General features: G+C 36.0%; 100 protein-coding genes and 1 tRNA gene (1 of these 101 running past the window's edge). 55 read left to right on the top strand and 46 right to left on the bottom strand.

Annotated elements, in window-relative coordinates; all coding sequences use genetic code 11:
• Positions 1-15: transfer RNA gene (locus tag ABGT15_RS03225), tRNA-Ser, on the bottom strand (it extends 69 nt beyond the left edge of the window).
• Positions 16-293: 278 nt separating this feature from the next.
• Between ABGT15_RS03225 and ABGT15_RS03220 the strand changes: the two genes are divergently transcribed.
• Both ABGT15_RS03220 and ABGT15_RS03215 read left to right on the top strand, forming a co-directional pair.
• Positions 294-1,472, top strand: a complete 1,179-nt coding sequence (locus ABGT15_RS03220; RefSeq protein ID WP_367229979.1) for an acetyl-CoA C-acyltransferase — start codon at positions 294-296, stop codon at positions 1,470-1,472.
• Between the two features lie 91 nt (positions 1,473-1,563).
• Entirely contained in the window at positions 1,564-2,325 is a 762-nt protein-coding gene (locus ABGT15_RS03215) for an NlpC/P60 family protein (protein ID WP_367229978.1), read from the top strand.
• Between the two features lie 65 nt (positions 2,326-2,390).
• On the opposite strand, the gene ABGT15_RS03210 is transcribed toward ABGT15_RS03215, so the two are convergent.
• Both ABGT15_RS03210 and gyrA read right to left on the bottom strand, forming a co-directional pair.
• Positions 2,391-3,710 (bottom strand): tetratricopeptide repeat protein, encoded by a 1,320-nt coding sequence (locus ABGT15_RS03210; protein WP_367229977.1) that lies wholly within the window; start codon positions 3,708-3,710, stop codon positions 2,391-2,393.
• Between the two features lie 17 nt (positions 3,711-3,727).
• The gene (gyrA, locus tag ABGT15_RS03205; RefSeq protein WP_367229976.1) at positions 3,728-6,271 is read right to left on the bottom strand and encodes a DNA gyrase subunit A; all 2,544 of its coding nucleotides are present in this window, start codon (positions 6,269-6,271) and stop codon (positions 3,728-3,730) included.
• Between the two features lie 263 nt (positions 6,272-6,534).
• On the opposite strand from gyrA, the gene ABGT15_RS03200 reads away from it, so the two are divergent.
• The 9 genes from ABGT15_RS03200 (at position 6,535) to ABGT15_RS03160 (ending at position 15,023) form a co-directional block, all read left to right on the top strand.
• Positions 6,535-9,084 carry an ATP-dependent Clp protease ATP-binding subunit gene (locus ABGT15_RS03200; protein ID WP_367229975.1) on the top strand — a complete coding sequence of 850 codons (2,550 nt, stop codon included), beginning with the start codon at positions 6,535-6,537 and terminating at the stop codon, positions 9,082-9,084.
• A gap of 223 nt (positions 9,085-9,307) precedes the next feature.
• Positions 9,308-10,675: a 30S ribosomal protein S6--L-glutamate ligase gene (gene rimK / locus ABGT15_RS03195; RefSeq protein ID WP_367229974.1), complete on the top strand. Its 1,368-nt coding sequence runs from the start codon at positions 9,308-9,310 to the stop codon at positions 10,673-10,675.
• A 114-nt stretch (positions 10,676-10,789) separates the two neighbouring features.
• Positions 10,790-11,293, top strand: a complete 504-nt coding sequence (locus ABGT15_RS03190; RefSeq protein ID WP_367229973.1) for a DUF421 domain-containing protein — start codon at positions 10,790-10,792, stop codon at positions 11,291-11,293.
• A gap of 4 nt (positions 11,294-11,297) precedes the next feature.
• A complete protein-coding gene (locus tag ABGT15_RS03185) occupies positions 11,298-11,882 on the top strand; it encodes a TMEM175 family protein (protein ID WP_367229972.1) in 585 nt (194 codons plus the stop codon).
• 10 nt (positions 11,883-11,892) lie between these two features.
• Positions 11,893-12,321 carry an SRPBCC family protein gene (locus ABGT15_RS03180; protein WP_367229971.1) on the top strand — a complete coding sequence of 143 codons (429 nt, stop codon included), beginning with the start codon at positions 11,893-11,895 and terminating at the stop codon, positions 12,319-12,321.
• A 6-nt stretch (positions 12,322-12,327) separates the two neighbouring features.
• Positions 12,328-12,519: a GldL-related protein gene (locus ABGT15_RS03175; protein WP_367229970.1), complete on the top strand. Its 192-nt coding sequence runs from the start codon at positions 12,328-12,330 to the stop codon at positions 12,517-12,519.
• 159 nt (positions 12,520-12,678) lie between these two features.
• Positions 12,679-13,725, top strand: coding sequence for a methyltransferase (locus tag ABGT15_RS03170; RefSeq protein ID WP_367229969.1), 1,047 nt, complete (start codon positions 12,679-12,681; stop codon positions 13,723-13,725).
• 27 nt (positions 13,726-13,752) lie between these two features.
• The gene (locus ABGT15_RS03165) at positions 13,753-14,118 is read left to right on the top strand and encodes a DUF1304 domain-containing protein (protein WP_367229968.1); all 366 of its coding nucleotides are present in this window, start codon (positions 13,753-13,755) and stop codon (positions 14,116-14,118) included.
• 5 nt (positions 14,119-14,123) lie between these two features.
• Positions 14,124-15,023 carry a TolB family protein gene (locus ABGT15_RS03160; RefSeq protein WP_367229967.1) on the top strand — a complete coding sequence of 300 codons (900 nt, stop codon included), beginning with the start codon at positions 14,124-14,126 and terminating at the stop codon, positions 15,021-15,023.
• Positions 15,024-15,071: 48 nt separating this feature from the next.
• On the opposite strand, the gene hutH is transcribed toward ABGT15_RS03160, so the two are convergent.
• Positions 15,072-16,580, bottom strand: coding sequence for a histidine ammonia-lyase (hutH, locus tag ABGT15_RS03155; RefSeq protein WP_367229966.1), 1,509 nt, complete (start codon positions 16,578-16,580; stop codon positions 15,072-15,074).
• A gap of 129 nt (positions 16,581-16,709) precedes the next feature.
• Here hutH and ABGT15_RS03150 point away from each other — a divergent pair, with 129 nt between their 5' ends.
• Complete coding sequence (locus ABGT15_RS03150; RefSeq protein WP_367229965.1) at positions 16,710-18,074, top strand: redoxin family protein; 1,365 nt, start codon at positions 16,710-16,712, stop codon at positions 18,072-18,074.
• A 54-nt stretch (positions 18,075-18,128) separates the two neighbouring features.
• On the opposite strand, the gene ABGT15_RS03145 is transcribed toward ABGT15_RS03150, so the two are convergent.
• On the bottom strand, positions 18,129-18,977 hold the full coding sequence (locus ABGT15_RS03145; protein ID WP_367229964.1) for an NAD(P)H-hydrate dehydratase: 849 nt from the start codon (positions 18,975-18,977) through the stop codon (positions 18,129-18,131).
• Between the two features lie 343 nt (positions 18,978-19,320).
• On the opposite strand from ABGT15_RS03145, the gene thrA reads away from it, so the two are divergent.
• The 5 genes from thrA to ABGT15_RS03120 all read left to right on the top strand — a co-directional run bounded on the left by thrA (position 19,321) and on the right by ABGT15_RS03120 (position 25,984).
• Positions 19,321-21,762: a bifunctional aspartate kinase/homoserine dehydrogenase I gene (gene thrA, locus ABGT15_RS03140; RefSeq protein ID WP_367229963.1), complete on the top strand. Its 2,442-nt coding sequence runs from the start codon at positions 19,321-19,323 to the stop codon at positions 21,760-21,762.
• 11 nt (positions 21,763-21,773) lie between these two features.
• On the top strand, positions 21,774-22,706 hold the full coding sequence (locus ABGT15_RS03135; protein ID WP_367229962.1) for a homoserine kinase: 933 nt from the start codon (positions 21,774-21,776) through the stop codon (positions 22,704-22,706).
• A gap of 3 nt (positions 22,707-22,709) precedes the next feature.
• Positions 22,710-23,999, top strand: a complete 1,290-nt coding sequence (thrC, locus tag ABGT15_RS03130) for a threonine synthase (RefSeq protein ID WP_367229961.1) — start codon at positions 22,710-22,712, stop codon at positions 23,997-23,999.
• A 75-nt stretch (positions 24,000-24,074) separates the two neighbouring features.
• Positions 24,075-25,157: a glycine cleavage system aminomethyltransferase GcvT gene (gene gcvT, locus ABGT15_RS03125; RefSeq protein ID WP_367229960.1), complete on the top strand. Its 1,083-nt coding sequence runs from the start codon at positions 24,075-24,077 to the stop codon at positions 25,155-25,157.
• 116 nt (positions 25,158-25,273) lie between these two features.
• Complete coding sequence (locus ABGT15_RS03120; protein WP_367229959.1) at positions 25,274-25,984, top strand: YebC/PmpR family DNA-binding transcriptional regulator; 711 nt, start codon at positions 25,274-25,276, stop codon at positions 25,982-25,984.
• Between the two features lie 116 nt (positions 25,985-26,100).
• Here the strand turns inward: ABGT15_RS03120 and ABGT15_RS03115 are convergent, their stop codons facing one another.
• Positions 26,101-27,141, bottom strand: coding sequence for a PLP-dependent cysteine synthase family protein (locus tag ABGT15_RS03115; protein ID WP_367229958.1), 1,041 nt, complete (start codon positions 27,139-27,141; stop codon positions 26,101-26,103).
• Positions 27,142-27,222: 81 nt separating this feature from the next.
• Positions 27,223-29,283 (bottom strand): S9 family peptidase, encoded by a 2,061-nt coding sequence (locus ABGT15_RS03110; protein WP_367229957.1) that lies wholly within the window; start codon positions 29,281-29,283, stop codon positions 27,223-27,225.
• A gap of 144 nt (positions 29,284-29,427) precedes the next feature.
• On the opposite strand from ABGT15_RS03110, the gene ABGT15_RS03105 reads away from it, so the two are divergent.
• Positions 29,428-29,751, top strand: a complete 324-nt coding sequence (locus ABGT15_RS03105; RefSeq protein WP_367229956.1) for a YbaB/EbfC family nucleoid-associated protein — start codon at positions 29,428-29,430, stop codon at positions 29,749-29,751.
• Positions 29,752-29,805: 54 nt separating this feature from the next.
• On the opposite strand, the gene ABGT15_RS03100 is transcribed toward ABGT15_RS03105, so the two are convergent.
• A complete protein-coding gene (locus ABGT15_RS03100; RefSeq protein ID WP_367229955.1) occupies positions 29,806-30,561 on the bottom strand; it encodes a T9SS type A sorting domain-containing protein in 756 nt (251 codons plus the stop codon).
• A gap of 224 nt (positions 30,562-30,785) precedes the next feature.
• Here ABGT15_RS03100 and ABGT15_RS03095 point away from each other — a divergent pair, with 224 nt between their 5' ends.
• Positions 30,786-32,486, top strand: coding sequence for an RluA family pseudouridine synthase (locus tag ABGT15_RS03095; RefSeq protein WP_367229954.1), 1,701 nt, complete (start codon positions 30,786-30,788; stop codon positions 32,484-32,486).
• Between the two features lie 173 nt (positions 32,487-32,659).
• On the opposite strand, the gene ABGT15_RS03090 is transcribed toward ABGT15_RS03095, so the two are convergent.
• On the bottom strand, positions 32,660-33,685 hold the full coding sequence (locus ABGT15_RS03090) for a threonine aldolase family protein (protein WP_367229953.1): 1,026 nt from the start codon (positions 33,683-33,685) through the stop codon (positions 32,660-32,662).
• A gap of 48 nt (positions 33,686-33,733) precedes the next feature.
• On the opposite strand from ABGT15_RS03090, the gene prfB reads away from it, so the two are divergent.
• Together prfB and ABGT15_RS03080 are read left to right on the top strand one after the other, a co-directional pair.
• Positions 33,734-34,829, top strand: a protein-coding gene (prfB, locus tag ABGT15_RS03085) for a peptide chain release factor 2 (protein WP_367229952.1) whose coding sequence is annotated in 2 segments (ribosomal slippage) — positions 33,734-33,796 and positions 33,798-34,829 — 1,095 coding nt in all. Because the reading frame shifts where the segments join, the coding sequence is not laid out codon by codon here.
• Positions 34,830-34,890: 61 nt separating this feature from the next.
• A complete protein-coding gene (locus ABGT15_RS03080; RefSeq protein ID WP_367229951.1) occupies positions 34,891-36,102 on the top strand; it encodes an outer membrane beta-barrel protein in 1,212 nt (403 codons plus the stop codon).
• Positions 36,103-36,170: 68 nt separating this feature from the next.
• On the opposite strand, the gene ABGT15_RS03075 is transcribed toward ABGT15_RS03080, so the two are convergent.
• Entirely contained in the window at positions 36,171-37,613 is a 1,443-nt protein-coding gene (locus tag ABGT15_RS03075; RefSeq protein WP_367229950.1) for an inorganic phosphate transporter, read from the bottom strand.
• A gap of 11 nt (positions 37,614-37,624) precedes the next feature.
• On the bottom strand, positions 37,625-38,269 hold the full coding sequence (locus ABGT15_RS03070) for a DUF47 domain-containing protein (protein WP_367229949.1): 645 nt from the start codon (positions 38,267-38,269) through the stop codon (positions 37,625-37,627).
• Between the two features lie 183 nt (positions 38,270-38,452).
• Between ABGT15_RS03070 and ABGT15_RS03065 the strand changes: the two genes are divergently transcribed.
• From ABGT15_RS03065 to ABGT15_RS03050, 4 genes are all read left to right on the top strand, one after another.
• Entirely contained in the window at positions 38,453-40,096 is a 1,644-nt protein-coding gene (locus tag ABGT15_RS03065) for an acyl-CoA carboxylase subunit beta (RefSeq protein WP_367229948.1), read from the top strand.
• A 76-nt stretch (positions 40,097-40,172) separates the two neighbouring features.
• A complete protein-coding gene (locus ABGT15_RS03060; protein WP_367229947.1) occupies positions 40,173-40,376 on the top strand; it encodes a hypothetical protein in 204 nt (67 codons plus the stop codon).
• A gap of 379 nt (positions 40,377-40,755) precedes the next feature.
• The gene (locus ABGT15_RS03055; RefSeq protein WP_367229946.1) at positions 40,756-42,372 is read left to right on the top strand and encodes a M1 family metallopeptidase; all 1,617 of its coding nucleotides are present in this window, start codon (positions 40,756-40,758) and stop codon (positions 42,370-42,372) included.
• Positions 42,373-42,471: 99 nt separating this feature from the next.
• Positions 42,472-42,894: a DoxX family protein gene (locus ABGT15_RS03050; protein ID WP_367229945.1), complete on the top strand. Its 423-nt coding sequence runs from the start codon at positions 42,472-42,474 to the stop codon at positions 42,892-42,894.
• A 94-nt stretch (positions 42,895-42,988) separates the two neighbouring features.
• Here the strand turns inward: ABGT15_RS03050 and ABGT15_RS03045 are convergent, their stop codons facing one another.
• Both ABGT15_RS03045 and ABGT15_RS03040 read right to left on the bottom strand, forming a co-directional pair.
• The gene (locus tag ABGT15_RS03045) at positions 42,989-44,023 is read right to left on the bottom strand and encodes an AMP-binding protein (RefSeq protein ID WP_367229944.1); all 1,035 of its coding nucleotides are present in this window, start codon (positions 44,021-44,023) and stop codon (positions 42,989-42,991) included.
• Between the two features lie 2 nt (positions 44,024-44,025).
• On the bottom strand, positions 44,026-44,952 hold the full coding sequence (locus ABGT15_RS03040; RefSeq protein ID WP_367229943.1) for a CPBP family intramembrane glutamic endopeptidase: 927 nt from the start codon (positions 44,950-44,952) through the stop codon (positions 44,026-44,028).
• Positions 44,953-45,035: 83 nt separating this feature from the next.
• On the opposite strand from ABGT15_RS03040, the gene arsC reads away from it, so the two are divergent.
• Both arsC and ABGT15_RS03030 read left to right on the top strand, forming a co-directional pair.
• Positions 45,036-45,377, top strand: coding sequence for an arsenate reductase (glutaredoxin) (arsC, locus tag ABGT15_RS03035; RefSeq protein ID WP_367229942.1), 342 nt, complete (start codon positions 45,036-45,038; stop codon positions 45,375-45,377).
• 95 nt (positions 45,378-45,472) lie between these two features.
• Positions 45,473-47,956 (top strand): TonB-dependent receptor domain-containing protein, encoded by a 2,484-nt coding sequence (locus tag ABGT15_RS03030; protein ID WP_367229941.1) that lies wholly within the window; start codon positions 45,473-45,475, stop codon positions 47,954-47,956.
• Positions 47,957-48,027: 71 nt separating this feature from the next.
• Here the strand turns inward: ABGT15_RS03030 and ABGT15_RS03025 are convergent, their stop codons facing one another.
• A complete protein-coding gene (locus tag ABGT15_RS03025; RefSeq protein WP_367229940.1) occupies positions 48,028-48,189 on the bottom strand; it encodes a hypothetical protein in 162 nt (53 codons plus the stop codon).
• Positions 48,190-48,328: 139 nt separating this feature from the next.
• On the opposite strand from ABGT15_RS03025, the gene fumC reads away from it, so the two are divergent.
• On the top strand, positions 48,329-49,711 hold the full coding sequence (gene fumC / locus ABGT15_RS03020; RefSeq protein ID WP_367229939.1) for a class II fumarate hydratase: 1,383 nt from the start codon (positions 48,329-48,331) through the stop codon (positions 49,709-49,711).
• Here fumC and corA read toward each other — a convergent pair.
• Positions 49,708-50,790 (bottom strand): magnesium/cobalt transporter CorA, encoded by a 1,083-nt coding sequence (gene corA, locus ABGT15_RS03015; protein WP_367230458.1) that lies wholly within the window; start codon positions 50,788-50,790, stop codon positions 49,708-49,710. The two genes, fumC and corA, sit on opposite strands and share 4 nt — an antisense overlap.
• A gap of 70 nt (positions 50,791-50,860) precedes the next feature.
• Between corA and ABGT15_RS03010 the strand changes: the two genes are divergently transcribed.
• Together ABGT15_RS03010 and hutI are read left to right on the top strand one after the other, a co-directional pair.
• Positions 50,861-51,985, top strand: a complete 1,125-nt coding sequence (locus ABGT15_RS03010) for a hypothetical protein (protein ID WP_367229938.1) — start codon at positions 50,861-50,863, stop codon at positions 51,983-51,985.
• Positions 51,985-53,220 carry an imidazolonepropionase gene (gene hutI / locus ABGT15_RS03005; protein WP_367229937.1) on the top strand — a complete coding sequence of 412 codons (1,236 nt, stop codon included), beginning with the start codon at positions 51,985-51,987 and terminating at the stop codon, positions 53,218-53,220. Before ABGT15_RS03010 ends, hutI begins: the two co-directional genes overlap by 1 nt.
• Positions 53,221-53,419: 199 nt before the next feature.
• On the opposite strand, the gene ABGT15_RS03000 is transcribed toward hutI, so the two are convergent.
• The gene (locus ABGT15_RS03000; protein ID WP_367229936.1) at positions 53,420-54,295 is read right to left on the bottom strand and encodes a hypothetical protein; all 876 of its coding nucleotides are present in this window, start codon (positions 54,293-54,295) and stop codon (positions 53,420-53,422) included.
• 107 nt (positions 54,296-54,402) lie between these two features.
• On the opposite strand from ABGT15_RS03000, the gene ABGT15_RS02995 reads away from it, so the two are divergent.
• Together ABGT15_RS02995 and ABGT15_RS02990 are read left to right on the top strand one after the other, a co-directional pair.
• Positions 54,403-55,437: a formimidoylglutamase gene (locus ABGT15_RS02995; RefSeq protein ID WP_367229935.1), complete on the top strand. Its 1,035-nt coding sequence runs from the start codon at positions 54,403-54,405 to the stop codon at positions 55,435-55,437.
• Positions 55,438-55,496: 59 nt separating this feature from the next.
• The gene (locus ABGT15_RS02990) at positions 55,497-56,780 is read left to right on the top strand and encodes a DEAD/DEAH box helicase (RefSeq protein ID WP_367229934.1); all 1,284 of its coding nucleotides are present in this window, start codon (positions 55,497-55,499) and stop codon (positions 56,778-56,780) included.
• A gap of 61 nt (positions 56,781-56,841) precedes the next feature.
• Here ABGT15_RS02990 and ABGT15_RS02985 read toward each other — a convergent pair whose 3' ends face one another.
• Together ABGT15_RS02985 and ettA are read right to left on the bottom strand one after the other, a co-directional pair.
• Positions 56,842-59,079: a tetratricopeptide repeat-containing hybrid sensor histidine kinase/response regulator gene (locus ABGT15_RS02985; RefSeq protein WP_367229933.1), complete on the bottom strand. Its 2,238-nt coding sequence runs from the start codon at positions 59,077-59,079 to the stop codon at positions 56,842-56,844.
• A gap of 118 nt (positions 59,080-59,197) precedes the next feature.
• A complete protein-coding gene (ettA, locus tag ABGT15_RS02980) occupies positions 59,198-60,889 on the bottom strand; it encodes an energy-dependent translational throttle protein EttA (protein WP_367229932.1) in 1,692 nt (563 codons plus the stop codon).
• Positions 60,890-61,057: 168 nt separating this feature from the next.
• Here ettA and ABGT15_RS02975 point away from each other — a divergent pair, with 168 nt between their 5' ends.
• The gene (locus ABGT15_RS02975) at positions 61,058-61,258 is read left to right on the top strand and encodes a hypothetical protein (protein WP_367229931.1); all 201 of its coding nucleotides are present in this window, start codon (positions 61,058-61,060) and stop codon (positions 61,256-61,258) included.
• A 45-nt stretch (positions 61,259-61,303) separates the two neighbouring features.
• On the opposite strand, the gene ABGT15_RS02970 is transcribed toward ABGT15_RS02975, so the two are convergent.
• Complete coding sequence (locus ABGT15_RS02970) at positions 61,304-62,122, bottom strand: oxygenase MpaB family protein (RefSeq protein WP_367229930.1); 819 nt, start codon at positions 62,120-62,122, stop codon at positions 61,304-61,306.
• Positions 62,123-62,217: 95 nt separating this feature from the next.
• Here ABGT15_RS02970 and ABGT15_RS02965 point away from each other — a divergent pair, with 95 nt between their 5' ends.
• The 6 genes from ABGT15_RS02965 to ABGT15_RS02940 all read left to right on the top strand — a co-directional run bounded on the left by ABGT15_RS02965 (position 62,218) and on the right by ABGT15_RS02940 (position 66,058).
• Entirely contained in the window at positions 62,218-62,523 is a 306-nt protein-coding gene (locus tag ABGT15_RS02965; RefSeq protein WP_367229929.1) for a hypothetical protein, read from the top strand.
• Positions 62,524-62,545: 22 nt separating this feature from the next.
• Complete coding sequence (locus tag ABGT15_RS02960) at positions 62,546-62,911, top strand: hypothetical protein (protein WP_367229928.1); 366 nt, start codon at positions 62,546-62,548, stop codon at positions 62,909-62,911.
• Between the two features lie 208 nt (positions 62,912-63,119).
• Complete coding sequence (locus ABGT15_RS02955; protein ID WP_367229927.1) at positions 63,120-63,503, top strand: DUF2809 domain-containing protein; 384 nt, start codon at positions 63,120-63,122, stop codon at positions 63,501-63,503.
• A gap of 114 nt (positions 63,504-63,617) precedes the next feature.
• Entirely contained in the window at positions 63,618-65,144 is a 1,527-nt protein-coding gene (locus tag ABGT15_RS02950) for a carboxypeptidase-like regulatory domain-containing protein (protein WP_367229926.1), read from the top strand.
• Positions 65,145-65,311: 167 nt separating this feature from the next.
• A complete protein-coding gene (locus ABGT15_RS02945; RefSeq protein ID WP_367229925.1) occupies positions 65,312-65,848 on the top strand; it encodes a DUF2975 domain-containing protein in 537 nt (178 codons plus the stop codon).
• Between the two features lie 3 nt (positions 65,849-65,851).
• Positions 65,852-66,058: a helix-turn-helix domain-containing protein gene (locus tag ABGT15_RS02940; RefSeq protein ID WP_367229924.1), complete on the top strand. Its 207-nt coding sequence runs from the start codon at positions 65,852-65,854 to the stop codon at positions 66,056-66,058.
• A gap of 69 nt (positions 66,059-66,127) precedes the next feature.
• On the opposite strand, the gene ABGT15_RS02935 is transcribed toward ABGT15_RS02940, so the two are convergent.
• From ABGT15_RS02935 to holA, 3 genes are all read right to left on the bottom strand, one after another.
• Positions 66,128-66,304, bottom strand: coding sequence for a CAL67264 family membrane protein (locus ABGT15_RS02935; protein ID WP_367230457.1), 177 nt, complete (start codon positions 66,302-66,304; stop codon positions 66,128-66,130).
• A gap of 73 nt (positions 66,305-66,377) precedes the next feature.
• The gene (locus tag ABGT15_RS02930) at positions 66,378-66,806 is read right to left on the bottom strand and encodes a hypothetical protein (RefSeq protein WP_367229923.1); all 429 of its coding nucleotides are present in this window, start codon (positions 66,804-66,806) and stop codon (positions 66,378-66,380) included.
• Between the two features lie 31 nt (positions 66,807-66,837).
• Positions 66,838-67,842, bottom strand: coding sequence for a DNA polymerase III subunit delta (gene holA / locus ABGT15_RS02925; protein ID WP_367229922.1), 1,005 nt, complete (start codon positions 67,840-67,842; stop codon positions 66,838-66,840).
• A gap of 52 nt (positions 67,843-67,894) precedes the next feature.
• Between holA and ABGT15_RS02920 the strand changes: the two genes are divergently transcribed.
• The 3 genes from ABGT15_RS02920 to ABGT15_RS02910 all read left to right on the top strand — a co-directional run bounded on the left by ABGT15_RS02920 (position 67,895) and on the right by ABGT15_RS02910 (position 70,280).
• Positions 67,895-68,380, top strand: coding sequence for a type I restriction enzyme HsdR N-terminal domain-containing protein (locus ABGT15_RS02920; RefSeq protein WP_367229921.1), 486 nt, complete (start codon positions 67,895-67,897; stop codon positions 68,378-68,380).
• Positions 68,377-69,369, top strand: coding sequence for a glycosyltransferase family 2 protein (locus tag ABGT15_RS02915; protein WP_367229920.1), 993 nt, complete (start codon positions 68,377-68,379; stop codon positions 69,367-69,369). Before ABGT15_RS02920 ends, ABGT15_RS02915 begins: the two co-directional genes overlap by 4 nt.
• A 77-nt stretch (positions 69,370-69,446) precedes the next feature.
• Positions 69,447-70,280 (top strand): OmpA/MotB family protein, encoded by an 834-nt coding sequence (locus ABGT15_RS02910; protein ID WP_367229919.1) that lies wholly within the window; start codon positions 69,447-69,449, stop codon positions 70,278-70,280.
• A gap of 68 nt (positions 70,281-70,348) precedes the next feature.
• On the opposite strand, the gene ABGT15_RS02905 is transcribed toward ABGT15_RS02910, so the two are convergent.
• From ABGT15_RS02905 to ABGT15_RS02875, 7 genes are all read right to left on the bottom strand, one after another.
• The gene (locus ABGT15_RS02905; RefSeq protein ID WP_367229918.1) at positions 70,349-71,056 is read right to left on the bottom strand and encodes a LytR/AlgR family response regulator transcription factor; all 708 of its coding nucleotides are present in this window, start codon (positions 71,054-71,056) and stop codon (positions 70,349-70,351) included.
• A gap of 5 nt (positions 71,057-71,061) precedes the next feature.
• Positions 71,062-72,447 (bottom strand): sensor histidine kinase, encoded by a 1,386-nt coding sequence (locus ABGT15_RS02900; RefSeq protein WP_367229917.1) that lies wholly within the window; start codon positions 72,445-72,447, stop codon positions 71,062-71,064.
• 99 nt (positions 72,448-72,546) lie between these two features.
• Positions 72,547-73,167 carry an L-threonylcarbamoyladenylate synthase gene (locus ABGT15_RS02895; protein WP_367229916.1) on the bottom strand — a complete coding sequence of 207 codons (621 nt, stop codon included), beginning with the start codon at positions 73,165-73,167 and terminating at the stop codon, positions 72,547-72,549.
• A 41-nt stretch (positions 73,168-73,208) separates the two neighbouring features.
• On the bottom strand, positions 73,209-73,823 hold the full coding sequence (locus ABGT15_RS02890) for a hypothetical protein (protein WP_367229915.1): 615 nt from the start codon (positions 73,821-73,823) through the stop codon (positions 73,209-73,211).
• 4 nt (positions 73,824-73,827) lie between these two features.
• A complete protein-coding gene (locus ABGT15_RS02885; protein WP_367229914.1) occupies positions 73,828-76,158 on the bottom strand; it encodes an ATP-dependent helicase in 2,331 nt (776 codons plus the stop codon).
• A gap of 115 nt (positions 76,159-76,273) precedes the next feature.
• A complete protein-coding gene (locus ABGT15_RS02880; protein ID WP_367229913.1) occupies positions 76,274-77,473 on the bottom strand; it encodes a carboxypeptidase-like regulatory domain-containing protein in 1,200 nt (399 codons plus the stop codon).
• A gap of 66 nt (positions 77,474-77,539) precedes the next feature.
• The gene (locus tag ABGT15_RS02875; RefSeq protein ID WP_367229912.1) at positions 77,540-78,712 is read right to left on the bottom strand and encodes a carboxypeptidase-like regulatory domain-containing protein; all 1,173 of its coding nucleotides are present in this window, start codon (positions 78,710-78,712) and stop codon (positions 77,540-77,542) included.
• Positions 78,713-78,806: 94 nt separating this feature from the next.
• On the opposite strand from ABGT15_RS02875, the gene ABGT15_RS02870 reads away from it, so the two are divergent.
• Positions 78,807-79,325, top strand: coding sequence for a hypothetical protein (locus ABGT15_RS02870; protein WP_367229911.1), 519 nt, complete (start codon positions 78,807-78,809; stop codon positions 79,323-79,325).
• 90 nt (positions 79,326-79,415) lie between these two features.
• Here the strand turns inward: ABGT15_RS02870 and ABGT15_RS02865 are convergent, their stop codons facing one another.
• The gene (locus ABGT15_RS02865) at positions 79,416-81,458 is read right to left on the bottom strand and encodes a M1 family metallopeptidase (RefSeq protein ID WP_367229910.1); all 2,043 of its coding nucleotides are present in this window, start codon (positions 81,456-81,458) and stop codon (positions 79,416-79,418) included.
• A gap of 76 nt (positions 81,459-81,534) precedes the next feature.
• Here ABGT15_RS02865 and ABGT15_RS02860 point away from each other — a divergent pair, with 76 nt between their 5' ends.
• A complete protein-coding gene (locus ABGT15_RS02860) occupies positions 81,535-82,269 on the top strand; it encodes a diphthine--ammonia ligase (protein ID WP_367229909.1) in 735 nt (244 codons plus the stop codon).
• A gap of 10 nt (positions 82,270-82,279) precedes the next feature.
• Positions 82,280-82,774 (top strand): hypothetical protein, encoded by a 495-nt coding sequence (locus ABGT15_RS02855; RefSeq protein WP_367229908.1) that lies wholly within the window; start codon positions 82,280-82,282, stop codon positions 82,772-82,774.
• Positions 82,775-82,787: 13 nt separating this feature from the next.
• On the opposite strand, the gene ABGT15_RS02850 is transcribed toward ABGT15_RS02855, so the two are convergent.
• On the bottom strand, positions 82,788-83,552 hold the full coding sequence (locus ABGT15_RS02850) for a TlpA family protein disulfide reductase (RefSeq protein WP_367229907.1): 765 nt from the start codon (positions 83,550-83,552) through the stop codon (positions 82,788-82,790).
• Between the two features lie 109 nt (positions 83,553-83,661).
• Here ABGT15_RS02850 and recG point away from each other — a divergent pair, with 109 nt between their 5' ends.
• From recG to ABGT15_RS02835, 3 genes are all read left to right on the top strand, one after another.
• Positions 83,662-85,764 carry an ATP-dependent DNA helicase RecG gene (gene recG, locus ABGT15_RS02845; protein ID WP_367229906.1) on the top strand — a complete coding sequence of 701 codons (2,103 nt, stop codon included), beginning with the start codon at positions 83,662-83,664 and terminating at the stop codon, positions 85,762-85,764.
• 75 nt (positions 85,765-85,839) lie between these two features.
• Positions 85,840-86,703, top strand: coding sequence for a bestrophin family protein (locus tag ABGT15_RS02840; protein WP_367229905.1), 864 nt, complete (start codon positions 85,840-85,842; stop codon positions 86,701-86,703).
• Positions 86,704-86,791: 88 nt separating this feature from the next.
• Entirely contained in the window at positions 86,792-87,718 is a 927-nt protein-coding gene (locus tag ABGT15_RS02835; protein ID WP_367229904.1) for an AraC family transcriptional regulator, read from the top strand.
• Here ABGT15_RS02835 and ABGT15_RS02830 read toward each other — a convergent pair.
• Both ABGT15_RS02830 and ABGT15_RS02825 read right to left on the bottom strand, forming a co-directional pair.
• Entirely contained in the window at positions 87,715-88,092 is a 378-nt protein-coding gene (locus ABGT15_RS02830) for a DUF779 domain-containing protein (RefSeq protein WP_367229903.1), read from the bottom strand. The two genes, ABGT15_RS02835 and ABGT15_RS02830, sit on opposite strands and share 4 nt — an antisense overlap.
• Positions 88,093-88,165: 73 nt before the next feature.
• A complete protein-coding gene (locus ABGT15_RS02825) occupies positions 88,166-89,671 on the bottom strand; it encodes an aldehyde dehydrogenase family protein (protein WP_367229902.1) in 1,506 nt (501 codons plus the stop codon).
• Positions 89,672-89,839: 168 nt separating this feature from the next.
• Between ABGT15_RS02825 and ABGT15_RS02820 the strand changes: the two genes are divergently transcribed.
• The 3 genes from ABGT15_RS02820 to ABGT15_RS02810 all read left to right on the top strand — a co-directional run bounded on the left by ABGT15_RS02820 (position 89,840) and on the right by ABGT15_RS02810 (position 94,282).
• Positions 89,840-90,865 (top strand): proline iminopeptidase-family hydrolase, encoded by a 1,026-nt coding sequence (locus tag ABGT15_RS02820; RefSeq protein ID WP_367229901.1) that lies wholly within the window; start codon positions 89,840-89,842, stop codon positions 90,863-90,865.
• A gap of 138 nt (positions 90,866-91,003) precedes the next feature.
• On the top strand, positions 91,004-93,430 hold the full coding sequence (gene pheT / locus ABGT15_RS02815) for a phenylalanine--tRNA ligase subunit beta (RefSeq protein WP_367229900.1): 2,427 nt from the start codon (positions 91,004-91,006) through the stop codon (positions 93,428-93,430).
• Positions 93,431-93,565: 135 nt separating this feature from the next.
• Positions 93,566-94,282, top strand: a complete 717-nt coding sequence (locus tag ABGT15_RS02810; RefSeq protein ID WP_367229899.1) for a hypothetical protein — start codon at positions 93,566-93,568, stop codon at positions 94,280-94,282.
• 65 nt (positions 94,283-94,347) lie between these two features.
• Here ABGT15_RS02810 and ABGT15_RS02805 read toward each other — a convergent pair whose 3' ends face one another.
• From ABGT15_RS02805 to ABGT15_RS02765, 9 genes are all read right to left on the bottom strand, one after another.
• On the bottom strand, positions 94,348-96,720 hold the full coding sequence (locus ABGT15_RS02805; protein ID WP_367229898.1) for a DUF7619 domain-containing protein: 2,373 nt from the start codon (positions 96,718-96,720) through the stop codon (positions 94,348-94,350).
• Between the two features lie 130 nt (positions 96,721-96,850).
• Positions 96,851-98,620 carry a 30S ribosomal protein S1 gene (gene rpsA, locus ABGT15_RS02800; RefSeq protein ID WP_367229897.1) on the bottom strand — a complete coding sequence of 590 codons (1,770 nt, stop codon included), beginning with the start codon at positions 98,618-98,620 and terminating at the stop codon, positions 96,851-96,853.
• A gap of 337 nt (positions 98,621-98,957) precedes the next feature.
• Positions 98,958-100,211: a nucleoside permease gene (locus ABGT15_RS02795; protein ID WP_367229896.1), complete on the bottom strand. Its 1,254-nt coding sequence runs from the start codon at positions 100,209-100,211 to the stop codon at positions 98,958-98,960.
• Positions 100,212-100,394: 183 nt separating this feature from the next.
• Positions 100,395-101,081, bottom strand: coding sequence for a (d)CMP kinase (gene cmk, locus ABGT15_RS02790; RefSeq protein ID WP_367229895.1), 687 nt, complete (start codon positions 101,079-101,081; stop codon positions 100,395-100,397).
• Positions 101,082-101,086: 5 nt separating this feature from the next.
• Positions 101,087-102,106, bottom strand: a complete 1,020-nt coding sequence (porQ, locus tag ABGT15_RS02785) for a type IX secretion system protein PorQ (protein WP_367229894.1) — start codon at positions 102,104-102,106, stop codon at positions 101,087-101,089.
• A gap of 117 nt (positions 102,107-102,223) precedes the next feature.
• Complete coding sequence (gene lon / locus ABGT15_RS02780) at positions 102,224-104,677, bottom strand: endopeptidase La (RefSeq protein WP_367229893.1); 2,454 nt, start codon at positions 104,675-104,677, stop codon at positions 102,224-102,226.
• Positions 104,678-104,869: 192 nt separating this feature from the next.
• Positions 104,870-105,418: a DUF6252 family protein gene (locus ABGT15_RS02775; RefSeq protein WP_367229892.1), complete on the bottom strand. Its 549-nt coding sequence runs from the start codon at positions 105,416-105,418 to the stop codon at positions 104,870-104,872.
• Positions 105,419-105,477: 59 nt separating this feature from the next.
• The gene (locus tag ABGT15_RS02770) at positions 105,478-106,797 is read right to left on the bottom strand and encodes an MFS transporter (protein ID WP_367229891.1); all 1,320 of its coding nucleotides are present in this window, start codon (positions 106,795-106,797) and stop codon (positions 105,478-105,480) included.
• Between the two features lie 58 nt (positions 106,798-106,855).
• Positions 106,856-107,674, bottom strand: coding sequence for a M48 family metallopeptidase (locus ABGT15_RS02765; RefSeq protein ID WP_367229890.1), 819 nt, complete (start codon positions 107,672-107,674; stop codon positions 106,856-106,858).
• Between the two features lie 174 nt (positions 107,675-107,848).
• Here ABGT15_RS02765 and ABGT15_RS02760 point away from each other — a divergent pair, with 174 nt between their 5' ends.
• The 4 genes from ABGT15_RS02760 to ABGT15_RS02745 are packed head-to-tail and all read left to right on the top strand — an operon-like array spanning position 107,849 to position 110,231.
• Positions 107,849-108,703: an alpha/beta hydrolase gene (locus tag ABGT15_RS02760; protein WP_367229889.1), complete on the top strand. Its 855-nt coding sequence runs from the start codon at positions 107,849-107,851 to the stop codon at positions 108,701-108,703.
• Positions 108,704-108,708: 5 nt separating this feature from the next.
• Entirely contained in the window at positions 108,709-109,191 is a 483-nt protein-coding gene (msrB, locus tag ABGT15_RS02755) for a peptide-methionine (R)-S-oxide reductase MsrB (protein WP_367229888.1), read from the top strand.
• Positions 109,188-109,580: a peptide-methionine (R)-S-oxide reductase MsrB gene (gene msrB, locus ABGT15_RS02750; protein WP_367229887.1), complete on the top strand. Its 393-nt coding sequence runs from the start codon at positions 109,188-109,190 to the stop codon at positions 109,578-109,580. Before msrB (ABGT15_RS02755) ends, msrB (ABGT15_RS02750) begins: the two co-directional genes overlap by 4 nt.
• A 3-nt stretch (positions 109,581-109,583) precedes the next feature.
• Positions 109,584-110,231, top strand: coding sequence for an endonuclease III domain-containing protein (locus tag ABGT15_RS02745; RefSeq protein WP_367229886.1), 648 nt, complete (start codon positions 109,584-109,586; stop codon positions 110,229-110,231).
• A 96-nt stretch (positions 110,232-110,327) separates the two neighbouring features.
• Here the strand turns inward: ABGT15_RS02745 and ABGT15_RS02740 are convergent, their stop codons facing one another.
• The 4 genes from ABGT15_RS02740 to ABGT15_RS02725 all read right to left on the bottom strand — a co-directional run bounded on the left by ABGT15_RS02740 (position 110,328) and on the right by ABGT15_RS02725 (position 115,206).
• On the bottom strand, positions 110,328-110,936 hold the full coding sequence (locus ABGT15_RS02740; protein WP_367229885.1) for a hypothetical protein: 609 nt from the start codon (positions 110,934-110,936) through the stop codon (positions 110,328-110,330).
• A 9-nt stretch (positions 110,937-110,945) separates the two neighbouring features.
• A complete protein-coding gene (locus tag ABGT15_RS02735; RefSeq protein ID WP_367229884.1) occupies positions 110,946-111,356 on the bottom strand; it encodes a YkvA family protein in 411 nt (136 codons plus the stop codon).
• A gap of 129 nt (positions 111,357-111,485) precedes the next feature.
• Positions 111,486-114,470, bottom strand: a complete 2,985-nt coding sequence (locus tag ABGT15_RS02730; protein WP_367229883.1) for a sensor histidine kinase — start codon at positions 114,468-114,470, stop codon at positions 111,486-111,488.
• Positions 114,454-115,206 (bottom strand): LytR/AlgR family response regulator transcription factor, encoded by a 753-nt coding sequence (locus tag ABGT15_RS02725; protein WP_367229882.1) that lies wholly within the window; start codon positions 115,204-115,206, stop codon positions 114,454-114,456. The genes ABGT15_RS02730 and ABGT15_RS02725 overlap by 17 nt, the downstream gene beginning before the upstream one ends.
• Between the last annotated feature and the right edge of the window lie 137 nt (positions 115,207-115,343).

Here is a 115,343-nt window from a genome sequence, read left to right as displayed (position 1 = left end):
CTCCGGCACCTCTCCTATTTGCAAAGAACTTATCCTTTTTTGCGGTTGCAAATGTATGTTAACGATATGTTTTCTGCAACTATTTTTTACATTTTTTTCATTTTTAGATGAATATATTTTAAAACTCTTTCATTGTCAATAGAATAGAATTTTAAACATTTTCACATTTTACAATGATTTATGGTGAAGTGAAGCTAAATCGGATTTCCACTCTTAATAATATCTTTAAATATTAAAATATCTTGACAATTTTGGTTAAATTCGCAACTTCAATGAACTAACAACATAATATCATGAGTAAGAAAGTAGTTATTGTATCGGCTGTTAGAACCCCAATTGGAAGTTTCATGGGAAGTTTATCAACCGTTACAGCTCCACAATTGGGTGCTACAGCAATCAAAGGCGCTTTAAATAAAATAAACTTAGATCCAAATTTAGTAGATGAAGTTTTAATGGGTAATGTGGTTCAGGCTGGTGTTGGTCAGGCTCCTGCTCGTCAAGCTGCTATTTTTGCAGGTCTTCCAAATACTGTTGCCTGTACAACCATAAACAAAGTTTGTGCTTCCGGTATGAAAGCTATTATGCAGGGTGCTCAAGCAATTATGGCCGGTGATGCTGAAGTAGTTGTTGCTGGTGGTATGGAAAACATGAGTTTGATTCCGCACTATGTACATATGAGAAATGGCGCTAAATTTGGCCCAGCTTCTTTATTGGACGGTATGCAAAAAGACGGTTTAACCGATGCTTATGACAACAACGCTATGGGTGTTGCCGCTGATTTATGTGCATCTGAATACAAAATCACTCGTGAAGAACAAGATGCTTTCGCTATTCAATCGTATGAGCGTTCAGCTAAAGCATGGGAAGCAGGAAAATTTGACAATGAAGTAGTTCCTGTCTCTATTCCTCAAAGAAAAGGTGACCCAATTGTTTTTGCAAAAGACGAAGAATACACAAACGTTAAGTTAGATAAAATCCCTGCATTAAACGCAGTATTTACAAAAGAAGGAACTGTAACTGCTGCCAACGCTTCAACTATCAATGACGGAGCTGCTGCTGTAGTTTTAATGAGCGAAGAAAAAGCAAAAGCATTAGGATTAAAACCCTTAGCTTATATCAAGTCGTATGCAGATGCCGCACAAGAACCGAAATGGTTTACTACCGCTCCAGCAAAAGCGTTACCAAAAGCTTTGGACAGGGCAGGAATGTCAATTTCTGATGTAGATTTCTTTGAATTTAATGAAGCTTTCTCGGTTGTAGGATTGGCAAATGCAAAAATCTTGGGCTTAGATAACAATAAAGTAAATATTAACGGTGGTGCTGTTTCTTTAGGTCACCCTCTTGGATGCTCCGGAGCAAGAATCGTTGTTACATTAATTAACGTATTAGAGCAAAACAATGCTAAAATTGGTGCCGCAGCTATTTGTAATGGTGGTGGTGGTGCTTCAGCTATTGTTATCGAAAGAGCATAATCAGTTATAAATTAAGAATTATGAGTTATAAGTTAATCGCTTTTAGAAGTGCAACTTATAACTCATAATTTATAACTCATAATTCCCCTAAATGTTTGCAATCTGTAATCTGGCAATCGTCCCCTTACGTTTTGAACCAAGCGACCGAAGTGAATTAGTTTCACAGGTTTTATTTGGTGAGCATTTCAAAATTTTGGAACAAACTGAAAAATGGTCCAGAATTCAGCTGGCGTTTGATGACTATGAAGGTTGGATTGACAACAAACAATTTCAATTAATTTCGGAATCCAATTACCACCTGCTTTCATCATCACCATTGATTATGAATGCAGACTTGGTCGAATACATCACCACATCCAACAATTATCTGATGCCTATTCCGATTGGAAGCTCCCTTTCTTTTCTGGATAATCCCGAAATAAATACCGCTCAATATACTTTTGAAGGCATGAAGGTTTGCGGGATTAAACCTAAATCGGAATTATTAAAGACAGCATTTATGTATCTGAATGCTCCTTATTTATGGGGAGGAAAAACACCTTTCGGAATTGACTGTTCCGGTTTTACGCAAATGGTTTATAAATTAAACGGTCATTCCATTTTAAGAGATGCTTCACAACAAGCAACTATGGGAGAAGCTTTAAGTTTTATTGAAGAAAGTGAACCTGGTGATTTAGCTTTTTTCGATAACGATGAGGGCAGAATCATTCATGTTGGTATGATCATGGAAAATAACTACATTATTCATGCGCACGGAAAAGTTAGAATCGACCGCTTAGATCATTTAGGCATTTATAATGTTGACACCGGAAGACATACTCACAAACTAAGGGTAATCAAAAAGATTATTTAACAAAATATCACAATAAAAAAACCACGCTAAAAGCGTGGTTTTTTTTATTCATCGATATATCAATGTTATTTTTTAGCCTTTAATGCTTTATGCTTGGCATCCATTTCTAGGAACTGATAAATATTAAGCAACATAGATTTAACTCCTTCATCCTGAGGTTTAAGCTCTAATGCTTTTTCATAATAAGGCATAGCTGCTTTAAACATGTTTTGGCGTTTCGCTTTTAATTCATCATATCTTTTTGCTTCTTTAGCTGACATACCTAATGAATTCATTTCTTTAACGATTTTATCATCTCCGGCGATAGCTAAAGCACCTAAATTATTATAGGCGTTAAAATATTTAGGATCGATTGAAATTACTTTTTCATAGTACTTTTTAGCACCATCAACATCTCCTGTGTTAGTAGAAACAATACCAAGATTAAAATGCAAATCTGCATCATTTGGCTTTTTAGCAAGCGCTTCTAAAATCAATTTCTTATAGGTTACTAAATCTTTAGATTCATAATATAAATTAGCTTCTGCTAAAATCAAATCAGTATCATCCGGATTAAGCGATCTTGCTTCAGAAATTGCTTTTTTAGCTTCATCAGCTCTTCCTTTTTCTAATAAAATTGATGCGTAATTTTTATAAATCTCACCTCTTTTTGAAGGAATTTTTTCATCTCTTGGTTTTTCATGCGTTCCAATTTTGATCGCATTTGCTCTGTCTTTATCAGATCCGAAAGCATCTTCCTGCCCATTAGCTTTGTTCACAGCTAAATAACTTGTTCCTTCTCCAGAGTAATTGATTTTTTTCAGCTCTTCATAATACTTCAGTGCATTATCATAATCTTTTCCCTGAACTGCCAAAATCGAAGCATTATACAAATTCGAAGCATCTGATTTATCTAGATTATAAACAGCTTCAAATATTTTAGCCGATTCTTTAAATTTTGACGCCTGATTCAAACCATAAGCGAACTGAAGCATTGTTGGTTTAAAACTTGTAATTGTTTCATTAATATCTTCAGTATAAACTGCTTTTCCTGATTTTTTCTCAAATGCCAAAACATCATTTAAACCAGTTGCCATCATGTTAATATTAGCTGGCGACAAATTTTTGGCTAAAGCCTGCAAATCGTTTGGATTCTTCATCATAGCTTCATTTAACTCCAAAATTGGCAACATCGCTTTATAAAAATTCGAATAAACCAAGTCTGTTTCAGCTAAACCGGTCATTCCAGACAATTTATTAACATTAGCTTTATAAGAAACCATCTCATCACTCGTCATCTGATCCTTAGCATAAAGCTTTTTCAACGTTTTTAATTCATCTTTCTGAGCGAAAGAAGCTACTGAAAGCATCAAAGTTGATGCCGCTAAAACATATTTAATTCTCATTCTATTTCTGTTTTTGGTTATTCTTGAACATCGTTAGTTTCTACTGAAGCATCCGGGTTTTCATTTTCTAAATCTTCTCCGTTTTCCTCACTTTCTTCTTCACGCATTACTTTACAAACGGCAGCAATACCATCATTGCCTTTAATATTAATTAAACGAACACCTTGCGTAGCGCGTCCCATCACGCGTAAATCGGAAACTTTCATACGAATGGTTAAACCGGATTTGTTGATAATCATCAAATCGTCTTCATCGGTCACACTGTTAATAGCAATAAGTGAGCCAGTTTTTTCTGTAATGTTCAAAGTCTTAACTCCTTTACCGCCGCGGTTAGTGATACGGTATACATCTTCTCCGTCTTCATCAACCAATCGGGTACGTTTTCCATAACCGTTTTCGGTAACCACTAAAATTTGAGAATCGTTTACATGATCCCTGTCAACAGAAACCATTCCGATTACTTCATCATTATCATCGGCTAAAGTAACACCGCGAACTCCCGAAGCCGTTCTTCCCATCGGACGGGTTTTCTCTTCCTCGAAACGAACCAATTTACCAGATTTCACAGCAATCAATACCTGGCTGTTTCCGGTAGTTAATTTTGCTTCTAATAATTCGTCGTCTTCTTTAATGGTAATTGCGGCAACTCCATTAACACGCGGTCTTGAATACGATTCCAAAGCGGTTTTCTTCACCTGACCTTGTTTTGTTACCATGATTACATAATGGTTATTAATGTATTCCTGGTCTTTTAAGTCTTGTGTACAGATGAACGCTTTTACTTTATCATCATTTTCGATGTTGATCAGGTTTTGGATCGCACGACCTTTGCTTGTTTTACTTCCTTCCGGAATTTCATAAACACGCATCCAGAAACATTTTCCTTTTTGCGTGAAGAACAACATATATTGATGGTTGGTCGCCACATACATATGCTCTAAGAAATCCGCATCACGGGTTCCTGCCGATTTTTGCCCAACTCCCCCTCTGTTCTGCGTTTTGTATTCAGAAAGCGGTGTACGCTTGATATAACCTGCGTGTGAAATGGTAATAACCACTTGTTCGTCAGCAATTAAATCCTCGATACTTACATCACCACCAGCATATTCAATCTGTGAACGACGGGCATCTCCATATTTATCTTTGATTTCAGCAAGCTCATCTTTAATTACCTGCATTCTCATTTCTTTGCTTGCCAATAATTCTTTCAAATAAGCAATCAATTTCATGATTTCTTCGTACTCAGCACGTAATTTATCCTGCTCAAGACCTGTTAGTTGACGCAAACGCATTTCAACAATAGCTCTAGCCTGGATTTCAGACAAATTGAATCGTTCAATCAACTTAGCTCTTGCTTCATCACCATCTTTGGAAGAACGAATTAAAGCAATTACTTCATCAATATTATCCGAAGCAATGATTAAACCTTCTAAAATATGTGCTCTTTCTTCCGCTTTACGTAAATCGAATTCCGCTCGACGGGTAACCACCTCATGACGGTGTTCTACGAAATAGTGAATCAAATCTTTCAGATTCAACATTTGCGGACGTCCGTTCACCAATGCGATATTGTTCACACTGAATGACGACTGCAATTGTGTGTACTTATATAAGGTATTCAAGACTACATTCGGAACTGCTTCACGCTTTAACACGTAAACGATACGCATACCGTTTCTGTCCGATTCGTCACGAATAGTAGAAATTCCTTCGATTTTCTTTTCATTAACCAAATCAGCCGTATGTTTGATCATACTTGCTTTATTCACCTGATATGGAATTTCGGTAACGATGATGGATTCACGGCCGTCAACTTCTTCAAAACCTACTTTGGCACGCATAACTACACGTCCGCGGCCGGTTTTAAATGCTTCACGAACACCGTCCATACCATAAATAATACCTCCAGTTGGGAAATCCGGAGCTTTAATGTGTGTGATTAGTTCATCGATTTCAATATCGTTGTTGTCGATATAGGCTAAAGTACCATCGATTACCTCCGTTAAGTTGTGTGGTGCCATATTCGTGGCCATACCTACCGCAATACCAGAAGCTCCGTTAACCAACAAGTTTGGAACTTTGGTTGGCATTACTTTTGGTTCCTCTAACGTATCGTCGAAGTTTAACTGAAAGTCTACCGTTTCTTTATCAATATCAGCCAGCATTTCTTCCGAGAACTTCTTCATTCTTGCCTCGGTATAACGCATTGCTGCCGGACTGTCCCCGTCTACAGAACCGAAGTTCCCCTGACCGTCAACCATCAAATAACGTAAACTCCATTCCTGTGCCATACGAACCATGGCATCATATACTGAACTGTCACCGTGCGGGTGGTACTTACCAAGAACCTCCCCTACAATTCTCGCTGACTTTTTATGTGCTCTGTTTGATAATACTCCTAATTCATACATCCCGAATAATACTCTTCGGTGTACGGGTTTCAAGCCATCTCTAACATCAGGAAGCGCTCTGGATACAATTACCGACATCGAATAATCGATATAGGCTGATTTCATTTCATCCTCAATGTTAATAGGAATTAACTTTTCTCCTTCAGACATAAGTATTTACAATTAAAATTATATTATTTTCTTAACGTGCCAATATACATATTTTTGAAGTAATGCAATAGTAATTTATCCACAATTTTAAGAGATTTATTAACATTAAAAAAGTTTCAAAAAGTTGATAAAACCTGCTATTTTGTCTTTTTTTTCTCGATTTTTTTTCGTCAATTAGCAAATAAGGAAGACTGATTCTGTCAGGTATGATTTTTGCACAGCCATTATAGAATTAGTAAATTTACAGTATAAAGATTTTTGAGATGGACGATAATTTTTCACCAAGAGTTAAAGACGTGATCACCTACAGTAAAGAAGAAGCTTTACGACTGGGGCACGACTTCATTGGTACAGAACATTTAATGCTCGGGATTTTAAGAGATGGTAACGGCACCGCAATCAATATATTGAATAATTTATCGGTGGATTTAGAACATTTACGCCGAAAAATCGAAATCGTTAGCCCTCCAAACCCTAATGCTGACCGAAGTACCGAAAAGAAAAACCTACACTTAACACGTCAGGCAGAACGCGCTTTACGAACTACTTTTCTGGAAGCCAAGGTTTTTCAAAGCACTTCCATTAGTACTGCACACTTATTGTTGTGTATTCTCCGAAACGAGAACGACCCAACCACAAAGTTGCTAAATAAATTAAAAATTGATTACGAACTCGTTAAAGAACAATTTATAGCTATGACATCAAACGAAGAAGACTACATCGATAACTTACCTAAAAACGAGTCATTTAACGACGATTCCGGACAAGATGACAGTTTACGTGACGGCGGATTCAATAATCCGAACGCTCCAGGTAAAGCAAATAAAAAATCAAAAACTCCGGTTTTGGATAATTTCGGACGTGATTTAACCGAATTAGCCGAAGAAGGAAAACTCGATCCGGTTGTAGGCCGTGAAAAAGAAATTGAACGCGTTTCCCAGATTTTAAGCCGAAGAAAGAAAAATAACCCACTTTTAATTGGTGAACCGGGAGTTGGTAAATCTGCCATTGCGGAAGGTTTGGCGCTGCGTATTATCCAGAAGAAAGTATCTCGTATTTTATTCAACAAACGAGTGGTAACATTGGATTTGGCCAGTTTAGTAGCCGGAACCAAATACCGCGGACAGTTTGAAGAGCGTATGAAAGCCGTAATGAACGAGTTGGAGAAAAACGACGACATCATCCTTTTCATTGACGAGATTCATACTATTGTGGGTGCTGGTGGTGCAACCGGTTCTTTGGATGCTTCCAATATGTTTAAACCGGCGTTAGCGCGTGGCGAAATCCAATGTATCGGTGCAACAACTTTAGATGAATACCGTCAGTATATTGAAAAAGACGGTGCTTTGGAACGTCGTTTCCAAAAAGTAATCGTTGAACCTACTTCCGTAGAAGAAACCATTACCATCCTGAACAACATCAAAAATAAATACGAAGATCACCATAACGTAATTTATACTCAAGAAGCTATCGAAGCTTGTGTGAAGTTAACCAATCGTTATATGACCGAGCGTTTCTTGCCGGACAAAGCGATTGATGCTTTAGACGAAGCTGGTTCGCGCGTTCATATTACCAATATCGATGTTCCGAAACAGATTCTGGAATTAGAGAAACAATTGGAAGAAGTTCGTGAGCTTAAAAATTCAGTTGTTAAAAAACAGAAATACGAAGAAGCGGCCAAATTAAGAGATGATGAAAAACGCATCGAAAAAGATTTAGCAATCGCTCAGGAGCAATGGGAAGAAGATTCGAAAAACAACCGAATCACCGTTACCGAAGACAACGTTGCCGATGTGGTTTCCATGATGACCGGAATCCCAGTAAACCGTATTGCACAAACTGAAAGTAATAAATTAGCTCACCTACCGGAACTAATTAAAGGTAAAGTGATTGGACAGGATGAAGCGGTATTAAAAATTGCCAAATCCATCCAAAGAAACCGTGCCGGATTAAAAGATCCTAACAAGCCAATTGGTTCGTTTATTTTCTTAGGTCAGACTGGTGTTGGTAAAACGCAATTGGCTAAAGTTATCGCTAAAGAATTGTTCGATTCGGAAGATGCCTTAGTGCGTATCGACATGAGTGAATACATGGAAAAATTTGCGATTTCCAGATTAGTTGGAGCACCTCCGGGATACGTTGGTTACGAAGAAGGTGGTCAGTTAACTGAAAAAGTTCGTAGAAAACCGTATTGTGTTGTCTTATTGGATGAGATCGAAAAAGCGCATCCGGACGTATTCAACATGATGTTACAAGTTCTAGACGATGGACATTTAACTGATAGTTTAGGGCGCAAAATTGATTTCAGAAACACGATTATCATCATGACTTCCAATGTTGGAGCACGTCAGTTGAAAGATTTCGGAACCGGAGTTGGTTTTGGAACCGCTTCCAAACAAGCGCAGGCTGATGATGTTGCGAAAGGTGTAATCGAAAATGCTTTGAAAAAAGCCTTTGCTCCTGAATTCCTTAACCGTATTGATGACGTAATTGTTTTCAATGCATTAGAGAAAGAACACATCGACTTGATTATCGATATTGAAATGGATAAACTGTACGAGCGTGTTGCTGATTTAGGTTATAAACTAAAATTATCCGAAGAAGCAAAAGATTACATTGCCGAGAAAGGTTTCGACAAACAATTCGGGGCAAGACCTTTAAAAAGAGCGATTCAGAAATATGTTGAAGATGAATTGGCAGAAGAAATCATCACTTCGAAAATAAACATGGGGGATGAAATTTTCATGGATCTGGATAAAGAAAAACAAGAACTGAAAGTTACCATCAAAAAAGCAGAAGAGCCTACTAATTAGTAGGCTTTTTATTTTAAAAAATTTTTATCACTAATCAATTTCATCATAGATTCGCAGATATTTTTTCAATCTGTGGATCTTCGGTTATTTCTAACTTATAAAATTTCAATACTGAAGTTTATATACCTACATTTTGTACAATTACAACTACTACATTTCATTTTTCACTAATTTGCTTGGTATATCAAAAAAAGTAGTACATTAGTTTATTAAAACTTACAAAATGCTGGACAAAGTAATCGTAGGGAGCGAAGAATGGTGCTCCTTCCCTTCCCTTGGAATTCCTGTAATCAAAGCCCGTGTAGATTCGGGTGCCAAAACATCAGCCCTTCATGCCACCAACATCACTCCTTTTGAGAAAAACGGAGAAAATTGGGTAAAATTCGACATCAATCCGATTCAAAATAATTTAAAAGCAGTTATCCATTGCGAAACTCCTTTAGTCGATAAACGTGTGGTTAAAAGTTCCAGTGGATATCGTGAACAGCGTTATGTTATCCGAACATCATTGGAAATTGGGGGAAGCACTTGGGAAGTAGAACTTACTTTAACCAATCGTGATTCCATGGGATTCCGTATGTTGTTAGGCCGTGAAGCAATGTCCGGAAGAATTTTGGTCGATCCGGAACAAAAATATTTATTAGGCCAGCCTACTTCTGAAAAAATAAAAGAATATTATTACGCTGAAGATACAAGCAAAAAAGGCTTACGTATAGGTCTTTTAGCGAGTAATCCCGAATTATACAGCAACAAGAGAATCATGGAAGCCGGTGAAATGCGTGGTCACGAAATGCATTTCCTCAACCTAAAATACTGTTATATGAAACTCGATGCCGATACTCCGGAAATCCATTACCGCGGCGGTCGTGTTTTGAACGATTTTGATGCAGTAATTCCACGTATACGCCCAAGTATGACCTATTACGGCTGTGCTTTGACCCGTCAGTTTGAAGCGTTAAAAGTATTTGCATTGAACAATTCTGCTGCCATTAGTCAATCAAGAGATAAACTATTTTCTTTGCAATTGCTTCTGAATAACGGTGTGGACATTCCAACAACGGGGTTTGCAAATTCTCCTTTAGATACCAACGACCTGATTAAAATGGTTGGCGGTTCACCTTTAATCGTAAAATTACTGGAAGGAACACAAGGAAAAGGAGTCGTTTTAGCCGAAACCAAAAAAGCTGCCGAATCGGTAATCAATGCTTTCAAGAGTCTGAATGCCAATATTTTGGTTCAAGAATTCATCAAAGAAGCCAATGGTAAAGATTTACGCTTATTCGTTGTGGATGGAAAAGTAGTGGCAGCCATGCAGCGCGAAGCACTTCCGGGAGAATTCCGTGCTAACATTCACTTAGGCGGAACAGCATCGGTAGTGAAAGTAACTGCGGAAGAAAAACGAATCGCTATTAAAGCCGCAAAAGCCATGAATTTAAAAGTGGCTGGTGTAGATATAATTCGCTCATCAAAAGGACCTTTGTTATTGGAAGTGAACTCATCTCCTGGTTTGGAAGGAATTGAAGGAGCTACGCAAAAAGATATTGCAGGTGAAATGATTAAAGCGATTGAGAAGAATTTCAAGTGGAAATAAAACAGTTAGCAATTAGCAGTTAGCAATTAGCAGTTAGCAGTTAGCAGTTAGCAGTTAGCAGTTAGCAAAATTAAAATTTATCAGTAATACGAAAACTTTGAAACTTTGAAATAAATGAATCCCTATCTTGACATCATTCTGCGAAGTGTAGCCGTATATTTCTTTATGGTCATCGCTTTACGGATTTTCGGCAAGAAAGAGCTTTCTCAACTCAACACCTCGGATGTTATTCTTATTTTATTGATTAGCAACTCGGTACAAAATGCAATGGTTGGAAGTGACACAAGCCTTTGGGGCGGATTGACAGCAGCCTTTGTTTTATTTTTGATAAACTTTCTACTTAAACGATTGATGTTTAAGTACAAAACCGTGAGCGAATTAATTCACGACAAACCGCAAATCTTAATACACAACGGAAAAGCAGAATTCAAAACGCTCGCCCAGCTCGGAATCACTGCCGATGAATTGCAGGAAGCCATGCGCGAACACGGTGTAGAACATTACAAAGACGTAAAATTAGCCATGCTGGAAATTGACGGAAACATCAGTATAATCTCAGGAGAAAACGAATTGCGTCAAACCCATCATAAAAAAAGAACCCATAAATCTTTAAGTTGATTTCATGAACAAAAACAGACTTGAAGCCTTCAGTGACGGCGTTTTAGCCATTATCATTACCATCATGGTTTTAGAAATGCAAGTGCCTGAAGAAGCAACTTTTGAAGCTTTACTAAAACTGTTCCCTATTTTCATCAGCTATATCCTTAGCTTTATTTATGTTGGAATTTATTGGAACAATCACCATCATATGATGCATACTGTAAAACATGTAACCGGAGGTATTCTTTGGGCAAATTTGCATTTATTGTTTTGGCTTTCCTTAATTCCTTTCGTAACCGCTTGGATCGGAGAACATCATTTTGCACCTTTCCCAATGCTCATGTATGGTTTCATTCTATTAATGTGTGCAATTGCATATTACCTGCTGCAAAATTTAATTATACGGGAGCACGGAACCAATTCAATCTTAGCAAAAGTAGTCGGAAAAGATTACAAAGGAAAAATATCGGTTATTCTATATTTAACAGCAACAATATCAACATATTATCACGAAATAATTTCCGGAATTATTTATGTTTTAGTAGCTTTAATGTGGTTAATTCCAGACAAAAGAATTGAGAAAGCTTTCCAAAAAGAAGAAGAGTAATTGGTTGACTATGTACACTATTTATCACGATTTCACTATAAATGTTTCAAAAGAAACGATTTTTGAAGCGATCAGTACTCCAGAAGGCTTAAACAACTGGTGGACGTTACGCTGTTCCGGAGCACCGGCGCTAAACGAAAAATACAACTTATATTTCGCTGAGGAATACAATTGGTTTGCGGTGATTTCCAAATTTGTTGCCAATGAAGCAATCGAATTTAAAATGACACACGCCATGGCAGAATGGATGCCTACAAGTTTCGGATTCAAGCTAGAAGAGCTAAAACCTAATCAGACTTATGTTCAGTTTTACCATGAAAATTGGAATGAAGTCAGTCAGGAGTTTAGAATTGCCAGTTATTGTTGGGCCAATCTATTGAGACAAATGAAACACTATTTAGAAGACGGAATCATAACTCCTTTTGAACAACGTAATTAATTCACTATGAAAAGTATCCGCTCCCTCTTTATTATTGGAATTTTAATAGCCTCATCCGGGGTTTTCTTCAAAATAATGCACTGGCCATACGCCTCTTTATTACTGATTTTGGGGATGCTTTGTTTGGCAATTGCCGGCATTAAACTGATCATCAAAATTTATAACGATCAAAATCCAAACGGTCTTTTTAAAAAATAAATGCTACAAATTATTACACAATCTAAAAATTCAACAATAAAATTCAAAATCACTTTACTTAAGAGCTTGATTCTGTAAAAAATATTTTATAAATTTATACTTATTTCTGCCTCAGTTGTTTAGCCTAGTTTTTCACATTTAACAAATCAAAACATGAGCATGGAAACATCGACAGCACTTCAAACCCAAATTACCCCAGCACGAATTTTTGAAACCGGAATGGCTTTTTTTTCTTCAAAAGCTTTACTTACTGCCGTTAAATTAGGCGTTTTCACTACACTTGGAGGAAATAAGAAATTAAGCGGAAAAGAAATCCAAAAAACTTTAGGGTTACATGATCGTGGCATTTATGATTTTCTTGACGGATTGGTTTCCATGGGCTTTTTAAACAGGACTGGACTTCTCGAAACCGGATCATATAGCAACACCGAAGAAACCGAATTATTTCTCGATAAAAACAAGCCTACATACGTTGGAGGCATTTTAGAAATGGCTAACGACCGTTTGTTCCGGTTTTGGGCTGATTTAGACGATGCTTTAACCACCGGGCAACCTCAAAATGAATTAAAACGAACAGGTAAATCAATGTTTGATGAATTGTATTCTGATCCGGCACGTCTTAAACAATTTATCCAGGCCATGTCGGGCATTTCAACAGGTAATTTCATTGCATTGGCCAACAAATTTGATTTTTCACCCTATCAAACGCTTTGTGATATCGGAGGTGCCGCGGGAATACTTTCCATTGAAGTTGCCAAACATAACCCTCATATGAATTGCCTTTCATTAGATTTACCACAGGTTGTTCCCATTACAGATGAAACCATTACTAATCACGATGTTAGTGATAAAGTAAAATCCGGAACAATTGACTTTTTTAAAGACGAATTTCCAAAAGCCGACATCATTACCATGGGAATGATACTGCACGATTGGGATCTTGAAAACAAAAAAATGCTGATTAAAAAGGCTTATAACGCTTTACCGGAAGGAGGCGCTTTTATTGCCATCGAATCGCTGATTGATGATGACAGAAGAACAAACACTTTCGGATTAATGATGTCTTTAAATATGCTTATTGAATTCGGGGTAGCTTTTGATTTTTCCGGAGCCGATTTTGAACTATGGGCGAAAGAAGCCGGTTTCAACCGAGTGGAAATCATCCCATTAACAGGACCTGCAAGCGCCGCTATTGCTTATAAATAAACAACTTAACTACTAAAAATCGACACAATGACACTTCTTTCCAAAATTTTGATTGGTTTTGTAGCATTCATCCACTTGTACATTGTTTGGCTCGAAATGTTTGCCTGGACCACACGCGCCAAAAAGGTATTCAGAAGTGTTCCTCCGGATATGTTTGAAAAAACCAAACAAATGGCCGGAAACCAAGGTTTATATAACGGATTTTTAGCTGCAGGATTGATTTGGTCATTACTAATTTACGATCCGTACTGGAGCTTTTATGTAGCCCTGTTTTTTTTAAGCTGTGTTTTCATTGCTGGTGTTTACGGAGCAATTACAGTGCAGCGAACCATTTTTTACGTGCAATCTGTTCCAGCCATTCTGGCTATAATTAGTATTCATTTTATGAAATAACTGTTATGAGAAAAATATTTTTAACCACTATCATATTATTGTGTTGCAACATAGGTGTAGCGCAAAATCTTCCATCTGGTAAAATCGGTTTCACTTCAAAAAGAGACGGAAACTACGAAATTTACACAATGACTTCAGACGGAAACAATACAATCAATCTTTCCAACAATCCAAAAACAGATTACGGTTTCGCCTGGTCGTATGATGGCCGCAAGATTTTGTTTTACACCAATCGTGATGGAAACGACGAAATTTATATGATGAAAAGCAACGGTAAATCACAGATCAACCTTACCAATAATAGTGCTAACGACAGAATACCTTCTTTTTCAAACGATAATTCCAAAATTGTTTTTATTTCCGACAGAAGTAATAACAGTGGTGATATTTTCATAATGGATGCCGATGGAAAAAATACAACACAAATAACTAGTAACGAATATTTTGAAGAATCTCCATCTTTTTCAAACAACAGCAAGAAGCTAATATTCACCCGAGAACTAAAAGATGCAAACAATCCGAGAACTTCAGGAAATGGCGAGATCTTCTCCATCGATTTAAAAACAAAACAAGAAACTCGGCTTACCAACAAAGAAGGCTACGATTCCGGAGCGACTTTTTCACCAAACGGAAAGAAAATAGCTTTTTACGGTTATGATAAAAACACAAAATTTTACGATATCTACTTAATGAATCCGGACGGCAGCCAACTTGAAAAACTAACCGATGATGCTCAGGAAGACTACTCTCCCACTTGGTCTCCAGACGGAAACTGGTTAGCTTTTACCCGAGGTGATTCCAAAAACTATGACATTTGGATTATAAACATCACAACCAAAGAGCTCAAACGCCTTACCGATCATCCTACAAGAGATGAAACACCATTTTGGTGTCCGCAAGAATAAAAAAAGCCCGTTGATAAGTCAACGGGCTTTTTTATGATTTATAAACAGTTACTCCAACACTTCGTTATCCAACTGCAAACTGTTTAAGAACGCAATTGAGTTTTCAATATCGTAATGTAAAATTCTGTCTTCTTCCACCAACGGCACTTCTGCTCTGTATGATTTTAAAAAAGTTTCGATGAATTCACTTGATTTTAAAGGTCTTCTGAATTCGATAGCTTGTGAAGCGTTCATCAACTCAATAGCTAAAATACGCTCAAGGTTTTCCATGATTTTCAAGCATTTTGTTGCTCCGTTAGCCCCCATACTTACATGATCTTCCTGTCCGTTAGACGAAACAATACTGTCTATACTTGCCGGAGTTGCCAATTGTTTGTTCTGGCTCACGATACTTGCAGCCGTATACTGAGGAATCATAAACCCGGAATTTAAACCAGGATTACTTACCAAAAACGCTGGCAATTCTCTTAATCCAGAAATTAACTGATAGGTTCTTCTTTCGGAAATGTTTCCTAATTCAGCTAAAGCGATTCCTAAAAAGTCTAATGCTAAAGCTAAAGGCTGTCCGTGGAAATTACCTCCTGATACGATCAAATCTTCTCCAACAAAAATGTTCGGATTATCGGTTACAGAATTAATCTCCGTCTTAAATACTTTCTTCACATAATCAATCGTATCTTTCGAAGCACCATGTACTTGCGGAATACAACGGAAAGAATACGGATCCTGAACGTGTGCTTTCGGACGCGCAATAATTTCACTGTCTTCCAACAATTCATGAAAACGTCTCGCTGTATTAATTTGTCCTTTGTGCGGACGAACAATATGAATCAATTCATTGAACGGATCGATTCTTCCGTCGAAACCTTCTAAGGAAATTGCTCCAATTACATCTGCTAAATACGAATATTTGCAAGCTTTCAATAAAATATAACAACCATATGAACTCATGAATTGGGTTCCGTTCAACAAGGCTAACCCTTCTTTTGACTGTAATGTGATTGGTTTCCAGTTATTTTTCTCCAACACTTTCATGGCTGGCTGGCGGAATCCGTCTGCATATACTTCACCCTCACCAATCAATGGCAAACATAAATGCGCCAATGGTGCCAAATCTCCTGAAGCTCCTAATGAGCCTTGCGTGTAAACCACCGGAAGAATATCGTTATTGTAAAAATCGATTAAACGTTCCACAGTAGCTAATTGCACACCGGAATTTCCATAGCTCAATGATTTGATTTTCAGCAACAACATAATTTTCACAATTTCATGCGGTACCTCGTCACCGGTTCCGCAAGCGTGTGATTTCATTAAGTTTTCCTGAAGTTGAGACAGATTCTCGTTGGAAATCTTAACATTACAAAGTGAACCAAAGCCTGTATTGATTCCGTAAATAGGATCACCGTGAGTTTCCATTTTTTTATCAAGATACAAACGGCATTTTTCAATGTTAATGCGGGCTTCCTCCGATAATTCAAGTGTATGATTTTGTGAAATAATTTCATGAAGAAGTTCTAACGAAAAAACATCAGAGCTAATATAGTGTACTGTTTCCATTCTAATTGTTAGTTTGCGGCTCAAAATTCCGTAAAAAGCCGCTAAAATGCAAGCATATTTATTAGTATTTCGTTATGAAATTTTGTCGTCTATTTTTTTTACATTTGGGCAACTAAATAGCTATTAAACATGAAAAACACACTTTACTTATTATTGGTTATACTGTTAGCCTCCTTTTCCGCACCAAAGGAAACAGTTACGGTTTCAGGAAAAATAACCAACACTGACGACGGTAAACTGCGTATCAAAGGTGAATCTTTTGAAAAAGAAATCACTTTAAAAGCAGATGGTTCTTTCTCAGAAACCTTTCAAATTGATTATGCAGGAAGTTATAATCTGATGACTAAAAACAACCGTTCGTCTTTATTCTTAGGCAAAAACACTAAGTTGACAATTAATGCTGACGACAAGAATTTTACAACTACTTTGAAGTTTTCAGGAAACGGAAGTACCGAAAATCAATATTTTACAGATAAAGTTGCTGCTGTTAACAAGTTAATGGTGAATCAGCAAGAGTTTTTTGCTTTGGAAGAAGCTGCTTTTCTTGCTAAGCTGAAAGAAGTTAGAACAACAATGACCGATTTATTGAATAAAGCTAAAATTTCCGATGTTGCTTTCAAGAAAAACGAATTAAAAAGTATTGGTTATTTTGAACAGCTTCAGCTTTTAAATTACCCGGCATATCACAAACATTATGCTAAAAAAGAAAGTTTTACACCTTCTGATGCTTTTCCGAAATTCGATGAAAAAACAGATTTGGACAACGAAGCAGATTTCTTATTTTCATCTTCTTACAAACAATTGGTTGCTACAAAATTCAACAACGAGTTATACAAGCAATTAGGAGAAAACGACGAGTACACCTATAAATTGGCTTTACCGGAAATCAAAAAACTGAAAAGTACCGCTATCAAAAATGCTCATTTACAAAATGTTGCCTATGAAGTTGGCGCCGGAAACCCGGAAGCTTCCATGCTTTATAACGAAATCATGACGCTTTCAACAGACGCTAAATTCAAAGAAAATCTTACTGCAAAATTCAACAAAATCAGCTCGTTAACACTTGGAAAACCTTCTCCAAAATTTGATTATGAAAATTTCAAAGGTGGAAAAACGTCTTTAGAAAGTTTAAAAGGGAAATACGTATACATTGATGTTTGGGCTACTTGGTGTGGGCCTTGCCGTCGTGAAATTCCAAGTCTACAAAAAGTAGAAGAACAATATCACGGAAAAAATATTGAATTCGTCAGTATGTCTATTGACACGAAAAAAGATTACGAAAAATGGAGAAAATTCGTAGAGGAAAAAAAGTTAGGTGGAATTCAATTATTTGCTGATAACGACTGGAATTCTAAATTCGTTCAGGATTACGGTATTGAAGGTATTCCGAGATTTATTTTGGTTGATCCGAACGGAAACATCGTTTCTGCAGATGCTCCTCGCCCATCAGATCCTAAATTAGTAGCTAAATTTGAGGAATTGGGAATCAAATAAATTAAAATCTAAGATTTGAAAATTAAGACTGTTTCATCATGAGACAGTCTTTTTTTATGCATTCAATGTCAGGAAAGCTTTTCCTAAATAATTTAGTATATCCGATGCAATAAAAGAATGATAACCTGTTTCGGGAACAGCTAAATCTGAAGTCAGGCCATGAAGATAGACCCCTAAAACAGCAGCATCAGCCGGTGTATAATCCTGAGCGAGCAAGCCCGTAATTATACCCGTAAGAACATCACCACTTCCCGCGGTCGCTAAAGCCTGATTTCCGGTTGTATTCTGATAAACCGTATCTCCGTAAACAATTAATGTAGGAGCTCCTTTCACTACGGTAACCACGTCATATTTAACTGAAAACGACTGCACTTTCTCAAGCATTTCACCATCGAAATTCCAATCACCAATTAAACGTCGCAATTCCTTTAAATGCGGTGTTAAAATGGTCTGTTTCGGAAGTATTTCAAGCCATTCCTTGTTCTCGGAAAGAATATTTAAACCATCAGCATCAATAACCAACGGAACTTTGTTCATCTTCAGAAAGTGAAACATTGCCTGATGGGTATCTGCATGAGTTCCTAATCCCATTCCAAATCCAATAGCCTGCAAATTAAGCTTATGATTGACCGTGATAATATGTTCGTTATAGTCATCCGTTAACACCATAACTTCCGGAACTACCGATTGCACAATTTCGTAACCACATTTAGGGACATAAGCCGTAACCAAACCGGCACCAGATTTCAAACACGCTTTTACGGAAAGACATACTGATCCTATCTTTCCATAACTTCCACCCACAATAAGGGCATGTCCCTGAACACCTTTATGACTGTTTTCTGAGATTGGACGGAAGCGTTTTAAAGCTTCATTTCTGTCAATTAATAAATTTGTTTCCATACCATAAATTTACGAAAAATGCTACTTTTTAAAATTATTTTCTGCAAAAAAGATTTTCTATTGTAAAAAGAAGTACATTTGTATCATGTTGAGTAACAATCATTCATACAGCATTCCTGCGACAATCGGTTCTTCGATTGCGAATTCTGCTGCACTTACATCAACGACCACTACAACAACTACCACTACCCCAATCGGGGTATAATCATTTCATATAATCCGTTTGCGTACGTGTATTTTTTACACGGCAACAGTTGTTTTATCAACTCACAGTTTTATTTATCAAATTTCAATCTGTAAGCAAGTCATTTTTTGAAAGCAGATTGATTAAAACGTAATTATCATGAAAGTTTTAAAGTTTGGTGGTACTTCAGTTGCCAACCCTCAAAACATAGCACAATGCATCTCTGTTATAAACGGAATTGCAGGAAAAAAAATAGTTGTTGTATCCGCTTTAGGCGGTGTTACTGATATTCTTATTGATGCCATCAGTAAAGCCCAAAACAAAAATAATGACTTTAAAAACATAGTAAAAAATCTCAAAAACAGACATTTAGAAACCGTAGAAAGGCTTCTTGAAAACAAAAACCATAAAGTGATTTTCGCTTATATCGACGACTGTTTTTCACACATTAACACTTTGTTAGAGGGTTGCTTTCTGCTTGGTGAAATATCTGAAAAATCAAAGGATGTTTTGCTTTCATATGGCGAATTGCTTTCTTCAAGAATTATTTATGAAAAGCTGAAACAAGATGCGTATAACGTGGCTTATATCGACAGCCGACAGCTCATCAGTACTGATTCTAATTTCGGAAATGCTACAGTGAATTTCGAAATCACTGATTATTCCATTCAATATTATTTCGATAAAAATCAGTCGGAAATAGTAATTATGCCCGGGTTTATTGCCGAAGATTCCAATGAAAACACTACAACTTTAGGCAGAGGCGGATCAGATTATACTGCTGCTATTTTAGCCGCTGCTTTAGATGCCGAACAACTCGAAATCTGGACTGACGTAAGCGGTATGTTTACAGCTAATCCTAAAATTGTAAAACAAGCCAAGCCTATTGCTCATATTTCCTATAAAGAAGCCATGGAATTGTCTCATTTTGGAGCAAAAGTGCTGTATGCACCAACAATTCAGCCCGCATTAAACCGCAATATCCCGATTCTCATTAAAAACACATTTGAACCTGAAGCGCAAGGAACCTTCATTTCCAATGAAAATCATCAGAATCACAATCCGGTAAAAGGAATCAGTCACATCGAAAACATTGCATTGATTACTTTGGAAGGCACCGGCTTAATTGGTATTTATGGTGCTTCCAAACGACTATTTGGAGCCATTGCCAAGGAAAAGATTAATGTTATTTTTATCACTCAGGCTTCATCCGAACATTCGATTTGTATTGGTATTGCTGAAAATGACGCGAATAAAGCAAAACAAGCCATCAATGAAGAATTCGTTTATGAAATAAAACAGCTTAAAATCAAGCCTGCACTTGTTGAAACGAACCTAAGCATCATTGCTGTTGTCGGTGAAAACATGAAAAATCATCAGGGATTGAGTGGTAAGATGTTCAGCGCATTGGGAAAAAACAATGTGAATATCAGAGCAATAGCCCAAGGTGCTTCGGAACGTAACATTTCGGCAGTAATTGATAAAAAAGACGCAAAAAAAGCACTCAACACCTTACATGAAAAATTCTTTGAAGACAATGTAAAACAACTCAATCTTTTCATTAGCGGCGTGGGCAATGTGGGCAGCAAGTTCATTGAACAAATTCAGCAGCAACGCAAATACCTGAAAGAGAATTTGAAGATTAATGTTCGTGTCATTGCGCTTTCAAATTCCAAAAAAATGTTTTTCAGCGAAGACGGAATCCCGCTTGAAAACTGGAAAGATCTTCTCGAAAACGGAGAAATTGCCTGCATTAACGAATTCATTTCCAAAGCAGAGCAACTGAATTTACGCAACAGTATTTTCATCGATAATACTGCAAATGAAAATATTGCATCTGTTTACAATCGTTTTTTAAAACAAAACATTTCGGTTGTGACTTGCAACAAAATTGCGTGCTCTTCCGATTATGAAAATTATAAAAACCTTAAAACACTTTCAAAAAAATATAATGCTTCATTTTTATTCGAAACTAATGTTGGTGCAGGTTTACCGATTATAGACACACTCAAAAACCTGATTGCATCCGGAGATAAAGTGCATAAAATACAAGCGGTTTTGTCCGGAAGTTTGAATTTCATCTTTAATAATTTTAATGCCGATTACAGTTTTCATGATGTTGTAAAACAAGCCGGAATTGAAGGCTACACTGAGCCAGATCCAAAAATCGATTTAAGCGGTATAGATGTGATGCGCAAAATTTTAATCCTGATTCGCGAAAGCGGTTATGAAATGGAAATTGACCAAATCCAAAACGATTCCTTTTTACCTAAAGAAGTGTTGGAAGCTGAATCCATTGCAGAATTTTATAAGAATCTGGAAAAACAGGAAATGTATTTTAAAAACCTCTATCAAAAGGCGCTTTCTGAAAACTGTCGTTTAAAATATGTAGCTGAATTTGAAAACGGTCAGGCAAAAGTAGGCCTGCAACTCATTGAAAAAGAACATCCTTTTTACAATTTAGAAGGCAAAGACAATATCGTTTTGTTTTACACAGACCGTTATTCAGAACAGCCCTTACTAATAAAAGGAGCCGGAGCCGGAGCTGCTGTAACTGCTTCAGGAATTTTTGCCGATGTAATTAGAATCGGGAACATTTAATTTAGAAAAACATGAACAGTATAAAATTATTTTGCCCTGCCACTGTAGCCAATATTTGTTGCGGATTTGACGTATTAGGTCTTTGTTTGAGTACCATAGGCGATGAAATGATTATTCATAAAACCCAAGAAAAAGGAGTTCGGATCACTAAAATTACCGGAGATGATTTGCCTTTTGAAACCGAAAGAAATGTAGCGGGAGTTGCAGCTTTGGCACTTTTAAAAGAAATAAAAACGGATTTTGGTTTCGATATCGAAATCCATAAAAAAATAAAAGCCGGAAGTGGCATAGGAAGTTCTGCTGCCAGTGCTTCCGGAGCTGTTTTCGGAATCAATGAATTATTAGGAAAACCTTTTTCAAGAAAAGAACTCGTCCAATTTGCCATGAAAGGTGAAGCTTTAGCCAGTGGTAGTGAACATGCCGATAATGTCGCTCCGGCACTTTTGGGTGGATTTACTTTAGTTCGGGGCTACAATCCTTTGGATGTGATTCGGATTGAAAGCCCATCAGAATTATATGCAACTGTGATTCACCCTCAAATTGAACTGAAAACCTCGGAAATGCGCGTTGTTTTAAAACCTGAAATTTCGTTAAAAAGTGCCATTTCACAATGGGGAAATCTTGGCGGATTGATTGCCGGGTTGTACACTGAAGATTATGATTTGATTCAGCGTTCTTTACACGACGAAATTATTGAGCCGCTGCGAAGCCCATTTATCCCTAACTTTGATTTAATCAAAAAAGCTGCTTTGGAAAACGGTGCTTTAGGATGTGGAATCTCAGGTTCAGGACCTTCAATTTTCACTTTAAATAAGGGTATTGAAACAGCTAAAAATGTTGCTTTTGTTATGAATGAACTATTTTACAAAACCGATATTCCATTTGAAATACATGTGTCAAAAATAGATCCGCAAGGCATTCAAATAATCAACCAAGAAAACTAGCGCATGAAATATTACAGTCTAAATAACAAACAGCACAAAGTTACTTTTCAGCAAGCTTTACTCAACAGTTTGGCTCCCGATAACGGCTTGTATTTTCCGGAAACCATCACAGCACTTCCCTCCTCTTTTTTTGCCACAATTGAACAACTCAATCCGGAAAAAATCGCATTTGAAGTTATCCGTCAATTCATCGGAAATGAAATCCCTAAAGCTAATTTAAAACAAATCATAAAAGAAACTTTGTGCTTTGAATTTCCGATTATTCAGATAGCCGAAAACAGCTATTCACTCGAATTATATCACGGTCCGACGATGGCTTTTAAAGATGTTGGCGCGCGATTTATGTCACGTTGTCTCGCCTATTTCAATCAGCAAAGTGATAAAAAGACAACAATTTTAGTGGCCACTTCAGGAGATACCGGCGGCGCGGTTGCCAATGGTTTTTTAGGCGCTGAAAACACCAATGTCATGATTCTTTACCCAAGCGGAAAAGTGAGTGATTTTCAGGAACTACAACTTACGACACTCGGTAAAAACATTACAGCACTGGAAGTTAACGGTACTTTTGACGACTGTCAGGCGATGGTAAAAAAAGCATTTTCAGATCCTAATTTAAAGACTAAAAACCTAACATCTGCCAATTCCATCAATATTGCGCGCTGGCTTCCGCAACTCTTTTATTTCTTTTTCGCTTATCGTGAACTTAAAAAACACGGAAAATCTATTATACTTTCCTGTCCAAGTGGTAATTTCGGGAATCTTTGCGCCGGAATTCTGGCAAAAAAGCTCGGTTTACCCATTGCACATTTTGTTGCGGCAACCAATGCTAATGATACTGTTCCGCGATTTCTTGCCTATGGAGATTATCAGCCAAATGAGACCATTGCAACTTTGTCAAACGCGATGGATGTGAGCAATCCAAGTAATTTTATCAGAATTCAGGAACTTTACAACCATGATTTAAACACATTCCAAAAAGATTTTTCAGCATATTCCTTTACGGATGAAGAAACAAAATCGGCAATGCAATTTCTGCATGAGAATCATCAGTATATCGCTGAACCACACGGTGCAATTGGCTACTTAGGGCTTCAGGAAGAATTGAAAAAGCAACCGGATGCCATTGGTGTTTTTCTGGAAACAGCGCATCCGATTAAATTTGCCGAAATTGTAGAAACAACTTTACAGGTCAATCTGTCTATTCCAGAACAGTTCAAAAGCTTATCGGATAAAGAAAAAACGAGCATCAAAATAGCAACCTATCAACAACTGAAAGATTATTTACTATCATAATTTCGTGTTTTAACTGCTTTGTAACTCCGTAAAAAATCGGTACATTAGCGCTCGAAAATAATTTTACAACACAATATGAAAAATACAGCATTAACGCACGTTCACGAAAGTTTAGGAGCTAAAATGGTTCCGTTTGCAGGTTACAATATGCCTGTTCAATATGAAGGAGTTAACTTAGAGCACGAAACGGTTCGTAACGGCGTGGGTGTTTTTGATGTTTCCCACATGGGAGAATTCTTTTTGAAAGGCGAAAATGCTTTGGCTTTAATCCAGAAAGTAACCTCAAATGACGCATCAAAATTGGTAGACGGAAAAGCGCAATATTCTTGTTTACCAAACAATGAAGGTGGAATTGTTGACGATTTAATCGTATATAAAATTGCTGACAATCACTATATGTTAGTGGTAAATGCTTCAAACATTGAAAAAGACTGGAACTGGATTTCTTCCCACAACGATTTGGGTGTTGAAATGATTAATAACTCTGATGATTATTCATTATTGGCAATTCAAGGACCTAAAGCTGCGGAAGCTATGCAATCTTTAACTTCCATCGATTTAGTTAATATGCCTTATTATTCTTTTCAGATTGGAGAATTTGCAGGTGTGCAAGATGTAATTGTTTCAGCTACAGGTTATACCGGTTCAGGTGGTTTCGAAATTTATTTCAAGAACGGTGAAGCAGAGACAATCTGGAATAAAGTATTTGAAGCCGGTGCAGCATTTGGAATCAAACCTATTGGATTAGCGGCTCGTGATACTTTACGTTTGGAAATGGGATTCTGTTTATACGGAAACGATATTAACGATACTACTTCTCCGTTAGAAGCTGGCTTAGGATGGATTACAAAATTTGACAAAGAATTCACAAATTCCTCGAATCTTAAATCACAAAAAGAAGCTGGTGTTGGCCGTAAATTAGTTGGATTTGAATTGTTGGAAAGAGGTATTCCGCGTCATGATTATGAGATTGTTGATGCTGATGGAACTGTAATTGGAATTGTAACGTCCGGAACGCAATCGCCTTCTTTAGGAAAAGCGATCGGTTTAGGATATGTACCAACAGCTTTATCAACTCCTGATTCCGAAATTTACATTAGAATCCGTAATAAAGATTTGAAAGCAAAAGTGGTTAAATTACCATTTTATAAAAAATAATTTAAGAAAAGGAGGCTCGAAAGAACCTCCTTTTTTGGCAAAATGCATTAATAATTTTATTTTTGCATTCTACATTAACAGAAACATACAAAACAAAACAAAATACATTCTTAGAAATGGGAAGAGCGTTTGAATTTAGAAAAGCCCGTAAAATGAAACGTTGGGGCGCTATGGCAAAAACATTTACCAAAATCGGTAAAGATATTGTAATGGCAGTAAAAGAAGGTGGTCCAAATCCTGAAACCAACTCGCGTTTACGTGCAGTAATACAAAATGCCAAGGCAGCAAACATGCCTAAAGATAATGTTGAAAGAGCGATTAAAAAAGCTTCAGACAAAGACACTGCTAACTTTAAAGAAGTATTGTTTGAAGGTTATGCTCCTCACGGAATAGCGATTCTTATCGAAACCGCAACAGACAACAATAACCGAACGGTAGCCAACATCAGAAGTTATTTCAATAAATGTAACGGAACAATGGGAACTCAAGGTTCTGTAGAGTTCATGTTCGACCATACTTGTAATTTCCGTATTCCTGCTGAAGGACAAGATGTAGAAGAAATGGAATTGGAAATGATTGATTTTGGTGTGGAAGAAATTTTCGCAGATGAAGACGGTATTTTAATGTATGCTCCTTTTGAAAGCTTTGGTGCCATCCAAAAAGAACTGGAAAACAGAAACATCGAAATCTTATCGTCCGGATTCGAACGTATTCCGCAAATTACCAAAGAATTAACTCCGGAGCAAGTAGCTGACGTAGAAAAATTATTGGAGAAAATCGAGGAAGATGATGATGTAATGAACGTGTACCATACGATGCAGGAATAAGTTTTCAAATAACATATTTAAAAAACTCCAAAGTAGTAGTACTTTGGAGTTTTTATTTTCACCCAATAAAAAACTCCAGCTTTAACTGGAGTTTTTCTATCTTAAATATCTTTGTCTTACTTAATGAATTCTATTTTCTGAGCTTCTTCAGCATTTACACTATCAAAAAACCCTTGCTCATTCATCCATTCATCACTGAATACTTTGCTCATATAACGCGAACCGTGGTCTGGAAAAATAACTACTACATTACTGTTTTCATTAAACTCTCCGTCCTCTGCAAATTGCTTGATTGCCTGCATGGCTGCTCCGGAAGTATATCCTACGAACAAACCTTCTTTTTTAGCTATTTCTCTTGCTGTATGGGCACTTTCTTCGTCAGTAACTTTTGTAAATTTATCAATTGAATCAAAATCCGTTGCAGTTGGAATTAAGTTTTTACCCAAACCTTCTATTCTGTACGGATAGATTTCTTCATTATCAAATTCTCTTGTTTCATGGTATTTCTTTAATACCGAACCGAAAGCATCAACCCCTAAAACTTTAATCCCAGGATTTTTCTCTTTCAAATAACGGGCAGTTCCCGAAATTGTACCTCCTGTTCCGCTACATGCGATAAAGTGAGTAATTTTTCCATTGGTTTGCTCCCAAATTTCAGGGCCTGTTGTTTTATAATGCGCATCAACATTCAAATCATTAAAATATTGATTGATATAAACAGAACCTTTCATTTCTTCATGCAAACGTTTTGCAACGTTATAATAAGAACGAGGATCATCCGCAGAAACGTGTGCAGGGCAAACATATACTTTTGCTCCCATCGCTCTTAACATATCAATCTTATCTTTAGATGATTTTGAACTTACAGCCAAAACGCAATCATAACCTTTAATAATACTAACCATCGCCAAGCTGAAGCCTGTATTACCTGAAGTTGTTTCAATAATCGTATCACCAGGTTTTAAAATTCCTCTCTTCTCAGCTTCTTCAATGATATAAAGAGCAATTCTGTCTTTTGTGGAATGTCCCGGATTAAAGGCTTCTACTTTTGCATAGAAATTTCCTTTCAGTCCTTCGGTTATCGTATTCAGTTTTATTAGGGGCGTATTTCCTATTAATTCCAATACGTTATTATAGGCTTTTATTTCTTCTTTCATAAAAAATAAATTACTCAAGATGTGAATATAAACATTTTTTGACATATTCACAACCTTGCAAATGTATAAAAAATTCTTTATCTACTTTTTAATTCCTTCTAAATCTAATAAAAAAGTATATTCTTTTGTTACCTCTTTGATAGCTTCAAATCGTCCGGAAGCCCCGCCATGACCTGTATCCATGTTGATATCAAGGAACAATTGGCTGTCTCCGATTTTCATGGTTCTTAATTTTGCCACCCATTTAGCCGGTTCCCAATATTGCACTTGAGAATCATGTAAACCTGTAGTAACTAACAAATTAGGATATTTTTGTTTTGCAACGTTGTCATAAGGCGAATAGGACAACATATAATCAAAATACTTTTTTTCGTTCGGATTTCCCCACTCATCGTATTCTCCGGTTGTAAGCGGAATGGAATCATCCAACATAGTTGTAACCACATCCACAAACGGAACCTGTGCGATCACACCATTATACAAATTTGGTGCCATATTGATAATTGCTCCCATCAATAAACCTCCTGCGGAACCACCTTCTGCATACAAATGTTTTTCAGAAGTGTATTTCTGTTCGATTACATACTTGGAACAATCGATAAAATCGGTAAAAGTGTTTTTCTTTTTAAGCAGTTTTCCGTTTTCATACCATTCACGACCTAAATCTTCGCCTCCACGGATGTGAGCAATTCCATAAATAAATCCTCGATCTAATAAACTCAGGCGAATCGAAGAAAAATAAGGATCCATAGACGAACCGTAAGAACCATAAGCATACAATAAAAATGGATTAGTTCCATCTTTCTTGATTCCTTTTCTGTAAACAATAGACATTGGTACTTTGGTTCCATCTTCTGCTGTTGCCCAAATTCTTTCTTCCGTGTAATTGTTCTTATCAAATTTACCGCCTAAAACCTCCTGCTCTTTCATGATGGTCTTTTGCTTGGTTTTCATGTTGAAATCAATAACCGAAGACGGAGTGGCCATCGACTGATAACCGTAGCGTAAAACTTCAGTATCAAAATCTACATTTGTGGTAGTATAAGCAGTGTACGTTTCAATTTCAAAAGGCAAATAGTATTCACCCTTTCCGCTCCAAGGCATAATTCGGATCTTACTTAAACCATTGGTGCGTTCCTCAACCACTAAATAGTCTTTGAAAATTTCAATTCCTTCTACTAAAGTTTCTTTTCTGTGCGGGATTAAATCAACCCAATTCTCCTTAGCTGTGGCAGTTTCAGGAGTTTTCATCACTTTAAAGTTGATTGCCTTGTCTTTATTGGTTACGATATAAAAACTATCCGCAAAATGAGAAATGTTATATTCCAAACCGCGAGTTCTTTTTTGAAAAACCCTGAATTGACCATCCGGATTGTTTGCTTCCAAAATCTGGTATTCCGTAGTCATGGTGCTATTGGAACCAATTACCAAATACTTTTTGGATTTTTCTTTGTAAATATAAACGGAAAATGTATCGTCTTTCTCATGAAAAACCACTTGATCATCTTTAGCTTCAGAGCCTAATTTATGTTTATAGATTTTCTCAGAACGCAACGTTACCAGATCTTTTCTAGTGTAAAACAACGTTTTATTATCGGATGCCCACGTAGAACCACCGGTGGTTTTTTCAAGCTTTACAGGTAAAATTTCACCAGTTTCAAGGTTTTTTATCTGAATAGTGTATTCTCTTCGGGAAACCATATCCACACCAAAAGCACACCACTTGTTATCTTCACTCACATTTAAACCGCCCAACTGAAAATAAGCATGCCCTTTTGCCATTTCGTTACAATCGAACATGATTTCTTCTTTAGCCTCTAAACTTCCTTTTTTACGGGCGTAAATTGGGTAATCTTTTCCTTTTTCGTATCGGGTAATATAATAGTAACCGTTATATAAATACGGAACTGAACTGTCATCTTCTTTGATTCTGGATTTCATTTCCTCAAACAAATCTGCCTGAAATTGTTTGGTATGAGCCGTCATCGCATTGTAATACTCATTTTCCTTGTTCAGATAATCGATTACTTCCGTATTTTCCCTTTCATTTAACCAATAATAATTATCTGTACGGACATTTCCATGTTTTTCAAGCTTTTTAGTTTTTACAGCCGCAATTGGCGGAGCGATTATTTTTGTCATTTCGGAAACTTTATTTTGTGCATTTGCGCTCGCAAAAATAAGGCAAACACAACTTAAAAGAAATTGTTTTTTCATTAATTTAGGAGAGTTTATCTCTTGGCAATTTAGTAATTTTGCAGCGTACTAACCATTAATTTTATTAACATGTTTGGAGATATTATGGGCATGATGGGTAAATTAAAAGAAACCCAACAAAAAATTGAAGACACAAAAAAAAGACTGGACACTGTTCTTATTGACGAACAAAGTAATGACGGGCTTTTAAAAGTTACTTTAACGGCTAACAGAAAAGTAAAATCTATTGTTATTGATGACAGCTTGCTGAAAGATAAAGAACAACTGGAAGACTATCTGGTTCTAGTTATGAACAAAGCCATAGAAAAAGCAACCAATGTAAACGATGCAGAGTTAGGTGCAGTAGCCAAAGATGGCATGCCAAACATTCCCGGACTTGATATGTTTAAATAGAAAAAGGCTGTCACCCAACAGCCTTTTCATTCCAATTTTAAAAAAATAAACAAATTAGTTTAGAATAAGTTTTCTCAAATTACTTAATTCACCACTAAAAACTTTCACAAAATAAATTCCTGAAGCAATGTTTTCGGTTCTGATTTCGAAATCGGATACTTGATTAGGATTTACAACTTCCTTAACGATTTCCCCAACCGTATTAACAATTACAACCCGGTCTATATTTTTTATTCCATTTTGTTTTACATTAAAATTCCCTTTACTTGGATTCGGGTAAATTGAAAAATCTGTTTCATTTAAAGCGGATTCTTCAACATTCAGCACATTCCCAAATAATTGTACTTCCGAAACCTGCAAACTGTTTTCTGACGAACACTGATTCGTAAATAAAACTCGATAATGAGTATAACTCACTGAATTTGAAAAACTGAATGTTCTGGTGAAATAACGAGTAAAATCACAAGCGATACTACCGGTGGCAATACTTGTAAAACCTGATCCGTCGTTTGATCCTAATATTTCATAATTCATCGGGTCTCTTCCTTCTGCATCGTTAGCCGTTGTAACTTCAATGCTCGTTGCAATAGCCGGAGTTCCTATGCTAACTGTAAATTCCATACCGTCATAATAGTCAAAATCTAAAAATTTGGTATTAACACTCCCGTCTATAATATTCTGAACATCTTCGCCTACAGGAGAATCAGAAGCACCTCCTGCAACAATTGTCATTCCGGAACTAAAAATAGGAGCTTGTGCAGCAGACATAAAAGGCATTAGCCCCAAAAGAATTAGTAATTTTTTATTCATAATTTCATTTTAAATACTGCGCAAAATAACATCACATTATTCAAAAACAATAAGAAAATGCCTCTCATTTTTATAATCTGGGATACAAGTATCTTTTTGTGGGATTATCGAAAAACACGTCTATATCTTTACATCTTTTTTAGTCTTTCATCAGAATATCCAAAACTGGTTTTATTACGCATTGCAACCTCATAAAAGCTTTGTATTTTTGCAGCTTAGAAAATATGGAAAACTTCAAAAACATAGTATCGAATTGCTTTATTCCTTTTAAGGAAGAAACGTCATCGTATGATTTACCGCTAAAATTCACCTTCCCTTTTTATTACGAACCGCACCCATTGGCTTTATTGGCTGCAAAAGAACTTCAACAGCATATTGACAATCAGAATGAATGGGAACATAATTTCGGCCTGAAAGAAAATCAGGATGGATTAATCATCGGTAAGATGTTTGGGGTTTTGGTAGTTCGCAATCAACAGAATAAACTTGGGTATTTAGCCGCTTTTTCAGGTAAATTAGCCGGACAAAATCACCATTCCTTATTTGTTCCGCCTGTTTTTGACATGTTAACCGAAGAAGGTTTTTTCAAGAAAGAAGAAACAGTTCTAAATCAAATAAATGTCGAAATTGAAACGCTCGAAATCAATCCCGAATTCAATGCGTTGGAAAAACTTTTAGCCCAAGAAACAAACCAATTCAACGACGAATTAAACGAATACAAAAAACAAATCAAGGCTTCCAAAAAAGAACGAAAAGCTACTCGTGAAAAAGCGGTCGCAGATAATTTAGATACCGAATCTTTTGAAATTTTACTCGAAGAATTAAAAAAAGAAAGCTTAAAACAAGCCTATTTTCTTAAAGATTTTACAAGACAATGGGAAATACGATTGGCTCAGATTCAGGAAGAAGTTGATGCTTTCCGAAATCAGATTTTCTATCTGAAGGAAGAACGAAAAAACAAATCCAACGCCTTACAACAACAACTTTTTGAACAATATAGTTTTTTGAATGCCAACGGAAAGACCAAGAACCTTTTCGATATTTTCAAGAATACTGTTCAAGGGAAACCACCTGCCGCAGCCGGAGAATGTGCTGCTCCAAAATTATTGCAATACGCCTATCAACATAAATTTGAGCCTGTTTGTATCGCTGAATTTTGGTGGGGACAATCGCCAAAATCAGAAATCCGGAAACATGGACACTTCTACCCTGCCTGCCGCGGTAAATGTGAGCCGATTTTGGGACATATGCTCGAAGGTCTGGAAGTGGATGAAAACCCTATGCTTATAAATCCCGCCTGTGGCGTTGGCCTTGAAACGATTTACGAAGACGATTATTTAGTCCTTGTGAATAAACCAGCAGAGTTTTTATCAGTTCCTGGAATCAATATACAAGATTCGGTTTACGAACGCATGAGGCTAAAATATCCGAATGCAACAGGCCCGTTAATCGTACATCGTTTAGACATGTCAACTTCGGGATTAATGCTGATTGCTAAAGATAAAGATGTACATAAATCTCTTCAAAGTCAATTCATAAAAAGAACTGTAAAAAAGCGTTATGTAGCTTTACTCAACGGATTAGTTTCTTCAGATGAAGGCGAAATCGATTTACCGTTACGTGTAGATTTAGAAGACCGTCCCCGTCAATTAGTATGTTACGAACATGGCAAACCGGCAAAAACGCAATGGAGAGTTGTTGCTCAAAAAGACAATCAAACCAAAATTCATTTTTGGCCGATTACGGGACGAACCCATCAGTTACGCGTTCACGCTTCGCATTCTTTAGGATTGAATTGTCCGATAGTAGGCGATGATTTATATGGAACGAAAGCTGACAGACTTCATCTTCATGCGGAATGGATCGAATTCAAACATCCGATAACCAGAGAAATTGTAACTTTTGAAGTAGCACCGGAATTTTAATACTTAATCTTCTTTTACTTATATAAAAAGATTAACCGCAGATTCGCAGATTTTAATTTAAAAAAATTAATCTGGTGAGTATACGGCAATATTATTATTCTAAAAAACTATTACTTTTTTAAGTAACTAAAAACTTTACAAGAAAAAATCTGCGAATCTGAGGTTACAAAAAATTATAGTTCTAGTTTCTGTAACGCTTCCATCACATAATCATGCATCACTTGTTTGTAATCCAAATGTGTTACAATTCGTAATTTCCCTCTTCCCATGGAACTGATATAAATATTTTTCTGCTTCAATTTTTCCATCAAAAGGCTTTCATCAAATTGTGGTTTCACGGAGAAAATCAGGATGTTAGTTTCAATCGGTTCTACTTTATCCACCCAATATAATCGTTGTAACAAAGCGCCTAGTTCTTTGGCTCTGCGATGATCTTCTTCCAGTCTTCCCACATTATGTTGCAAAGCATATAATCCGGCAGCGGCCAAATAACCAATCTGACGCATTCCGCCACCAAAAACTTTACGGATACGTAATGCCCGGTGTATTGTTTCTTTATCTCCCAATAATAATGATCCGACTGGAGCCCCCATACCTTTAGACAAACAAACCGAAATCGTATCGAACAATTCGCCGTATTGCTTCGGATGCTGGCGTTTCGCTACCAAAGCGTTCCATAAACGCGCTCCGTCCAAATGGTATTTCAGGTTATTATCAATACAAACCTGTTTGATTCTTTTTAATTCTTCGATATCATAACAAGCTCCTCCTCCTTTATTGGTAGTATTTTCTATGCAAACCAAAGAAGTTTTTGGATTGTGATAGAATTCCGGATCGGTTAAATGCTCTTCAACTTGCAAAGAGGTAATCATTCCTCGGTTTCCATCCACTAACGAACAGGAAACACCACTGTTGAAAGATGCTCCACCTGCTTCATATAAATAAACGTGTGCCCATTTGTCGCAAATTAACTGATCACCCGGCTGGGTATGCAATTTAATTGCTGTCTGATTTGCCATTGTTCCCGACGGAAAAAATAAAGCCGCTTCTTTTCCGAACAAATCCGCAACAGTTTCCTCAAGTTCCACAGCTGTAGGATCTTGTCTGTAAACATCATCACCAACTTTGGCACGAAACATATACTGCAACATTTCCTGGGTTGGTTTGGTAACTGTATCGCTGACTAAATTTATTTCCATATTCTAAAAAGGAATGTCTATTTTTGTGGGTATAAAATTATAATTTTTATGGTAAATACCGAACAGATTAAGGATATTATTGAGCGCCTTGGTGCGTTAAGGAGGTATCTTTGACGTCGATAAGAAACTTATCGAAATAGCTAACGAGGAAGAAAAAACCTTTGCTCCCGACTTTTGGAACAACGCCAAAGAAGCCGAAATTATTGTCAGAAACCTACGTTCTAAGAAAAAATGGGTGGAAGATTATGAGAAAGGTAATACTATGGCTGAAGAACTTCAGATTATTCATGACTTTTTCAAAGAAGGTGATGCCACAGAAGAGGAACTCGACAATCAGTACCACGATACCCTTTTACATATCGAGAATCTGGAATTCAAAAACATGCTTTCCGATGAAGGAGATAACATGAGCGCTGTTTTACAGATTACCGCCGGAGCCGGAGGAACAGAAAGTTGCGATTGGGCTTCTATGCTAATGCGAATGTATTTGATGTGGGGTGAAAAGCAAGGCTACAAAATCAAGGAATTGAACTTTCAGGAAGGCGAGGTTGCCGGAATAAAAACCGTAACTCTTGAATTTGAAGGCGATTATGCTTTTGGTTATTTAAAAGGTGAAAACGGCGTACACCGATTGGTGCGTATTTCTCCGTTTGACAGTAATGCAAAACGTCATACATCGTTTGCGTCGGTTTACGTTTATCCTTTAGTGGATGATACTATCGAGATCGAAATTAATCCCGCGGATATTGAAATTACAACTTCTCGTTCCAGCGGTGCCGGCGGTCAGAACGTTAATAAGGTGGAAACCAAAGTTCAGTTGTTTCACAAACCAACCGGAATTCAAATTCAATGTTCAGAAACACGCTCACAGCAAGACAACAGAACGCGAGCCATGCAAATGCTTCGCTCACAGTTGTACGAAATCGAGCTGAAAAAACAAATGGAGCAACGAGCTGATATCGAAGCCGGTAAAATGAAGATCGAATGGGGTTCACAAATCCGTAACTATGTGATGCATCCTTATAAATTGATTAAAGATGTGCGTACAAGTTATGAAACCAGCGATGTGGATGGTGTAATGAACGGAAATCTGGATGAATTTTTAAAAGCGTATCTGATGATGATGGGACAGAAAGAAGAATAATGTAAGTTTTTTTATATAAGTTTTTATTATTTTTGAAAGCTTAATTATTTTAAAAAAAAAAATGAAATTAATTTTAACGACACTTACACTTGCAGTTACCCTCATCAGTAATGCACAAAGTAAATTTGAAAAAGGGTATTTTATTGACAATCAAGGGAACAAAACCGAATGTCTCATTAAAAACATCGATTGGAAATACAATCCTACTGATTTTAAATATAAATTATCTGAAAGTGATGCTCAGGAACAGCATAACTCAATCGCAAATGTAAAAGAATTTGCAATTATTGATAAATCAAAATTCATAAAAGAAACCGTTTTTATTGATCAATCATCTCAAAACAGTTACAACCTGACTACGATTGCAGAGCCTGTATTTAAAGAAGAAACCGTTTTCTTAAAGGTGTTAGTAGAAGGTAATTCCAACTTATACTATTATGAGTCTGAAAATACAAATAAGTTTTTTTACACATACAATAATAAAACAGAGCAGTTGGTTTTTAAACGTTATGCAACCAAAGATAATGATGTTGCTTTAAATGAAGGATTTAAAAGACAATTATTCATGAACTTTAAATGTACAAATGAAGATAGAACTAAAATCGAAAAGTTGAAATATAATGATGACGATTTAGTTGACTATTTTACCGAAACAAATAACTGTAAATCAGGAACTACTAAAGAAACTGTTGTTGCAAATCGTGAGAAATTTGAAACTCACTTAAAAATTAATGTTTTAGGAAACAGCATTGGTGGTAACTATAACTTAGCTTCCGGAAACATTAGAGGTAATTACGATCTTGAAAATAAAAATACTATTACTTTTGGATTTGAAGCCGAAGTTGTTTTTCCGTTTCACAATAAAACATGGTCTGTTATTTTTGACCCCAGCTATATTTCAAAAAAAGATGTAATTAATATTTACAAACCAGTATTTATTAATCCTAATTATACTATTAGTTCAGAAGTATTTTTAATACGATTACCGCTTGGTATAAGAAAGTACTTCCCTATTAATGAAAACAATAAAGTTTTTGCCAATGCATCTGTAAACATCAATGTAAGCAAAACAAAAATTGACTTTGATCGAGACAGACCTGCAATAGATGAAACACATTCGACAACAAATTTTTCACTTGGTATTGGCTATCAGTTCAAAAGATATTCAGCTGAATTAAGATATTTCAGCAAAACTGATATAACACAGCCTGGTAACGAGGAAGATTTTTATATTAGTCAAACCTCAATAAAATTAGGTTATCGCTTATTTTAATCAGATAAGACCATAAAAAAATCCCGATGTGTTTCGCATCGGGATTTTTTTATTCATGAATAAATATTTTAAACAAATAGCTTCATTATATAATAAATAAGACTAGCGATAAGAGCAGATACTGGAATCGTTAAAATCCAAGCCCATAACAAGCTGATGGTTACTCCCCATCGAACTGCACTCAATCGCTTCGTTGCTCCTACTCCAATAATTGAACCTGTAATGGTGTGAGTAGTCGAAACCGGAATACCCATATTAGAAACCGTGAATAAGGTTAATGCACCGGCTGTTTCAGCACAAACTCCTTCAAGTGGTGTAACTTTGGTAATCTTGGTTCCCATTGTCTTTACAATTTTCCATCCTCCCATCAAAGTTCCCAAACCAATCATCAGATAACAGGAAAAGGCAATCCACCATGGCATCGAATCCGAGTGTACTTTTGTTTTAATTTTATGCCCCTCTTTAAGTTTTCCGTTTTCAACATAATCCGAAAACTGAGCAGCGTCTGTATACGAAGGATTAATTTTTTTATCATCAAAAATTAACTCTTTTGAATCAGCATCATAAATTCCATCACCTTTTGCATAAACGTATAATTTATCTCCATTGGCATGCTCCGGTTTGAATTTTTCTTTTTTCCCTTCCGGTGACGTAAATTCGATTTGCATAACTTCGGAAACCGTTAAGAATTCAGGAATACTTTTTTCTTTACCTTCCTCTCTGCTTATATTAGCGAAAACCATACAAGCAGCACAGATAATACCCATTACTTTTTGTGAATCGGCACCACCATGACCTAAAGAGAAAGCCGCAGATGAAAGCAATTGCAATTTTTTATACATATTGGATTCTTTCATAGCCGTTTGAGTCTTACCGTGAACAGCGAAATACCATATGTAAGTTAAAATCATTATTCCCATCATCACTGCAACAATCCACATCATGATCGGCTTAACATCCATGTATTCAACCATATATTGCATTAAATACAGAACTGCTAAAGTAATCAAGACCATCACTCCAACCTTTTTGAAGCCATTCCTTATAATGGTTATCAATGTAAAAATATAGGCTATAACACCACCAATTATAGGCGCTAAAAAGATAAAACCGATTACTTTATAAATTTCCGAACTGTTTACTACATCAAAACCAGCGTGAGCAATCGCTGCTCCAGCAAATCCTCCAATCAAAGTATGAGAAGATGAAGAAGGAATTCCTAACCACCAAGTAAGTAAATTCCAGATCGTTGCAGCTAAAAGTCCTGCCAGAATAACCCAAAGGTCAATTGCACCGTTATCTACCGTTTTAGCTACAGTGTTACCCACACTCATGTCGAATACCCAAAAGGCTACAACATTAAAAAATGCAGCCCAAATAACGGCTTGACCCGGAGTAAGAACTTTAGTCGATACTACTGTGGCAATTGAGTTAGCAGCATCGTGGAAGCCATTTACCAAATCAAACAATAAGGCAATGACTATAATTATTATTAATACCGTAAAATCCATTTATTATTAATTTAAGAGTGTTTAACGGCAACAGCCTCTAGTGTTTTTGCCACAACTTTACATTTGTCTGTTGCTGTTTCCAATGATGACAACACCTCTTTATATTTAATAATATTTTTTGCGTCGGTTTCGTTTTCGAAAATATCGGCTACCGCTTTATCAAAAACTGAATCTGATTTGCTTTCAAGCTTATTGATACGTTTAACGGCATCCATGATATTTTTCATGTTTTTCATATCTTTAAGTTCGTCCACACCGTTTTTAATATGCTGACAAGCCTCTAAGTTTATTTCCGTTAATTTTCTGATGGACTTTGTAATTTTTTCCACCTGATACAAACGCATTCTGCTTGATGCACCGTGAATATTGTTTGCTACATCGTCAATAGCAGTAATTAAAGCATGGATATCTTCACGGTCAAAAGGCGTGATGAAGTTTCTGCTCAATTCAAGATTTGTTTTATGTGTAATTTCTTCGATGTTGGCTTCAAGCTCTTCGATTCTTCTGTAGTAGCTTTCTCTCTCTCCTTTTGGAGCATTTACAGCTTCATGCAGTGTTTCTGCTAATGCAATCAAATCTGCAGATGCCTGTTCGAACAATGGAAAGAACTTTTTATCTTTCGGTACAAAAAATTGGAAAATACTGTTTAATGACATAGTATGGTTATTTATTCGGTGCAAAAGTATCTTTGCAATGTTAAGTTAATGTTAAGTTAACAACAATTCAATTTTAATAAATACATTTCAAAAAACCTTCAATTTCATTTTTTTGAAGTATCAAAAGGTTTTGTATTTTAGCGAACCGAAATTAAAACCTTTCAGCTAAATAACAATACTGCCATGGACTTAAACTTCAACAAAAACGAAGATCATAACAAACTTTTACTTTCCGATTTAAAACAACGTTTAGCCAAAGTAAAGCTGGGCGGCGGTGAAAAACGAATCGCCAAACTTCACGGAGAAGGCAAAATGACAGCTCGTGAACGTATCGAATATTTATTAGATAAAGGTGCCAAAAACATCGAAATCGGTGCTTTTGTCGGAGACGGAATGTACAAAGAACACGGAGGCTGTCCATCGGGTGGTGTGGTTGTTAAAGTTGGTTATATTAATGGAAAACAATGTGTTGTCGTTGCTAATGACGCAACTGTAAAAGCCGGAGCCTGGTTCCCTATTACCGCAAAGAAAAACCTTCGCGCTCAGGAAATCGCGATGGAAAACAAATTGCCAATTATCTATTTAGTGGATTCAGCCGGCGTTTATTTGCCTTTACAAGATGAAATTTTCCCGGATAAAGAACATTTCGGACGTATTTTCAGAAACAACGCCATTATGAGCAGTATGGGAATCACCCAAATTGCAGCCGTTATGGGAAGTTGTGTTGCCGGAGGTGCTTACTTACCGATTATGAGTGACGAAGCGCTTATCGTAGACAAAACCGGAAGTATTTTCCTTGCCGGAAGTTATTTGGTGAAAGCTGCTATCGGCGAAACTATTGACAATGAAACACTTGGAGGCGCAACAACACACTGTGAAATTTCAGGTGTTACCGATTATAAGGCCAAAGACGATAAAGATGCGTTGGATACCATCCGAAACATCGTTGGAAAAATTGGTGATTATGACAAAGCCGGTTTTAACAGAATCAAAGCTGAAAAACCTGCGCTTGACGAAAATGAAATCTTCGGAATCTTGCCAAAATCAAGAGCGGAACAATACGATATGATGGAAATCATCAAACGTTTAGTAGACAATTCTGAAGTGGATGAATACAAAGCCGGTTACGGACAATCCATTATTACCGCTTATGCCCGAATTGATGGTTGGGCTGTGGGAATTGTGGCGAATCAACGTAAAATTGTAAAAACCACCGGCGCAAAAACCAAACCGAGCGAAATGCAGTTTGGTGGGGTAATTTATTCGGATTCCGCGGATAAAGCGACTCGTTTTATTGCCAATTGTAACCAGAAAAAAATTCCTTTAGTATTCGTTCACGATGTTACCGGTTTCATGGTAGGTTCAAAATCAGAACACGGTGGCATTATTAAAGACGGAGCAAAAATGGTGAATGCGGTTTCCAATTCTGTAGTTCCGAAATTCACGGTTGTTGTTGGAAATTCTTATGGTGCCGGAAATTATGCGATGTGCGGAAAAGCATATGATCCTCGATTAATTTTCGCTTGGCCAAGTGCCGAATTAGCCGTAATGGGTGGCGCACAGGCTGCAAAAGTATTATTACAGATTGAAGAATCTTCCATGAGAGCCCGCGGAGAAGAAATCACTCCTGAAATAGAAGCAGAATTGTTCAACAAAATCAAATCGCGTTACGACGAACAAGTTTCTCCCTATTACGCAGCATCAAGATTATGGACGGATGCTATTATCGATCCGCTAGATACCAGAAAATGGATTTCTATGGGGATTGAGGCGGCGAACCACGCTCCTATTGAGAAACCTTTTAATTTGGGAGTTATTCAAGTTTAAGTTCCATATGAAATACTTACTTATACTTATATCAATCTTCATGCATACTTCAGTGTTCGGACAATCTGAAGTTAACGTGAAAAATTATGTTGACACAAAAGATGCAACCTTAAAAGATGCCTATCCCAAAACTTATGACAAAGTAATGCCAGGGTGTTTAACTGCAGAACAACTGATAAAACTGAAAATATTTTTAAAAGAAAAATGGCTAGTCGATTTAGAAGATTTAAAAACCTTAAATTTTTATTATGCCAAAAATGAAAAGAATATAAATATGTAAGAGAAACAGTGCATACCTCCATCGGAAACAAAATGTACCTAAAAATAAGTCATAGTGACAAAGTAACTAAAATTAATAAATCAACATTGTTTATAAGAAACGTATCTACACCAGAAGACTCTTTTTGGAAAAAAGATATTTCAGATTTTTTCTTTAGTCTATTTTTAAAAAATTATGAAAAACCATTCAATGGAGCATCAATCACAATAAATAATAAAGGAATCTATCTCATTGATTTTAAATATATAAACCCAATAATTTTCAATGCTTTTTCAAATGAAATCGATAAATTCAGTTGTGAATAATAACATATTAAAGTAACAAAACATTCAAATCTGCTACATATCTTATATAGCAGATTTTTCATTTATAAACAATCATGAAGAACATCTTATTCACAACTCTGATTTTTTTAGGCGTACAGTCGGTTTCAGCGCAGCAATTTACACGTAAAGATTCCCTACAAGGAGGCTTGCCACACGAACGAACCAGTTTTGATGTACAACGTTACGATCTGAATATCAAAATTAATCCCGAGGAAAGAACAATAGTCGGTTATAACGATATCACTTTCAAAATAGCAGAGCCTACTAAAAAAATTCAGATAGACCTGTTCGACAACATGAAAGTTGACAGTATTGTTTTCAATAAAAAACAATTGCAATACAAAAGAGAACATCATGCTGTTTTCATTGATTTACCTTCGATGATGCAGCCCGGAAATGAAGGTAAATTGCGTTTTTATTATTCCGGCAAACCAATTGTGGCCAGACGCGCACCATGGGATGGTGGATTCGTTTTCACAACTGACACGCAAAACAAACCGTGGATTGGTGTGGCTGTACAGGGAACCGGAGCAAGTTTATGGTATCCGGTAAAAGACGGGCAAAGTGATGAACCCGATTTTGGCGCTTCAGTTAAAGTGGCGGTTCCAAATGGTTTAATGAATGTATCCAACGGTCGTTTTCTGGGAAGTGAAGATTTGAAAAACGGTTACACTCGCTGGGACTGGGAAGTAAAAAGCCCAATAAACACTTACGACATTACCGTAAATATTGCGGACTACGTACATATCCACGACAATCATAAAGGCTTAGATCTGGATTATTACGTTTTAAGAGCCAACGAAACCAAAGCCCGCAAACATTTCGAAGAAGTAAAACCGATGATGGATTGTTTCCAGTCTAAATTCGGCATCTACCCTTTTAAAGAAGACGGTTATAAATTGGTGGAAACCTCGTACTTAGGCATGGAGCACCAGAGCGCTGTTGCGTACGGAAATAAATACCTGAAAGGATATCTGGGTATGGACCGAAGTTATACAGGAATCGGAATGACTTTCGATTATATCACCATTCACGAAACTGGTCATGAGTGGTTCGGTAACAGTGTAACTGCCAAAGACATAGCCGACATGTGGATACATGAAAGCTTCACTACTTATTCAGAAGCCGTTTTCGTGGAATGTACTTTAGGTTACGATAAAGCCATCCAATACATCAACGGACAGAAGATGAATGTGTCTAATGATAAACCTATCATTGGTCATTATGGTGTTAATCATGAAGGTTCCGGCGATATGTATGATAAAGGTTCCTTAATGCTGAACACCATGAGACATATTATAAACGATGATGCTAAATGGTGGAAGTTAATGCTGAAATACTCGGAAACGTACCGTCATAAAATTATCGAAACCCAAACCGTTGTAGATTTTTTCAATAAAGAAAGTGGTTTGAATCTTACTCCAGTTTTTGATCAGTACCTTCGTTATAAAGATGTACCTGTTTTAGAGTATCGTCAACATAAGAAAAACATTGAGGTACGCTGGAAAACCGATGTAAAAAACTTTGCTATGCCTGTTGAATATACTGTTGATGGTAAAATTTTACGCATCAATGCTACTAACGAATGGCAAAAGCTTCCAGGTAAAACTTCGATTGACAAAATAGACTTTAACACGAAAAAAATGTACTTTAAAACATCTAAGGTATAACAAAATTCACTTTGTCGAGATTAGGAATCGATTCAACGAAAAAATTACCATAAATTATTAGTTATAAGTAATTTAGAGTCAAATCAAATCGACAAGGCTATGGATACTGTAAAAAACTTAAACAAATGGGCTAACGCACATACCAGTTACCCACTGGATTTGTTGCGAATTGCACTTGGGGTTTTCCTAATCGTTAAAGGAATTTCATTTATCACTAACAGGCAGTACCTACATGAAATTATGAGTCAGGCAGGTAATTTTGGCGGTGAAATGCTACTGATACACTATATCGCAGCAGCACACATGATGGGTGGACTAATGATTGCTTTTGGGTTGCTTACGCGATGGTCTATTGTAGCACAGTTGCCTATACTTATGGGTGCTGTTTTGGTAAATTTCATAGGTGTTTTCAATACGCAGAATTTTATTTTGGCATCGTTAACACTTATCATTTGTATCTTCTTCCTGTTTTACGGAAGCGGCAAACACTCTGCAGATTATTATTTTAAAATGCAGCAATAAAGAGAACAACTTTTTTACATAATACTCTACCACAAAGCAGGCTAACCTTCGTCATTGGGGCGATGTGAACAATAAAAGCGGCTTTGTGGTTCTTTTATTTTAAAGAAGCCTTTCTTTTAATTTTGCCGGTTTCGGTTTCCGTAAATTTAGCAATGAAAACAATCTCTTTTGGTTTTTCAAATTTTCCTAAAGAATCAAAAACCGAATTTTCAATTTCAAAAGACTCTCCTTCCACAACAAGAATCAGTTTTTCTCCAAGCAATTCATCCGGTTGACCAATTACAAAAAAACGACTGTTAATTTTTCCAATCAGCTTCTCCTCTATTTGTTCCGGAAACAATTTTACACCTCCGCTGTTAATTACATTATCAAAACGGCCTTTCCAGATGAATTCATGTTCACTGATCAAACCAACAATATCATTCGTAATAAGTTTTTCATCGGATACTGACGGCGCGTTTATAACCAAACAACTTCTTTCATCTACAGAAAAAACAACATTTGGCAATGCTTTGAATACATTCTCCTGAATTTTCTTCGCGGCGATGTGGGTTATCGTTTCCGTCATACCGTATGTTTCGTAAAATTCTGAAGGGATGCCTTTAAGTTTTTCAGCTATAATCGGATTTAGTTTTGCACCGCCAATAATTAGTTTTTTAGTGCGATACAATTCATCCATTGATTTTTCAACTTGCAGAGGAACCATCGCAGCAAAATCATAATTTTTAGAATTTCCGTCAAGCGGATTGGAAACCGGTTTAACCACATCTAATTGCCATCCGCAGATTAAGGCCCGAACCAGCATCATCTTTCCGGCAATGTATTGTGTTGACATACAGTGCAATGCCGTGCAGCCAACTTTCAAATCGAAGAATGTCGCGGTAGCTAATGCTGAATTTACCATAGCTTCTTTTTTCAATTGAATTAGCTTTGGTTTTCCGGTAGTTCCTGAAGTGGTCAATTCGATAAAATCTTTTTCATCAAACCATTGCAAAACAAACTGACCAAAATTCCTTTCATGCTCTTCTTCAGAATTTAAAAAAGAGGTTGCCAACGCACATAAAGCATTTTTATCGTAATAAATTCCGTTTAATGTGAAAGCGGGATGGATTATTTCATACGATTTCATGATTACAACCCAATTTCGTTAACTTCATTTGTGTCAATTAATTTACCAAACAACTTTTGTTTCCAACCGGTCCACTGGTATTTTTTTGCAAAAATGAATGTCAAAATCGGGAAAATAATAAAAATGGGGAGAATCACATCGAAGCCAGTACTTGGATCGGAGATGTCTTTAAAAATTGAATTCGTCTGAAAAGCAGTCCAATCCGCTGTTACCAGTAAAGCACCTACCAAATTATTAGCCGCATGAAAACCCAAAGCTAATTCCAATCCGTCGTCCATCAGGGTAATGAGGCCTAGAAAGAAACCGGTTCCTATATAATAAATCATGATGGTCATTCCCATTTTCCCTACTTCAGGATTGGCAATGTGCATCAAACCAAACAATACTGATGTTACCACAAACGGAAGAAATCTGCTGTTGGAAAAAATTCCGATTCCTTGCATCAGATAACCTCGAAACAAAAATTCTTCAAAACTCGTCTGCAACGGAATTAATATAATGGCTAACACTAAAAACGGGAAGAAAGTACTTGGTTCAAAATTCACTACAAAATCTTCCGGAGAAGCGTAATAAGCCACTACCGTAAGTAAAGCTGTAACCGAACCCCAAAGTGTGAAGGCGAACAGAATTCGGCTCCGGTCTACTTTTTTCCTTGCTGTTATAAGGCTTCTAATACTTTGACCATGAAGAAATTTCACCCAAAATAAAAGTCCGAGACACATAAATGATAAAGGAGCCACCATTGCCACAAAAGTTAAATTCGAACCATATTGCTCAATCATCTGATGGATTAAATCTTCGGTATTCATGTCTTGTGTAGAAAGAAAATTCAGTAACATTAAAAGTCCAAAACACACTACTACAAGAAGATACAACACCAAATGAAGTGTATAGTTATAATTTTTAGTTTTGATTTGCTCTATGAACATGATTGTGAATACAGTTTGTTAATGTTGCCTCGAAATTACTTCATTTTTTAATGGATAAAGTTACTTTTGCAAAAAAATTACAAATGATTACTATTTACCATAACCCAAAATGCAGCAAATCAAGAGAAGGAGTTTGCTTACTGGAAGAAAAAGGAATTGAATTTGAAACTTTTAAATACCTGGATGAAAAAATCACCAAACGCGAACTTACTTCCATCATCAAGAAACTAAAAATAAAACCTATAGAATTGGTAAGAACCAAGGAACAACTTTGGAAAGATAATTTTTCCAGCAAAGAACTATCTGATGATGAGATAATTGACATCATGTTGAAAAATCATGTCCTGATTGAACGCCCGATCATCATCAACGGAAGAAAAGCGGTAATTGGACGTCCGATTGAGAAAATACTCGAGATTATTTAGAATTAGTAAAACTTAGTTTTAACAAAGATTTGTGATTTAACGCTTAAACCCCGAAGTAATTTTGTGGTCTTAAGCAGAAATCAAATTAATCATTCATGAAAAAGCTTCAACAAATAGCAGTGGTACTTTTACTGTTATCTACATTTTTTTCATTTGCACAACAAAAACCGCAAGGCCCAAAGGTTAAGGTAAGCGGTAAAGTAATTGAAAAAGCGACCAATCAACCACTTGAGTATGCCAGTATCTACGCTCAAAATACCAAAAACCCATCGTTAGTTTCTGGTGGAATTACCGATGCCAAAGGGGAATTTTCTTTTGAAGTCCCTTCAGGAGTTTATTACATCAAAATTGAATTTTTAGGCTTCAAGACCGTAGAAATTAAAGATAAAGCCATTGATACCGATACTAATTTAGGTTCGATTTCAGTAAGCGAAGAGTCTAAACAATTGGATGAAGTAGTGGTAATTGCAGAACGCTCTACAGTAGAAATCAAACTGGACAAAAAAGTATACAATGTTGGGCAGGACATGATGGTGAAAGGTGGAACTGCGAGCGATGTATTAGACAATGTACCTTCCGTTAGTGTGGATCAGGACGGAAATGTTAGCTTGAGAGGTAACGAAAATGTACGAGTTTTAATTGACGGAAAACCATCTGGAATGGCCGGAAATATTGCCGATGCTTTAAGAATGCTACCCGCAGACGCTGTTGAGAAAGTTGAAGTAATCACCAACCCATCTGCACGTTATGAAGCTGAAGGTGGTGGTGGTATTGTCAACATCATTTTAAGAAAAGGAAAAGCCCAAGGTATCAACGGAAGTATTACCGGAACCGTTGGAGATCCTCAAAACTATGGGTTGAACGGAAACATCAATTTAAGAGGCGAAGAATTTAATCTTTTCACCACAACCGGATACACCAATAGTAAGAGTCCTGGCAATTCCATGACTGATACTCAATATCTTGACAGAAATACCGGAGAAACAACCGGATATATTAACGAAAGACGAAACAACGAGCGTTCCCGTGAAGGATTCAATACAAATTTTGGAATGGAATGGTATTTAGACAAGACAACTACCTGGACTAATGCGCTTTCCATCAGAAAAAATGACGGTTCAAATCCGGACAATGTTTTCTTCTACAACTTCGATGAAAACTACGTTCCAACATTTACCCGAAACCGTTTCAACGATCAGACTAGTGACAACATTGATTTTGAATATTCCACCAATTTAACCAAGAATTTCAAAAAAGACGGTCATAAATTAACTGTTGATGCTTCTTTCTCTTCAAACAAAGATAACGAGAATTCCATTATTACAGATTTTGTGATTGGCGATGAAGCAAATGCTACTACAGAACGCACCACAAGCCGTAACAAGCAACAGCGTAATTTAATCCAAACCGATTACGTTTTGCCTTTAGGGAAAAACAGTCAGTTTGAAGCCGGTTACAAAGGAACCTTTACCAACCTGGAAACTCCGTTTGCTATTGATTATTTAGATGATAATAATGAATGGGTTAACAACACGCGTTATACTAATACGTTAGAATATATTGAAAAAGTTAATGCTTTCTATACACAATTTGGTTCCAAAATCAATAAGTTTTCTTATCTGATGGGGTTGCGTTATGAAGATACCAAAATCAATGTGAATCAGTTAACCACAAACGATTTCAACACTAAAACCTACAACAACTTCTTCCCTAGTTTGTTCTTAACCTATGAGTTTTCAGAAAGTTCCAGTGCTAGTTTAAATTACAGTAAACGTATCAACCGTCCGAGAGGTCGTTTCCTGAATCCGTTTTCGAATTATTCAAGTAACATCAACCTGTTCCAAGGTAATCCTGATATAGACCCGGCTACAACCGATGCTTTCGACCTTGGTTACATGAAAAGATGGTCGAAGTTAACGTTTAACACATCAGCCTATTTCAACAGAACAACTGATTCTTATCAGTTTATCCGTAAAGAATCCGGAGACTTTGTAAACGGAGTTCCTGTTATTGTCAGTACACCAATCAACTTAGCTACAGAATATCGTTTCGGATTTGAATTTACACTGAACTACACACCATTCAAATGGTGGCGTTTGAACGGAAATTTCAATTTCTTCCGTAACGAAACACAAGGTGATTACACCTATACCAATTTTGAAGGCGATGAAGTAACCCAAAACTTCGACAATATTGCTGTTTCCTGGTTTTCAAGAATTAATTCAAAAGTTTCTTTACCTTACGGTATTGACTGGCAAGCTAACGGAACATATAATGCACCACAAAAAAATGCACAGGGAACCAGTAAAGGTGTTTTAGCTGCCAATACTTCTTTAAGTAAAGATTTCTTCAAAGAGAAAGCTACATTGGCCTTAAACGTAAGCGATATTTTCAATTCCCGTAAGAGAATTTCAGAAACGAATTTAGCCAATGTATTAAACTCCTACAGTGAAATGCAATGGAGAGAAAGACAAATCAACCTTTCCTTCACCTATCGTTTCAACAAAAAGAAAAACGAAAGAGAAAAACAGCCTAAAAACGGTGATAACGGAAATGGCGATGAATTCTTTGGAGGTTAACAGTTAATTCAGATTCATAAAAAAAGTCCCGAAATCGGGACTTTTTTATTTTATAAATAATTAGCTTCTAATTATTCATTGTTTTTACCATTTCTTTTCTCTTTGTACATCTCCCAAAGAGCGCCGCCTACCCAGTAAAACACAAAGTTTACAAGGAAAAGCATCAACCAGAATCCTGTTAAGAAGATTCCTAAGAATAGTAAAAAGCCTAAATACTGTTGAAAATCAAACATGTTTTTCCGGAATTTTATGATTTCAGGCCAAATATACGCGTAATTATCTGCTTCGACAATACTTCTCTTAAATTTATTTTAACATCCTTTCATAACCATTTGATATTGATTAATTTTAACAATCCTAATCATCAGCAAAATGGATTTCCGTATCGAAAAAGACACCATGGGCGAGGTTAAAGTTCCTGCCGACAAATACTGGGGCGCACAAACCGAACGTTCCCGGAACAACTTTAAAATAGGTGAATCGGCTTCCATGCCTAAAGAAATAATAGAAGCTTTCGCTTATCTGAAAAAGGCCGCAGCATACGCCAACTGTAATTTAAATGTCCTTCCATCTGAAAAACGAGATGCTATTGCTGCAGTATGCGATGAAATCCTTGAAGGAAAACTCAAAGACGAATTTCCTTTAGTTATCTGGCAAACGGGTTCCGGCACGCAAAGTAACATGAACATAAATGAAGTGATTGCCAACCGTGCGCAGGTTTTAGCCGGTAAACAAATTGGTGAGGAATCGTTCATTAAAGCCAATGACGATGTGAACAAATCCCAATCTTCAAACGACACCTTCCCTACTGCGATGCACATTGCGGCTTATAAAATGGTTATCGAAACAACCATTCCCGGGATTGAACAATTAAGAGATACGTTACAAATCAAATCGGAAGCATTTACCAATGTGGTTAAAATCGGAAGAACCCATTTAATGGACGCCACACCACTTACACTCGGTCAGGAAATTTCAGGTTATGTAGCGCAACTTAATCATGGGCTTAAAGCACTAAAAAACACTTTACCACATTTATCCGAACTTGCCTTGGGCGGAACAGCCGTAGGAACCGGTTTAAACACACCAAAAGGCTATGACATAAAAGTAGCGGAATACATTGCCCGATTTACAAATCTCCCTTTTAAAACAGCTCAAAATAAGTTTGAAGCCCTTGCCGCTCACGATGCTATGGTAGAAACACATGGTGCTTTAAAACAAATTGCTGTTTCGTTGAATAAAATTGCCAACGATATTCGTATGATGGCATCCGGACCTCGAAGCGGCATCGGTGAAATTTTTATTCCGGAGAACGAACCGGGTTCTTCGATTATGCCAGGAAAAGTAAATCCAACGCAATGTGAAGCGTTATCCATGGTTTGTGCGCAAGTAATGGGTAATGATGTGGCGATAACCATCGGCGCCACACAAGGACATTACGAATTAAATGTTTTTAAGCCGATGATTGCGGCCAACTTTTTGCAGTCCGCAAGATTATTGGGCGATGCCTGTGTTTCTTTTGACGAACATTGCGCTCAGGGAATCGAACCCAATTACAAAAGAATTAAAGAATTAGTCGACAATTCCTTAATGCTGGTAACGGCTCTGAATACAAAAATCGGGTATTATAAAGCAGCCGAAATTGCACAAACTGCTCACAAAAACGGAACGACTTTAAAAGAAGAAGCTATCCGTTTAGGTTATGTTTCTGCAGAAGATTTCGATGCTTGGGTAAAACCGGAAGATATGGTTTAAAACCATTTTTTCTTTTTGAAATACACAAGCATTCCTATAACCAATAAAAACATGAATCCCAATATTCCAAAATACCCATTTGGCCAACGCAGTTCAGGCATATAATCAAAGTTCATCCCATAAACCCCAACTATAAAAGTTAACGGAATAAACACGACAGAAACAACCGTTAGTGTTTTCATGATTTCATTCATTCTTTGGCTTTGTGCCGAAAAATGAAAATGAGAAGCACTGTCAAGCGAATTTAAATCGTAGTCAATCTGCTCTAAAAGCTCCAAACATTTCTGGTGCAATCTTGCGAAAAAAGTATAATTGGCCGACTCAATGCCATCGTATTCATTGTCGTCCTGAAAACTTTTTAAACTGAATAATGCATCGCGCAACGGAATAATGGCCCGTTTTAAATAATTCAGATTTTCCCGGTTGTTTTCAATTCGGATTAAAACGTCTTGACGGTGGTTGGTTTTAGCTTCCACCATTAAAGCTTCAATCCTGTCTTCATAACTTTCAATGGTTATGTAGAAGTTTTCCATAATGGCATCCAGCATCAGATACAACAAATAGTCATTTTTCTTTTTACAAACGATACCTCCATTAGTTCTGATACGTTCCCGAATATGACTGAAAAAATCGCTCCTTTTCTCCTGAAACGATACCAGAAGATTATCTTTAAGAATAAAACTGATTTGTTCCACACGAATATTACTCAAATCTTCACCCGGTAAAATCGACTTGATACTGAAGAACAACATATCGTGCAATTCTTCCATTTTTGTGCGACGGGAAGTATTTAAAATATCGCCGATTATATAGGGTTCAACCTCAAGCAAATCACCAATATTCTTAACGAGCTCAACATCATGTAAACCATGAACATTCAACCATTTAATATCATTTACCTGATTTCTATCATTAAGTTCCGATGCTACTTTATTTAGCTGAACATTTTTATATTCTTCAAAACGGTTTTCATTGTAAACGAACAGTTGCAGTGCTATCGGTTCGGTTTTATGAATCCCGGTATACTCGTAAAAATTTGGATTGACTTTGCGTCCTTTTTTGTATTTAATCTTTCTCAAAACCGAATAATTTGTCATAAAGATAGGAGTTTTTGAAATTCAGGATTATTTTTACAAAAAATATTTGATCATGAAATTTATTTTCCTCTCTGCAGTTTTATTTTTATCGACAACTATTTTTTCACAAAAAAGTGACATCAAAGGAAACGTAAAATCAATACGAGAAAAAGTAATTTCTATCGAGAAAGAAGTTTATCCTAAAAGCACAAAAGAAGTGACATACATACCTTTGTCTGGAGAATATGGAGAGTTTGGAATTATTAACCCTAGAAATACTGAAAAAAAATTTAGAATAACTTGGATTGATGATATTCACAATTCTTATATTAATTACAAAAAGGAATTCAATCAAAAAGGCTTACTGACAAATGAAACATGGTATTATTCAAATAAAAAAATCGCTTATCGTTGGGAATATTCATACAATAAAAATGATAGTTTAATTCAGAATAAAAAATTTTTCGGTGACAATACTGATTTCACAGCATATAACATAACCTATGATTACCAAAACAGAAGGAAATCTGAATTTCATATAGCTTCCGATAATCCAAACTATGGAAGCATGATTATTTATGAATACGACTTAAACAGCAATATCAAAAAAATCTCCATGTACTCTTCAGAAAGAGGTTATGAAAATAGCGCTATAAATTTTTATAATACCAACAATAAGGGAACTGATGTTAAAATACATGTTCCATATACTTACCAAAAAAATGAAGATGGCAGTTATTCAGCTAGAAATGATTCTGTAGGAACACTCTATCAAAGAAAGAAATATATTTATGATGACAAAGGAATGTTAACAGAAATATTAAGATATAGAAATTATGAGTACAACGCTAAGAATGAGTTATCAAACAGAATAATTTACAAATACGACAAATTAAATAATCTTATTGAAGAATCTTATGCAAATCCTGACACAGTTAGTAACTCAAAATTTTATAGTTATAATGAAAAAAAGCAAAAGATCAGGTATGTATACAAATCAAAATATGATAATATAGAAATTGATTATATCTATGACAATAACCTTTTAATTGGCATTAATTATAAAAATAAAGAGCAATACTACACCATAATCTACAAATACAAATTTGACAAAAAAGGAAATTGGGTAAAACAAATTAAATTTGTAAATGGAAAACCTAAACACATTCTAAAAAGAAAAATAAAATATTTCAACTAATGAAAATCCTAATCAAAAACATAAAAGAACTTTTACAGGTTCGCGAAGAAAATATCGACAAAGTATCCGGAGCCGAAATGGCTGTTTTACCAAAAATTGACAATGCTTTTTTAGTAATTGAAGATGAATTGATTACCGATTTCGGAACGATGGACAATTGTCCAACCGATACTTTTGACACCATAATTGACGCTGAAGGAAAAGCAGTTTTACCAACCTGGGTAGACAGTCATACGCATATTGTATACGCGGGAAATCGTGTTCAGGAATTTGTGGATCGCATTAACGGTTTGAGTTATGAGGAAATAGCCAATCGCGGCGGCGGAATTTTGAATTCTGCTAAAAAATTAAACGAAACTTCCGAAGAAGAAATCTACAACCAATCCAAAGCACGACTTGAAGAAGTGATGCAACAAGGAACCGGAGCAGTCGAAATCAAATCTGGTTATGGTTTAACTGTAGAAGGCGAATTAAAAATGCTTCGCGTGATCAAGAAACTTGCTGAAAACTACCCGATAAAAATTAAAGCCACTTTTTTGGGAGCGCATGCTTTTCCGACCGAATACAAAGAAAATCATTCAGCTTACATCGACTTGATTATCAACGAAATGCTACCCAAAATTGCTGCAGAAAACTTAGCCGATTACATTGATGCATTTCTTGAAACCGGTTATTTCTCCATTGAAGAAACCGAACGCATTATGGAAGCCGGAAAGCAATACGGCCTAGCACCAAAAATTCACGTAAACCAGTTTACAGCCATTAACGGAATTGAGGCTTGTGTGAAACATAGCGCGATTTCCGTAGATCATTTGGAAATTGTAACCGATGAAGATATTGAGGTTTTAAAAGGAAGCATCACCATGCCCGTTGCTTTACCAAGCTGCTCTTATTTCATCAGTATTCCTTACACTCCGGCAAGAAAAATGATGGCTGCGGGCTTACCATTGGCTTTAGCTACTGATTTCAACCCAGGAACAACGCCGTCCGGAAATATGAATTTTGTAGTAGCCACTGCTTGCATCAAAATGAAAATGACACCGGAAGAAGCTATCAATGCCGCTACAATCAATGGTGCTTATGCGATGGGAATTTCGGAAACACACGGAAGTATTACTAAAGGCAAATCGGCCAGTATTATAATTACGAAACCGCTTACCTCCTATTATCAATTACCTTATGCTTTTGGAAGTAACTTGATTGATCAGGTTATTGTTAACGGGAAAATGATTTAATCCTAAAACATTACAATTAAAAAAAAGCAGATTCACAGATTATAAAATAAAAATCAAGCGGTACTGTAAACAATTATAACTAAAATAGCCAAACCTATCATTATAAACAAAAAACGATACATTGAAATAATCCGCGATTCTGCGGTAAAACAAAAAAGGCTGCCAGAAATGACAGCCTTTAATTTTATCAGGTAGTGAATTATCTTAAAGTAAAAGAAGTTTTAGAAACCAATTCTCCTTTATCAAAGATATTCACGAAGTAAGAACCTCCTTCGATATCTTTAACCGGTAAATCCTGCTCTACTTTTACAGTTTTGTTCTCATACTTAACTGTTTTGGTAAAACTGTAGGTTAAGGTTTTATCTCCGAAAATTTCAGTTTTCTTATCTCCTAACACATTGTTTTTTGCATCGATAACTTGTACATAATACGTTTTATCACCAGATTTTGCAATTTGGTTTTCAGCAATCATAAAACTGATTTTCAACACATCGGCTCTGCTGGCTTTGTCTGTATCAATTTGTTTTCCTGAACTTCTTTGTTTAACCGCGGTTGTCTGTAAATTCAAAACAGATAATTTTGAACCTCTTTCAACAGTTTTGGATAAATTATCATTGCTGGCAATTAATGTATCTCTTACTTTTCGAGTGTCTTCTAAAACGACTTGCGTACTGTCACGCTGCGTTGTTAAAACAACATTTTGCTTTTTCAAAACATCGTTTTCTTTTATCAGGTTGTCCATCTCGCGTTTTAAACGTAAATAGTCGTTTTTGAATTTAGCCATTGCGGCTACATCCCCTTTTGATTTATCCAGTTCTGCTTTTAACTGCACAAGTTTTTCTCTTTCGGCAGCCAATTCATCGGAAAGCGAAGTGTTTTCAGAAATTGCTTCATCATATTTTGCAATTGAGGCTTGTAACTCTTCACTTAATTTCTCTTTATCGGACATTAATTTATTTTCAGATGTCTGATTATCAGTACTCATTTTGTACATATAACCCAAACTTCCTAATAACAATAATGCCAAAACAATAATAATAGCTTTTAGAGACGAATTACTTTTTTGATTTTCCATGGTATTTAGTTTTTTTTCAAATTTAATTTTTTTTTCATTTAAACCTAATTACTAAACGAAAGTTTTAGGGAAAATAGTATTTTTGAGTACTAGAATTTCTTTTTTTTATGGATAAACTTATTCGTTTTAGCTTAAGCGATCTGACCAAAATAACAAACCATCGCAGTACTGAAATTAAATTTGGTGAACGCATACAAACCGTTCCCAAAGAGATGGACATCCTTGAATTTTTAGAAGCCAGTGATGCCGAATTCGTACTGTTCGGTATTCCGGAAGATATAGGCATACGCGCCAATTTAGGCCGCCCCGGAGCTGCTTCTGCCTGGGAAAGCACACTTAATAGCATTGTAAATATTCAGAACAACCGTTTCTGCAAAGGAAGCCGTTTGATGATTTTAGGCACTCTGAATGTAACCGAAGAAATGGAAACAATTCAGGATTTGAACATTAACGACAAAGACGATAAAAAGAAATTCTTTAAACTAGTCGATAAAATTGATAAAGAAGTTTCTCATATTGTCTGCAAGATTATCAAAGCAGGAAAAATACCTATCATTATTGGAGGCGGACATAATAATGCTTACGGAAATATAAAAGGGCTGGCATTGGCTAAAGGCAAAGCTGTTAATGCCATCAATTTTGATGCGCATACCGATTTTAGGGCTTTGGAAGGAAGACACAGCGGCAACGGTTTCTCCTATGCTTTTGAGGAAGGTTTCCTTAAAAAATATTTCATCTTCGGACTTCATGAAAGTTACACTTCAAAAAGCATATTGGAAAGCATCAAAAAAACGGAAGGAAAGGTTTTATACAATACTTACGAAGAGATTGCCGTACGACAAGAGAAAGATTTTAAATCTGAAATGGAAATGGCTCAAAAACATGTTACCAGTGATGCATTCGGCATTGAAATCGATTTAGATGCGATACCAAACATACCAAGCAGCGCCATGACTCTGAGCGGTTTTTCAGTGGAACAGTTACGCCAGTTCATTCATACGTTCGGGCAAAATCAGAATGCTTCTTATCTGCATATTTGTGAAGGAGCACCCGATTTAGCCTTTGAAAAAAACAGCCATTTAATCGGTAAACTGATTGCTTATCTTATTACCGATTTCATGAAAGCAAAACCCAATAAATAAGAATCTCGATATTTTAAAGTACTTTTGCAGACGATAGCCTAATGCTATCGTTTTTTTTTATGCAATTTCACGAACTTAATTTACTTAAAAATATACAGGAAGCCGTTTCGGAAGAAGGCTATACAAACCCCACACCAATTCAGGAACAAGCTATTCCAATCATTTTGGAAGGAACAGATTTGGTAGGTTGTGCACAAACCGGTACAGGTAAAACTGCTGCCTTTGCCATCCCTATTCTTAATTTATTACACAGAATTGTCGGTTCTGCTAAAAAAGTCAAGCATATTCGCACCTTAGTGGTAACACCTACCAGAGAATTAGCGATACAAGTTGGTGAAAGTTTTGATACTTACGGAAAATACACCAATGTAAAAACACTTGTTATTTTTGGAGGAGTAAATCAAGTGCCTCAGGTTAACGAGTTAAAACACGGTGTTGATGTTTTGGTTGCAACGCCCGGCCGATTACTGGATCTTCATAAGCAAGGTTTTATCGATTTAAACCACCTACATCATTTAGTATTAGATGAAGCCGATTTAATGCTGGATATGGGTTTCATTAACGATGTTCGAAAAATCATCAAATTAACTCCGGATAACCGTCAGACACTTTTATTTTCAGCCACGATGCCTTTTGCTATTCGTGAATTAGCCGATACTTTTTTAACCAAACCGGAATATGTTTCAGTAACTCCTGTTTCAAGTACTTCTGAAAAAGTAAACCAGAAAGTCTATTTTGTTGATAAAGAAGATAAAAGAAAACTTTTGTACCACATCATTGAAGAAGACAAACTCGAGAATGTACTGGTTTTTGTAAGAACAAAACATGGTGCGGATAATGTGGTTAAAGCACTGAAAAAGCAAAACATTCATGCGGAAGCCATACACGGTGATAAATCGCAATCAGCCAGACAGCGTGTGTTGGAAAGTTTTAAAAACAAAGAAACTTCTGTTTTGGTAGCTACTGATATTGCAGCCCGCGGTATCGATATTGAATTGCTTCCTTATGTTATCAACTTTGATTTACCTAATATACCGGAAACCTACGTACACCGAATTGGTCGTACCGGTCGCGCCGGAAATACAGGACTGGCTATTTCTTTCTGTGGAAAAGATGAAAAAACGTATTGGCAGGATATCGAAAAACTAACCCGACAGAATGTAAAAGTGGTTACCAATCATCCATTTCCTTGGAAAGATGAAGTAAAAAACCCGGATGCCAAACCGGATTTCAGAAACAAAAAGAAACTGGGACAATCAAAATCCAACACAAAATCCACTACAAATTCAGACAAATCCAGAAAATCTGACGGTTCTAAAAAGAATAAAAAACGCTGGTATTAATACCTAAATAAAATGATAACGGATTAATTACAAAAAGTAATTGATCCGTTTTTTTATGATCTTAATTCAGACGTTTTTCTGCAATTTTCTGAATCATTTCATTTTTATTGCTCAGGTTTACGATTAATTTATAAAGCTGATTTGGCTGAAAAGGCTTAATAATAATATCATTAATTTCCGATTCCTTAATCTGATTTTCAATTTCCTGAACATTAAAAGCTGTTAAAGCAATTATAGGCGTCGTAATTCCTTTTTCGCGGATAAGTTTAGAGGTTTCAAATCCGTTAATTATAGGCATGTTGATGTCCATTAAAATCACATCAAAAGTTTCTGTTTCCAATAATTCCAGTGCCTTATAGCCATCATCAACAATTGTGCTTTCAAAATGACGCACATCCAGGAATTTTTTAGTCACTATCTGATTAATCTTGTTATCCTCAACTACCAGAATTTTATAGGTATGCTCTTCTGAAAAATCTACTTCAACGTTTTTAAGCACATCTATGCGTTTAATTTCGTCTGTATCAAAACCTATAATAAAAGACATTTTAGTTCCTTTATTAACCTCACTGCATATTTCAATATCACTGCCAAAAAGGTGCAACAGCTTTTTAACAATAGATAACCCTAAACCGGTTCCCTGATAGTCGTCTTCCCGGCGTTCTATCTGCACAAATTTTTCAAAAATACGCTCCTGATCTTCTTTCTTGATTCCAATTCCGTTATCGACTACCTCAAACCGGATAAAACTCAAAGTGCCTTCATTTCGGATAAGTTTTGCCTTTATTTTAACTTCACCTGCTGTCGTGAATTTTAAAGAATTGCTGGCTAAATTCATAAAAACCTGAGACAAACGCACTTTATCCCCAATAAGGTATTCCGGTATATTCTCATCGATGTCTAACACAAGTTCATTATTGTTTTTAACCGCCATGAACTGCAAACTGTCTATAATAGAATTTAACTCATCAGATAAATTAAAAACAGAATCTTCCAATGTAATTTTATTCTCTTCGATTTTGTACACCTGAAGAATATCGTTAACTAATGACAGCAAATATTTGGCTGAAAACTTAAGCGATTTTATGTAGTTACTTTTGGCCAGTTCTTTATGTTCATCAATAAGAATATTGGTAATTCCCACTACACCATACAAAGGAGTTCGTAATTCGTGACTTATTGTAGAAATAAATTGTGACTTCAATCTGGACGCTTCTTCGGCAGCCTCTTTTGCTAATAACAACTCCTCGTTTGCTTTTTTTAATTCGCGGTTATATTGTACGCGTCGTTTGTTATTTTTGTAAAGTGCATAGGCATACAATCCAATAACAATAAAAATTATTATGAACAGAACAACTATTGCCTTAGACTGTTTAAGTGATTTTTCGTATTTATCCCGCTCCAACTCTATCTTATTGATTTGAAGCTGATAATCTTTCAACTCAACATCACTTCCGGCTAATTTTGTACTGTTAGAGCGATTATCATTGTAAAGTTTGTCTTTTAAGACATTGTATTTCTCCAGATATAAATAAGCATTTTTATAATCCCCTATTTTGGAATAAAAACGGGAGACATCGTCATAAACCTCAACTGCATTGGTTTCAAGTAACTCAGGCTTGTCTTCATTGCAAAGCTGTAGTGCCACTTTAAAATGTGCTTTAGCTTTTTCAAATTCACCAGCGGACGTATAATAAGAGCCAAACAAGGAATTCAAAGATATTCTGGCTTCCAACTCGTCACTTTTATTCACATAAATTTCAGCAGCCTTCAGAAAAGGCAAACCGTTTTTATAGTCCTCTATTGCGAAATAGGCACAGGCAATGTTTAAATTGGTGTACATGATTTCATAAGCATAGTTTATTTTCTGGGAATAAAACAGTGCTTTTTTATAACTCTCTATTCCCTTTCGGAAGTTGACTCTTCGGTATGCATACACATTTCCAAGGTTGTTATAGAGGTAATCTTTTATGGTATCATTAGACGTTTTATTAGCGTATTCAAGCCCTTTACTGTAAAACTCAATAGCTTTCTGATAATCAGAGAACTCTTCGAAGTTAAGTCCTATCAGATTATAGGATTTGGCAATAAGTAAATTATTCTTGATTTTGTGGGCTTCGGTAAGTGCCTCTTGCGCAACTTTTAGTGATTGAGAGCATTCAAGGTTCATTAAATGACTACCTGCTTTCCCTATTAATCTGGAAATTTCTTTTTCCTGCAATGGCTTATCATGGGCGGCTGCCAATTGAAAACCAAACAGAAAAAACAGTGTTAGTATTTTAACAATATCCTTTATCATTTACTCTTTTTATAACAGCACAATTTATAAAAGACATTTTACAATACAATGAAAAAAAATAAAATAAATGAAGTATTTTGTTAAAAAAAAGCGTCCCTGGATTGGGACGCTTTAAATACTAATTTCTTATTAACTTCTTGTATTTCAAACGTGTAGGCGCTACATCTCCCAAACGTTTCTTTCTATTCTCTTCGTAATCGGAGAAACCTCCTTCGAAAAAGTACACTTGTGAATCGCCTTCAAACGCAAGAATATGCGTACATATTCTATCTAAAAACCAACGGTCGTGAGAAATTACAACGGCACAACCCGCGAAATTTTCAAGACCTTCTTCCAAAGCTCGCAATGTATTGATATCCAAATCATTTGTTGGCTCATCTAACAACAATACGTTTCCTTCTTCTTTTAAAGTCATTGCTAAGTGCAAACGGTTACGCTCCCCTCCAGACAATGTGTTTACTTTCTTATTCTGATCACTTCCTCCAAAATTGAAACGGGACAAATACGCTCTTGAGTTTACCTGACGACCTCCCATCATAATCAATTCCTGACCATCACAGAAGTTTTCCCAGATAGATTTATTAGGATCGATATTAGAGTGTGTTTGATCTACATAAGCGATTTTTACCGTTTCTCCGGTTGCAAATTCTCCGTTGTCCGGCTGTAACTCATCCATAATCATTTTAAAGATGGTAGTTTTACCCGCACCGTTTGGACCAATAATACCAACAATACCTGCTTGTGGCAACGTAAAGTTTAAGTTATCGTACAAAATTTTATCGCCATAAGCTTTGGCAACATTTTTAGCATCAATTACATTGGTTCCCAAACGTGGACCATTCGGGATATACAATTCTAATTTTTCGTCAAGCTCTTTCTGATCTTCGTTTAACAAACGGTCGTAATTTTGAAGACGTGCTTTTTGTTTCGTCTGACGGCCCTTCGCTCCTTGTCTTACCCAATCTAACTCACGTTCTAATGTTTTACGACGCTTGGAAGCTACTTTCTCTTCCTGCTCCATACGTTTCGATTTCTGGTCTAACCAAGACGAATAATTTCCTTTCCACGGAATACCTTCACCACGGTCTAACTCTAAAATCCAACCCGCTACGTTATCTAAGAAATAACGGTCGTGCGTTACTGCGATAATGGTTCCCTGATATTGTTGCAAATGCTGCTCTAACCAATGTACCGATTCTGCGTCCAAGTGGTTAGTAGGCTCGTCTAATAACAAGACATCCGGCTGTTGTAATAACAAACGGCATAAAGCAACGCGACGACGCTCTCCTCCTGATAATACTTTAATTGGTGTATCAGCATCCGGACAACGCAAAGCATCCATTGCAATTTCTAATTTAGTATCTATTTCCCAGGCTCCGGCTGCGTCAATTTTGTCTTGCAAATCCGCTTGACGGTCCATCAATTTTTGCATCTTATCGGCATCCTCGTATACTTCAGGAAGTCCGAACATGTCGTTGATTTTGTTGAACTCGTCTAAAATTGCCATAGTTTCTGCAACTCCTTCACGAACAATTTCAATAACGGTTTTGTTTTCGTCCAATTGTGGCTCTTGTTCTAAATAACCAACTGTGTAGCCTGGAGCAAAAACTACATCACCCTGATAATTCTTATCTACACCGGCAATGATTTTTAATAAAGACGATTTACCAGAACCATTCAAACCTAAGATACCGATTTTGGCACCATAGAAGAAACTCAGATAAATATCTTTTAAAACCTGTTTGTTTGTGGATGAGTAGGTTTTACTCACGCGTGACATGGAAAATATCACTTTCTTATCATCAGACATATTATAACTATTTGTCGTTTATAACTCTTTTTTACTAAAGCGTACAAATATACGCATAATTAGGTTCCAAAATAATCACCCAAAATACAGGTGCCTAATCTTTGTTTTATAAAATTATATACATTAATATTTTTTATATAAATAAAAACTATTTTATCAGAAAAACACATGAAAAACAATACAATTACCTCAATGACCACTGATACTTCCGGAAATTATTATCTAACCGGAAATTTTGGAACTTCACCTCTTACCACCGGATTATTTGGTTCTATGTATTATGGAAAATTTGACGGCTATGGCAATCCTATTTGGTTAAAGCAAAAAGGCAATACAGAATCGGCATATTTTAAAAGAATTAAACGATAGCCTTTTTCTATTGTAATTTGTTACTAATTTAATTCCAATCCGTGTTCAAGAAACATCCAATTCTTTTATCTGAGCTTTATATGCCGAAGGTAATAAAATGCTTTTAATCAGGCTATCCAATTTCACAGCCCTACTTAACTTATACATTGGTATTATAAGCCCAATAAACGAAATACTGCCAAAATTCATCAATTCGCTAACTTTCTGAGGTACAACTAATTTTTGGCCTTCTATCAAAACTTTATATCTGATTATCCCCAAATGTTTTTTATACTGCCTGAAAAGATCTGTTGTGTAGTGGCTCTTTTGCAGATTATCAATTAAATGTTGATTTCTTACCGGAATCCATTCAATATGTGTTTTAGGCAATTCTTTTAACCCCATCCTTATTCCAACACGATAAAAAACATTGTAAACTTCTTCCTTTTCATCGGCTGTTAGTTTTCTTTCGAGCAATTCAAAAGCTGCTATGGAATAATGTATCAGCATAAACAACACATCACGGTATGCCCAATCCGGAATAGAAGTGCCGCGGTTTTGTTCTACAGTATTGTGAATATGGCGCATCATATCAATAGCCTTATTAGCCTCATCTGTCGATGCAAAAACAATTTTTCTCGCATAACCTACTGTCGAAAACAATCGCCCCAAAGGGTCTGAAGGTAACTTTCCCGTAAAGTAAAGCCAATCTACCGCTTTATTGAGAGCAAATTCCGCTGAGGCTCCAGCAAAAATAAACAGTACCGTATCACTCTTACCCCATATCTTCCTAACAATCGAGTTTTGTGCAACAAATAATCCCATATGTTTAAAATGATTTTTGACCAAATTACAAATAATTTTCAAATAAAAAGTACTTTGCATTTCAAAGTTTTATATATTTGCCTAACAAACAATCATTCTTAATTAGAATAATATTTTGTAAACCAATAATAATCATTAACTTAAATCATCAAAAAATGAACAATTCATTTAACATTGTGGAAAACAAAAGACTGGTGGGAATCCTTTCTGTAGTGGCAATTTTACTATTGATTCCTTTAATTGCAATGCAGTTTAGCAGCGAAGTAAACTGGAGTGCCTCAGATTTCCTTATAGCAGGGATCCTTCTGTTAGGCACAGGACTCACTTGTGAATTAGTTTTACAAAAAGTAAAAGACTTCAACTATCGCATACTTCTATTGGGAATTATTCTGCTAGCATTGATTATAATCTGGATTGAAATGGCAGTTGGTATTTTTGGCTCTCCTATAAGCGGATCATAAACACAATTCAATTTAACAATTTATGAAAATCAGACTTTTAATACCGCTTCTTATTATAACCTGTTTTGGATGCGGAAAAGAAACCAAAGCGGATTCGAATAAGAATACCAATCAAATTGTTTTTGAAAGACAAAAGTGGCTAGAAAAAGGAGAAGATTATAATTACAGGGAAAAAATGATTCCTAACCTTATAGCTAGTGATACTTTAAAAAAACTAAACAAAACAGGAATCATTCAATTATTAGGAAAGCCAGACCGAATTGACAATAATCATCTTTTTTACAGAATAAGCCAGAAACATATTGGCTTGTTACCTTTTCAAATCAAAACCTTGGTAATTAAAATGTCTAACGATAGCGTTGTGGAGTGGGTAAAGATTCATGGTTAACATAATTATCACTTTCCAAATTTAACCATGAACTTCATTTTAACTAAAAATCAATAATTAGGAGAATATTTATAAATACCGAACGAAATAGTAAATCTGAATCGGTATTATTTTGAAGAAAACAGAAAATAAAATCGGAACCATCAGTTTCTCGTACCAAAAAATTACACTAATAATTTAAGAAGTTTTATACAATTTAAATAAAAATATGGTAACCATTAACAAAAATTATTTAGCACTTACTTTCCTGCTTTTCGTCATTGAAATACTTATCGCTTTATACATTCATGATGATTTTATCAGACCTTATCTAGGTGATGTGTTGGTTGTCATACTGATTTATTGTTTTGTAAAATCGTTTTTTAAAATTCCTGTGTTTAATGCCGCAGTTGCTGTTTTGGTGTTCTCCTATTTTATTGAAATGCTGCAATATTTTAATTTTGTTACAAAACTTGGACTGGAAAAGAATAAAATAGCAAAAATCGTCTTAGGCAGTTCTTTCGAATGGTTGGATATTATAGCTTATACCGTTGGTTTTTTTATCTTATTACTATTGGAAAAAAGAAAATTTATTTTTAAAGAAATTTCTTAAATAAAATATAATAAACTTTATTTGCAGATAAGTTATTTCGTATGTTTGCGCTACTAAGTCAGCATAATAATGTATTTTATCATTCTGCCTTATAATTACTTACCAACATAACATATGAAAACTAAATTGTCCTTTATTTTACTGCTGATTACGGCTTCTCTTTCGTCTTTCGCGCAAAACGTTACCGCAAGAATAACCGATTCACAAAGCAATGAACCTCTTCCCTATGCTAACATTAAAATTAATGGTACCACAGATTTAATTTCCAACGATGAGGGTTACTTCAATTTCAGTGAAAAAGGAATGGAAGAATCCAGCATCTTAAAGATTTCATTCATCGGTTACATAAGCCAACAACTCACTTTTTCCGAACTGAAAAAACAAAACCTAACTATTAAACTTGCTCCGGCCAGTTTTGAATTGGACAACTTAACTATCAGTAATAAAAAACCAGATCCATATCAGATTATTGCAGAGGTAAACAATAGGCTGAAAGACAATTACAAAAAGAGCGGAAATACTAGCAAAAGTAAACTGTTTTTTAGGGAATCTGAAACCTTAAAACCATCCAAGTTAGAACTCGATATTACAAAATCAACAGGTTACAGTAAAAATCAGTTAAAGGAAGTAAATGCAGATTTAAAAAAGTTTTCAGACAAACTCATCAGTCGTCCGGCACAGGAATTTAAAGACATGCTATGCAACTATTACTATGGCAAAATGCTGACTAAAGACAATAAAGCGCATTTTTATCCCAAATTGGAAGTAGTTAAAGCGACCAACATTAAAGGAGACGGAAGTGCTGCTACCCTAGATGATATGGAGGAAGTGGGAACAAAAATGCTGTTAAAACACCTCGACACCACAAAATTTTATCGTATTAAAAGTGGCCTTTTCGGTTCTCGGGACACCGTTACTTTAAACAAAAAGTACAATCAGAAAAAAAATAAAACCGTTGTAAATAAAACTACAAACAGTAAAAATAAAATTCAATTCTTTCTGGCTGAACAACAATTTAACAGCAAGAAACTCGATTTTATTACAGATTCGAAATTATATTCGTATAGCTTAGAAAGAACCGTTTATGATGACACCGACAACGAAAACATTTACGTTATAAAATTCAAACCCAGAAAAAGCAAAGGTATTTATAACGGGACACTTTATATAAACGAGTCGGATTATGCCGTAGTAAAATGCCACTACGAATTGGCTGAAGGTAAAAAAGTCAGTGGCTTTAATTTAAAATTATTATTAGGTGTCAAAGCGTCTGAAAATTTAAGTAAAGGAACTATAATTTTTAAAAAGAACACTCAAAACAAAAATTATGACTTGCATTACGCTTATGAAGAAAACGGACAATATTTCTACGTAAACAGACCCTTAAAATTCATTGAACTGACAAACGAAGAAAAAGATGTAGTGGCTTTGGATATTAAAGTGGAAGGAAATTCCATTACCAAAACGGAAGTATTGAACATCTCCAAATCTGAGATTTCCGACGACAGTTTTACCTCCTTCAAAGAAACGGATTTCGATTACATTCAACTCAAACGCTATGATCCTTCCGTTTGGGAAAATCATGTTTCACTTGAGCCTTTGGAAGCGATGAAACAATATCGTGTCCCTAATGATTATTAATTTTAAGCCGAATCAAAGATTCGGCTTTTTTATACTTAATGGTTAATTTCATCATTCAACTGATATAAAATCCAATGGTAACACAAATTTATTAAATATTATTATTTATTTATTGTTTTTCAATAAATATTTATTATTTTTACATCGTAATTTCAAATTAAACAATTATGTCAAAGACAAACGATTTCCTGTTTAAAGTTTTAATAGTAATTGCATGGATTATTTTTATAGGCTTGTGTATTGAAGCTGGGGGACTAATAGTCAACTTTATATTTAGCATATATAATCCCGAATTTGTCCAAAACCTTTATCAAAAACTAGACTTGAGTGAAATGTACAAACAACATAAATGGGCATTTTTTAGTATGTACAGCTTCATATTAGTCATTTCCATTTTAAAAGCTGTTCTATTTTATGTAGTAATTAAACTTGTAAGCAACATTGATTTATCTAAGCCTTTTAGTGATTTTGCCTCTAAACAAATTTTACATATCAGCTACTACACGCTTTCAATTGGTCTTTTCAGTCACGTAGCCAGACAATCTGCAAAAACCGTAGCACATCATGGCATGGCAACTGAAAATTTAAATCAATTTTGGGAAGACAGTCAGGCTTTTATTTTGATGGCCGCGATTATTTACATCATTGCGATTATCTTCAAAAAAGGAATTGAATTGCAAAACGAAAATGATTTAACTGTATAAGTTATGCCGATAGTAGTAAACTTAGATGTAATGATGGCCAAAAGAAAGATGTCCTTAAACGAACTTTCTGAAAAAGTAGATTTGACATTATCGAATCTCTCCATTCTAAAAACCGGCAAAGCAAAAGCTATACGCTTCAGTACATTGGAAGCAATATGCAAAGTTCTGGATTGTCAGCCTGGAGATATTCTGGAATTTGTAGAAAAATAAAATTACAAATTGATTGAAACAAAAAAAGCCGAATCTTAGCGATTCGGCTTTTTGTTATACTAAGCTTACTTACACTCTTCCTTTCAAGGCATTAAAAACCCAGGCAATGGCAAAAAAACCAATACCTACGGCTCCAAATCCCCAGCCGGCAACATCATCATAACGATAAACTGCCAAGCCAACGATTAAAATACCCATGATAATCATAATTAATGTTGCCCACCCTAATACTGTGTTTTTATTCATCATTTTGGATTCATTTTTTATTTGAGGTGTGCAAATGTCGGGATTTTAATTGTTTTTCGAAAATTTCTTAACATTAAGATTCCGAATTCTTTACGGCGCCTATAGCCAACTTCCCGCCTAAATAGCCCATTGGAAGGTATGCAGCAATTACATCAACAGCCATAAACCACATTGGAGCCGGAAGTATAAAACAATTGGCTATTCCCGCTAAAAGAAAAAGAAAACCTACTCCAACTGCAATACGCATTTTATGAGTTGCGGCAAGTTTAGCTGCGGCAAATGCCCCCACTAATGTTCCCAGTGCATGCGCCAGAAAAGGAAATAAAAAATGCTTGGGTTCAAAAAGATGAATGGAAGCTTTCAATCCTTCCATAGTTGTAACATCGGCACCTTCAGGTGGTGGAATGACTTTCCCGCTAATATTAATAAGAAAACCGTTTACCAGACTTCCTATTATTACACCGGCAATCACTGCCAATACATTTCGTAACATTGGATTCATAATTCTTTATTTTTTGGTTAGCTTGTCTAATTTAATTAAAAATTTTCACTAACATCTCTTTTAATAAATCCGATTGGTCAATATTATTGGCACCTACCCCTTTACTTTTCACGTCTATATCTCGTAGAGTTCCTACAATAGCACTTACTTTTTTCATAGGATAATTTTTAAGCGCTACATCGTAATCCTTTAAAAAGAATGGATTTACTTTCAGGACTTTAGCCGCGTTTCCAGGACTTTTATCTTTCAGACCATGATATTGCAATAGTTGTGAAAAAAAACTGAATACTAAACCTATAGTCAATACAATTGGATTGTCTTTAGGGTTTTTAGCGAAATGATCTGCTATCTGATAGGCTTTCAACTGATTTCTTTCTCCGATGGCTTTACGCAATTCAAACGGGTTAAAATCTTTACTGAAGCCAATATTCTCCTCAATAATGGCAGGTGTTATGGTGTCGCCGGGTTTAAGAATAATGGCCAATTTGTCGATTTCGTTCGCTATTCGGCTTAAATCGGTTCCTAAAAAGTCAACAAACATTGCCGATGCTTTCGGTTCGATAGTTAATTTCTTTCCTTGCAAAACTCTTGTCAACCAAGTTCCTACCTGGTTTTCATACAACTTTTTACTTTCATAAACCAAGCCGTTTTTTTCTAAAACTTTTGTGACTTTTTTACGTTTATCCAGTGTTTTATATTTATAACAGAAAACCAAAACCGTTGTAGGCTGAGGGTTTTCGGCATACGATTCCAGTTTATCAATGGTTCGGGATAATTCCTGTGCTTCTTTTACTATCACCACCTGACGATCGGCCATCATCGGAAAACGCTTTGCATTACCGATTACTTCTTCAATCGAAACATCGCGCCCATACAAAACCGTCTGATTGAAATCGCGCTCGTGTTCCTGTAAAATATTGTCTTCGATATATTCCGCCAACTTATCAATATAATAAGGCTCTTCCCCCATTAAAAAATAAATTGGCTTGATGTTTCCGGCTTGTATGTCTTTTATGATTCTTAGTATCTCGTCCATTTCAATATTCGGTTGCAGTTGGCAGTTTCAATGAAATACTTATTTTTGTTTCATGCAAAAACTGAATTTCCCTACTTATTCGTTTCGGTTCAAAAATAGCGAAAATAAAGTCTTTATTTTTGACGAAATCCGTAAAAAGTTTGTGGTGCTTACTCCGGAAGAATGGGTAAGACAGCACGTCGTTCAGTTTCTTCTTATCGAAAAAAAATACTCGAAATCGTATATCAACGTAGAAAAATCCATTAAAGTTAACGGTTTAACCAAGCGATACGACGTTGTTGTTTTTCAGCCAAACGGGAAATTATTCCTTTTGATTGAATGCAAAGCACCTGAAGTTGCTATCTCACAAAACACTTTCGATCAGATTGCGCGGTACAACATGGTACTGGAATCGGAATATTTAATGGTAACCAACGGCCTAAATCATTATTTTTGCCAAATGGATTTCGAAAAAGAACAGTATTATTTTCTGAGAGAACTTCCAAATTACAAATCAAATACAAATGAGATTGCTTCGCAAACTCGCAATGACGAATGAAAATAGCGGTAGTCATATTAAATTGGAATGGTGTTAAACTGTTAGAGCAGTTCTTACCTTCCGTTATTCAATATTCTAAGGAAGCAACTGTTTATGTTGCCGATAATGCTTCGACTGATAGTTCTATAGCTTATACAAAAGAACATTTTCCATCCGTAAAGATTATCGAAAACAAAGGAAATTTTGGTTACGCTAAAGGGTACAATGAAGCGTTGCAGTTTGTGGAAGAAGAAATTTATGCCTTAGTTAATTCTGATATTGAAGTAACTGAAAACTGGCTGCTACCGATACTTTCGTTATTTGAAAACGAAGCTGAAACGTCTATTATTCAACCAAAAATTCTTGATTACAAAAACAAGGAATACTTTGAATATGCCGGTGCCGGCGGTGGTTTTATCGACAAATACGCTTTCCCTTTCTGTCGCGGGAGAATTTTTGATACTCTAGAAAAAGACAACGGTCAATACAATGATGTCACTCCAATTTTCTGGGCTTCCGGTGCGTGCTTTTTTATTCGAAAAGATGTTTATCGTGAATTGAACGGTTTCGACTCGGATTTCTTCGCCCATCAGGAAGAAATTGATTTGTGCTGGCGTGCTTTTAACAAAGGCTACATTGCTAAATATTGCGGAACCTCAACAGTATATCACGTTGGCGGTGCTACTTTAGAAGCCGGAAACCCTAAAAAAACCTATCTGAATTTCCGGAATTCACTTTGGATGATGCTGAAAAACCTTCCGAAAGGACAACTTTTTCCTGTGCTGTTTATCCGCTTAGTTCTGGATGGAATTGCCGGATTTCGTTTTTTAACACAGGGTAAACCAAAACATTTGTGGGCTATTTTAACTTCCCATTTTGACTTTTACTATCACATTTTCAAGTTTTTAGATAAAAGAGATATCAATCAGAAGCAAAACTACTTTAAAATAAATTCCATTGTTTATCGTTACTTCGTAAAAAGCGGTAAGATTTTTGATGTTAATTTTTAACATTAGTTTATCGTTTTAAACTTTTAAGCCCTTAGAGAACTTAATACCTTTGTAATTCATTGTTAAAATCATTAATCATGAGAAGATTATTTATTGTCCTATCTGCCGCAGCAATCACATTAACATCATGCGGAACCAAAAAGAAAATTGCCGATTTAGAAGCCAAAAACAAAGAAATTCAGGATTTACTGAATACTTGCACTGTTAAACTGAATACTTGTTTGACGGAAAAAGAAGCGCTAAACAATCAAAACGAATATCTTAAAAAAAACAATTCTGATTTGATTAACAGCTCTAAGGAAATGACTGTTTTAACCACAAAAGGTGCGGAAAACCTGGAAAAATCTTTAGAGAGTTTAAGAGAAAAAGATTTGAAAATTTCCCGCTTACAAGATGCTTTAACCAAAAAAGACAGTGTTACCTTGGCTTTGGTTACCAGTTTAAAACGCGAAGTGGGTATCGACGATCCGGACATTAATATCAATGTGGAAAAAGGTGTGGTCATGATTTCCATTGCGGATAACTTATTGTTCAAATCCGGAAGTTATGAAGTGAGCGACCGCGCTAAAGGAGTTTTAAGCAAAGTAGCTAAAGTAATTAACAGCAAGCCTGATTTTGAATGCATGGTGGAAGGTCATACCGACAACGTGCCTATTAAAAATGCAGTATTATTAGACAACTGGGATTTATCGGTTAAAAGAGCTACTTCTATCGTTAGAGTACTTTATAAAGATTTGGGCGTAAATCCGAAACAATTAATTCCGGCGGGAAGAAGTTCATATATTCCGTTAGTGGATAACGATTCGCCTGCAAACAGAGCAAAAAACAGAAGAACCCGTATCATCATTATGCCTAAAATCGATCAGTTCTATGATATGATTGAGAAGGAAATGAAAGGTTTGAGTAAGTAATCTTGATTATTAGATTGTTAGATTATTAGATATAAGAAACGCCTTGAAAAATTTTCAAGGCGTTTTTTTTATTTGTACCATTCTTTAAATCCGTTTTGGCGGTTTCTGCTGATTTTTAAATCCAAATCCAAATTCTTTTCTTTCATGATTACAAGATGGTTTTTAACTTCTTCAACATAATTCCGGTTAACCATTACACTTCTGTTAATTCTGTAAAACAGTTCCGTATTCAATTCACCTTCTAATTTTTCTAATGATTTTGGAATACTATAACTTCTTTTCTCTTTCGACAGTATAAAAGTTGCATTGTCGGCACTGTAAAAACTCATGATATCATCAATGTCGATTTTCTTTAATGTACTGCCAAAACTTACCATCAAATAGCTTTTATTATCGGTAATCTTAGAGTCATTTATGTTGAAAACGGACTTATGATACTCCAATGTCGCTAATAAAACATCCAGTTTTTTCTCGTCAATGGGCTTTAAAAGATAAGCAATTCCCTTATTTTCGAAGGCTTTCAGAGCAAATTCATCGTAAGCGGTTGTGAAGACAATTTTAGACTTAATTTTCACCTTATCGAAAATTGAAAAGGCATCACCGTCAGACAATTTAATGTCCATAAAAACCACTTCCGGATGCGAATTGGTTTCAAACCAACTAACTGCTTTTCGAACCGATTGGATTTGTTCAACAACAACAAAATCTTTCGATTCTAAAATTCTTCGCATACGAATCGATGCCGGGATTTCATCTTCTATGATTAAAGCTGTCATTTTTACTATTCCATTTTAAATAAAGGCAATTCTACTGAAAAAATTTGAGAATCCTCTTTTATTCTTACTTCCTTGTTGGTTAAATATAAATATCTTTTTTTGATATTTTCCAAACCTAAACCGTTTGTAATCACATTACTATTTTTAATAACTGAATTAATGATAAACAAACTTTCTCTTTCAACTTTAATGGAAATTTCCAACACATTCTCATTATCAGAAACATTATGTTTAAAAATATTGTCGATCAATTCCTGTAAGCAATTAGAAACCACATAATATTGATCCGAGTTATTTTTAACTATGTTATACTTAATTCCGTTGTCGAATTTAGCCTTATAGATAGCCAAATATTCCGCTAAAAAATCTAATTCTTCATTTAACAATACGAAATCTGCTTCCTGCTTTTTAAGATAATGGCGATAAACATTAGATAAATGATGACCAAAGGCTACGGCTTTCTCAGGATCAGATTCTATAAACGAAATTAATGTATTCAGGTTATTGAAAAGGAAATGAGGATTAATTTGATTTTTAAGTACTCGATAATCCGCTTCTTTTTGAGAATTTGAAAAAGTGAGTGCTTCAATCTGCTGTTCTTTTTCAAAAATATTTTTTCTGTAAAGGATTAGTCCCACAACCAAACCATTTAAAAATAAGGATAAGAAAAAACTATGAAAAGTTGCAAAATGAAATGTTTTGAACACAAAGTGCAATACTGCAGCATTAATGAGCACCTGAAAGAATGTGGACAACATCGTAATCAGTAATACGTTTTTATTTACAGCTTGAATTTTACTTAAACAGTATAACGTCATGAAACAGATTACAACATTTACCAAAACATAACTCCCTATCTGCCTGAATAGCTCAATGATTTGTGCAAAAATAAAATTACCATTAAAAGAATCACTTAACAAAATGATTAGAAAAACTGTCAAAAACAAAACTAACCCTCCAATGAGTTTAACATAAACTACCGGCTTTTCCTTAAACTCAATAGTAACTCCTTCGATGTTCTTTTTGTAAACTTTTAAAATTGCAATTTCAAACAAAAAAATACCAACGAACAGGATTGCCTGAAAAACGGAAACCTTAACATTCGTTTCACTATGAAACAAACTCATTATCAGTTGACTAAAACTGAAAACAAGTACCAAAATCAGGAAAATGGAAATAGAAATACTCTTGTAGATATTGTATTTCTTCCTCAAATGATTCTCATATACATATATGAAAACAAAATTAACAATAGCGAAAAGACCCGTTACTGTAATATTTACATAACCACTTTTCAAATCATCCAAAGATTGGGTAATTAACAATGAAGTAATTACAAACAAAATTAATGGCGTAACCGTGAGAAAGATAAAATTTTTAAATAATTTCATAACACTTTAGTTTAATAATTCATTTCAAAATTCATAGGATTCGAATGAATTAAAAAAACAAGCATAGTGAATGGTATTATTTTAAAAGTGAATGGCAAATTACAGTATATCCAAACTCCCTTTCCCTTCACGAATCACTACAGGTTCACCCTCGGATAAATCGATAATGGTTGACGCATGATTATCTCCATAGCCACCATCAATTACCAAATCAACCAGATTCTGCCATTTTTCGAAAATTAGTTCCGGATCGGTAGTATATTCCAACACCTCATCGTCATCATGAATGGAAGTTGATACAATTGGGTTTCCCAACTGACGAACGATTTCTAAAGCGATTTCGTTATCAGGCACACGAATACCAACCGTAGTTTTCTTTTTAAATTCCTTCGGCAGATTGTTGTTTCCCGGCAAGATGAAAGTATACGGTCCAGGTAAGGCTCTTTTAAGAATCTTAAATGTGGAAGTTTCAATTTGTTTCACATAATCTGAAATATGACTTAAATCACAACAAACAAAGGAAAAGTTTGCTTTCTCTAACTTCACGCCTTTTATTTTGGCAATGCGTTCCAAGGCTTTAGTATTGGTGATATCGCACCCCAAACCATAAACCGTATCGGTCGGATAAATGATTAAACCTCCATCACGAAGTACTTTCACTACTTTAGCGATTTCTTTTTCGTTAGGATTTTCCGGGTATATTTTGATGAATTGTGCCATAAATTATGAGTATGTTCTATAAAGATACTTGAAAATTATAATTAATCCTTTTCTAAATCCCAACTTTCAAATAGATAATGATTCCATATCCCCTTTCTTACTCCTAAAACAATAGTATAATCATCAGGATTTGCGTTAAGATATGGTTTTATTACTTCCTCATCAACAGGAATGGACTCCAGATTATTTTTAAACTTAAAATAGATTTTATCACTACTTCTGCTACTGGCTTTTCTAAATTCTTCGACAGGCAAATGAAATATTTCTATTTTATTCTTTTCAGATTCTATTTCGTTAATTGTGTTCCAAAGAACTCTACTTGCAAAACCAAAAATCATATATGAAAAAACCATATGCATCAGTAAAAAGAAAATCGGATAAAAAAGTATCCAAAAAATGTTCTTTTCTTTTTTAAGGTCTGAAAACAACTCCCTCCAGCTAAATTCAAAAACATTTAATATGGAACAAGAAATAATTCCTAATAACATTGGAATCCAAAACACATAAATATCGTATCGGATATCTTTTCCAAATATCAAAGGTTCAAAGAAAATCCAGTAAATCACATTAGCTATTGCAAAGCCTATAAAAATCCTATAATTACGTTCTTCAATTTTTTTCTTTCGTGTTAGATTCACTTTAGGCTTTCTTTTCATGAAATTAACCTATCACATCCAACTTAGCAAACCGCAACAACAACTTCTTAATACCGCCTACCTCGAATTTAATTTCGGCTTTTTTATCGGCCCCTGCTCCTTCTAAGTTTAAAATCTGACCTTTACCGAAGCGTTCGTGCATTACAACATTGCCAACGGCTAAACTACTGTCAAACAAATTCGTTTTATTGCTTGGAGATGATCCCGAAACCGGTTTTAATCTTCTGATATCTAAACTTGGCTTAGGCTCATTATCAGTTATATATTTCGGCGGGGTTCCGGCAACAGGTTTTGACAATCGCAATTTCGATTTGTCCACATCGCCGAAAATATCCGCATTAATCATCGGTTTGTAACGGTAATTCGTTTCTACCGGGGTTAAATATTCTAAATACTGTGGATCAATTTCTTCAATAAAACGAGACGGCTCACTGTCTACCAGTTTTCCCCAGCGGTAACGGGATTGCGCATACGTTAAATACGCCTGATGTTCCGCGCGGGTTAAGGCTACGTAAAACAAACGTCGTTCTTCTTCCAATTCGCTTCGGGTATTCATACTCATCGCACTTGGGAACAAATCTTCCTCCATTCCAACAATAAAAACGGTTGGAAATTCCAAACCTTTTGCCAGGTGAATGGTCATCAAAGCTACACGGTCGTCGTCTCCGGTATCGTTATCCAAATCGGTTGCCAGAGCTACGTCTTCCAAAAATTCTGATAAAGCACCACGGGCTCCGTCTACTTCTTTCTGGCCTTCGATGAAATCTTTGATACCGCCCATTAAAACCTCGATATTTTCGATTCGGGCAATACCTTCCGGAGTTCCGTCTTTTTTGAGTTCCTGAATTAAACCGGTTTTCTTGGTAACATGATCCGTTAAATATAAAGCATCCTGATTCTCATTAATAATCTGAAAACTTTTAACCATCGTAACGAAATCCTGCAACTTGCTTTTAGTTCCGGAATTCAGTTTTAAGTCGATTTTATCGATATGTTCCATCACTTCAAAAATGGAACGTTTGTAATGATTCGCTGCTACAGTAAGCTTTTCAATGGTTGAATTACCAATTCCTCTTGCCGGATAATTGATAACCCGGATTAATGCTTCTTCATCTTTCGGATTGATTACCAAACGCAGGTAACACAAAACGTCTTTAATCTCCTTACGCTGATAAAACGACAATCCCCCATAAATACGATACGGAATATCACGCTTGCGCAACGCATCTTCCATCGCTCGGGACTGTGCATTCGTTCGGTATAAAATCGCAAATTGTCCGTTCATCATTTGGTGCTGCATCTTCTCTTCGAAAATAGTAGCGGCAACGAAACGACCTTCTTCTCCATCGGTTAAACTGCGGTGGATTTTAATTTTCGGACCGAAATCATTGGCTGTCCAAACCACTTTGTCTAACTTGGTTTTATTCTTGTCGATGATGGTATTGGCCGCTTCAACAATATTTTTGGTCGAACGGTAATTCTGCTCCAAACGATAGGTTTGAACCCCTTCGTAATCTTTCTGGAAATTCAGAATGTTGTTGATGTTCGCACCCCGGAAGGCATAAATACTCTGCGCATCATCTCCAACGACACAAATATTTTGAAATCTATCTGATAAAGCCCTAACAATCAGATACTGAGAATGGTTCGTATCCTGATACTCATCCACCAATATATAACGGAAACGGTCTTGGTATTTCGCCAAAACATCAGGAAAACGGTTTAACAATTCGTTGGTTTTCAACAGCAAATCATCAAAATCCATCGCACCGGATTTAAAACAACGCTCCACATACTGCTGATAAATCTCGCCCATACGCGGCTTTTTACTCATCGCATCGGCTTCCTGTAATTCCGGATTGTTGAAATAGGCTTTTACTGTAATTAAACTGTTTTTATACGAGGAAATTCTGCCAAACACTTGTTTTGGTTTGTAAATATCTTTATCCAGCTGCATTTCCTTAATAATCTGACCAATCAAACGCACGGAATCCTGCGAATCATAAATCGTGAAGTTACTCGGATAGCCTAGTTTATCGGCCTCTATTCGTAAAATTTTAGCAAATACCGAGTGAAAAGTTCCCATCCAAAGGTTTTTGGCTTCTGCGCCTACGATATCGGTGATACGCTTTTTCATTTCCCTAGCTGCCTTGTTGGTAAAGGTTAACGAAAGGATATTGAAAGCATCGACACCTAAGTGAATTAAATTGGCAATACGAACGGTTAACACTCGGGTTTTTCCGGAACCGGCTCCCGCTATTACAATCATTGGACCGTCTTTCTGTAAAACCGGAGCTCGCTGTGCCTCATTAAGTTGGTTGATTATCTGCTGCATTTGATCTTTTGTCGCCACTCGTAAAAATATCTGATTAACTTCTGTTTCTGAATTTGAATGGACAAAAATAACCATAAAAAAAAGACATTCAAATGTTGAATGTCTTAATTCGTCTTTAGTTTACTTTCGATTCTTTCTCGAGCTCACTGATAATCTTTGTTTCTTCGGCAGTTAAGACCACTGCGCCGGTATTTTGCCAAAATTTAGTCTCGTAATTATTCCCTCTTTTATAGAGTGATCTATCATCATATACTGATTTTGGATTATAACTGAAATCCTCTTTTTTATGATCCGTTACTACTAAATCACTTTTGTATTCTACAACTTCATCGAATTTTCTTTTGTTCCAGACTTTTATTTTCCCTTTTTTTGAGGAAAAGGCCATAACATAATTGCCATTACTGATTTTAAATGATGTTTTCACTCTCATATCGAGTAACATCGCTTTTACGATAAGTATATTAATAACCTTGGAATACTTCAAATTGTCCAAATCTGAATAAATTTCAAAGTCTGAAATAAGATTGGTCGCCGGGTCATAAGCGATTACTCCTTTGTATAAAAACTTTTCCAATGTCGCTTTGGGCTGAAAACTGATAACATACATTTCAACGCCCGATTTTTCCATTCTTGATTTTATCTCAAATTCATAATCCTCGTAATTTTTATCATCAAACAGGATTTTCTCAATAGTATAAAAATCATATTGACGACGTACTCCTAATCGAACATCCAAACCGGAAGCGATATCCTTGGTGTCATCGTCATCGGTGATCAGTTTTGCGGCTCTGCTTTGGTTTACAATCAAATCGGATTTTGTTTTTTTGGTTGTGCCGCTTATATGATATTCTAATAAACCATCAGTAAATCGTGTGTATTTGTCATTTACTTTAACAAACTCCCGATAATACGAATTTAAAACAATAGGCTTGTTAAATTTTTCTTTGGAGATTGCTATTACCTTAGCCAAAACTTCATGAATTGGCGATTTGGTGACAATTACCTCTTCCAGCATTTGCTCGTTTGGATCCAACAAAACAACACTCCCTTTATCACTACAATCTTCCGAAGAAATTGCTTTAGTCCTATAGCCCAAATGGGTAATACTAATCTCCGAAGGTTTTAAAACGGTTAGCTGAAAATCGCCATCGTCATTTGAAATTGTACCTAGTGATGAACCGTTAACAACAATTGAAGCGCTTTGAACCGGCTCTTTGGTTACCGCATTTTGCAGTCTAACCCGAATTGTTTTCTCTTGTGCTGTAATTGTAGTCACACAAATGAAGACGAATAAAAACAGGAAGTATTTTTTCATTTATATTTATTTTCTTACGAAGAAAGCAAATAAAATGAATAAAATCCGTTTTCAAACTATTTTTTATTACAATTTATCGGCAAGACTTTCAATGATTTTCTTTTCTTCATCGGTTGGCGTCAATCCGGAATCGAATTCCCAGTAATTGGTTAAAATAGTATTTCGTCTATTGAATAAGGATTTGTCTTTATAAACATCTTCTTTATCGTAAGGAACCGGTTTGTTACTGTAATTGGTTACCACAAATGTATTTTTAACTTCGATTCTTTCCTCTTCTTTTTGCTTATTTGTGGCTATAAAACCAATTTCTTCTTTCGAACCTGACAAATAATAATTTTTCCCGTCAAATTTGTAACTGGCACTGAAAACCGAAGTAAAAACGCGACCTTTTATCACCAGAAAATCGGTTACACCCTTAAATTCATAACGTTCCGTTAGTACGGAGGAATTAATCTCCATAATCATGTTTTTCTTGTAATCGTAAACAATAAAGTAATCCGGTAAATATTCTTCAATTCCGGGCACCGGACGTATGTTCATCACGTAATAATCTTCATTCCCGGGAAAAGTTTTAATCTCGTATTCGTATTTCTTTTTGGAATACGCTTCTACTACCTTTTCGAGGTATTTAAATTCGTAATAATTATTGATCAGATCATTGAGATTATAACCTAGAACTTTCTCATAAACAACATCGTCGGTAAGCCCGTAAAAACGATTCTGTTCCACTAATATGTCTGATTTTATACTTTTAGGTGAACCTTGAATGTAAAAATTGAGCAACCCATCGTTAAATGACGTGTACTTATCATTATTCTTAAAAAATTCTCGAATATAAATTTTTAAATTAATCGGGACAGAGAGTTTCTCAGTTGAGTTTCGAACCAGTTTTTTTAGGATTTCCTGTGGATGATTCTTGGTAATAATGATTTCCTCCAGCGTCTTATTACTGCTTTCAAGAAAAATAATATTCTCTTTCAGTTTTAAGGAAGCCGAATTTACAGTAAGCGTTTTATATGAAGTATGCGAAATTTCAATTTTTGAAGGTTTTTCCAGTACAAGTTTAAAAACACCTTCCTCGTTACTCACGAGCCCTTGGTTAGTACTCAATACGGTAATTGAAGCTCCTTCAATAGGAGTTCCGGTTTCGTAATCTTTTAAAAATACTGTTATTTCAACATTCTGTGAAAAAACACTTCCGAACGAAAACAGTATCAAAATGAATAATAATTTCTTCATAAGCCTTTCGTATTTATCAAAAAGAACAAAGCCTATTGAACTTATTGTTAAAAATACTAATAATATTTTACATTTGCATAAACTTGACACTATTATGGACTATACAAAACTTATTGATATTGCAGCGTACACACTTCCATCTGTAGTAACGGGAGCTGTTGCCTATTACTTTTTTACGGAATTCGTTAAAAACGAAAAAAGCAGACGCCGTTTTCTTCTGCATAAAGACGCTCAAAAAAATGCCTTACCGCTTCGTTTACACGCCTACGAGCGCATGGCTTTGTTTTTGGAACGTATCAATCCCGGAAAACTATTGGTTCGTATTTCACCCGTTTCTTCGGAAGCAAAAGACTATGAAAGTTTGCTGATTCATCATATCGAACAGGAATTTGAACACAACTTAACCCAACAGGTTTATGTAACCGATGAGTGCTGGGGGGTAATCCTGACCGCAAAAAACACCATCATTCAAACCATCCGTAAAAACGCATTAACCGCTGAAAACGCTGATAAATTACGCGAACAGATTCTAACTGAAATGGTTGAAAAACAATCGCCAACGGTATTAGCACTAAGTTTTATAAAGAACGAAATAGCCGAAATTATCGGATAATTGAAAGCCCTGATTTATCAGGGCTTTTTTATTCCTTGCAATTCTACTAAAAAGATGTAAGAAAAGTATTTTGGTTGCGTTAAGAATTCTTTAAAAAAGCCGCTCCAGCTGAACTTTCTCGTTATCAGGCAATTTAGGAAGCAATTCCTGAAAATATTTTTTAAAAACTTCTTGTTTCATTAGTTCACGGATCTTTTCCCTGCTAAATTTAGTAAACTGCCATTTGTGATGCACCAATCCATTAACGAGATTTGGCAAAACATTCTGATCCATTTTATTCAGGAACAATAGGTTTACAATGGCATATTGGCGGGTATTGGCTTCAAATTTCGATGTGGAATACTTTAATAATTCATCGTAATACGTTACTTTTTCTTCGTTTTTGTAATCTTTTGTAGCTAAAGCCAATGACAACCATGTGATCCTTAAATTTTTGTCATTAAAACCAATCCATTGCTTTGTTTTATCCAAAAGATCAAAGCGTTCATCAGGAAATTGCGACCATAAACTCTTTAAAACAATCTCTTTGGTTATATACGATGCATCATTTAAAAGCAATTTATATTCTTCTTTAAATTCAAGCGGAATTTGCTTTAATGTAGTAGCAATGGCCTGTCGCACTTTCAGATTTTCAGTTTGCAACGCCAATTGCAGCAACGCTTTCTTTTCTTCAAAAGGCACTTCTTGTAATTGATAAATAACTTCTTCTTTCAGCGGGTAAAAAACATCTGATTTTAAAATGGCTTCAAATTGACTTTTCTTTTCAGACAAAGGCTTTTCATAGTGTTCTGACAAAGTAAGATAATCCGATATCGATTTGTTTTTTTTCAGAATAATCAAAGCCTCCTGAATTTCAAATCCGGATTTTTCCAACCAGATTTTTTTAAATTTCGCTGTATCAAATTTGGAGACCTTTTTTACTTCAGCCAGAAAATTGTCGGTGTTTACATTTTGAAAACCATATTTTCCCAAATACGATTTAACCGCTTTTCTGAAATTTTCGGCTCCGATATTTTCCCTTAGATAATGCAATGCCCATGCCCCTTTCTGATAAAACGTCAATGAACTCGCCTTTTCATTTAGTAACGGAATGGTGTCACTTTTAGAAACTCGTTGTAACGTTTCTGCCGTTTGATACAATTCATAATTAAAATGGTCTTCGCCGAATAACTCCTTCTCCGCCAACAACGCATAATACGTCGCAAAACCTTCCTGTAACCAATGGTGTTTTGAAGATTGCGCCGTAACCATATCACCAAACCACTGGTGTGCCAATTCGTGTGCATTTACATTCACATATGTCCTGTCATTAAACCCTATTTCATCGACAACGAAATCCTGAGCAAAAATGGTTGAAGTGGTGTTTTCCATCCCAGCGTATAAAAAATCCATTACAGGAACTTGTCGGTACACTTCCCAAGGATACTTCACTCCTATTTCGTGTTCAAAAAAATCGAAAATGGCTGTGGAATGTTTATAGGTTGTAGCGAATTTGTCTTTGTCTTCTTCTTTCAGATAAAACTCTAATGGTGTTCCTGATTTTGTAACTTCAGTTTGCTTTGTAAATTTCCCGATAGCGAGCATAACCAAATAGGAACTCATCGGTTTTTGCATTTCATAATACCATGACTTACAAGTTTCAAGAAGCATATCCTTTACTAATATGCCGTTTGAAAGCACTGTATAATCTTCGTGATAACAAACTGAAAGATTAAAAATCACTTTCTCATTCACATCGTCAAAACTCGGCAACCAATGACTCGTGTATTTCCCTTGCCCTTGCGTCCAGATTTGATTGTCAACAAAATACATCGTTTGTTTTGGTTTTGCCGAATAGGTAAATTCCAATTTATTCTTGCCTTTTTTATAACCTTTGAACAAGTTTAACGACTTTCCGGAATTCCTGAAATCTACGCTATTTCCATTGATCTTTACCTCTGAAAATTCCATCTTAACGGCATCGATTTTTATGGTATCGATTTTAGATTTTACTACAAAATCGTAAACCACCTTTCCTCCAACAGATTTTTCGGTTGCATTTGGGTTCAGATAGGCATGCATCGAGATAAAATCGACTTTTTTAGTTTGCTGAGCAAAAGTTATGGTAGTTATTAGGAGGAATAAATATTTCATATTTTCAAAAATCAGAATTTCAAAAATACAACGGAATTTCGGACTTTTTAGTAAGTTTACACTCAAATTAACTACCGTGAAAACAAAAGCAATTTTCAACTGGAGCAGTGGCAAAGATTCGGCTCTGGCCTTATATAAAACCTTACAAAAATCTGATATTGAAATCGTTTCACTTTTAACCAGTGTAAACAAGCAATACAACCGGATTTCCATGCACGGCGTTCGTGCAGAACTTTTGGAACAACAAGCCAAGAGTATTGGTTTGCCGCTTCATAAAATGGAAATTCCAGAAATGCCAACTATGGAAGTTTACGAAGACGTAATGCGGGAGACACTCAAAAAATACACCGATAACGGAGTGACGCATTCCATCTTCGGCGATATTTTTCTAGATGATTTACGAAAATACCGTGAAGACAAATTAGCCGAAATGCACCTAAATGGCATCTTCCCACTATGGAAAATTGACACTAAAGAGTTAATTCAGGAATTTTTGGCTTTAGGATTCAAAACAATCGTTACTTGTGTAAACGAGCGCAATCTGGACAAAAGCTTTGTGGGCAGAATCATAGACGAAAAATTTATAAACGATTTACCGGAAGATGTTGATGTTTGCGGCGAAAACGGAGAATTTCACACCTTCACTTTTGACGGGCCGATTTTTGCTAAACCGATTGCTTTTGAAATTGGCGAAATTGTCTATCGCAAATACGAAAAACCAAAAACGGATTCTTCCAATACCGCATGCGACACAAATGATTCCGACGCTTTTGATTATGGCTTCTGGTATTGTGACCTGATTCCTAAATAATCGTGTCAGCATGAAATCGGAACTGCAAAAAATAGTAACCTTTTTAGATGAAATCAATCTCAAAACCATCGAAAAGGAATTAGATAATGATACGTTTTTACCCGGTCTTGAATTAGGTCCGGATTGTCTTTTTATTGACTATTCCAAACTGAAATACCCTGGTGATATTCTTCATGAAGCCGGTCATTTAGCCGTAACTTCCGCCGCAGAACGAAAGCATATCGGTACAGAGACAATGGCTCCCGACTGGCCAACTCAAGGTGACGAAATTGGTGCGATGTTATGGTCTTATGCCGCTGCCAATCATTTGGAATTGCCGCTTGAAGTTATTTTTCATCCAAACGGTTACAAAGGAAATTCCCAATGGCTGATTGAAAATTATTCTCAGAAAAACTTCATTGGTTTGCCTTTTTTAGAATGGGCCGGACTAACTTTAACAAGCGAACGTGCCGAAAGAGAAAACCTTCAGGCTTTTCCGGTGATGCAAAAATGGCTGCGGGATTAAGACCTTTATTTTATTAGATTTCTTTTTCTAAAACCTCGCGAACAATTTCCATCTCGTTGGCAACTTTGGTAATTACCCCTTTTTTGTTGATGATAAAATGTGTCGGGAAAATACTAATTCCTAAGGTGTTTTTTAAATAATCTTCCTGATTGGCCACAACTGCATAATCAAAATCACGTTTGGAAAGGAATTTTTTCAAATCGGTTTCAGAATCAAAAGCCAAACTTATAAAAACAACATCATTTCTGTTTTCGAATTGCTTTACCATCTTGTTGAGTTCAGGCATTTCCTCAATACATTTTTTACAACGAATGAACCAACATTTCAAGACAACTGTTTTTCCCAAAGTATTTTCAGAAGTGTATTGTTTACCGTTTAGATCTTTAAAATTAAATGGCTGCATCTTTTTCCCTTCCCGCTGAAAATTAGTCAATTCAACTTCAGCCATGTTTTTTATGGTACTAACGATATTCTCATCTGCATCCTTACCCAATTGATGAAGTTTGTAAGCCGTTTCAGAAGTATCTGAAGAAAGTTTCAGAGGAATGAATTTTCCCGTTGCAAGTGATTTTAAAAAAATCCCTTTGTTTATTCTCTTCGATTCCGCATCAAAAGCCTTAAAATCAGAAGAAAGCCGGATGAAGTCATTAAAATAAAGCCACCAGTCTTTATAGGAGTTTTCGAGATTTTGCACTAATACTTCCTGATTGTCTTCTTGGAATTTCTGACAACTTACCGCTATTAAAAGGCAAACAAGTACCAATACAAAATGCTTCATTTTTCTTTTATAAGATTTTACATCAAAAGTAGTTTATAAATAAATTCATTCCCTGTTTTCAAATAAAAAAAATAATTTTATCTTCGTTTACCAGACTTTATAAGCCAAAATGAACAACTTACTCGACACTCCTATAGAATACCTCAAAGGCGTTGGCCCTCAACGCGGGGATTTGTTGCGTAAGGAATTGAACATTCACCGCTATGGCGATTTAATCAACTTATATCCAAACCGTTATATTGACCGAACCCGTTATTATAAAATCAACGAATTGCAGAACAGTAATTCCGAGGTTCAGATAGTTGGCAAAATCATCAATATCAAAACCGTCGAACAGAAAAAAGGAAAGCGCTTGGTTGCTACTTTTGTTGACGATACCGGCCAGATGGAACTCGTTTGGTTTCAAGGCCATAAATGGATTCGGGAAAGTTTAAAAATCAATGTTGTCTATGTGATTTTCGGAAAAACCACTTCGTTCAACGGCGTTTTCAACATGGCACATCCGGAAATGGAACTGTTGGAAGAACACAAAGCCAGCCTACGAAGCGCCATGCAACCGGTATATCCGAGTACTGAAAAATTAGCGAACAAAGGGATTTCCAACAAAGTCATCAATAAAATGATGCAACAGCTTTTTATTGAAACCCAATCATTATTTACGGAAACACTTCCAGCTTATTTAGTAGAAGAAATAAAACTGATTCCGAAGAATGCGGCGCTTTTCAATATTCATTTTCCTAAAAACCAGGAACTTTTGGCTAAGGCACAATTTCGATTGAAATTTGAAGAATTGTTTTTTATCCAATTGCAGCTTATCACTAAAAACCTCATCCGAAAACATAAAATAAAAGGGCATCCGTTTGATAAAGTCGGGGATTATTTTACCACGTTTTACAACAATCATTTGCCGTTTGACCTAACCAATGCGCAGAAAAAAGTATTGAAAGAAATCCGAAACGATTTAGGAAGCAACGCACAAATGAACCGCCTTTTGCAAGGTGATGTTGGCTCCGGGAAAACCATCGTAGGATTAATGAGTATGCTTTTGGCTTTGGATAACGGTTTTCAGGCTTGTCTAATGGCACCGACGGAAATTCTTGCCACACAACATTTCAACGGAATTACGGAATTAGCCGAAGGTTTAAACCTCAACATAAAACTCCTTACCGGTTCGACTAAAACGGCCGATCGAAAGATTATTCACGAAGAACTCGAAAACGGTAGTTTGCACATCATAATAGGAACGCATGCTTTGCTGGAAGACAAGGTACAATTCAAAAATTTAGGCTTGGCCATTATTGACGAGCAACATCGTTTTGGCGTAGAACAACGCAGTAAATTGTGGAAGAAAAACGAAGTTCCGCCGCATGTTTTGGTTATGACTGCTACGCCAATTCCTAGAACCTTAGCCATGAGTTTGTATGGCGATTTAGACATTTCTGTGATTGATGAATTGCCGCCGGGACGAAAACCGATTCAAACCGTACATCGTTATGATAACAACCGTTTGAAAGTGTGGAAATTTATTCGCGATGAAATTGAAAAAGGCAGACAGATTTATATCGTTTATCCGTTGATTCAGGAATCTGAAAAAATGGATTATAAAGATTTGATGGATGGTTATCATGGCATTACGCGTGATTTTCCGTTGCCCAAATATTCTGTTTCCATCGTTCACGGGCAAATGAAACCTGCGGAAAAAGATGCGGAAATGAAACGCTTTGCCGAAGGAAAAACCAATATCATGGTGGCCACAACCGTTATTGAAGTGGGTGTAAATGTTCCAAACGCAAGTGTGATGATCATTGAAAGCGCAGAGCGTTTTGGTTTATCGCAATTGCATCAGTTGCGAGGGCGCGTTGGTCGTGGTGCCGAACAGAGTTATTGTATTCTAATGACCGGGCACAAACTCAGCAATGATACCAAAACCCGTTTGGAAACCATGTGTGCTACCAATGACGGTTTCGAAATTGCCGAAGTCGATTTAAAATTACGCGGCCCCGGTGATATTATGGGAACCCAACAAAGCGGTGTTTTAAATTTACAGATTGCCGATTTGGTGAAAGACCGTGAGATATTGCAATTTGCCCGACATCATGCCATTAAGCTTTTAAAAGACGATGCTCCCATGGAAAAGCCGGAACATGCAACTTTAAGAAGGGTTTTTATTGAGCTTGGGAAAAAACAGAATATCTGGAATTATATCAGTTAGCAAAATAGTATTTTAACAGTGTAAAAAAACTAAAACTTTTAAACTGACAACTTAATAACTTAGCAACTCTAAAAAATGGTACAATACAACCCAAAAGACTGGATTACTTTCATTTTTCGTTTTCATAAAGCGGATACGTTCCGACAGTTAATGCCAATTATGTTTTTCATTGCATTATATTCTGGTGCGGTTGGTTACGCCGAAGTGGAGATTCTGGATCTTCCCGAAGATAGCTATGTGAGAAACCTTGGTACCATGCACGGCATGTTGGGTTTCGTAATTTCCCTTTTGTTGGTTTTCCGTACGAATACTGCTTATGATCGTTGGTGGGAAGGCCGCAAAATGTGGGGAAGTCTGGTTAACAATAGTCGAAACTTTGCTTTGAAATTGTCGGCAATTTTGAAAGACGAACATGACAAGGCTTATTTTAAAAAAACAATTCCCAGTTATGCTTCCATCTTAAACAAACACTTAAAAAATGAGGAAACCGGACTTATGCTTTTTGAAGGTTTGGATTTGAAAATCGATCACGAAAAACACCGTCCGAACCAAGTGGCAAAAATGATGTTTGAAAAAATCAACGATCTATATGTTTCAGGAAAAATAACGGGTGATCAGTTGATCATTTTAAACTCTGAAATTCAATCTTTTACTGATATTTGTGGTGCTTGTGAGCGAATTAAAAACACACCTATTCCTTATTCTTACAGCGCTTTCCTTAAAAAATTCATTTTCTTTTATGTGATGACTTTGCCTTTTGGTTATGCTTTTTCTCTAGGATATTATGTGGTTCCGGTTGTGGTTTTCATCTTTTATGTATTAGCGAGTTTGGAGTTAATCGCGGAAGAAATCGAAGATCCGTTCGGCAATGATGAAAATGACTTACCAACGAAAAAAATAGCCGAAAACATTAAACGTCATGTAGAGGAAATTTTGTGATTTTCCTGAAAAATTCAGGTGAGCGAAAAGTATTTTAAGTATATTTATTTATCTGAAAATAAATGAACTGCTTATTTCTTATGCCCTGATGAATCAAAACAGAACTTTACTCAATGCTCCGGTTTTAACCCATGAAAAATCGCTAAAGACATTAGTGGAAAACCGCACGGTTTATTCGCTCAATAATTGCGAACTGAATCTGTTTGAAACCTATAAAGAATCACAACTGGTTCCTTTAAAGTTTAACGATTTGGTGGTTACGAGCATGCTTCGCGGCAAAAAAGTAATGCATCTTTTCGATGATCCGGAATTTGAGTACCTGCCTGGTGAAACGGTAATTATTCCGTCTAACGTGGAAATGAAAATTGACTTTCCAGAAGCTTCAAAACACAATCCTACACAATGTTTGGCATTGGCTATAGATCATTTTAAAATTAATGAGACTTTACAGTTTTTAAATGAACGCTATCCGAAAGAAGGGCAAAACAATTTCTGGAAGCTAGATCATGAGAACTATTTCTTCTATAACAATATCGAATTGGCCTCAACCATCAACAAACTGATTAAAGAATGCATGAGCAGTTCGATTACCAAAGATGCCTTAGCAGATTTGACGCTTCAGGAGTTATTGGTACGCATCATTCAAACGCAATCCGCAAAAGCTGTCGATACGAAACAACTGACCGATAAAAACAATCCGATGGTTCCGGTTTTGGAATACATCCGGGCGAACATCCGCGAAAACATCAACTTGAAAGATCTCAGCAATAAAGCTTGTATGAGTCCGACTTCGTTTTACCGCTATTTCAAAAGGGAACTTGGCATGAGTCCGATAGAATTTATTCTGAACGAAAAAATAAAACAAGCCAAACAACTACTGAAAGACCCAAACATTCAGATTAACGAAGTAAGCTATGCTTCCGGATTTGAAGATTCGAACTATTTTATTCGAATCTTTAAAAAATACGAAGGCGTTACCCCGAAGCAATATCAGCTGATGAACCTTGTTAATTAATACGAATTGTATCGAACCGATTCAAGATTCTTCAACTCCTCTTCTGTGAATAATCGATAGCGAATGACAAACGTTTTGCCGTAAGGCGCTTCCAGAGAAAATCCGCCAACTCCAAAACCGTCAATGATGTCGAGGGTAAAGTGAGCGTGTTTCCAATATTCGAATAAATCTTTATCAAGCCAGAAATCAACACCTTCCACCTGACCGATACAAACGTCTGCAGTTCTTAAAAAAATAGCACCTTTTTCCAGACATTGCGGCTGCGTTCCCTCGCAACATCCTCCCGCCTGATAAAACAATAATTCTCCAAATTTATCTTTCAGCAAAATCACCATTTCCTTGGCGCTATCTGTAATTTCAATTCTTTTAAGCATAATTTGACACATTAATTAGTAAAAAAAGTGCTCCCGAAAGAGCACTTCAACAAACAACCAAAAACTTCAACTGTTAAAAAAAGCCTAGTTTATTTTTATTGTACGAAATCAGCATGTTTTTTGTCTGACGGTAATGATCCAACATTTGTTTGTGGTTTTCACGACCAATTCCCGACTGTTTATATCCACCAAACGGCGCACCCGCAGGATACGCGTGATATTGATTCACCCAAACACGACCTGCCTGAATCGCTCTTGGAACCAAGTATAGTTCGTGTGCATCTCTGGTCCAGACTCCAGCTCCCAAACCGTAGATGGAATCGTTTGCAATTTCAATGGCTTCTTCTGTGGTTTTGAATGTGGTTACAGCCAAAACCGGTCCGAAAATTTCTTCCTGAAAAATGCGCATTTTATTGTGTCCTTTGAAAATGGTAGGCTGAATGTAATAGCCTTCGTCTAAATCATTACCAAAAGTATTTACATCACCACCTAACAACAATTCCGCACCTTCTTCTTTTCCTAAATTGATGTATGTCATGATTTTATCTTTCTGAATTTTAGAAGCTTGTGCGCCCATCATCACATTCGGATCTAACGGATTTCCGGTTTGCACACTTTTCACTCGTGCAATTAATCGTTCCATAAACCTATCGTAAATGGATTCATGGATCAGTAATCGTGAGGGACAAGTACAAATTTCACCTTGGTTCAAACAATATAAAGCGGCACCTTCTAAGGCTTTGTCCAAAAACTCATCGTCGTGATCCATTACAGACGGAAAGAAAATATTCGGGGATTTCCCTCCTAATTCCAAAGTCACTGGAACGATATTTTCAGTAGCGTATTGCATTACCATTCTTCCAGTTGCCGTAGAACCTGTAAATGCGGCTTTAGAAACTTTTGGATTGGTCACTAGATGTCTTCCCAATTCTGCACCAAAACCATTTACAATATTCACAACGCCTGCGGGTAGTAAATCGCCAATGATTTCCATTAAAACCATTATGGATACCGGTGTATTTTCCGCAGGTTTTAAAACAACGCAATTTCCTGCAGCTAATGCCGGAGCTAACTTCCAAACAGCCATCAAAATCGGGAAATTCCACGGAATGATTTGTGCTACTACACCAATCGGCTCGTGAACGATTAACGAAACTGTGTGCTCGTCCAGTTCGTTTACGGAACCTTCTTCAGCACGGATTACACTGGCGAAATAACGAAAATGATCAATCGCTAAAGGAATATCGGCTGCCATGGTTTCGCGAATGGCTTTTCCGTTGTCAACCGTTTCAGCAGCGGCAATCAATTCTAAATTATCTTCTATTACTTGTGCTATTTTAAACAATAAATTACTTCTGTCTGTTGGAGATACTTTACTCCAGGCAGTAAAAGCTTCGGCAGCTTTATCTACTGCTAAATCAATATCTTCTTTGGTAGATCGGGCGGCTTTCGTATAAACTTTCCCATCAATTGGGGAAACAACATCAAAATACTGACTATGCACTGGAGCTGTAAATTTCCCCCCAATATAATTGTCGTACTTTGATTTAAATTCTGGTCTTTGAATTAAATTACTCATAATTTCAATTTGTTATTTGTTTGTCTAATTTCAAATTTAGACCCTAAGCCCTGCTAAAAATAGCACGATCCCGTCAATTGATAGCACATTTTTTGCAATCTGAAATACTTAAAACTTACGTTTCAAATACAGCATATAAAAGAAATTCTTACCTTTAAAAGAAAAATCATGATTCGTAAATTTTCAATCTTCACTTTTGTTTTACTGATTTCCATACTCTTCATCAATTGCACTGAAAACAAAACAAGCGAAACAACAGCGGTTAACGACTATTTCAAACAGCAAGCTGATTCCGTTCAAACCGGTGGCATAAAAATCATTGCGATTGAAACACCAAAAGGAAAATTCAACGTTTGGACCAAAAGAATAGGAAATAATCCCAAAATAAAACTTTTATTACTGAATGGTGGCCCCGGAGCTACGCACGAATATTTTGAATGTTTCGAAAGTTTCCTACCAGCTGAAGGCATAGAATTTATTTATTACGACCAATTGGGTTGTGGCAATTCCGAAAACCCAAACGATGTGGCTATGTGGGATTTACCCCGTTATGTTGAAGAAGTCGAGCAAGTTCGCAAAGCATTAAATCTTAACAAAGACAATTTCTATTTGTTAGGTCATTCCTGGGGTGGCATTCTGGCAATGGAATATGCACTGAAATACCAAAACAATATGAAAGGCCTGATAATCTCCAACATGATGGCAGATGCTCCCGCCTATGGAAAATATGCCGATGAAGTATTGGCCAAACAAATGAACCCAGAGGTTTTGAAGCAAATTCGTGATATTGAAGCTAAAAAAGACTTCTCCAATCCGAAGTACATGGAATTACTTATGCCCCATTTTTACAACAAACACATTTGCAGAATCCCTCTAAAAAACTGGCCGGAACCTATGAACCGTTCTTTTGCAAAAATGAATCAATCTTTATATGTTACTATGCAAGGGCCTAGCGAATTTGGCATTTCAGGAAAACTTGAACAATGGACTTGTTTTGATAAACTAAAAACGATTTCCATCCCAACATTGGTAATTGGTGCTAAATACGACACTATGGATCCGAAACATATGGAAGAAATGTCAAAACGATTACCAAAAGGAGACTATCTGTTCTGCCCTAACGGAAGTCATATGGCATTTTATGACGATCAGAAAACCTATTTTAAAGGGTTAATTTCTTTTCTTAAGAAGTAAAAATCGTAGACAAAATACAAGAACAGTCCGCTTTAAAACGGGCTGTTTTTTTATTCAAATTAACGTATAAAACAGAGAAAATCTAACAAAGAATCCATCACAATTATTATCTTTGCAGACTTATAAAAAGATATTGAAATGCGCATATCCTACAATTGGTTAAAACAATTCATCAAATTAGATTGGAACTCCGAAGACACCTCGGCTTTACTGACAGATTTAGGTCTTGAAGTGGAAGGTGTTGATAAATATGAAAGTTTAAAAGGCGGACTTGAAGGTGTGGTAGTTGGTCACGTACTGACTTGCGTACAACATTCCAACGCTGATAAATTAAGAGTAACCACAGTTGATATCGGTGCGGAAGCTCCGGTTCAGATTGTTTGTGGTGCGCCGAACGTAGCCGTAGGTCAAAAAGTACCGGTTGCTACAATCGGAACCAAATTGTATGACAAGGAAGGAAATGCTTTCGAAATCAAAAAAGGAAAGATCCGCGGTGAAGAAAGTCACGGAATGATTTGTGCTGAAGACGAATTAGGCTTGGGCGAAGGGCATGACGGAATCATGGTTTTGGATGAAAAACTTGTTCCGGGAACACCTGCTTCAAAAGTATTCAATATTGAAACGGATGAGGTTTTTGAAATCGGATTAACGCCAAACCGTGCGGATGCTATGAGTCATTGGGGTGTTGCCAGAGATTTACGTGCAGGATTAATTCAGAAAGGGATTAACCATTCGGAATTGATGACACCATCAGTAAGTAAATTCAAAGTTGAAAAACGTACGCTAAAAATCGATGTAAAAGTTGAAGATTCGAAATTAGCACCAAGATATTGTGGCGTAACCATTTCTGGAATTACGGTAAAACCATCACCAAATTGGTTACAAAATCGTCTGAAAGCCATCGGATTAACTCCAAAAAACAACATCGTAGACGTTACCAATTACGTTTTACATGAATTAGGACAACCACTACATGCTTTTGATGCAGCGAAAATCAAAGGAAATAAAGTAATTGTTAAAACAGTACCAGCCGGAACAAAATTCTTTACGCTTGACGAAGTGGAAAGAACGTTACATGAAGAAGATTTAATGATTTGTGACGAAAACGGCCCGATGTGTATTGCCGGTGTTTTTGGAGGTAAAAATTCTGGAGTTACAGAAAATACTACTGCGATTTTCTTGGAAAGTGCTTATTTCAACCCGGTTTCTATTCGAAAAACGGCTAAACGCCATACGTTGAGCACCGATGCATCTTTCCGTTTTGAGAGAGGAATTGATCCGACAATAACAGAATATGCTTTAAAGCGTGCAGCGTTATTGATTCAGGAAGTAGCTGGTGGTGAAATTACTTCTGATCCTGTTGATCTGTACCCTAAAAAAATTGAGGATTTCTCAGTACTGTTGAATTTCAACAACGTAAATAAAATCATAGGACAGGAAATTCCAAAAGAAACAATTAAGAAAATTTTGGTTTCTTTAGATATAAAAGTAAACAGTGTTTCGGATGCCGGTTTAGGATTAACGATTCCTGCTTACCGAGTTGATGTACAGAGAGAAATTGATGTAATCGAAGAAATTTTACGTATCTACGGTTACAACAACATCAATTTCACTACGAAACTAAATGCATCGATTTCAAATTCCTCAAGAACCGAAGATTATAAAATTCAGAATATCATTGCCAATCAATTAGTTTCTCAAGGATTCAATGAAATGATGGCCAATTCTTTAACTTCACCGGAATATGTAAAATTATCCGACAAGTTAAAAGAAGAATTCAATGTATTGATGCTAAATCCTTTGAGCAGTGATTTATCAGCTATGCGTCAATCCTTATTATTTAGTGGATTAGAAGCTGTTTCCTATAATGTTAACAGAAAGAATTCCGATTTAAAATTGTTCGAGTTCGGAAAAAGTTATCATAAAATGCCATCAGGCTGTGATGAAATCAAGCATTTGACCTTATTTGTAACCGGAAACCGTTTGATGGAAAGCTGGACTACTGCAGAAAAACCATCGGATTTCTTCTTATTCAAAGGATATATTAATGCTATTCTTTCAAGATTAGGATTGGAAAAAACTGTTTCTCAGCCGTTGGAAAATGATGTTTTTGCTGAAGGCATCGGATATTCCATCGGAAAAGAAACCATTGTGGAATTCGGTACGGTTAAAAAATCAATCCTGAAGCATTTTGATATCAAACAGGAAGTTTTATTTGCCGATTTCAATTGGGGAGAAATTTTAAAATTACTTTCTACCAAAATCAAATTCACTGATATTCCTAAATATCCGGAAGTTCGTCGTGATTTGGCTTTATTGGTGGATGCTACAGTTCAGTTTGAACAAATCTATACAATCGCCAAACAATCAGAGAAATCGTTATTGAAAAACGTAAATCTGTTCGACGTGTATGAGGGCAACAATTTACCAGAAGGTAAAAAATCCTATGCTGTGAGTTTTACGCTTCAGGACAACTCCAAAACGTTAACAGATGCTCAAATTGATAAAATCATGAGTAAACTGCAGCAGAATTTCGAAAAAGAAATCGGGGCAACTTTACGATAATCTATAGTAACAACTATTTATAAATCCTGTAAAACGATTGTTTTACAGGATTTTTTATTACCAAATTTAATCATAACTTTTTGATTTTCAGAACATAAATAACTAACTTAGAGTCTGTTATTAAATCTTCGTGTAATGTTAGTCAAAGCAACCAATATTCATGAAAAACTGGTTTTAAAAAGAAAACAATCAGGTGCTATTTCGGAGCAATTAGCTGCTGTAAAGAATCTTTTGGCAAATAACGAACTGCAACGCCAAACTATTCACAAGAACTTAAAATCTAAGCTACCCACTTCTGAAAATCGTTTTACTTTTGACCTACTTGAAACAGCAAACATTTTTCACATTAGTCAGATAAAAGACATTTGCATCAATTATCGCTTGAGATTTTTAGACAGCCACTTATATAAAATTCCATTCCCGGAAGAAGTGATAACCAAAATAACCCATCTTGAAAAATTACACAATACCCAATTAAGCGGCTTCAAACTTATGGCTCCATCAAAGGTTTTCATGCTTAAAAAGTATAACGATCCGATTTTATTTGCACCTATTGGCAATGATTATTACTATTTGATCCACAAGTGGGGCAATGACTTAGAGCCTTTACGCAAATGGTTAGTATTACCTTTTAAAACACTTTCACACCTGCTGTTGTTTTTCGTTATGATAAGTTTGCTGATTAGTTTTATGTTGCCATCAAAATTTTATGGTATCGAAATGAACGATACTATGAAATTAGTTTCATTCCTTTTCCTATTCAAATATTGTTGCGCCATAGGTATTTACTATGGGGTTGCGAAAGGAAAAAACTTCAATGCAAACATTTGGAACAGTAATTTCGGTGGATAAAAAAATCCCAACCGTTTCCGATTGGGATTTTATAATCATTTGGAATCCTATTTTGACTCGGCTTATTATCTCTTAATAAACTTCGTATTTGAAGCGCCTTTATCCGAATTAATTTTGATAAAGTAATTACCTGAAGACAAGTTCGAAACATCCACTTTTGAAATTTGCTCCGCATTTGGAACCACCATCACCAATTGTCCCAAGGTATTGTAAATATTTATAGAACTTACCTGAATTGTTTGCTTGGTTTCGATATTCAGCACATTACTTACCGGATTCGGATACAGACTGAAATACTGCCCAAATTCGAAATCCTGAGTACTTAAAGCCGCAATGGTAGTTGTAGCCGTGTTAGTAACAATCGGAAAATTATAATCGAAATAAATGCTCGCTGAATTGCTGAACGTATCACCATTTACCAATGTTGGCTTAGTTTTGATTTTGAACGCTACATAACCATCGTTGTTGGCATCATCGAAAGGAAGATTGATGTTTTCGAAGATGAATTCTACTTTGTTATCATTGATTCTAGTGGTAAACTCATGACTACCATCAATCGGAACTAAAGAGCTAATATCGAATTTGTTCGTATCAATGATATCTTTCACCACGATGTTTTCGGCTGGATATGTTCCTGTGTTTTCAAAACGGATTAGATAATGCACGTACTTCCCTACTTCGCTTGGGGCGATGGTTGTACCCTCTAAACAGGTTTTGTCGTTGGGATCAAAAGAGTTTACTACGGTTTGGCTTAAAGTAAAGGTGTTATCCGCTGGAGTTTCATCGGTGGCTGCTGAAATTATTGAAGTACTATAGCCTAGAACATCTCCAGCATTAACTGCTGGAGTTTGCATTGGAGAATTCACATGTAGTACTAAGAAAATTTCTCTTGTTTCTAACGGCTGTAAATTCGAAAAATCCCAAGACAGATTGTTTAAGGTTTGACTGGTAATGGCTGCATTAGCATAAACAAAATCCAAGACAGAATCATCGAATGAAAAATTAACCGTTCCTGATTGAGTTACATTGCCCTTATTTTTATATATAATTCTAAAAGATGTGGTAAAACCAGGTCTAGGTGGCACTATAGGCAAAATGTTAATCTCTAAGTCTGGAGTTAAAATCGGAACCATACAAAAATTTTGAGTTAAAGGACTCGATTGCCCGGGAAATGTAACATTAATTGATGATGGTGAAATAGTGAAATAGGTTGGGTTTTCAAGTATTGGTGTTACAGTATAAGTCCCTGCCGGAACCGAAATGGAGTAATTTCCTAAAGAATTGGAAATCATTGTTCCATTTGTTGTTCCGTTTGTAATATTAAATTTCAAATTTGGATAATTTACATCCGCAACATCACAACCGTTGTTATCAAAATCTAACTTAGTATTCCCGTTAATTGTATAAAATTCACCACCTGGTGTAAAAGAACAATACGAATTTACATGACAATTCGTGTAACTATATTCTGTTATTTTTTGTTGTACAAAATCTATATTTAAATCATCAACACATATATACCTAAGGTTAGGATTGTTTACAAATTCCATTAAAAATATAGGCTGATCGCAACCCGCTTTTAAAAAAACTGAAGTTAGATTATTATTATTATTTGCTTTAAAATAATTAAAATATGGAGCATTATTAACTTCAATCGTTTCTATCAGGTTATTATCAATAACCAAATCCATTAATCCCCTTAAAAAAGAAACATCCAGATTGGTTAATAGATTATTCGAGCAATTAATACTTGCCAAAGACGTTCCATGAAAATCTAAATTAGTTAGTTGATTATTACTACAGTCCAAAATACCTAACCCTACTCCAGAAAAAGTCAAGCTTGTTAACTGATTATTATTGCAATACAACTCGCTTATATTAGGCAAATTTGTTAATGTCAAGCTTGTTAATTGATTATTATTTGTACTGCTTATCATGCCGCGTACTTGGACACCAGATATTTGCAAATTACTTAATACCGAACTATTCGAACAATCAATTGAAACATAATCACTCAATGTTCCAAGACTCTGACCAACGATACTCAAACTAGTTGATTGATGATTCAACAAACCAATGCCATTAATTTTATCTAAGTTTGAGAGTTCAATATTACTAACTTGTGTATTATTACAGGTCAATATTTCCAAATTAGCAAATGAATTTATACCTACTAAACTTGTAATATTTACACCGGAAATATGTAATATCTCAACATTAGCTGCCTCTGAAACTTCAATCTCACCGTTATTGTTTGTGTCAATTCTAATATTAATATATTCACCTGGTTGACTCCGATTAAAGATTTGAGCAATATCATTAGTCGTATCAGATTGCAGTAATAAAGCTTTAAAATTTGCATCCGGAAAATTAATAACCTGCGCCTTAACCGCAGTAATAGAAAGTAAAACAATTAATAGAAAGTAATATTTTTTCATTTGGATAATTTAAAGCCGCAAAGATATTTAAATAAACCCAAAAAATATTTTCCTACAATAAAAAACAGTTGAAAATAAAAAATCCCAACCGTTTCCGGTTGGGATTTTAAAATATTCAGGTTAAAAAAGATTACTCTCCTTTATCCATTCTAGCTTTTAATTCAGCTAATGCATCGATATCACCTAAAGTTGATTTCTCAGCATTGTTAGAAGATGAAGCAACATTGTTAGACTCAGCAGCTTTCACGTTTTTCTCTTCTTCTTCACGGAAGATAGCAGTGTGAGAAGCAACTACTCTTTTGAATTCTTTGTTGAACTCAATTACTTTGAAGTCTGCAGTATCACCTTTTTTCAATTTCTTACCGTCTTCTTTTTCTAAGTGACGTGTAGGAATGAAAGCAACAATATCATCACCAAACTCAACAGTAGCACCTTTGTCTACGATTTCAGCGATAGTTCCGTTGTGAACAGTTCCAACAGCGAAAGCATCTTCGTATTTATCCCAAGGATTAGCAGTAGTTTGTTTGTGACCTAAAGATAATTTACGTCCATCAACATCTAATTCTAATACAACAACATCTAATTTGTCACCAACGTTAACGAATTCAGATGGGTGTTTGATTTTCTTAGTCCAAGAAAGATCAGAGATGTATACTAAACCGTCGATTCCTTCTTCTAATTCTACGAAAATACCGAAGTTAGTGAAGTTTCTAACGATACCTGTATGTTTAGAACCTACTGGGTATTTAGAAGTGATGTCAGTCCAAGGATCTTGAGATAATTGTTTGATACCTAAAGACATTTTTCTTTCGTCTCTGTCTAAAGTTAAGATAACTGCCTCAACAACATCTCCAACTTTTACGAAATCCTGAGCCGAACGCAAGTGCGTAGACCAAGACATTTCAGAAACGTGGATTAAACCTTCAACACCTTCAGCTACTTCAATGAAAGCACCGTAGTCAGCAAGAACTACAACTTTACCTTTCACTTTATCACCAACTGCTAAGTTAGCATCTAAAGCATCCCATGGGTGAGCGTTTAATTGTTTTAAACCTAATTGGATTCTTGTTTTCTCATCATCGAAATCAAGGATTACCACGTTAAGTTTCTGGTCTAATTCAAGAACTTCAGATGGGTGGTTGATTCTTGACCAAGATAAGTCAGTGATGTGGATTAATCCGTCTACACCTCCTAAGTCAATGAACACACCGTAAGAAGTAATGTTTTTAACAACACCTTCTAATACTTGTCCTTTTTCTAATTGACCGATGATTTCTTTTTTCTGTACCTCAATATCCGCTTCGATAAGCGCTTTGTGAGAAACAACTACGTTTTTGAACTCATGGTTGATTTTCACAACTTTGAACTCCATAGTTTTGTTTACATATTGATCGTAATCACGGATAGGTTTCACGTCGATTTGAGAACCTGGCAAGAAAGCCTCGATTCCGAATACGTCAACGATCATACCACCTTTAGTTCTGCATTTTACGAAACCGTTAACGATTTCTCCAGTTTCGTTAGCAGCGATAACTCTATCCCAAGCTTTGATTGTACGTGCTTTTCTGTGTGATAATACTAACTGACCTGATTTGTCCTCACGAACGTCGATTAATACTTCAACTTTGTCACCAACTTTTAAGTTCGGGTTGTAACGGAACTCATTTAAAGAGATAACACCTTCAGATTTAGCGTTGATATCAACGATAGCATCTCTTTCAGTGATTCTAACTACAACTCCTTCAACTACTTCTTCAGCATCTGTAGAGATGAACGTTTTAGCTACTAATTCTTCAAATTCCAATAGGTTTTTTTGATCTACTGCGTCAATACCTTCTTCGAAGTTGTGCCAGTTAAAATTCGCTAAAAACTCTTCTTGTGTTTTATTAATTTCAGACATGTCTGATAAAAAATTTGTATTCTGTTTCTCTCGTGTTTCGTAATGCGTTAGAAAAAACAGAAGCGTTTTACATATAAATTGTTGATACCTAAAGGAAACACTTCCCGCCAAAAGGTGCGCAAAAGTACAAATAAATCTTTAATTACCAAAGTTTTCAGCAATAAGCTTTTAGCAATCAGCGGTTAGCCATTTTTGGAAGCGAAAGGTTTAGGTATTTTTGGAAACCATATTCCCGCTGTCCGCGCTACACGGTAGCTTGCTCCCATCGGGGCTAGAGAAGAATTGTACTGAATATCAGCCAACAAAAAACCCGATGAAATTCACCGGGCTTTGTATTTTAATGTGCTATATTCTCCACATCTTTTGGATTGTGCTTATGCTTAAACAGCACCGCAAATGCGATTGCAATAATTAAAGCATAAGCTGAAAACGCCAACCAGATGTTATGCCAGTCTCTTTGTCCGTTAACCGTGAAATACGTATCAATCACATAACCGCTAATCAATCCGCCGAAGAAGGCCCCAAAACCATTGGACATCATCATAAATAATCCTTGCGCCGAAGAACGGATTTTGGAGTCTGTAGTAGTTTCCACAAAAAGCGAACCCGAGATATTGAAGAAATCAAACGCCATTCCGTAAACGATACATGATACGATAATCATCCACAAACCGCCGGCCGGATCCCCGTAAGCAAATAAGCCGAAACGAAGCACCCAAGCCAACATTGAAATCAACATTACCTGCTTAATTCCAAAACGCTTCAAAAAGAACGGAATTGCCAAAATAAACAACGTCTCAGAAATTTGAGAAATCGACATAATTATCGTTGAGTAACGTACTACGAAAGAATCCGCGTATTCTGGAATTTTTTCAAATTCAGACAAATAGGTGTCACCATACATATTGGTCAATTGTAAAGCACCTCCCAAGAACATAGAGAAAATGAAAAACAATGCCATTTTATAATCCGCAAAAAGTTTAAATGCATTTAACCCTAACGATTGCGCTAAAGAAGCATCTTTAGACGTTTTATTTTGTGGTTCACAGGCTGGCAATGTAAAGGAATACAATCCCAATAAAACGGCAGCAATAGCTGAAATATAAAACATATTTGCAGAAGCTTTATTTCCGGTAAGATTCGTAATCCACATCGCCACAATAAAACCTACGGTTCCCCATACGCGAATGGGTGGAAAAACCTTTACAACATCAAAATTATTATTCTTTAAAATGGTATATCCGATCGAATTAGAAAGAGAAATTGTTGGCATGTAACACAGCATCGAAGCGAAAATAACCCAGAAAAAAGTTGTCGGATTATCAACCTGCGGAATATAAGCCAATGCCACACCTCCTAAAATATGTAATACGCCATATAAACGTTCCGCATTCACCCAACGGTCTGCAATAATTCCGGTAAGAGCTGGCATAATAATGGATGAAATTCCCAAAGTGGAAAAAATAGCACCAAACTCCGCACCACTCCACTGTTTGGTTCCAAACCAATAGTTTCCAACCGTTATCAGCCACGCTCCCCAAACAAAGAATTGCAGGAAGCTCATTAAAGTCAATCTAAATTTAATACTCATAGTTTTTGGTAAATAAAAAGCCGGTAAATCTAACACTAAAAACAAAAAAACCAAAATAAATTCCGGTTTTGTGACCGAACTTACCTTGGTTTTAAGATTTTAACTAAATATTTTAATTTTTAAAGAAAATTTGATTTTAAAAGCCTTTTTCCACGTCGCTTTTTTATCATATTTTCAGTTGTATTAGCTGAGTTTATGGTGTGCAAGACTAAGTACCACTTCAAACTGTTCTTCCCTACTCATCGCGGAATTATCTACAACTACAGCATCCTCTGCCTGAACTAATGGGGAATCTTCTCTGTTGGTATCGATAAAATCACGTTCTTTAACATTCTGAAGTACATCCGCAAAAGAAACAGATTGTCCGTTTTCCAGCAGTTCATCGTAACGGCGCTGCGCCCTTGTTTCCGGACTTGCGGTCATAAATATTTTTAATTCGGCATCCGGAAAAACTACAGTTCCAATATCACGGCCATCCATTACAATCGCTTTATTTTTACCCATCTGTTGCTGTTGCTCCACCAATTTTGATCTGACTTCGGATATTTCAGCTATTTTACTTACCAGACGGGAAACATTTAGCGTTCTGATTTCGGTTTCCACATTTGTACCGTTAAGAAACATTTCCGCAAAACCTAACACAGCATTAAATTGAAATTTCAACTGTACATCCGGTAGTTTTTTTACCAATGCTTCTTTATCCAAATAATTTTCCGATACAAAATTATGTTGCATCGCGTACAAGGTTACAGCACGGTACATAGCGCCTGTATCCACATAAACATAACCCAAAGCCTTAGCTAATTGTTTTGCTAATGTACTTTTTCCGGTTGACGAAAAACCGTCTATGGCGATGGTAATTTTTTTCAAAACTGCTATTGTAAATTAATGGTTAATCCAAAAAGACTCATATTCGCGGCAATCGTGTATCGTGAATACGAGTAGTCGAATTTTATTTTATTGAAACGCAATCCGAAACCGGCTGAAATTCCTGAAAAATTTCGTTGTTCCACAATTCTTAATTCTTCCCCTCTTCTGAAATTATAGCTCAAACGGATATTAAAACTTTTCTTAGGAAACAATTCAGCCCCTAAGATTACATGCCGCAAAGCATTATTAAAAAAAGTAACTTTTTCTTCTTTCCCGGGTCCATCAATTGTAGCTTCGGTTCGGTTTGGATTACTAAAAGCAATATTCCATTGCTGAAGGTTTTCCAAGGTTAAATGCCAACGCAATGGTACATTTTCCAGTTCCTGTGAAATCCCGGCCATTACTTCCATAGGCAGTTTTTCACGTTCTCCGGCATAAGTTGTAATTTGTGTACCAACATTTCTTACTGCCACAGCGATATTGATATCATTTTTTTCATCTACATACAACGCGCCAATATCTGCCGCTGCTCCAAAAGAATTATACGATTCCAATGTTGATGAAATTAGCTTTACATTGGCTCCCACATAAACCGGAGTCCAAGGAATATTATACGCATATCCGAAAGAAAGGGCAATTTCGCTTCCTGAAAAGTCTGACGCTTGTTGGCCGTTTTCATCGTATCCTTCAAAACTTCCATAATTCACATAATTTACACCTACATGAAGTGTTTGTACATGACGGTCCCATGTATAGGCATAAGCACCTGTGCCATAGGAAACTTCTCCGAAATAACTTCCGTAATTCAAGGAAAGATGGTTGTCCATTTCGGGATTAATGGTTGCCGGGTTATAGATTCCCTGATTCACATCCTGATCGTAAATAGTCAGTGTTTTTCCTCCTAAAGCAGCTTGTCTTGGAGATGTAACTAAATTCAGAAACTGATAGGTATACTTTCCTCCTATTTGGCTATAGCCGAGTACACAAACAAGCAAAAAAAAAGGAATCAGTAGTTGTTTCGACATTTGATGTTTTGGTTTCTGAATATATAACGCACTTGCGAAGATAAAATTATAAATGGTATTTCACAAAAAAAGAGATTCCAACTTATTGCTAAATTGGAATCTCTGAAAATTATCTTCTTAAACTAATTTCTTAGCATTTTTCACTTTTTGATCGGTAATGGCTATATCCAGCACTTCACTCATTTTATCTACATAATGGAACGTAAGTCCTTCAAGATATTCTGCTTTGATTTCGTCGATATCTCTTTTGTTTTCATGACAAAGGATAATCTCTTTGATATTAGCCCTTTTGGCCGCCAAAATTTTCTCCTTTATCCCGCCAACCGGCAATACTTTACCGCGAAGTGTAATTTCACCCGTCATGGCTAAACTCTTTTTAACACGTTTTTGGGTAAAACTTGATACCAATGACGTTAACATCGCAACACCGGCACTTGGTCCGTCTTTAGGAGTAGCTCCTTCCGGAACGTGAATATGAACATTGTAATTCGCAATAACTTCAGGATTCAATCCTAATGTTTCCGCGTTAGCTCTTATATATTCTAAAGCAATCGTTACCGATTCTTTCATTACGGTTCCCAAATTTCCAGTCATTGTCATCGTGCCTTTTCCTTTGGAAATAATGGATTCGATAAACAAAATATCACCACCCACACTGGTCCAGGCTAAACCGGTTACAACGCCTGCAATCTCATTATTTTCATATTTGTCGCGCTCCAAACGTGGTGCTCCCAATACTTTTATAATATCTTCAACAGTAACTTTTTTATTGTACTCTTCTTCTAGAGCGATAGACTTGGCTGCATTTCGAACCATGGAAGCAATTTTCTTTTCCAGACTTCTAACACCAGATTCACGCGTGTAGCCAACCACTATTTTCTCCAATTCTTTTTTACCCATTTGTAAATCTTTGGAGGACAAACCGTGTTCTCTCAGCTGTTTTGGAAGCAAATGCTGCTTGGCAATCTCTATCTTCTCTTCAATAGTATAACCATTTACATTTATGATTTCCATACGGTCTCGCAAAGCCGGCTGAATACTGGAAAGACTATTTGTCGTAGCAATAAACATCACTTTCGATAAATCGTATCCCATTTCAAGGAAATTATCATAGAAGTCGGAATTCTGCTCCGGATCCAATACTTCCAACAAAGCAGATGAAGGATCGCCACTATGACTGGATGATAATTTATCAATTTCATCCAAAACAAAAACCGGATTGGAAGTTCCTGCTTTTTTTATATTCTGAAGAATTCTTCCCGGAAGCGCACCAATGTATGTTTTACGGTGACCTCTAATTTCAGCTTCATCTCTTAAACCACCTAACGACATACGAACATATTGTCTCCCCAAAGCTTCTGCAATAGATTTACCTATGGAAGTTTTTCCGACTCCCGGAGGTCCGTACAAACAGATGATTGGAGATTTCATGTCGTTTCGCAATTTCAAAACAGCCAAATGCTCTATGATTCGCTTCTTAACATCTTCTAAACCAAAATGATCACGGTCTAATATTTTCTGAGCGTTTTTCAAGTCGAATTTATCTTTGGAATACTCATTCCAAGGCAATTCCAAAAACAACTCCAGGTAATTGCGCTGAATTGAAAAATCAGGCGATTGAGGATTCATGCGCTGCAATTTGCTGATTTCTTTATCGAAATGCTTTGCCGCCTTATCATCCCATTTTTTGGATTTCGCCTTAACGCGCATGTCTTCAATTTCCTGATCGTGCGAAACACCACCCAATTCTTCCTGAATTGTTTTCATTTGCTGATGCAGGAAATATTCGCGTTGCTGCTGATCTAAATCAAAACGCACTTTCGACTGAATATCGTTTTTAAGCTCCAACTTTTGCTGTTCGATATTCATATAGCGAAGCGTTTCTAATGCTCTTTCTTTCAGATTATTAATAGAAATCAACTCTTGTTTCTCATGAACACTCAAATTCATATTGGACGAAACAAAATTGATCAGGAAAGGATCGCTTTCGATATTCTTAATCGCAAAAGTAGCTTCCGTAGGAATGTTTGGACTCTCACGGATAATCTGAATAGCCAGTTCTTTAATAGAATCTATTATTGCAGCAAATTCTTTGTCTTTGTTGGCCGGACGCTTTTCAGGAACTTCTTTGATCGTTGCTCTTAAATAAGGCTCATCCGTTGTGATCTCATCAATTTCAAAACGTTTTTTCCCCTGAAGAATAACGGTTGTATTACCATCAGGCAACTTAAGAACTCTCAAAATTCTGGCAACGGTCCCGATACGGTTAATATCGTTTATGGTTGGATCTTCGATTTCTTCATCTTTTTGAGCTACCACGCCAATAACTTTTCCTGAAGCATTAGCGTCATTAATAAGTTTGATGGATTTATCACGGCCTGCTGTAATAGGAATTACAACTCCGGGAAACAATACCGTGTTACGAAGCGGAAGAATTGCCAGATCAGTGGGCAGTACTTCATTGTTCATCTCCTCCTCGTCTTCGGGAGTTAAAAGTGGAATCAATTCAGCATCAGTATCAATTTCCTGAAGTGACAAGTTGTCAAGGGTAAGTATTTTTTGATTCGACATAGTATTTTTAGGACTTTTTGTCATTAAACAATAAAAAACAAGCGTCAAAACAAAACATTGTGCTTCAACTATCTTATTGAATATCAATACAAATTTACATTATATTAAAATTCTTTCTTAGTATTAGTCAATCTTTATGCCATAAAAAAAACCCGAAATGACTTTCGGGTTTTAATAAGAGAAAATATCTTTTTATTGATATTGAACGAAAAATTCACCTTCGGTAACATTTTTTGACACAGTCATTGCATTATTCTTTCCGATGAATGTAAATTTACCTTTTATTGTACGATTGGTGCTATTGAGATCAACAACTTGAATATTGCCAGGGCTTGTTGTAAAATCATCATAACTCGAAGAGAATGATTCTGTTCCTAAAGTATACACTCCTGTAACGCCACCAAATTCCAACTGATATGTATTTGGCGCAATAGCATCATCACTAATTATACCCAACGACATAGTTTCTGACCCATTAGAGGCTAATAAAATAAACATATCATCAGCAAATTGTGCTTGAATTTGTGTACTTCCAGTCCACTGTTTCTGAACTCCGTCTACTTTTGCTTTTACATAATAAGTTCCGCTTCCTCCACCAGTATTTCCGCCTCCTGTATTACCGCCACCAGTTGTATCTCCTGATAATGCCGGATCTAAGGGCTCAATATCGCCACTACAAGAAACAAATGAAACCGCAGCTATCATAACTGCAAACAAAGCGATTAGGTTAATTTTTTTCATATAAAAAAGGTTAATTTTTTAATTTTTTTTCCAAATATACTATTATTTTTTATTCATCTTCATTTTTTTGGGACTCTCAGTAATAATATCACACCAGATATAAAAAACAGAGCTAAAAAAACAATAGAATTACGCATACTTCCGGTAATCTGATCGATAACCCCATACAATACCATTCCTATGACAATACCTATCTTTTCTGCTACATCGTAAAAACTGAAATAAGAAGCCGTGTCTTGTGTTTCAGGTAAAAATTTAGAATAAGTAGAGCGTGAAAGTGCCTGAATTCCACCCATTACCAATCCTACAAAACCTGCCGTTATATAAAAATGAATCGGAAGCGTTACAAAAAATGCCGTGATGCATATGATTATCCAAATGAAATTAATAACAATCAACACCTTGATGTTTCCAAACTTTTCCGATGCTCTTGAAGTAATTACAGCTCCCAAAACTGCCACAAATTGTATTAATAAAATACTAACGATCAATCCTTGAGTTTTTTGATCGTCATCTGCCCAACTGATTTCCTGCTCACCGAAATAAGTAGCTACCAACATTACGGTCTGAACTGCTATACTGTACACAAAGAAACTAACCAGATAACGCTTTAAACGTATATTATCTTCCAACTGATGCCAAACTTTTTTAAGCTCTTTAAATCCGTTAAAAAGAATTCCGGAGTGCACCTTGTTTGTATTTTCGTTCCCGGTCGGCAAATAATAAAACGCGTATTGACTGAAAAGTATCCACCAAACACCAACTGAAATAAAGGAATAACGCATGGCTTTCATTTTAGCGTCTGGACCTTCAAGTCCAAACCAAGTCGGAAACCATTCCGGTTTCATTACTAAAACAAGGTTCAGCAACAACAAGACCACACTTCCGATGTACCCCATGGAGTAGCCTCTGGCACTTACCCTATCCTGCTGCTCCGGAAAGGCAATATCCGGTAAATAGGAATTATAGAACACCAAACTCCCCCAAAATCCAATCAATCCGAAGAAATAACAGGCAATACTGAAGTATATATTATCTAAATCAAACCAATAAAGTCCAATACAGGAAAAGGCTCCCAGATAACAGAAGAATCGCATAAAATTTTTCTTATTGCCCACATAATCGGCAATTCCGGAAAGCAATGGCGAAAAAAAAGCAACTACCAGAAAAGCGAAAGCTGTCACAAAACTTATCAGTGCTGTATTTTTCAGAACAATTCCAAAAACTTCAATCTCCTGAACTCCTTTATTTTTAAACAGTTGTCCGTAATAGATTGGAAATATGGCTGATGCGATTACCAAACTATACACCGAATTTGCCCAATCATAGGAGACCCAGGCATTTAATAATTTCGAACTTCCCTTTTCAAGTTGTTTCATATATACTAAAATAAAAAGCCGCACTTTATAGTGCGGCTCGAATATACATATTTTTTTCTTACTTAAATGTGACTCCAAATTTTGCGGCTTCTGCTTTAGCCTGAGGGATCAATTCTTTAATTTTTGAAATACGTGTTTGATCCGATGGGTGCGTACTCATAAATTCAGGTGGTTTTTGCCCTCCTGAATTTGTCGACATTCTTTCCCAAAATGCTACAGCAGTATCCGGGTTATATCCGGCAATAGCCATTAATGTTAAACCGATCATATCCGCTTCGCTCTCGTGTGCACGGCTAAAAGGCAGCATACCTCCTAATTGTGTTGTAGCTCCATAAGCTGTCATTGCAATTTGTTGCGTTTCTTCGCTTTTTCCTCCTGTAGCCACACCAACACCAACGGCTCCTAATTGTTGCAGCATTCCTGCACTCATACGCTGTTGACCGTGATTCGCTAAAGCGTGTGCCACTTCGTGTCCCATTACAGTTGCCATTCCGGCATCGTCTTTGGTAATCGGAAGAATTCCTGTATAGAAAACGATCTTACCTCCCGGCATACACCAAGCGTTAACCTCTTTATTATCAACTAAATTATATTCCCATTTATAATCTTTCAAGTAGCCCTGATAACCGTTAGCATTAAGCCATTTCTCAGCAGCAACTTTAATTTTAACTCCCACAGATTCAACTCTCTGATCGTCTTTAGTCCCTTTTATTACTTTATTTTCCCCAAGAAACTGGTTGTACTGTTGAAAAGAGGATGGAAAAATTTCATTATTAGAAACCAAAGCCATCGTACTTTTACCTGTAAACGGATTTTTAGCACAAGAAACAACAAGTGCCAATGAACCCGCCACTATTAAACCGGATTTTAAATTCATAACGTAAGATTTTTAGCAAACAAAATTAAACAATTGTCCTATTATCATTGTTAATAAAGGTACAAAATATTATCATTATTTCCTGTTGCAAAAAAAATGCCAAACGATATTTAAGAATTATTTATCATTAGAAGACTTAAGAATAAAGTAACTTGCAGTATATTTTTACAGAAGATGAAAAAGCCCAAACATCAACAAACCATCAAAATTCCAAAAGGGATTCTTTATACTGCTAAAGCTCTGGAAACCATCTCTCCAAATCTAGCGACAAAATTTGCCATAAAATTATTTACCACTCCAATTCGTCATAAACTTCCGAAAAGGGAATTGGAAATGAACGCAAATTCCAAACAACAATTACTTACTATTCAGAGCATTGATAAAAAAGTAATGGTTTACAGTTATGGAACATCATCTAAAAAAGTATTATTGGTTCACGGTTGGTCCGGAAGAGGTACACAATTGGTGAAAATTGCTGATGAATTACTGAAATTAGGTTACTCAACCATCAGCTACGATGCGCCGGGACATGGAAAAGCACCGGGAAAAACCAGCAACATGACTGAATTTATTGCGGCCGCACTACAAATCGAAAAAGAATTTGGTCCATTCGAATTTGCCATAGGACATTCTTTAGGAGGCATGACCGTTTTGAATGCTATCAAACGTGGATTAAAAGTAAAAAAAGCAGTAATTATCGGAAGCGGAGATGTGGTGGAAGATATTCTAAACGATTTTGTTCTCAAATTAAAATTGAAACCGAACATTGCGCAACGCATGAAATTGGATTTCGAAACAAAACTTGGTGAAACCATGAACAGTTATTCTGCGTATATAGCTGCAAAGGACATTTCAATTCCCGTTTTGGTGGTACACGACATAGATGATCATGATGTACCTGTTTTTGCCGGAGAGCACATACATCAACATCTGAAAAACGGAGAAATACTGATTACCAAAGAGTTAGGTCATCGAAAAATTTTAGGAGACAACAAAGTCATTAAAAAAATAGTTGAATTTATTCAATAGAACTCATGAAAAAAATTGTTTTGCTTATAATTATGAGCCTCTTTATCTCCTGTAATGCTCAGGAAAAAAAAGAAGTAACACAAACTTCATCTGCTACTTTGCCTAAAACGGAAGCGGAATGGAAAGCTAAATTAACTCCGGAACAGTACGAAGTTTTGAGGGAAAAAGGTACCGAACGCCCTTTTACAGGAGAGTATTGGAAACATTTTGAAAAAGGAATGTATGCTTGTGCCGCTTGTAACAACCCTCTTTTTAATTCGGATGCGAAATTTGATTCCGACTGCGGTTGGCCTTCTTTTGATCAAGCAATAAAAGGTTCGGTAAAATATCATGATGATTCCAGCTTTGGCATGGAACGCATTGAAGTTACCTGTGCAAAATGTGGTGGTCATTTAGGCCATGTTTTTGACGATGGTCCGATGGAAACAACCGGAAAACGTTTTTGTACCAATTCTGTATCGATTAAATTTATACCTGCAAAACCATGAGCTATCCCATAGAAAAATCAGAAGAACAATGGAAATCCGAATTGGGTGAAGAGAAATACAAAATCCTACGCCAAAAGGGAACCGAATATCCGCATACCGGTGAATACAACCTGCATTTTGAAAACGGAACCTACTGTTGCGGTGCCTGTGGAGAACCTTTGTTTGAAAGCAATTCAAAGTTTGATGGGCATTGTGGCTGGCCCTCTTTTGACGAATCCATTCCCGGAAAAATTGAATATATAAAAGACACTTCACACGGGATGCTTCGGGTGGAAATTCTTTGTGTAAGATGTGGCGGACATCTTGGACATGTTTTCAATGACGGACCTACTCAAACGGGTATCAGATATTGTGTAAATTCTTTATCTTTAGATTTCCATAAAAAATAAACCATGAATTTATTTGAAGAGCAAAAGGATTGGGCAAAAAGTTTTGTGCCTCTTTTAGAAAAATACACCGGAAAAAAACATCCGCTCGACTATCAGAATTTGTATCAGTTGATGGTTATGGTAATTTTATCGGCTCAGGACTCGGATGCCAACATCAATAAGATTGCTCCTGCCCTCTTTGAAGTCTATCCGAATTTGGAAAGTATTGCAGTTTCTAATGTTGATGCGTTGATTCCCCATATTTCAAAAGTTCGAAATTTCGGAACAAAAGCTAGTTGGCTGCTTGAAATTGCTCAGGAACTTAAAGAGGACAAAAATATTCCGTTAACCATGGAAAAATTGGTTGCTTTAAAAGGAATCGGAAGAAAATCAGCCAATGTAATTATGCGCGAAATGCAAGCTTCTGCGGAAGGAATTATTGCAGATTTACATGTAATTAGAGTTGCGCCAAGAATTGGTTTAATTGCCGAATCCAAAGACGGCAACAAAGTGGAAAAACAATTAATGCAGGTTTTACCTAAAGAAATTTGGGGTGAAATCGGGATGTCTATTTCCTTTTTAGGACGTGAAATCTGTCGCCCTACCAACCCGAAATGCGAACTTTGCCCAGTGAATACGGTTTGTCATTTTTATAACAATGCTGCTTCTTAATAAAAAAACAAGTTTACAATATTGATAAGAACAACACTAAGCACAGCCAATAAAAGAACTATGAATAGTGTTGTTTTTGTTTTTTTAATTTTTCTTTTAAAACAGCTCATTTTCGGCATTATCAAAATTGAAAATAAGAGCTTCTTTCAAATCTTTAAATTCCGTATCACTGACTCTCCAACCATCATCATATTTTGAAAACTTCACTTTCTTTTTAATGGTTTTCTCCTTCAAATCATATAGAATCTTGCCAAACGGAGTCACTTCCTTTCTGATTATAGTATATTCAACATAGTAAGAGATCATTTCACCTAATTTAATTTCCTGAATCCCTGTTACCTCACCGAATTCAACTCTGGCAACTTTAACATCAACTTCGTTAAAATAGCCTTCATCTCTTTCTTCAGAAACAACATACTTATTTCCTTTATCATTTAAAATTGCCTTAGCGTGATACTGTGATGGCCAATCTCCCTCAAAGGAATAATCAAGTAAACCTATTTCTTTAAGTTGTTTGTACTGATTAGCAGTTCTGTCTGCGGAATAAGTATTATCATCGACTTTAAAAGGTTTTATTTCATCAAAAGGCACACTTAAACCGGAAATAATCTGCTCTTTAGCTTCATCTCTGGTTAGTTTATCATCACAACTTGTAAAAAATAAAACAATTGAAAATGACAATATAATTCTTAAAAAAGTCTTCATATAAAGTAATTATTTAGTGTTTTTAGCTTTCCAAACCATATAATCATTAAGATCTGACTTTATTTGATTTACAACTAATCCAATTACGAAGATGTCATCAATAAATCCAATGCCAGGGATAAAATCTGGAATGAAATCAATTGGTGAAAGAAAATACAATAGCGATGCAAAAATGGCAATTATCGAGCCTTTAGGAATTTCCTTGTACCTTCCATTAATGTAATCACTAACTATCGAGAAAAACGATTGCAAATAATCCCACACTTCTCCAAGCTTACCTTTATTTGAAGCAGCTTTATCAATGGCCAAACTTACTTTTTCTTGTGTTAATTTACGGTCATTAAGGATGTTTTCAGCCTCTTTCTCGGACATTTTATACCCCTTTTCAATTTGATTTAAATTACTTTCAACAGTATCCATATGTTAGATTTTAAGTTAACACCGCTAAAATAAAACGGCAAAGCAAGACAGTCCTGAAAACCTTATTAAGGGAGGATTATTAGGTATAAAAAGGACATTCTGCCTTTTGAAGTTATTTTTTTAGGAAGATTATACTTTTAAAAGAATACGGATTTGGGTTCCGTTCTGTTCCGTAAAATCTGTGGAAATCGGGTTTTCAATTTCGGGTTGTAACAACTGAAGCCGTTCTGCTGCCAGTAAAAGTGCTTTGGATTTGTGCAGTTTCACTTTCTGGAACGAAGCCTTCCCTTTTCCGTTGTCGCTAATGGTGCATTCCAACAACTGTCTTGCCTTCATTCTAAAGGTAATATCCAGCTTTGGATTCGGATGTTCATCGTTAAAAGCATGCACAAAAACATTTTCTACAAAAGGCTGCAATAACATGGTGGGAACTTCAATGAAAGGAGCATCAATGGCTTTATCCTGGACAATATTTACAGTTACACGATTTCCAAAACGCATATTTTCCAGTTTGATGTAGGTTTTTAAAAACGAAATTTCCTCGTCCAACGGGATGGTTTTCTTGGAAGAATTATCTAAAGTAAGGCGCATTAACCTGGCTAATTCACTAATAAACAACAACGAATTATCCACATCATTACTAATAATAAAATCCTGAACCGTATTCATCGCGTTAAACGTAAAATGCGGATTCATCTGACTCAACAGCGCATCCAGCTTGGTTTCCGCTATACGCTTTTCGATCAATGCCTTTTCTTTTGCTTTATTTTTATAACGAATCACTCCGTAAACAACAATCAGAATTACTATCAAAACAAGTCCGGCAATAAACCACCAACGCAACCAAAAAGGAGACTGAACCACAATCTTCAACAGCTGAAAAACTGTTACTTTACCGGCATTCTGATCGAAAACTTCAATTTCCAGATTGTAATTTCCATGCGGCAGATACGACAGAAAAACACTAGGCTTATCACTGTACGGACTCCAACGGTTACTGGAATTAAGACGGTAGCGGAATTTTAGTTTGTTCGGAAAAAGATGCCCTTTCGGAACAAAATCAACTGCAAATGAATTGTGTTTGTAATCGCAAATTAGTTCCTTACCAGAATATTCAAACCAATTGTAATTTGCTTTAGAAATCGGTTGATTATTGATCAAAATCTTCTCGATTGCCATGGATTGTGCCGTTTTCTGATCCGACAGCAACTGATTCAAATTCAGTACATAATATCCTTTTTCCGTACCTAACCACAACTCATCCTTAAAAATTTTAGAGGATTTGAAATTACAGTTTTTTAACCCTTGCTCCTTGTCAATCAGGCGAATATTCCCATTGTGATAAATCGTAATACCGCTTTCTGTACCAATCAGAAGATAATCCTTATATGATTCCAGAAAATTAATCGTCTTTCCTGCAATTTCATCTTTGGAAATCTTTTTTTTGATTTTGAATTGCTTATCATCTTCCACTATAAAAACATCGCCAAATTCAGCCGCTAAAACAAGTTGATCTTTGGCATTAACCGTTATATGCTTAAACTTTTTTTCTTTCCAGATGCTTTCCGATAAATAGCTTCGGAATTTACTCTTTTGATGAACATACAAGCCGTTAAAGACAGAAATCAGATACGTTTTATCTTTGTGATTCAATATCTTAACGATAAACTGCGGTGTATTATCTTCAAATTTCGAATAATGTGTTCCTTTGAGTGAATACACATCATCATAGACATAAACCCCGGCGAACGTAATGGTTTCAATAAATTTACCATCAGAAGTAAAACCAATTTTTAAACTATGCTTCGGGATATAACTGATGATTTTCCCCTGAGTATTCAACTCAAAAATACCAATATTGCTTGCCACCCAAATCGTCGAGCTGTTTTTCACCATTTCATAAAACACGATACCTTCAGCCGGAATCTTGAAATTCAATTCAAAATCCCTAGATTCCCTGTAATCTGTTTTAAAAACTCCTGGATGCTGTTTTATATAATCCGATTCAAATTTCTTAAAATCCGAGCGAAAAACTTCTTTTTTTAATGCTCCAGAAGCATTGAGAATTGAAATTCCTTCGTTGTGAAGCACGAATTTCTCATTGCCAACCAACTCAAAATCAATACAACTCCTATTCAAAAAAGGAAAAGACTTAATCATACTTCCCAAACGGATTTCATAAATTCCTTTGTCGTTGGAACCGGCATAAAGTACATTGCGCTGTGCATCATAAACCACATTCAGAATGATTTTGGAATCGATACCCAATTGCTCCGAAACATTGATCATTTGATTGTTCATTATTTCATAAACGCCTCCATCCGGATTGTAAACACCATCTGCAGCTGCATAGATTTTACCATCGCGGGTTTGGGCAAAATCCCAAATTATGGAAGTCCCAAATGTTGTAAAATCAGCTTTTCCTTTTAACAACTTCGGAAGATTCGTTTGCTGAACAAAACCTTCATTTCCAAAGTAAATCGTATTTGCGTTAAGAAACTGACTGTAGAAATTTTTCCCTTTAAAAACAGGAACAACGATAGGCTTTTCCCCTTTTTCATCAATTTTGAAAAGCCCGTCAAAAATCGAAATAAAGTACACTTCTCCCTCAAAAATGAAAAAATCCATGCAGATAAAATCTTCTTTTGTTTTGGGAACATTCGGAGTAATTACCTTATTCGAATTGATGTCAATAATTGAAATTCCTTGTTCTGTTCCAACATACACTTTATCGCGAAAAGGGAAAATTTTTCGGGTTTTATTTGCCGGAAGTCCATTTTTTTTAGTAAAAATCGTAAATTTTCTCCCATCATACTTACTGATACCACCACCGTAACTGGCAAACCACATAGTGCCATTCGCATCTTGTGCAATATCCCAACAACTGTTGTGACTAAGACCGTCAGTTTCATCTATCGTCTGAAAAATGCCGTTTTGTAACCGTGAAATGCCGTTTTCTGTACCTATCCACAAGACATTAGACCTATCGATAAAAAGGGATCGCACTGCATTGTTTGGCAAACCATCAGCAGTTGTATAATTGGTGGAAGCTAAATACTGTGAAAATACAGACTGAGTAAAGAAAAATAAAAGAAGCTTAAGTAGTAATCGCATCCATTAATTTCTTTTTGGTAAACAAACTGTCCGAAACGGGAATAGCGTCACCGGTAATCATCTCCAATTTATAATCATCAGATTTAAAACCTTTAATAAAATTTTTATTTATCAGATAACTTCGATGTACTCGGATAAAGTTAGGCTGTATCAACAGTTCTTCAATTTCTTTAAAAGGCTTGGAAGTAAAATATTCTTTGTCAATGGTATACACACTGGAATAGGAACCATCCGATTTGCAATATACAATAGCGTTCGCTTGAAGTACTTCAAAACCATTTTTCGTTGGAAATATAATACGTTGTTTATCAGTAAATTGATTACTAATGTTTTCAGCAAGCAATTTAAATCGATCAATAGAAATTTTAGATTTTTTTTTGGCTTCAAATCGGGAAATTGCAACTTTAAAATCTTCAATATTGATAGGTTTCACTAAATAATCCAAAGCACTATTTCGTATTGCCTGAATCGCATACTCTTTATGGGCTGTAGTAAAAATGATTTCAAAATTGATGCGCTCAAAATAGTTCAGGAGTTCAAAACCGCTCTCGTCCGGCATCTGCACATCAAGAAAGACCAAATCTGGTTGGTGCTTGCGTATGGAACGAACCGCAGTTTCCACCGAATTGCATTCATCCGTAACCTCTAAAATGTCAGCATAATAGCGCTCACAAAATTTTCGTAAAAAACTTCGTGCATGCAATTCATCATCCACAATGACAACTTTGATCTTCATTACCAACCCATTAATTAAGCTCAAAAATACAATTTAGTCCCAAAAAACGCTAAATAATCTTATAAAAACAGGAATAATTTACACGAATTTACCTATTTTATTTATTATCCGGAGCGAAAGGCTTGGTTTTGATTGCT

The sequence above is a fragment of the Flavobacterium enshiense genome (genome assembly GCF_040750275.1).
GTDB lineage: Bacteria > Bacteroidota > Bacteroidia > Flavobacteriales > Flavobacteriaceae > Flavobacterium > Flavobacterium enshiense_B.
Note: the sequence above shows the minus strand (reverse complement) of the source record. Positions and strands in the feature narration are given on the sequence as shown.

Bases quoted from the DNA above. Each gene is read 5' to 3' on its own strand.
- ABGT15_RS02945 (WP_367229925.1), top strand. From the start codon at position 65,312: ATGTCAAAGACAAACGATTTCCTGTTTAAAGTTTTAATAGTAATTGCA.
- ABGT15_RS03090 (WP_367229953.1), bottom strand. From the start codon at position 33,685: ATGGAAATAAATTTAGTCAGCGATACAGTTACCAAACCAACCCAGGAA.
- ABGT15_RS03030 (WP_367229941.1), top strand. From the start codon at position 45,473: ATGAAAAAGCTTCAACAAATAGCAGTGGTACTTTTACTGTTATCTACA.
- ABGT15_RS02960 (WP_367229928.1), top strand. From the start codon at position 62,546: ATGAAAATCAGACTTTTAATACCGCTTCTTATTATAACCTGTTTTGGA.
- ABGT15_RS02740 (WP_367229885.1), bottom strand. From the start codon at position 110,936: ATGAAGACTTTTTTAAGAATTATATTGTCATTTTCAATTGTTTTATTT.
- ABGT15_RS02850 (WP_367229907.1), bottom strand. From the start codon at position 83,552: ATGAAGCATTTTGTATTGGTACTTGTTTGCCTTTTAATAGCGGTAAGT.
- ABGT15_RS02955 (WP_367229927.1), top strand. From the start codon at position 63,120: ATGGTAACCATTAACAAAAATTATTTAGCACTTACTTTCCTGCTTTTC.
- ABGT15_RS02775 (WP_367229892.1), bottom strand. From the start codon at position 105,418: ATGAAAAAAATTAACCTAATCGCTTTGTTTGCAGTTATGATAGCTGCG.
- ABGT15_RS03110 (WP_367229957.1), bottom strand. From the start codon at position 29,283: ATGACAAAAATAATCGCTCCGCCAATTGCGGCTGTAAAAACTAAAAAG.
- ABGT15_RS03100 (WP_367229955.1), bottom strand. From the start codon at position 30,561: ATGAATAAAAAATTACTAATTCTTTTGGGGCTAATGCCTTTTATGTCT.
- thrA (WP_367229963.1), top strand. From the start codon at position 19,321: ATGAAAGTTTTAAAGTTTGGTGGTACTTCAGTTGCCAACCCTCAAAAC.
- ABGT15_RS02905 (WP_367229918.1), bottom strand. From the start codon at position 71,056: ATGACAGCTTTAATCATAGAAGATGAAATCCCGGCATCGATTCGTATG.
- ABGT15_RS03200 (WP_367229975.1), top strand. From the start codon at position 6,535: ATGGACGATAATTTTTCACCAAGAGTTAAAGACGTGATCACCTACAGT.
- ABGT15_RS02840 (WP_367229905.1), top strand. From the start codon at position 85,840: ATGGTACAATACAACCCAAAAGACTGGATTACTTTCATTTTTCGTTTT.
- thrC (WP_367229961.1), top strand. From the start codon at position 22,710: ATGAAATATTACAGTCTAAATAACAAACAGCACAAAGTTACTTTTCAG.
- ABGT15_RS03185 (WP_367229972.1), top strand. From the start codon at position 11,298: ATGAACAAAAACAGACTTGAAGCCTTCAGTGACGGCGTTTTAGCCATT.
- ABGT15_RS03080 (WP_367229951.1), top strand. From the start codon at position 34,891: ATGAAATTAATTTTAACGACACTTACACTTGCAGTTACCCTCATCAGT.
- ABGT15_RS02885 (WP_367229914.1), bottom strand. From the start codon at position 76,158: ATGCAGCAGATAATCAACCAACTTAATGAGGCACAGCGAGCTCCGGTT.
- ABGT15_RS03180 (WP_367229971.1), top strand. From the start codon at position 11,893: ATGTACACTATTTATCACGATTTCACTATAAATGTTTCAAAAGAAACG.
- ABGT15_RS02880 (WP_367229913.1), bottom strand. From the start codon at position 77,473: ATGAAAAAATACTTCCTGTTTTTATTCGTCTTCATTTGTGTGACTACA.
- ABGT15_RS02765 (WP_367229890.1), bottom strand. From the start codon at position 107,674: ATGAATTTAAAATCCGGTTTAATAGTGGCGGGTTCATTGGCACTTGTT.
- ABGT15_RS02890 (WP_367229915.1), bottom strand. From the start codon at position 73,823: ATGAAAAGAAAGCCTAAAGTGAATCTAACACGAAAGAAAAAAATTGAA.
- ABGT15_RS02910 (WP_367229919.1), top strand. From the start codon at position 69,447: ATGAGAAGATTATTTATTGTCCTATCTGCCGCAGCAATCACATTAACA.
- ABGT15_RS02930 (WP_367229923.1), bottom strand. From the start codon at position 66,806: ATGAATCCAATGTTACGAAATGTATTGGCAGTGATTGCCGGTGTAATA.
- ABGT15_RS02760 (WP_367229889.1), top strand. From the start codon at position 107,849: ATGAAAAAGCCCAAACATCAACAAACCATCAAAATTCCAAAAGGGATT.
- ABGT15_RS02915 (WP_367229920.1), top strand. From the start codon at position 68,377: ATGAAAATAGCGGTAGTCATATTAAATTGGAATGGTGTTAAACTGTTA.
- pheT (WP_367229900.1), top strand. From the start codon at position 91,004: ATGCGCATATCCTACAATTGGTTAAAACAATTCATCAAATTAGATTGG.
- ABGT15_RS03095 (WP_367229954.1), top strand. From the start codon at position 30,786: ATGGAAAACTTCAAAAACATAGTATCGAATTGCTTTATTCCTTTTAAG.
- ABGT15_RS03215 (WP_367229978.1), top strand. From the start codon at position 1,564: ATGTTTGCAATCTGTAATCTGGCAATCGTCCCCTTACGTTTTGAACCA.
- ABGT15_RS03115 (WP_367229958.1), bottom strand. From the start codon at position 27,141: ATGAAAGAAGAAATAAAAGCCTATAATAACGTATTGGAATTAATAGGA.
- ABGT15_RS02835 (WP_367229904.1), top strand. From the start codon at position 86,792: ATGAATCAAAACAGAACTTTACTCAATGCTCCGGTTTTAACCCATGAA.
- ABGT15_RS02770 (WP_367229891.1), bottom strand. From the start codon at position 106,797: ATGAAACAACTTGAAAAGGGAAGTTCGAAATTATTAAATGCCTGGGTC.
- ABGT15_RS02830 (WP_367229903.1), bottom strand. From the start codon at position 88,092: ATGCTTAAAAGAATTGAAATTACAGATAGCGCCAAGGAAATGGTGATT.
- recG (WP_367229906.1), top strand. From the start codon at position 83,662: ATGAACAACTTACTCGACACTCCTATAGAATACCTCAAAGGCGTTGGC.
- ABGT15_RS02985 (WP_367229933.1), bottom strand. From the start codon at position 59,079: ATGATAAAGGATATTGTTAAAATACTAACACTGTTTTTTCTGTTTGGT.
- ABGT15_RS03000 (WP_367229936.1), bottom strand. From the start codon at position 54,295: ATGGAAAATCAAAAAAGTAATTCGTCTCTAAAAGCTATTATTATTGTT.
- ABGT15_RS02870 (WP_367229911.1), top strand. From the start codon at position 78,807: ATGGACTATACAAAACTTATTGATATTGCAGCGTACACACTTCCATCT.
- ABGT15_RS02795 (WP_367229896.1), bottom strand. From the start codon at position 100,211: ATGAGTATTAAATTTAGATTGACTTTAATGAGCTTCCTGCAATTCTTT.
- ABGT15_RS02825 (WP_367229902.1), bottom strand. From the start codon at position 89,671: ATGAGTAATTTAATTCAAAGACCAGAATTTAAATCAAAGTACGACAAT.
- ABGT15_RS03075 (WP_367229950.1), bottom strand. From the start codon at position 37,613: ATGGATTTTACGGTATTAATAATAATTATAGTCATTGCCTTATTGTTT.
- ABGT15_RS02975 (WP_367229931.1), top strand. From the start codon at position 61,058: ATGAAAAACAATACAATTACCTCAATGACCACTGATACTTCCGGAAAT.
- ABGT15_RS02935 (WP_367230457.1), bottom strand. From the start codon at position 66,304: ATGAATAAAAACACAGTATTAGGGTGGGCAACATTAATTATGATTATC.
- ABGT15_RS03145 (WP_367229964.1), bottom strand. From the start codon at position 18,977: ATGGAAACAAATTTATTAATTGACAGAAATGAAGCTTTAAAACGCTTC.
- ABGT15_RS03165 (WP_367229968.1), top strand. From the start codon at position 13,753: ATGACACTTCTTTCCAAAATTTTGATTGGTTTTGTAGCATTCATCCAC.
- ABGT15_RS03025 (WP_367229940.1), bottom strand. From the start codon at position 48,189: ATGTTTGATTTTCAACAGTATTTAGGCTTTTTACTATTCTTAGGAATC.
- hutI (WP_367229937.1), top strand. From the start codon at position 51,985: ATGAAAATCCTAATCAAAAACATAAAAGAACTTTTACAGGTTCGCGAA.
- holA (WP_367229922.1), bottom strand. From the start codon at position 67,842: ATGGACGAGATACTAAGAATCATAAAAGACATACAAGCCGGAAACATC.
- ettA (WP_367229932.1), bottom strand. From the start codon at position 60,889: ATGTCTGATGATAAGAAAGTGATATTTTCCATGTCACGCGTGAGTAAA.
- ABGT15_RS03170 (WP_367229969.1), top strand. From the start codon at position 12,679: ATGGAAACATCGACAGCACTTCAAACCCAAATTACCCCAGCACGAATT.
- arsC (WP_367229942.1), top strand. From the start codon at position 45,036: ATGATTACTATTTACCATAACCCAAAATGCAGCAAATCAAGAGAAGGA.
- ABGT15_RS03045 (WP_367229944.1), bottom strand. From the start codon at position 44,023: ATGAAATCGTATGAAATAATCCATCCCGCTTTCACATTAAACGGAATT.
- ABGT15_RS03220 (WP_367229979.1), top strand. From the start codon at position 294: ATGAGTAAGAAAGTAGTTATTGTATCGGCTGTTAGAACCCCAATTGGA.
- msrB (WP_367229888.1), top strand. From the start codon at position 108,709: ATGAAAAAAATTGTTTTGCTTATAATTATGAGCCTCTTTATCTCCTGT.
- ABGT15_RS03105 (WP_367229956.1), top strand. From the start codon at position 29,428: ATGTTTGGAGATATTATGGGCATGATGGGTAAATTAAAAGAAACCCAA.
- ABGT15_RS03070 (WP_367229949.1), bottom strand. From the start codon at position 38,269: ATGTCATTAAACAGTATTTTCCAATTTTTTGTACCGAAAGATAAAAAG.
- ABGT15_RS03175 (WP_367229970.1), top strand. From the start codon at position 12,328: ATGAAAAGTATCCGCTCCCTCTTTATTATTGGAATTTTAATAGCCTCA.
- ABGT15_RS02810 (WP_367229899.1), top strand. From the start codon at position 93,566: ATGTTAGTCAAAGCAACCAATATTCATGAAAAACTGGTTTTAAAAAGA.
- ABGT15_RS02900 (WP_367229917.1), bottom strand. From the start codon at position 72,447: ATGAAATTATTTAAAAATTTTATCTTTCTCACGGTTACGCCATTAATT.
- ABGT15_RS03065 (WP_367229948.1), top strand. From the start codon at position 38,453: ATGGACTTAAACTTCAACAAAAACGAAGATCATAACAAACTTTTACTT.
- ABGT15_RS02970 (WP_367229930.1), bottom strand. From the start codon at position 62,122: ATGCAAAGTACTTTTTATTTGAAAATTATTTGTAATTTGGTCAAAAAT.
- hutH (WP_367229966.1), bottom strand. From the start codon at position 16,580: ATGGAAACAGTACACTATATTAGCTCTGATGTTTTTTCGTTAGAACTT.
- rimK (WP_367229974.1), top strand. From the start codon at position 9,308: ATGCTGGACAAAGTAATCGTAGGGAGCGAAGAATGGTGCTCCTTCCCT.
- ABGT15_RS03210 (WP_367229977.1), bottom strand. From the start codon at position 3,710: ATGAGAATTAAATATGTTTTAGCGGCATCAACTTTGATGCTTTCAGTA.
- ABGT15_RS02745 (WP_367229886.1), top strand. From the start codon at position 109,584: ATGAATTTATTTGAAGAGCAAAAGGATTGGGCAAAAAGTTTTGTGCCT.
- ABGT15_RS02855 (WP_367229908.1), top strand. From the start codon at position 82,280: ATGAAATCGGAACTGCAAAAAATAGTAACCTTTTTAGATGAAATCAAT.
- ABGT15_RS03190 (WP_367229973.1), top strand. From the start codon at position 10,790: ATGAATCCCTATCTTGACATCATTCTGCGAAGTGTAGCCGTATATTTC.
- ABGT15_RS03150 (WP_367229965.1), top strand. From the start codon at position 16,710: ATGAAAAACACACTTTACTTATTATTGGTTATACTGTTAGCCTCCTTT.
- ABGT15_RS03055 (WP_367229946.1), top strand. From the start codon at position 40,756: ATGAAGAACATCTTATTCACAACTCTGATTTTTTTAGGCGTACAGTCG.
- fumC (WP_367229939.1), top strand. From the start codon at position 48,329: ATGGATTTCCGTATCGAAAAAGACACCATGGGCGAGGTTAAAGTTCCT.
- ABGT15_RS02920 (WP_367229921.1), top strand. From the start codon at position 67,895: ATGCAAAAACTGAATTTCCCTACTTATTCGTTTCGGTTCAAAAATAGC.
- ABGT15_RS02730 (WP_367229883.1), bottom strand. From the start codon at position 114,470: ATGCGATTACTACTTAAGCTTCTTTTATTTTTCTTTACTCAGTCTGTA.
- ABGT15_RS03160 (WP_367229967.1), top strand. From the start codon at position 14,124: ATGAGAAAAATATTTTTAACCACTATCATATTATTGTGTTGCAACATA.
- ABGT15_RS03120 (WP_367229959.1), top strand. From the start codon at position 25,274: ATGGGAAGAGCGTTTGAATTTAGAAAAGCCCGTAAAATGAAACGTTGG.
- gyrA (WP_367229976.1), bottom strand. From the start codon at position 6,271: ATGTCTGAAGGAGAAAAGTTAATTCCTATTAACATTGAGGATGAAATG.
- msrB (WP_367229887.1), top strand. From the start codon at position 109,188: ATGAGCTATCCCATAGAAAAATCAGAAGAACAATGGAAATCCGAATTG.
- ABGT15_RS02950 (WP_367229926.1), top strand. From the start codon at position 63,618: ATGAAAACTAAATTGTCCTTTATTTTACTGCTGATTACGGCTTCTCTT.
- rpsA (WP_367229897.1), bottom strand. From the start codon at position 98,620: ATGTCTGAAATTAATAAAACACAAGAAGAGTTTTTAGCGAATTTTAAC.
- ABGT15_RS02805 (WP_367229898.1), bottom strand. From the start codon at position 96,720: ATGAAAAAATATTACTTTCTATTAATTGTTTTACTTTCTATTACTGCG.
- lon (WP_367229893.1), bottom strand. From the start codon at position 104,677: ATGTCGAATCAAAAAATACTTACCCTTGACAACTTGTCACTTCAGGAA.
- ABGT15_RS02895 (WP_367229916.1), bottom strand. From the start codon at position 73,167: ATGGCACAATTCATCAAAATATACCCGGAAAATCCTAACGAAAAAGAA.
- ABGT15_RS02865 (WP_367229910.1), bottom strand. From the start codon at position 81,458: ATGAAATATTTATTCCTCCTAATAACTACCATAACTTTTGCTCAGCAA.
- ABGT15_RS03010 (WP_367229938.1), top strand. From the start codon at position 50,861: ATGAAATTTATTTTCCTCTCTGCAGTTTTATTTTTATCGACAACTATT.
- ABGT15_RS02940 (WP_367229924.1), top strand. From the start codon at position 65,852: ATGCCGATAGTAGTAAACTTAGATGTAATGATGGCCAAAAGAAAGATG.
- porQ (WP_367229894.1), bottom strand. From the start codon at position 102,106: ATGTCGAAACAACTACTGATTCCTTTTTTTTTGCTTGTTTGTGTACTC.
- ABGT15_RS02995 (WP_367229935.1), top strand. From the start codon at position 54,403: ATGGATAAACTTATTCGTTTTAGCTTAAGCGATCTGACCAAAATAACA.
- ABGT15_RS03135 (WP_367229962.1), top strand. From the start codon at position 21,774: ATGAACAGTATAAAATTATTTTGCCCTGCCACTGTAGCCAATATTTGT.
- ABGT15_RS02965 (WP_367229929.1), top strand. From the start codon at position 62,218: ATGAACAATTCATTTAACATTGTGGAAAACAAAAGACTGGTGGGAATC.
- ABGT15_RS02725 (WP_367229882.1), bottom strand. From the start codon at position 115,206: ATGAAGATCAAAGTTGTCATTGTGGATGATGAATTGCATGCACGAAGT.
- ABGT15_RS03050 (WP_367229945.1), top strand. From the start codon at position 42,472: ATGGATACTGTAAAAAACTTAAACAAATGGGCTAACGCACATACCAGT.
- ABGT15_RS02875 (WP_367229912.1), bottom strand. From the start codon at position 78,712: ATGAAGAAATTATTATTCATTTTGATACTGTTTTCGTTCGGAAGTGTT.
- ABGT15_RS02820 (WP_367229901.1), top strand. From the start codon at position 89,840: ATGATTCGTAAATTTTCAATCTTCACTTTTGTTTTACTGATTTCCATA.
- gcvT (WP_367229960.1), top strand. From the start codon at position 24,075: ATGAAAAATACAGCATTAACGCACGTTCACGAAAGTTTAGGAGCTAAA.
- ABGT15_RS02735 (WP_367229884.1), bottom strand. From the start codon at position 111,356: ATGGATACTGTTGAAAGTAATTTAAATCAAATTGAAAAGGGGTATAAA.
- ABGT15_RS03040 (WP_367229943.1), bottom strand. From the start codon at position 44,952: ATGTTCATAGAGCAAATCAAAACTAAAAATTATAACTATACACTTCAT.
- ABGT15_RS02990 (WP_367229934.1), top strand. From the start codon at position 55,497: ATGCAATTTCACGAACTTAATTTACTTAAAAATATACAGGAAGCCGTT.